This window comes from Thioclava sp. ISO4 (assembly GCF_058105145.1).
In genome coordinates this window covers 549,696-661,596 of the sequence record NZ_CM176571.1, presented here as the reverse complement: position 1 = coordinate 661,596, position 111,901 = coordinate 549,696, and the positions used below count along the sequence as shown (strand labels likewise).

Sequence of the window (111,901 nt, the reverse complement as noted above, 5' to 3'; positions counted from 1 at the left end):
AGACCTGCATCGGCGATCTGGTGAAAGGCACCAAGGACGGCAAGGACGTGGAGTATTTCGTCTATAACGTCGCCGATCACAAAGAGGCCTATGAAGAGGTCGGCTCGCAGGGCATCTCCTACACGGCGGGCGTGCCGCCGGTCGCCGCCGCGATCCTGATCGCGCAGGGCGACTGGGATGCGAAAACGATGAAAAACGTCGAAGAGATGGACCCCAAGCCCTTCTTCACCGAACTCGACCGCATCGGCCTCCCGACCCGCGTGATGGTCGGTGGCCTCAAGGGCGAGGACAAGGCCTGGACCGAGGTTTGAGCGCAACGGCTACGTTGCCTTTATGACACAAAGGTGAGCCGGCTTGACCTAGACGTCATGCCGGCTCTTCCTTTGCAGCCGCAGCAAAGGAAATAAGACCCTGGGATAAGTGAAGTTTTGGGGTTAACGATGAAAAAACTGTTCAGCGCAATCGCAATGATCGCCCTCTCGAGCACGGGTGCGACGGCGGAAGACTGGAACGGCTCCTATGCGGGTGCCGCGATCAGCTACAACAATACCGATCTAACGATCACCGAACCGTTCTCCGGCTCGATCAGCCAAGATGCGAACCGGCTCTCGCTCACCGCGTTCGGCGGCCACAACTGGCAAAAAGGCGCATTCGTATATGGCGTCGAAGGCCGTTTGACGAGCCATGGTGAACGCGAAGAAATGACGAGTGTTCCGGGGCCGGGCGCTTTCGAGAGCGGTCTGGGAACCCATGGTGCGCTCCTGCTCCGCGCCGGCTACGACGCCGGGAATTACATGCCCTTCGTGACGTTCGGCGTCGCTGCAGCGCGCCTTAACACCTACTACCCGGGCGGAGACGTGCATCGGAACGGGACCATCGCGGGGCCGATGGTCGGGGTCGGTGCGGATGCCAAACTCGGCGAGAACCTGTTCCTTCGCGGTTCGGTAGACGCGAGTTTCTACAACGGCAAGACGTTCGAGTATTGCGGCTTCGGTTGCATTCTGGAGCACGACACTCGCAATATCAGCGCGTCGATCGGCGTCGGCTATAAATTCTAAGCCAAAGATTGAGTGAGACTTTGAAACGCGGGCCCACGTGGCCTGCGTTTTCATTTTGGCGATCCCGGCAGGATTCGAACCTGCAACCTGCCCCTTAGGAGGGGGCTGCTCTATCCAGTTGAGCCACGGGACCGCGCTGCGCCTTTGATGCCGCCAAAGAGCTTGTGGCGCAAGTCCATCGCTGCGCTGCAACAGAAAACCGCGCGCATATTCCTATGCCTGCGGGTTGTGCAGAAATTTCAGGATTTCGGGGGAAGGAGAGAAAAGGGAGCGCAAATTGGCCCACTGCGCCCCCTTTCGCATCCCTCGCCGTGACGAATCCGACACTGGCGCGGGTCTGTCCAGGTATCGGGCGGAGATTATCCGACCCTACAACCGTTAACGCTAACATACTTGGCATCATTCGCTTGCGCAAGGGAAATGTTTGGCGCTAACAAGAGGAGAACCTTGAGGAACCGCCCTTGTCTCGCCCTACCGAAACCCGCCGTCCATTGACCCTGCGCGATGTCTCCGAAGCCTCCGGCGTCTCGGAGATGACCGTCAGCCGCGTGCTGCGCAATCGCGGCGATGTCTCTGATGCGACACGCGAAAAGGTCCTGCAGGCCGCGAAAGCGCTTGGCTACGTGCCCAACAAGATCGCGGGCGCGCTGGCCTCGCAGCGGGTGAACCTCGTGGCCGTGATCATCCCGTCGCTGTCGAACCTCGTCTTCCCGAAAGTGCTGTCGAGCGTATCCGACGAGCTCGAGGATACCGGGCTGCAGCCGGTCGTGGGGGTGACGAATTACTCGCCCGAGAAGGAAGAGCAGGTTCTCTACGAGATGCTCTCGTGGCGCCCCTCGGGGGTGATCATCGCGGGGGTCGAACACACGCCCGCCTCGCGCGCGATGCTGCAGAATGCGGGAATTCCGGTGGTCGAGATCATGGATGTCGACGGCGAGGGGATCGACTCGGTCGTGGGGATTTCGCATCGCCGCGCCGGACTGCATATGGCCGAGGCGATCGTCGCCGCGGGCTATCGCAAGATCGGGTTCCTCGGCACGAAAATGCCCGAGGATCACCGGGCGCGCAAACGGCTCGAAGGGTTCAAGGAAGGGCTCGCCAAGGCGGGGATCGAACTGGCGGACACCGAGTTCTACGCGGGCGGATCGGCGCTCGCGAAAGGGCGCGAGATGACGGAGACGATGCTCAAACGCTCGCCCGATCTCGATTTCCTCTATTACTCCAACGACATGATCGGCGCGGGCGGTCTGCTCTGGTGCCTCGATCATGGGATCGACGTGCCGAACAAGATGGGTCTGGCCGGGTTCAACGGGCTGGAGCTGCTCGACGGTCTGTCGGTGCGACTGGCCTCGATGAATGCCTGCCGCGGCGAGATCGGCCGCAAGGCGGCGCAGATCATTTCGGGGCGCTCGCAAAGCGGGATGATCGGCGGCGAAGTGATCGAGCTGGAGCCGACCCTCGATCCGGGCGACACGATCCGCAAAACCTGATCCCAAGGCGGCGGCACAAGCCTCCGTCCTTTAGCGCCGCGCCCCCCAGCTGAGCGACGCGTATTGCCGCGTGTAGAACTCACCCAGAAGGCCGATCATCAGGATCGCGAGCCCGACATAGAGCGGGTATTCCCAGTTCGAGAAATGCGGATTGTAGTTGATGAAGGTGTAGCCCCGCGCCTGATCGATCGTGTGGAACAGCGGGTTCCAGTTGAACAGGATCAGCATCTTGTGCGGCAGATTGTTGGCGAGGAACATCTTGCCCGAGGCGATCATGTTTGCGCGAGTATAGACCTGCTGGATCACGCCGACCACTTCGGGCGCCCAAGGCTTCGCGGCGAGCAGCACGATCCCGATGGCGAGCCCCGTGAACCATGCCAGCAGCACCATTCCGAACGCGCCGACCCAGTCGTAAATCTCGATCGGCTTGAAGGCCGCGTGGTAGATGTAGAGCACCGTCACCATCGACAGCACCTGAATATAAAGCGCGCTCAGCGCCGCCGACGAGATCGAGATCGCGGTGGTCATCGGCGCGTGTTTCATCATCGCCGATGTGGGCCCTTCCGACCCGAAGACCGCGCCCAAAGTCTTGGTGTGGGTCATGTAAAGGAAGATGCCCGTCATGATGTAGAGCAGGAAATCGCCCCGCACCGAGCTCGACCGCATCCCGAGCACGCTGAACATGATGTAGAAAGAAATGACCAGCAGCATCGTCTGAAACATATTCAGCAGCAGACCGATCAGCGCGTTCCCGTGGTTCTTGCGCAGATTGCGCACGGTGGCGTGATAGATCAGCTCCAGCAGGCTGAAGGTCGTGCCGAGCTTGGTCGTTTTCGTCTCTGGTCTGAACATGTCCCTGCCGATTCGGGCGTCGTTGCGGCCCAAGCTAGGTCGGATTGCTTGCTCAACCCTTATCGCCGCATCATAAGGGGGGAGTTGGAGCATAGCAATTGGGCCTTAACAAGGCCGGGAGAGGCGTGACGATGGATTTCGAACATCTGATGCGAGTGATGCGGCGACTGGCGCTCGAAGCAGGCGACAAGATCATGGAGATCTACGATTCGCCGGAATTCGAGGTAAAGTCGAAGTCGGATAACTCCCCGGTGACCGAGGCCGACGAGGCCGCCGACGCGCTGATTTCCGCGGGGCTGCGCGCCGAATTCCCCGATATGCCGCTCGTCACCGAAGAGCAGGCCGCGAGCCATACGCAGGAGGTGTCGACCTTCCTGATCGTCGACCCGCTCGACGGCACGAAGGAATTCGTCAAACGCCGCGGCGATTTCACGGTGAACATCGCCTATGTCGAGAATGGCAAGCCCGTGCGCGGCGTGGTCTACGCCCCCGCCAAGGGACGTCTGTTCTACACGCTGGCCGAGGGCCGCGCGGTCGAAGAGGACGGCCCCTTCGACAAGGAACGCCCCGGCAAGCAGCATCCGATCACCGTTTCGATGCCCGACAATCGCGGGCTGATGGTGGTGGCGTCGAAATCGCACCGCGATCAGGCGACCGACGATTACATCGGCAAATACGCGGTGAAGGACATGGCCTCGGCCGGGTCGTCGCTGAAATTCTGCCTTGTCGCGACCGGCGAGGCCGATCTCTATCCGCGTCTCGGGCGCACGATGGAATGGGACACCGCAGCCGGTGACGCGGTTCTGCGCGGCGCGGGCGGCGAGATGATCCGTTTCGACGATCACGCGCCCTTCACCTATGGCAAGCCGGGCTTCGAGAACCCGTTCTTCATCGCCTACGCCCCCGGCGTTCTGCTGGTGAAGTAATGTCGGTCCTCATCGTCATCCCAGCGCGCTACGCGTCGAGCCGTTATCCCGGCAAACCGCTGGTCGAACTGACCGGCGCCACGGGCGAGAAAAAGACCCTGATCCAGCGCAGCTGGGAGGCGGCGACGCAAGTCGGCGGCGTCGACCGTGTCGTGGTGGCGACCGATGACGACCGCATCCGCGAGGCCTGCGAAGCCTTCGGCGCCGAGGTGGTGATGACCTCCGAGAGCTGCCGCAACGGGACCGAGCGCTGCGCCGAAGCGGCGGCGACCCTTGGCGGCGGTTTCGACATCGTCGTGAACCTGCAAGGCGATGCGCCGCTGACGCCCGCCTGGTTCATTGAGGATCTCGTTGCAGGTCTGCGTGCCAATGACTGGGCCGAGCTGGCCACCCCGGTGCTGCGCTGTGAAGGCGCGATGCTCAACAGCCTGCTGGAAGATCGCCAGAACGGGCGCGTCGGCGGCACCACGGCGGTGTTCGGCGCCGGCAATCGCGGGCTCTATTTCTCGAAAGAGGTCATTCCCTTCACCTCCGAGACCTACGCGGACGAAGCCCCCACCCCGGTGTTCCACCACGTCGGCGTCTATGCCTACCGCCCGGACACGCTGGCGGCCTATGCGGGCTGGCCTATCGGACCTCTGGAGACGCTCGAAGGGCTGGAGCAGCTGCGCTTTCTGGAGAACGGTCGCGCGGTGCTCTGCACAGAGGTCGAGTCGCGCGGACGGCAGTTCTGGGAGCTCAACAATCCGTCCGATGTGGCCCGGATCGAATCCATGATGCTGCAGATGCAGCTTCCCTGAACGCACGCAATTTCTCGCCGATTGCACGTAAACTGCGGTTTTTCACGGCATTGCACGAAACAATTTTCGCATTTGCAGCATTTCTTCCCACGGGAGTGTTCAACGCCAAAACCGGTCCCTTGTTGGATCACGGCTTTGGGGACACAATGAACCAACTTTTGACGATTTAATCGTAGCAACCCTATAGGTGACGAATGAAAAGCAAGGTGACGAAGGCGATCTTCCCGGTGGCCGGCCTCGGAACCCGCTTCCTCCCCGCGACGAAGTCGATCCCGAAAGAGATCCTCACGTTGGTGGACCGCCCGCTTATCCAATACGCCATCGACGAGGCGCGTGCGGCGGGTATCGAGGAGTTCATCTTCGTCACCTCGCGCGGCAAATCGGCACTCGAGGATTATTTCGACAACGCCCCCGAACTGGAAAGCGCGCTGGCGCAGAAGGGCAAGACCGAGATCCTCGAAGAGCTGCAGCAGACCAATATGGACAGCGGCGCAATCGCCTATGTCCGCCAGAACCAGCCGCTGGGTCTGGGTCATGCGGTCTGGTGCGCGCGCCGCATGGTGCATGACGAAGCCTTCGCCGTGATCCTGACCGATGACGTCATTGCCGCCGACAAACCCTGTCTGCAGCAGATGATGGAAGCCTATAACGAGACCGGCGGAAACTATGTCGCGGCGATGGAAGTCCCCGCCGACAAGACCGCCTCCTACGGTGTTCTGGATGTCGGCCCGGGCGACGGCCCGCGTCTGCCCGTCAACGGCATGGTCGAGAAGCCCAAGCCTGAGGACGCACCCTCGAACCTCGCGGTGATCGGGCGCTACATCCTCACTCCGCGGATCATGTGGAACCTCGATGCGCGTAAGGCGGGGGCCGGCGGTGAGATTCAGCTGACCGACGCGATCGCGCAGGAAATCCACGGCGGCAACTCGGTCTACGCCTATCGCTTCGACGGGCAGCGCTACGATTGCGGCTCGAAGGCGGGCTTCCTGCAGGCAACGGTGGCCTTCGGCCTCCAGCGTCCCGATTTGAAGGATGAGTTCGGCGAGTATCTCTCCGATCTCTCCGCGATGCGGCAGGCTGCCGAGTAAGCAATGAAGCATGTGTTGGTAACGGGTGGTGCGGGCTATATCGGCTCGCACGCCTGCAAAGCGCTAGCAGCGGCGGGATATGTCCCGGTCTGTTTCGACAATTTCTCGACCGGCTGGAAAGAAGCGGTGAAATTCGGCCCCGCCGAGGAGGGCGATCTGGCCGATCGTGCCCGCCTCAACGAGGTCTTCGCGAAGTATCAGCCCATCGCGGTGATGCATTTCGCGGCGCTGAGCCTTGTCGGCGAGTCGATGCAGAACCCGTCGAAATACTGGCGCACCAACGTGAATTGCGCGCTGAACCTGATCGAGGCGGCCGTCGATGCGGGCTGCCTCAACTTCGTCTTCTCCTCGACCTGCGCGACCTATGGCGATCAGGACGGGGTGGTGCTGAACGAGGACACCGAACAGCGCCCGATCAATGCCTATGGCGGCTCGAAACGCGCCATCGAAGACATGCTGCGCGATTTCGGCGCGAGCCACGGGCTGAACTCGGTGATCTTCCGCTATTTCAACGTGGCGGGCGCCGACCCCGACGCGGAAGTCGGCGAGCAGCATATCCCCGAGACGCATCTCATTCCGCTGATGCTGGATGCGATCGCGGGCAAACGCCCGGCGCTCACCGTGTTCGGCTCGGATTACGCGACGCGCGACGGCACCTGCATCCGCGATTACGTCCATGTCTCCGATCTGGTGGATGCGCATGTTCTGGGTCTGAAATGGCTCGAGGACGGCAAGACGTCGCGGGTCTTCTGCCTTGGCTCGGGCAACGGGTTCTCGGTGCGCGAAGTGATCGACGCCTCGCGCGCGGTGACCAATCGCGACGTTCCGATTGTCGAGGGGGACCGTCGTCCCGGCGATGCGGCGGCGCTGGTGTCGGGCTCGAAACGGGCGACCGAGGAGCTTGGCTGGCAGCCGAAGCGGTCGGACCTTTCCACCATGATTTCCGATGCATGGCGTTGGCATCAGGCGGCAGAGTATGAATACTGACCCCGAGGTAGGGTCAGGAGAATGAATGCCATCGCGCCGTGAGCTTTGGGAGGGCTACAGGCTGCGCCTCAAGCGCAAGCATTTCCTGTGGCGCGCCCTGCGCAAACGGCATCAGCTTGATCGCGTCACCAACCGCACGGGCAAGATAAAGCCCGGTGCGATCCTCGCCTTCGCGGTGATGCGCAACGAGGCGCGGCGGCTGCCCTTTTTCCTCAAGCATTACCGCAAGCTCGGCGTGGATCACTTCCTGATCGTCGACAATGGCAGCACGGATGACACCGCCGCGCTCTTGGCCGAGGCGCGCGATGTCTCGCTCTGGCAGACGTCGGACAGTTACCGGGCCTCGCGCTTCGGGCTCGATTGGGTGACATGGCTGATGCTGCGCTACGGGCACGATCACTGGTGCCTGACCGTCGATGCGGATGAGCTGCTGATCTACCCCTATCACGACAGCCGCCCCCTGCCAGCGCTGACCGACTGGCTCGACCGGTCGGGGCAATGCAGCTTCCCGGCCATGATGCTCGACCTCTACCCGAAAGGGCCGCTGGGCGCGCAGCGCTATGAGGCAGGGCAGGACCCGTGCAAGATCCTGAGCTGGTTCGACGCCGGGAATTACATGACCACCCGGCAGGACCGGACCGATGCGCTATGGATCCAAGGCGGGCCACGGGCGCGGGCGTTTTTCCCCGATAGCCCGCGCCAATCGCCGACCCTGTCGAAGATCCCGCTGGTGCGCTGGCACCGGCGGTGGGCCTATCTGAACTCGACCCATGCGCTGCTGCCGCGCCACCTGAACCAGACCTACGACACGGAAGGCGGCGAGGCGATTTCGGGGCTGCTGCTGCACACGAAGTTTCTCGACGAGATCGTGGACAAGTCGAAGGAGGAGAAATCGCGCGGCGAGCATTTCGGCCAGCCCGCGGAATTCGACCAGTATTACGACGCGCTGGCCGCCGATCCGGAGCTCTGGGCGCCACATTCGACGCGACTCGGCGACTGGCGGCAATTGGAGGCGCAGGGGCTGATGTCGCGCGGCGGATGGATGTGAATTTGTTGACTTGGGGGCAACATTGCTGACGCAAGCGTTAGGCGTGGCCTTCTCACCAGCGAGCAAACCGGGTAAGTATCGGAAGATATTGATAAGCCGTTGAAAACTTGCCGATTTGAACAGGGCGACCTTTAACGATTTGAGAACTACGATGCGAGTAGCAAGGGACCAGTGCGGCACGAAATGACCGCGACGTCGGAGAGGGACGGCAATTGGGACTGAGAGAGATCGCCAGGCTGCGCCGTAAACGCAGAATTCGGCAGATTCGGGCTTTCCGCAAAAGCCGCGAACTCTCTCTCTATTCCGACCGCACCGGCAACATCCGCCCCGAGGATATCCTCGTCTTCGTCACCGCCCGTAACGAACGCATCCGCCTGCCCTATTTCCTGCGCTACTACCGCGAGATGGGCGTCGGGCACTTCCTGTTTGTCGACAATGGCAGCGACGATGGCAGCGCCGAGTATCTCGCCCAGCAGGAGGATTGCTCGGTCTGGCGTACGGAGGCCTCCTACAAGGCGTCGAATTTCGGCATCGACTGGATGAACTGGCTGCTGCGCAAATACGGCACCGGGCATTGGACGCTGACGCTCGATCCGGATGAATTCTTCGTCTACCCGTTCTGCGACACGCGGCCCATTCAGGCGCTGACCGATTGGCTCGACACCTATGGCATCCGGTCTTTCCCGGCGATGCTGCTCGATATGTATCCGAAAGGGCCGATCGACGCGCAGCCCTATCGCGAGGGGCAGAACCCGTTCGATCTGGCCTGCTGGTTCGATGCGGGCAATTACATGATCTCGCAGAATTCCGAGACCAACAATCTGTGGATTCAAGGCGGACCGCGGGCGCGCATCTTCTTTCCCGACGCGCCCAAGAAGGCCCCCTCGCTCAACAAGATCCCGCTGGTCAAATGGGAGCGCGGGAACGTCTATATCTCCTCGACCCATATGCTGCTGCCGCGCGGCCTGAACCAGGTCTATGACACGATCGGCGGCGAGATGGTCTCGGGCTGCCTGCTGCATGCGAAGTTCCTCTCGCCGCTCGCCGACAAGGTCGAAGAGGAGTTGGAGCGCAAGCAGCATTACGCGGGATCGCGCGAATATCACGCCTATGCCCGCACGATCTCAAAAGAGCCCGATTTGTGGTGCAAATGGTCGGAGAAATATATCAACTGGCGCCAGCTCGAGATCCTCGGGCTGATGTCGAAGGGCAATTGGGCGTGAGGAAACAAGGCGCGTGACAGTCGGATTCATCATGATGTGCCACACCGCGCTCGACCGGGCCGCGCAGGTTGCGCGGTTCTGGTCGGAGGGCGGGTCGCCCGTGGTGATCCATGTCGATGCCCGCGTGACCGCGCATGACTATAACGGCTTCAAGAAGATGCTCTCCGATCTGGAGAATGTCTCCTTCTCGCGGCGCTACAAATGCAATTGGGGCACGTGGTCGCTGGTCGCCGCCAGCCAAGCCGCGGCCGAACAGATGCTGGCGCTGCACGACGACGTGCGCCACGTCTATCTGGCGTCGGGCTCCTGCCTGCCGCTGCGCCCGCTGCACGAGCTGACCGACTATCTCGACGCGCGGCCCTATACCGATTTCATCGAGAGCGTGACCACCACGGAGGTCGGCTGGACCGTCGGCGGGATCGACATCGAACGCTTCACGCTGCGCTTCCCGTTTTCATGGAAGAAGCAGCGGCGGATGTTCGACCGCTATGTCGAGTTCCAGCGCCGCGTCGGCTTCAAACGGCGCATCCCCGACGGGCTGGTGCCGCATCTGGGCAGCCAATGGTGGTGCCTGACGCGCCAGACCCTTTCGGCCATTCTGGAAGACCCCGATCGCGCGCTTTACGACCGCTATTTCAAGCGCGTCTGGATCCCGGATGAGAGCTATTTCCAGACCCTCGCAAGGCTCTATTCCACCTCGATCGAGAGCCGCTCGCTGACGCTGACCAAGTTCGATTTTCAGGGCAAGCCGCATATCTTCTACGACGATCACCTGCAGCTTCTGCGGCGCTCGGATTGCTTCGTGGCGCGGAAAATCTGGCCCAAGGCGGATAAGCTCTATCGGACTTTCCTCGACAAAAGCCCCGGGCGGTCTGTCATGGCGGAGCCGAACCCGGCCAAGATCGACCGGCTGTTTTCCAAGTCGATCGAGCGCCGCACGCGCGGACGACCGGGCCTCTACATGCAAAGCCGTTTTCCCAAGAAAGACCACGAGAACGGCAAGACCTCGGCACCCTATTCGATCTTCCACGGCTTCTCGGATCTCTTCGAGAATTTCGACGGCTGGCTCGCGAAATACGTGGGGGCGCGGGTGCATGGCCATCTCTACGCGCCCGAGCGCGCCGAGTTCGCGGGCAACGAGCGGATGTTCAACGGCTGCCTGACCGACGACGCGGCGCTGCGCGACTACAACCCGCGTGCTTTTCTCACGAACCTGATCTGGAACTCGCGCGGCGAACGTCAGTGCTACATGTTCTCGCCGCGCGACAATCAGGCGAATAACTGGTTCACCGCGACCGATCCGAATGCGCAAATCTCGGTCATCACCGGCGCCTGGGCGCTGCCGCTGTCGCGCAAGAACGAGAATTTCGCGACGATCCGGCGCGAGGCCGCGATGCTGCAGAAACGCGAGCTGGAGCATCTGGAGATTCTGCGCTCGATGTATGTGAAGGCGCGCGTGCGGATCTGGACCGTCGCGGATTTCATCGAGAACCCGATGGAGCCCCTGCAGACCATCATCGACGAGATCAGCCCCCGCGCCACCCGTCGCCTGACCGAAGCGCCGCAGATGGTCGATCTGTCGGGGTTCAACCAATTCCTGCAAAATCTCAAGAACCAGGGGATGCAGCCGCTCGTGATGGGGGATTTCCCGCTCGAGCAAAGCGGGAAGCGCGACGCCGCCACCCGCCGCGGTCGCCCCTATCTGGTGAAATAAGACATGCCCAAATTTGACAGTTTCGTCGTCTTCGCCGAGATGCGCACCGGCTCCAATCTGCTGGAAGCTGCGCTGAACGATCTGGACGGCGTGACCTGCCACGGCGAGGCGTTCAACCCGGCGCTGATCGGCTATCCCAACCGCAAGGAGCTGGTTGGCGTCACCAAGGCGCAGCGCGATGACGATCCGCTGACGCTATGGGGCGCGATCAAATCGCAGGACGGGCTGAACGGCTGCCGCTATTTCCACGATCACGACCCGCGGATGCTGGCCGTCTTCGTGAACGACCCGAAATGCGCGAAGATCGTGCTCACCCGCAACCCGATCGAGAGCTATGTCAGCCTGATGATCGCGCGCGCCACCGGCCAGTGGAAGCTGGGCGATGCGAAGCACCGCAAGGCCACGAAAGCGCGCTTCGACGCCGAGGAGTTCGAGGCCCATCTGGAAGGGCTGCAGGACTTTCAGGTGACGCTGCAAAACGCGCTGCAACGCTCGGGGCAGACGGCCTTCTATATCGATTACGAGGATGCGCAGTCGGTCGAGGTGCTCAACGGTCTGGCGAATTGGCTGGGCGTTGCGGGGCGGCTCGACAAGCTGCCCGAGAGCCTGAAAGTGCAGAACCCCGAGCCGCTGGAGGCGAAGGTCGCGAATTTCCCGGGGATGGAGGCGTCGCTGGCGCGGCTCGACCGGTTCAACCTGTCTAAAACCCCGAATTTCGAGCCCCGGCGCGGTCCCGGCGTTCCCGGTTTCATCGCGAGCGAGGCGGGGCTGCTTTATATGCCGCTCCGGCCTGCAATGGATGCGCCGATCCGCGACTGGCTGGCGGCGACCGGCGAACTGGTCGAAGGGTTCAGCCAGAAGACCCTGCGCCAGTGGAAGCGTCGCCATCCCGGCCATCGCAGCTTCACCGTGCTGCGCCACCCGCTGATGCGCGCGCATCTGGCGTTCAACGCGGTACTCAACTGGGACAATATGGACGAGACCCGCGCCGTCCTGCGTCAAAGCTACAAGCTGCCGATCCCGAAGGAGGGGCAGAGCATCGCGCCCGCCGATTATGCCGAGGCGCTGATCGCCTTCTTGGGCTGGCTCAAATCCAATCTCGCGAACCAGACGAGCCTGCCGGTGAACACGCTCTGGGCGACGCAATCGGCGGCGCTGCAGGGGATCGGGCAATTCGCCCTGCCCGACCTTCTGGTGCGCGAGGAGCGGATGGCCGAGGACTTCGCCTATCTCGCCAGCATGGCCGGGGTAGAGGCCCCTGCCTTCGCGCCGGGCGAGACCGACACCGCCCCGATCAAGCTCGCCGATATCTGGACGCCCGACCTCGAGGCCGCCGCGCGCGAGACCTATACGCGCGACATGATGCAGTTCGGCTTCGGAAACTGGCGCGACTGAGCCTGTGCCATGAAAAAAGCGCGCCGGGCGGACCGACGCGCTTTTTCGATTTTCATTCGAAACCGGTTCAGGCCGCCTGACGGCTCTGCGCCTCCGTCAGCACTGCGTGCAGCGTCGACGGATCGGTATTCGCCCGCAGCTTCTCGCAGGTTTCCGGATCGCGCATCGTGCGCGACACGAGGGCCAGCGCCTTGAGATGCTCGACCCCGGAATCCTTCGGCGCGAAGAGCGCGAAGACCAGATCGACCGGCAGCCGGTCCACCGCGTCGAAATCGAGCGGCTTTTCCAGACGCAGGAAGACACCCACGACTTCGCTCAGCCCCTCGAGCCGCGCATGCGGAAGCGCAACGCCATGGCCGACACCGGTCGGCCCGAGGCTTTCACGCTCCTGCAGCGCATCGACAGTCTCCGCGGCGTCGATCTTGTAGCACGCCGCCGCGATGTCACCGAGATCCTGAAACAGGCGTTTCTTGCTCGTGACATTCGACAGCACTTTGACCGCGCCAGGCACGAGAAGTTTAGATAGGTCCATGAACTCGTCTACTCCGCGCCCGTTCCGGGCCGCTCATTTGCTGTTGCGCGGGTCGATCCAGCCGACATTGCCGTCTTCACGCCGATGAACGACGTTGACCCCGCCATGTTTCTCGTTGCGGAAGACGAGTAGCGACGCATCAGACAGCTCCATCTGCATGACCGCTTCACCGACCGAGAGAGTGGGAACCTTGGTTTCCATCTCGGCTACGATCATCGGAGCGCCTTCACGCGTCTCGCCGGTATCGTCATCCTCTTCCGAGGCGAGCACATACAGACCTGCGGCTTCGAATTCAACTGGTTCGGCACGGTCGCGGTGATGATCTTTCAATCTGCGCTTGTGACGCCGCAGCTGCTTGTCCATCTTTTCGCGCGCCGCATCGAAGGCGGCATAGATTTCCGTGGCATGGCCCTTGGCCGAAGCGGTGAGCCCGGTGGACAGGTGCACCGTCGCCTCGCAGATAAACTCATGCGCATCGCGCGAGAAGGTGATCTGCGCGTCGGTGGGACGCTGCATGTATTTCTCGGCGACCTCGCCCAGCTCCGACTTCACATGAGATTGCAGGGCCTCTCCGACATCGATTTGTTTGCCGGTGATTTGGTAACGCATGGATTTCCTCCTTCACGCATTGGGCCAGTGACCCCAGCCTCCTCGGCAGGGGTTTCGGGCCGGTTAATCTCTTGGAAAGTCGCGTTGAGTCTGAATTCGCCCGGGCCCTCTTTCGGGGACCTTCCGCGCGCCGGACCCCTCTCGGGAGCCGCAAGCGCGCCCGGGGAGTGGGGGCGAACATTACGCATCTCTTATGTATTTGGGGATGGATCGTGGGGGGTGTCAACGGGTCTCCCTCGCTGCAGTGCAAAACTGCCGGTAGGCGGAGGCGCCCGGCAGGGATCCGCGGATCACGATCAGAGGATGCGGAAATGCTGGCCGAGATAGACGCGGCGCACGTTTTCGTCCTGCACAACCTCTTCCGCGGTGCCCGACATCAGCACCGTCCCGTCGTGCAGAATATAGGCACGATCCACGATCTCGAGCGTTTCGCGCACATTGTGATCGGTGATCAAAACGCCGATACCGCGATCCTTGAGCTGCGCGACGAGCGCGCGAATCTCCGACACCGCGATCGGATCGACACCCGCAAAGGGTTCATCCAGCAACAGATATTTCGGATCGGCGGCCAGACAGCGCGCGATTTCGCAGCGTCTGCGCTCGCCCCCGGACAGCGCCAGCGCGGGCGCCTGACGCAGATGGCCGATCGAGAAATCGCCCAGCAGTTCTTCCAGACGCTCGCGGCGGGTATGGGGATCGGATTCCGCCACCTCCAGCACCGCCATGATGTTGTCTTCGACCGAAAGCCCGCGGAAAATCGAGGCTTCCTGCGGCAGATAACCGATCCCGAGCCGGGCGCGGCGATACATCGGCAGGCCCGTCACATCGCGCCCGTCGATCAGAACCTCGCCCGCATCGGGGCGGATCAGACCCGCGATATTGTAAAAACAGGTGGTTTTCCCCGAACCGTTCGGCCCCAGAAGCGCCACGACCTCGCCACGCGACAGGTCGAGCGAGACGTCGCGAATCACGGGGCGGCGCTTGTAGCTCTTGCGCAGACCCCGGACCTGCAAGCCGCCCTGGCCCGCGACCGGGGCCAGCCCGGCGTCGCTTTTGACGGCATCCTCGGCCATCACTTACTCCCGGCGGGCTTCAGAAGCGTGCGCACACGCCCGTCCATCGTGCCGGCGCCGGTGCTCAGATCGACGTTGAGCTTGTTGCCGGACATCACGTTGTCGCCTTGGGTCAGCAGCACCTTCCCGGTCATCACGACGGTGCCCGCCTTCACGTCGTAGACGGCTTCGTCCGCCTCTGCCGCCTCGGTGGGCGAAACCAGCGTGACACCGCCCGTCGCGTGCAGCTTCGTGATCTCGGTGCGTTTGTCGCTGGCGTAGAACACCTCAAGCTCGGCGGCTTTCATGTGCATGTCGCCCTGCGTGACCTCCACATTGCCGGAGAACACCGCCTGACCGCTTTCCTGATTGACGTTGAGCGAGTCGGCCGTGACTTCGACCGGGGCGGTCTTGTCGGCGCGCAGCCCGCCGAAATCGACGCTTTGCGCCATCACGAGAACCGGGAACGAAACCGCCATCGCACAGGCGGTGAAAAAACGCGCTCGAAACATCCACACCCTCATTGTTGCGGCTGATATACCAGCTTCACACCCTGTTTGAAAACAAGATCGTGACTGCCGCCATCCGCCGTCGGGACCATCTGCATATAGCCCGCATCGAGCGTTCCGAAAGGGGACGTTCCATGGATCGGGCCGGGCGAGGTCAGGATACTGCTATCGGTCTGCAACTCGACCTTGTCGGAGTTCACCCGGTAGCCGTCGGAGGTCTGCATCGCGACCTTGCCGATCAGATCGATCCGGTTCGAATTGGGCTGGAATAGACCCTTATTCGCGTTCAGATCGGTGACATGGCCGTCGGGCGCGGTCAGCTTCGCCGCGACCTGATCGGCACTCGCACCCTGATCCTGCTGCGGCTGGGTGCGGGCCTGCGCGGCGGTCACAGACAGCGTCGCGCCGGTATCGGTCACGCCGGAATATTCGGGCCGGGTGACCGCATTTTCGCGCGCGAGTTTCTCGACATCGACCTTGGCATAGGGAATCGCGGCGCTCGGATCGATCCGGCGCGAGACGAGAAAGATCGTCGACAACAGCGCCAGCGCGAGCAGCGGCAGGACGATCTTCGCCCAGTTCACCAGTCGCGTATGGCTGTTGTCGTACATCATCAGACGATCCCGGCCCTCAGGCAGTCGTGGATCTGCAGGAAGCCCACGGGCTTTTCGTCTTCGACCACGAAAAGCGCGGTGATCTTGCGCTCGTTCATCTGCGCCACGGCGGCCTCGGCCAGTTGCCCGGGCGCGATGGTGCGCGGATTGGCGGTCATCACCTCCGAGACCTTATGCTCCAGCAGCCCCTGCATATGGCGCCGCAAATCGCCATCGGTGACGATCCCGGTCAGGCGGCCCGCCTCATCGGTGACCCCGACCACGCCGAAACCCTTCTGGCTCATCATCAAGAGCGCATCGGGCATCGGCGTGTCTTCCGCCACCAGCGGCATGTCGCGATGCATCAGATCGGAGACTTTCGACAGGCGCGCGCCCAGCTTTCCGCCCGGATGGAAGGTGCGGAAATGCTCGGCGGTGAATTCGCGATGCTCCATCAGCGCGACGGCCAACGCATCGCCCAGCGCGAGCGTCATCGTCGTCGAGGTGGTGGGCACCACGCCCGTCCCACAGGCTTCCTCCGCCTTGGGCAGCACCAGCGCCAGATCGGCCTGCCGCAGCAGGGTCGAATCCGGGCGGCTCGCCACGCCGATCAGCGGGATCTGAAAACGCCGCGTATGGGCGATCATATCGGCCAGCTCCGGCGTCTCCCCGGAATTCGACAGGACCAGCGCCAGATCGTGCCGGGTGACCATGCCCAGATCGCCGTGGCTCGCCTCCGCCGGATGCACGAAATGCGCGGGCGTCCCGGTCGAGGCCAGCGTCGCCGCGATCTTGCGCCCGATATGGCCCGATTTCCCCATGCCGGAGACGATCACGCGCCCCTCGGTCTTGAGGATCATCGCCACCGCGCGCGAAAAATCGCCATCGAGGCTCGCCGCCAAGGCTTCCAGCCCGGCGACCTCGATGCCGATCACGCGGCGGGCGATGTCGGAATAATCAGTGGTGGAAGATGTCATTGGGTTCATCCCAGCCCAGCAGGTCGAGCTTCGCACGCGTCGGCAGGAAATCGAAACAGGCCTGCGCCAGCCCGAGCCGGTTCTCGCGCTCCAGCCGTGCCACGAGTTCGGCTTTGATCTGATGCAGGTAGAGCACGTCCGAGGCCGCATATTCCATCTGCGCGTCGGTCAGCTCCGCCGCGCCCCAGTCCGAGCTTTGCTGCTGCTTGGAGATGTCGACGCCGACAAGCTCCTGCACCAGCACTTTCAGCCCATGGCGATCGGTAAAGGTCCGCACCATCTTCGAGGCGATCTTGGTGCAGAAGACCGGCTTCGTCTCCACCCCGAACGCATTGTAAAGCGCGGCTACGTCGAAACGCGCGAAGTGGAACAGCTTCTCCACCGACGGATCGGCCAGCATGCGGCACAGGTTCGGCGCTTCGGTCTGACCTTGGGCGATCTTCACCAGATGCGCGTCGCCATCGCCCGCCGAAAGCTGCACGAGGCAGAGCCGGTCGCGGCGGGGGTCGAGACCCATCGTCTCGGAGTCGATGGCCACGACGGGACCGAGATCGAGCCCGTCGGGAAGGTCGTTTTGATGCAGGTGGATTGCCACGGCGTGTCCTTCTTTAACGTCTTGCCGGGCATATAAGCCTTTTGCCGCGTTCTTGCCAACGCGAGATGGCGAAACCCGGCCTAGTCGTCGTCTTTGTTCCCGGGTTTGGGCAATTCGGCGAAAAGTTCCGGGTTCCGCGCGAAAAGCCGCACGAGGAAACGATACCGCTTGCCGCGGAAGGCCGGGTTCTCGTGGATCATCCGCAGCAATTCGATCGCGGCGGGCGCCATGCTCTCGTTCTGGCGGGGCGGCATCTCCAGATCGGCGAAACGCTCGGGCGGCAGACCTGCATATTCCAACAGCGCCTGCCCGAGAAAATGACCCTCCGCACGGTCGTCTTCCATCTGCCGAACGGCCAAACGGTCCCCGAGGACGACGCGCATCCGTTCGATCACCTGCAAGGGTCCGGTCTCGAAGTCATGCTCCTTCGACCAGTCGGCGAAGCTTTGCGTCGTGCGCCGGCGCTTGAAATTCTGATTGTAGAAGCTCGTCTTCCAGCTTTCGGGATCGCGCAGATAGACGATGTAGCGCGGCGCGTAACCGTCCAGCGCAGCGTCGAGGGCACGCAGCATGTCCTCGTAAGACCCGGAGCTCGAAATGTCGCTCAGACGCGCGGGATTCAGCCCGAACAGGGTCTCATCCGAGATGATCAGCGTCTTGAACGTCATTGCATCGACATCGCGGCGCAGCTGCTTCAACCCGCGGTGAAACCGCCACATCCAGAAGGCGCGCGCCATCGGCACGTGCATCGCCCGCATCGCGACTTTGCGCAGTTGCAGTGTCAGGTCACCTTTCGCGGCGATCGTGAGTTCTGGCTCCAGTCGCGCCGTATTCACGTCGAGCAGGGACTGGATCGTCGTCGTTCCCGTTTTCGGAAACCCGAGATGGATGACGATATTCCGATCCGTGCCTGTCATGGCGTCACTGCCCCTTACGCGAAGTCGAAGCGCGGTCTAGCGAGCATTCCCCCATGAAACAAGGAAAACAGCAGTTCAGCTCTCGTGCGCGGGCGTGGCGCCGCTGGGGTCGTCGGTCTCTCTCAGCGGCTTCCAGGTGATCACGCGATAGGCGTAGAGCAGGACGAGCACCACGATCACGCCGGTCGAGACCGGGTTCACCCAGCTTGCGACTTCGCTGTACTGCTTCCCGAGCAGATAGCCCGCGACGGTCAGCAATGCGGTCCAGAGCGCGCTGCCCAGCGTGGTGTAGGCGAGGAACGGGACGAACGGCATCCGCGCCATGCCCGCCGGCACCGAGATCAGCGTGCGGACGCCGGGAAGCATGCGTCCGAAGAACACGCCCACCCAGCCGTGCTTGTCGAACCATTTCTTGGTCCGGGTAATGTCGCGCGGGGTGATGCCGATCCAGCGGCCATGGCGGCTCGAAAGGTGGCACAGGCGCTTGATCCCGATCTTTAGGCCGATCCAGTACCACAGGAGCGCGCCCAGCACCGAACCGATGGTGCCCGCGACGATCAGCCCTGTCAGCGAGAATTTCCCCTGCGCCGCCATATAGCCCGCAAGCGGCATGATCAGCTCGGACGGGATCGGCGGAAACACGTTCTCCAGCAGCATCAGCCCCGCGATGCCGAAATAGCCGAAGGACGCGATGACGCCGGTGATCCAGTTGAACATGATGTCTCCTTTGGCGCCTGAAGCCGGAACGGCGCGCCGTGTTCGGTTATATTGGACGACAGGTCTCGCAAAGCCTCATTCGGCGGCCTCGTGCGGAGCGTCGGTTTGACGCCCCTTCTCGCTTTGTCTCTGGCGGTGCCGCAGCTGTTGCAGCTCTGCGCCACGCTCGCGGCGCTGGCCGTCTTCACTGGTGAGGAAAGCGCGCGCTTCGTGCTCCAGCATTTCCTTCAGACGCGCCGCCAATTCGCGACGTTTGCGGAAGCTGCGCAGCTGCACCGTCGAAGAGGTCTGCGGCAAGAAGCGCTGATGCTCCCCGGCGTGATAGACATCGAGACAGAGCCGCCCGGCGGTCAGGATATTGTCGCGACTTCCCTCTGCCAGAACGGTGAAAACCACCGTTTCCACCCGTTTCGCGTCTTCGGGCAGGTCGGAGAATTCCAGCGCAACATCCACAAGATCGGAAATGCGGCCAAGATCGCGATATTCCGCGGTTTTCAGCGGGCCCTTGATCGACTCGTTGGGGCTGGACTCCGCGAATGGGGCAAACCCCCCGGAATCGCTGGCGATCGAGTGATAGGTTTTCCCGTCGATCACGAGATCGGCCAGAAGGGCTTTCACGAAAATCGGCTCGGCGCCCATATTGCCCAGCATCAGATGCCCGCGCTCATGGCCGCCCGCGACCCGAGTGAGCAGCAGTTTCGAGCGACGCTCCCGCCGGAAATTCTGCAGCAGAAGTTGCAGATAGATAATCCAGACGAGCGCGGTGACGATCTGCACCGCGATACTCACCACCTGATTATGATCGACGAGCCACTCCATTTTCATCCTTCTGCATCGGTCGCACGTAGCGTTCTATCGGCAACGCGGCAGAAGCGACTCCGGGTCCGAAAACCCGGAGAAAAGAGGGGCGCACGCGTGTTTTCGCGTCGTCAGTCGGCCAGAACCAGCAGATCGCGGCTCGCGACGCTGACCTCGGCCTCGGAGCCGACCTTGGGCGGCGGATTGCCGGGGCGGTTGAACGTGTCGAGCGCGATAAGCTGCCCTTCCACTTCCATTCTCACCCGCAGGATCGAGCCGAGGAAATGCGTCTCGACGATCCGCCCCGTGAACACCGTGTCATTGCCCTCGCGGCGGCCCAGCGCCAGAACTTCGGGCCGCGCGGCCAGCGTGACCGGAGCGCCTTGGCCCGCGGTGACCGGTTCGGACAGGATCACCTCGGTGTTGCCGACGCGCAAAGCACCGCGCGCCGGGTCGGCCACTTCGGCCTCGAGCGCGTTCAGCGTGCCCACGAATTGCGCGACGAAGCGGGTCTTCGGCTGGTTGTAGATCTCGAAGGGTGCACCGATCTGCTCGGCCACGCCGCCATTCATCACCACCACCCGATCCGAGATCGACAGGGCCTCTTCCTGATCGTGGGTCACGAAGATCGTGGTGATGCCCAGACGGCGCTGAATGTCGCGGATTTCCTCGCGCAAGGAGACGCGGATCTTCGCATCGAGCGCGGAAAGCGGCTCGTCGAGCAGCAGAACGCGCGGCTGAATGGCGAGCGCGCGGGCCAGCGCCACACGCTGCTGTTGCCCGCCCGACAGCTGGAACGGATAGCGATTGCCCAGATCGGGCAGGCCGATCAGCTCCAGCATCTCGGCCACACGGGCCTTGATCTCGGCGCGCGGACGTTTCGCCACTCGCATGCCAAAGCCCACGTTCTGCGCGACGGTCAGGTTGGGAAACAGCGCATAGGCCTGGAACACCATGCCGATATTGCGCTGGTTCGCGCCCAGATGCGTGACGTCCTGCCCACCGATGCGGATCGCGCCGCCCGAAGGGCTCTCGAAGCCCGCCACCATCCGCAGCACAGTCGTCTTGCCGCAGCCCGACGGGCCGAGCAGTGAGATAAATTCGCCCTCTTCGATGGAGAGGTTGAAATCCTTCACCACGCGGTTCGCGCCGAAGGATTTTTCCAGATGTTCGATCTCGAGAGAGGCCATGGGTTACCGCTTTGCGTTCGTATGTTTGGAAAACCGGGTGACGAGTTGGATCAGCCCCATGCAGATCCAGGTGATCGAGAAGGCGATCACCGCAAGCGCGGCAGGCTCGTAAGCCTTGTTCGCGCCGGTCAGCTGCATGTAGGGGCCGAATGCCGGCCGGTTGAGGAGCGAGGCGAGGACGAACTCGCCGATGACGATGGCGAAGGTGATGAAGGCGCCCGAGAGCACCGCGACCAGCACGTTCGGCAGGATGACGCGGGCGAGGATCGTGCTCCAACCGGCGCCGAGGCTTTGCGCGGCTTCGGTCAGCGTGCCGACATCGATGGTGCGCAGCCCGGTATCGACCGCGCGATACATGTAAGGCAGCGAGAGCGTGGCGTAGCCCAGCATCAGCAGGACATTGGTGCCCGTCGTCGTGCCGGTCAGCGGCAGGATCGACGAGGTGTTATAGAGCCGGATATAGCCGAACACGATCACGATCGGCGGGATCACCAGCGGCAGGAGCGTGATGAACTCCACCACCGGGCGCCAATGCGGCAGCTTGAGGCGCACCCAATAGGCGGTCGGCACCACGATCAGGGCGCCCACGAGGATCGTGAAGATCGCCATCACGACGGAGTAGCTGAAGGTCTCGCGGAATTGCGGATCGGCCAGCACCGAGCGGTAAGCGTCGAGCGAATAGACCCCGCGCCGCGCCCGCAGCGAGAATTCCAGCGTGCCGAGCAGCGGCAGCGCGAAATAGAGCGCGCCGAAAGCCAGCGCGAGCCAGGACCAGAGTTTCTTGGATTTCATCGCATCCACCTTTCGGAGCGTACGCGGAGCCAGACATAGGCGAGGTTGGCGAGGCCGGTGATGACGATCATCCCGAAGGCCAGCGCGTAGCCCAGATGCGGGTCCTGCAGCACATCGCCGCGGATTTGCGCGTAAAGCATGATCGGCACGATCGACATCGACGAGCCGGTGAGCGCATAGGCCGTCGCCACCGCGCCGAAGCTATTGGCGAACAGCAGCGCCAGCGTGCCCAGCAGCGAGGGCCAGAGGATCGGCAGCGCGACGATGCGCCAGTACTGGAAGCCGGTTGCGCCGAGGATGCTCGCCGCCTCTTTCCATTCGCGCTTCAGACCGTCCAGCGCGGGAGTGATGATCAGCACCATCAGCGGGATCTGGAAGAACAGATAGGTGATCGTCAGACCGAAGAAGCTGAGCAGGTTGAAGCCATGCGTGTAGATGTTGAAGCCGAACCACGACTTCAGCAGCACGGTCACAAGACCCAGACGCCCCAGCGTCGCGAGGAAGGCAAACGCCAGCGGCACGCCCGCGAAGTTCGAGGCCACGCCCGAGAAGGTCATCACCGGACCGCGCAGCCAGTTCGGCAGGCCGCCCAGCGTCACGGCGGCGGCCAGCGCGAAGCCGATCAGGCAGCCTACAAGCGCAGTGGCGAGGCTGATCTTGATCGAGATCCAGTAGCTCGCGAGGATCGTCGGTTGAAACAGGTTCACGAGGTTCGACAGCGTGAAGCCCCCGTCACTCGTCCTAAACGCGCCCACCACGATATACATCGTCGGTGCGATCAGGAACAAAAGCGCGAAGAGCGTGAAGGGAACCATCCCCACCCAAGTCAGCGGCAGCTTGCGGCTTTGCATCGGGCCTCGCTTTGCAGAATTTTCAATAAAGTCGCCCCGCGCGATCAGGCGCGGGGCGTGTGTTTATGCGGGGTCGGTTACTGGACGTTCGCGCCGACGACGCTGTCCCAGCCGCCGGTCACGACTTCCTTGTTCGCAGCCTGCGCGTCGAGCGACGGGAAGACGGCCTTGGCGTAGCCCTCGGCGGGCGGCATCGCGTCGAGCATCTTCTGCGGAACCTTGCCGTTGGCCGACAGGTCGTTGAAGCGGATCGGGTGGCAATAGCCTTCCAGCCAGCCGAGCTGACCTTCGTCCGAATAGAGGTATTCCATCCAGAGTTTGGCTGCGTTCGGGTGCGGCGCGTAGGCCGAGATCGCCTGAACGTAGACACCGGCGACAACGCCCGATTTCGGCACGACGACGTCGACCGGCGGGTTGCCGTTCAGCGTGTCGCGACCGGCCAGAGCGTTATAGTCCCACTCGACGACGATCGGGGTCGCGCCCTGAGCGAGCGTCCCGGTCTTGCCGATGACGGGCACAAAGTTGCCGTTCTTGTTCATCTCGGCGAAGTATTTCAGACCGGCTTCGCCCGAGGCTTTGCCCGGCTCGCCGCCAGCTGCGACGCCCGCGGCGAGAACGCCGAGGATCGCCTGGTTCGAGGCGCGCGGATCGCCCGCGAGAGCCACCGAGTTCGCGTATTCCGGCTTGAGCAGGTCCGACCAGTCCTGCGGCACGTTGTCGACGATGTCCTTGTTCACCGCGAAGGACAGCACGCCGTAATAGTCGCCGTACCAGTAGCCTTCAGCATCCTTGGCGCTGTCCGGGATCGTGTCCCAGGTCGAGACCTTGTAGGGCTGGATCAGACCTTCGTCCTTGGCCGCCGGGCCGAAGGAAAGGCCCACGTCGATCACGTCGGGCGCCTGCGGACCCTTGTTGTCCTTGTTGGCGCGGATCGCTTCGAGTTCGTCGGCCGAGCCCGCATCGGGGTTCAGTTCGTTCACGGTGATCCCGGGATACTTCTTCTTGAAGCCGTCGATCACGCCCGCGTAGTTGCACCACGAATGCGGCAGCGCGATCGTGGTCAGGCTGCCTTCTTCTTTCGCAGCAGCGTAGAGGTCATCCATGCTGTCGGCGAAGCTGACGCCGGTGCTGGCAGCAAGGGCCATGGCGCTGGCCGCTGCAAGATAACGGAACTTGAAGGTCATTTTCAGGTCTCTCCCCGTTGATGGAGGGCGGTGCCGCCTCATGCGGTCCTGTCTCCCCCGAGCTAATGTCTTTCGACGGTTGTGCCGTCCGGTTGGCTCCGGCATCGGCGACCCTTTATGCGGGCGTTGTAACAGATTTTTGGCAGTACAGATGTTGAAGCAAAATTCCTCATCAACACTAGTTACAGACGCGTGATCCGCGCCGACGAGCGAGGGCCGCAGCCCCCGCTCGCGCCGATATCAAAGACACGCCTCGAAAAGCGCGCGGGTATTCTCGGCCGTCATCTCGACCGGGTTGCCGCCACAGGACGGATCTTCCAGCGCCATCGCGACGAGCATGTCGAGATCTTCGCGCTTCACGCCCATCTCGGTCAGGTTCGCCGGGATGGACAATTCGGTGCGCAGGCTCTCGATCCGGGCCTTGAACCCCTCGAAGCCGCCCGCGATGCCCAGATAAGCCGCCGCGCGGTTGATCCGCTCTTCGATGGTGGCGCGGTTGAAGTCGAGCACCATCGGCATCACGCAGGCATTGGTCGTGCCGTGATGGGGGCCGTAGACCGCGCCGACCGGGTGGCTCAGCGAGTGGATCGCGCCAAGGCCCTTCTGGAACGCCACCGCCCCCATCGCCGCCGCCGACATCATGTTGCCGCGCGCCTCGAGATCGTCCGGCGTCGTATAGGCGCGCGGCAGGTTCTCGAACACGAGCCGCATCCCTTCGAGCGCGATGCCCTGGCTCATCGGGTGGTAATGCGGGCTACAGAACGCCTCGAGGCAATGCGCCAGCGCGTCCATCCCGGTGCCCGCCGTGATGAAGGGCGGCATGCCGACCGTCAGCTCCGGATCGCAGATCGTGATCGCGGGCATCAGATTGGGGTGGAAGATGATCTTCTTCTTATGGGTCTCGGAATTGGTGAGAACGCCCGCGCGCCCCACTTCCGAGCCGGTCCCGGCGGTCGTCGGCACCGCGATGATCGGCGCGATGGCGTCACCGTTCGCGCGCGTCCACCAGTCGCCGATATCTTCCAGGTCCCAGACGCTCAGCGAAGCGTCCTGCCCCGCCATCAGCGCGATCATCTTGCCCAGATCGAGCGCGGAGCCGCCGCCGAAGCAGATCACACCATCATGGCCGCCCGCTTTAAAGACCTCGATCCCGGCGGCCATGTTGCCCTCGTTCGGGTTCGGATCGACCTCGGAGAAGACCGCGCGGCCAAGGCCCGCCGCGTCCAGCACGTCGAGCGCCCCGGCGGTGATCGGCAGTGCGGCCAGCGCCTTGTCGGTCACCAGAAGCGGCTTCGCGATACCCACGGATTTGCAGTGATCGGCCAGTTCCGAAATCCGGCCGGGGCCGAACTTGATCGTGGTCGGATAGGACCAGTTTGCGGTGGGGGCAGTCATTTCGTCACCTTCTTGAGATGGTAGGATTTCGGACGCGTCAGCGCGTGATAGCCCAGCACCGAAAGCGAGCCGCCACGGCCCGTTTCCTTGCAGCCGGTCCAGCACAGCGCCGGGTCGAGATAGTCGCAGCGGTTCATGAAGACGGTGCCGGTCTGCAGCCGCTTGCCCATCGCCTCGGCGCGGGCGGGATCGGCGGTCCAGATCGAGCAGGTCAGCCCGTAATCGCAATCGTTCATCGCGGCGATGGCTTCCTCGTCATCCTTCACCGGCATGATGCCGACGACGGGGCCGAAGCTTTCCTCGCGCATCACCCGCATCTCGTGGTTCACGTCGACGAGGATCTGCGGCGCGAGATAGGCGCCACCGTCATCGGCCGGGAACAGCTCGGGGTCGAGCAGCGGCTTGGCGCCATCGGTGATCGCATCCTCGATCTGGCCGCGCACCACTTCGGCGAAGCGCTTGTTGGCCATCGGGCCCAGCGTCGTTTCCGGCTCGAACGGATTGCCGAGGGTCAGCTTGCTCGCCCAGGCCGCGGCCTTTTCCACGAAAGCGTCGTAGAGGCTCGCATGGACGTAGATACGCTCGATCCCGCAGCAGCACTGGCCCGCATTGAACAGCGCGCCATCCATCAGCCCGTCGACCGCCGCATCCAGATCGGCATCCGCCGCGACATAGCCCGGATCCTTGCCGCCCAGTTCGAGGCCCAGCCCGGTGAAGGTGCCCGCCAGTGCGCGCTCCACCGCGCGACCGCCACCGACCGAGCCGGTAAAGTTGACGAAATCGAACGCCTTCGCGCCCATCAGCTCTTCCGAGGTCTCGTGCGTCAGATAGACGTTCTGGAACACGTCCTGCGGCACGCCCGCCGCGTGGAAGGCTTCGGCGATGCGCTCGCCCACCAGCATCGTTTGCGTCGCGTGTTTCAACATCACCGTGTTGCCCGCGATCAGCGCCGGGACCAGCGAGTTGATCACCGTCATATAGGGGTAGTTCCACGGCGCGATGATGAAGACGACGCCGACCGGTTCGCGCGCGATCTGGCGCAGGAAGCTGTCGCTCTGCTCGACCACCATCGGGGCGAGCGCCTCTTCGGCGATCGAGGCCATATAGCCCGCACGCTCGTTCATGCCGCCGAATTCGCCGCCGTAGCGGGTCGGACGGCCCATCTGCCACGCAAGCTCCTCGACCACGAGATCCTTCATCTCGTTGAGCTTGGCGATGCCCGCCTCGACGAGCGCGATACGCTCGGAGAGCGGGCGCTCGGCCCATGCGGGCTGCGCGGCGCGAAGGCTCGCGGCCAACGCCTGCGCGTCGGAGGCGCTCAGCGCCTCGCGTTCGGCATAGACCTGCCCGTCGACGGGCGAGATACATTTCAGGGTCTTGGTCATCATGTCTCCTTGCGGGGTGTAGGGCCCCGCGGGTCTGTCAAAACTCAGGCGCGTTCGAAACCGCGCATCCGCTCCCAGTCGGTCACAACTCGGTTCTGTTCTTCGATTTCCCAGCGCGCGGCGCGCACGTAATGGGCCATCACGTCCTCACCGAAGGCGGATTTGAGCATGTCCGAACCTTCCAGAGCGCCCAGCGCCTCAGTCAGGGATTTCGGCACCTCAGTCACTTCGCCCGCCTTGTAGATATCGCCCGCGGCTTCCGGCCCCGGGTCCATCTCGCCCTCGATCCCGGCCAGCCCCGCCGCCAGAAGCGACGCGCAGGCCAGATAGGGGTTCAGGTCGGCCCCGCCGATGCGGCATTCCACGCGGATGGATTTCGTGCCCTCGCCGCAGATGCGGAAGCCCGCCGTGCGGTTGTCCAAAGACCAAACCGCCTTGGTCGGCGCGAAAAGCCCCTCGCAGAAGCGCTTGTAGCTATTGGTGTAGGGCGCGAGGAAATAGGTGATCTCGCGCGCATGGGTCAGCTGCCCGGCGAGGAACTGATGCATCAGCTCGGACATGCCATTCGGCGCGTCCTTGTCGAAGAAGGCAGGTTTGCCGCCCTTCCAGAGCGACTGGTGCACGTGGCTCGACGAGCCCGCCTTGTCGGTGTGGTATTTCGCCATGAAGGTCGCCGAGAGACCATGCGACTGCGCGACTTCCTTGGCGCATTGCTTGACCAGCACATGCATGTCGGCGGTCTGAAGCCCGCCCGCATATTTCACGTTCAGCTCTTCCTGACCGCATTCGGCCTCGCCCTTGGAGCATTCGACCGGCACGCCCGCCGCATAAAGCGCGTTGCGCATCGCCCGCATCGCCGGTTCGGCGCGCGAGTTGCCCATCAGTGAATAGTCGACATTGTAGCGCGCGACCGGGGTCGGATCGGGATAGCCCGCGTCGAAGAGCTGCGGATAGCTTTCCTCGAACAGGAAGAATTCCAGCTCGGTCGCCATCATCACGTCAAAGCCCATGTCCTTGGCGCGCTTGAGCTGAGATTTCAGCATCTGGCGCGGCGAATGGGGGATCGGCTCGTGGCTGTGATGATCGAGCAGATCGCAGATCACCAGCGCCGTGCCCGGCACCCACGGGATCAGCCGCAGCGTCTCCATGTCGGGCTTCATCACGTAGTCGCCGTAGCCGCGCTCCCAGCTGGACGCGTCATAGCCCGGCACGGTGACCATCTCCATGTCGGTCGCCAGCAGGTAGTTGCAGCAATGGGTCTCTTCCCATGCGCTGTCGATGAAATGCGCCGCGTGGAACCGCTTGCCCTGAAGCCGCCCCTGCATATCCACAAGGGCTGCGATGACCGTATCGACCTCGCCTGCATTGACCGATTTCTTGAGCGCGTCGAACGATAATTTGCGCGACATGAGTTCCTCCGGGATCAAGATCACCGCGCGAGATTGCCGCGCGGTGCGGGGCCCCACAAGAGGGCAAATGTTGCGTCGTAGGGGCAGCGTTTCCGCCGCCCCCGCTTTGCTTAGCCGCAGCGATAGGGCGGGCCTGCCTTCGCCATCGTCGCGTTGTATTTCTTGAAGATGTCGACGACCTTGGCCTTCAACTCGCTCTCGGCCGCGATCTCGTCCCAGAACTTGTGAGCGGCGTCTTCGACCTTCTGCCATTCGGCGTCGGGAATGGTCGTCAGCTCCATCTCGGTGCCTTCGACGCGCAGCTTCGCCTCGCCCGACCAGTACCAGTACTGGCGGTGGTAATGCGATTGATCGAAGCAGGTCTTCATCAGCGTCTTCAGACGGTCCGGCACTTCGTTCCAACGATCCATGTTGGCGAAGAAGTGACCGATCCATGCGCCCGAGATGTTGTTGGTCAGGAAGTAGGGCGCGTTCTTGCCCCAGCCCGAGGTGTAATCCTCGGTGATGCCCGACCATGCGACGCCGTCCAGCTCGCCGGTCTGCAGCGCGACTTCCACGTCTTCCCACGGGATCGTCACCGGCACGACGCCGAACTGCGCGAGGAAGCGCCCGGCGGTCGGGAAGGTGAAGACCCGCTTGCCGTTCAGATCGTCGAGCGACTTCACCGGCTCTTTCATGGCGAAGTTGCACGGATCCCACGAGCCCGCCGAGATGTGCTTCACGCCCACGGCCGAATACTGCTCGTCCCAGATCTCGTTGAGCCCCCATTCGTTGAACAGCGTCGGCACGTCGAGCGAGTAGCGCAGGCCGAAGGGGAAATAGCCGCCGAAGACGGTGACTTCGGTGGGCGAGGCCATCGAGTCATCGTCGGATTGCACGGCGTCGATCGTGCCCGACTGCATTGCGCGGAACAGCTCGGAGGTCGGCACCAGCTGGTCGGCGTAGTAAAGTTCGATCTCCATCTCGCCATCGGCGATTTCGTTGAAGGTCTTGATGCAATTGTCCACGACCTGTTCGGCCAGCGCAGGACCGGCATAGGTCTGCATACGCCACTTGATCGGTGTGGTCTGCGCGACGGCCGGGGCCGCGAGGCCCGCCGCAGCCGCACCCACCGCACCGGTGGTGAGGAACTGTCTTCTTGTCGTCATCACTCTCTCTCCTTGTTGGTTGATCCCGGTTTTTCCGGGTTATGGTTATCTTCCAAGCACCGCATGCGGCAGCCAGAGCGCCAGCTGCGGAAAGATCATCACGAGAATTAGCGTCAGAACCATTACGCCCACGAAGGGGATCACCGAGGCGTAGATCACCGGCAGGGTGAAATCCTTCGGCGCCATCGCCTTCATCAGGAAGAGATTATAACCGAAGGGGGGCGTCAGATAGGCAACCTGACAGGTGATGGTATAAAGGACACCATACCAGATCATGTCGAAGCCCAGATGCCGGGCGAGCGAGACATAGACCGGGGCCACGATCACCAGCATCGCCGTGTCGTCGAGGAACATCCCCATCACGAGGAAGCTCAGCTGCATCAGGATCAGGATCTGCCACGGGCCGAGGCCGAGGCTGTCGGTGAAGAAATCCTCGATCGCGCGGCCCGCGCCCAGACCGTCGAACACGGCCCCGAAGGACAGCGCCGCAGTGATGATCAGCATGAACATCACGGTGATCTTGAGCGTGTTCTCGGTCGCGACCTGAAAGACCTGCCAGGTGAAGCGCCGTTTGATCGCCGCCGCGAAGACAGCCGCCAGCGCGCCGATCACCGAGGCTTCGGTCAGGCTCGCCCAGCCCTTCAGGAAAGGCACCATCATCGCAACGAAGATGAAGACCGGCATCAGGCCCGCGCGCAGCAGCCGCAGCTTCTCGCGCATGGTGATCGCGGCGCGCTCTTCCGCATCCATCGGCGGCGCAAGGTCCGGGTTCAGTTTGCAGCGTATCACGATATAGGCGACGAAAAGCGTGGCCATCAGCAGCCCCGGGACCGCGCCTGCCAGCCAGAGTTCCGACACCGGCTGCCGCGCGATCAGCGAGAACAGCACCAGCACGACCGAGGGCGGGATCAGGATGCCCAAGGACGACCCGGCCTGAATCACGCCCGAGATCATCAGCTTGTCGTAGTTCCGGCGCAGCAGTTCCGGCAGCGCGATCGTCGCGCCAATCGCCATCCCCGCGACCGAAAGCCCGTTCATCACCGAGATCATCACCATCAGCATGATCGTCCCGATGGCGAGGCCCCCCGGTAAGGGTCCGAACCAGACGTGGAACATCCGGTAAAGGTCTTCGGCCAGACGGCTCTCGGACATCACGTAGCCCATGTAGACGAACATCGGCAGCGTCAGCAGCGGCGTCCATTTCATCAGCTTCATCACCGAGCCGAAGCCCATCTGCGTGCCGCCCGGCCCCCAGAGCCAGAAGGCCGCGACGACAGCCACGAAGCCGATCGCGCCGAAGACGCGCTGACCGGTCAGCATCATCAGCAGCATCGTCGAGAACATCAAAAGGGCGATGGTATTGTGATCCATCAGATTTCCTCTCCGCGAATAGTCGCGACATCGCGGATCAGAAGCGCCACGGCCTGCAGGAACAGGAGCGCGAAGCCCGAGGTGATGATGACCTTGATCGGCCACAGCACCGGGCGCCACGCGGTCGGGTTCCGCTCGTTATATTCGAAGGAATAGACCGTGGAATCGAAGGCCGAGTAGACCATGATCCCGAGGTAGAACATCAGCGCGAAGACGGTGAAGGCATCCCACCAGGCCTGCCCTTTCGGCGACCAGCGGGAATACAGCAGGTCCATCCGCACATTGGTATCGCCCTGCAGCGTCCACGGCGCGCCGAGCATGTAATAGGCAACCAGCGTGAACTGCGCCATTTCGAGCGTCCAGAGCGCGGGAATCTCGAAGATCTTCGTCACCGAAGAGAACAGCATGATCGCCATCATCACGTAGAGCAGATACATCGCCACTTTGCCCAAGCGGCGGTTGAACGCTTCGATCAGGCGGACATAGGCGACACTCCAGCGTGGCATCAGGCGGCCTCCCCGTTATTTGCGGTGATCTGCGACAGCGCGGCTTGCAGCACCGGGGCAAGCGTCGCGGCCATCGCCTCTTGCGCGGCGGGATCGGCGATCAGATCGTTGCGCAGCTCCAGCATGACATTCGGCAGGCCCATCGGCGTGGCGTGCAGCGCGAGCGTATGACAGACGCCATCCGCGCCGGAGTAAGGTTCGTTAAGACGCGCATCGAGCTGGGTCACACGGCGGGCTTCATCGAGAACCGCCTCAGCCAGGCTCGGATCGGAATCGTGAATCACGCCGAGCTCGACCGCACGCGGCTTGCCGAACCAGATCGGCGTGAAGGAATGCACGGTGATCAGCGTCGTTGGCCTGCCGCGTGCCAGCCGCTCGGCAATGAGACCGCGCAGCGCGGCGTGGAACGGCAGGTAAAGCGCCTCGGTGCGGGCGCTGCGATCCTCGGGCGAAAGCTCCGCATTGCCGGGAATGTCATGAATCTCGGAGGTCACGGGCATTGCGCCCGGATGATGCGGCGGGCGGTTGAGATCGTAGATCAGCCGCGACTGGCGGGCCGCGACCAGCGGTGCGTGCAGTTTCGCCGCCAGACCGCGCGCAAGGCCCAGCGCGCCGGGGTCCCAAGCGATATGCGCCTCGCGCTGATCGGGGGTCAGACCCAGATCGCCCCAAGGCGCAGGAAAAACATTCGACGCATGTTCGCAGACCAGAACGACCTCACCCGGTCGATCCGCGCCTTCGATTTCCACCGCTGCATGCGCGCTGTTCAAATCGGTCCCTCTCTGTTGAGCGGCGCGATTCTACGTCGCGTCCTGCGGTCAGGCTCGCTCCGGCATGTCGCATCTGTCAAGAAAATTTCAGAGAAGAAAATTCTGTTACAATCATTTCTAACTTGATTCGCACGGGGGTGCCCGATTTGTCAGCAGCGACGCAAAGCATCGAAGACAGGCTCCGGACGGGCATCGAAGAGATGACCCGGACCGAGAAGCAACTCGCCGGGCATATCCTGCGCCACTATCCGATGGCGCTTCTGGGATCTGTCGCGCAGCTGGCGCGGGCGGCCGAAGTGTCCTCTCCCACCGTGGTGCGATTGGCGCAGAAGATGGGTTATGGCGGCTATCCGGGGCTGCAGCAGGCGGTGCGCGACGAGTTGGAGGCGCAGCTTGTCTCGCCGCTCGTCAAACATGATCGCTGGGCGGGCGATGCGCCCGACACCCATATGATCAACCGCTTCGCCGATACGGTTCTGGGCAATCTGCAGGCGACGCTGAAGCAGATCGACCATGCCGAGTTCGACGCCACCGCCGCGCTGATGGCCGATCCGAAACGCCGCATCTTCGCGACCGGGGGCCGGATCACCGGCCCGATCGCGGCCTATTTCGTGGCGCATATGAAAGTGATCCGCCCCGGGGTCGAGCTGCTCGAGCCGCTCTCGAACAGCTGGCCGCCCGCGCTTCTCGAGATGCAGAAGGGCGACGTGCTGCTGGTTTTCGATATTCGCCGCTACGAATCGAGCGTGCTGCAACTGGTGGAGATGGCGGTCGAGCAGGGCGCCGAAGTCGTGCTGATCACCGATCCTTGGGTCTCGCCCGCCGCGGCCCACGCGCGCTATCGCTTCTCGGCGCAGATTGAAGCGCCCTCGGCGTGGGATTCGACGGTCGCGATTCAGGTTCTCGTGGAAACGCTCATGGCGGCGATTCAGTCGCTGACCTGGGAAGAAACCTCGGCCCGCATGGCGCGGCTCGAGGCGCTCTACGATCGCGCGCGCTTTTTCCGCAGGAAATAAGCCGTAGCCCACAGATTGCTGCGCGAAAACGCTCAGCCCGGAAACGAAAAAGTCGCGCAACCCGGATGAGTTGCGCGACTTTTTGAGTAATGGTGCCCAGGAGAGGACTCGAACCTCCACGCCTTGCGGCACACGGACCTGAACCGTGCGCGTCTACCAATTCCGCCACCTGGGCAGGTGTCGTGGAGCGCGAGATACAGAGCGGCGCTGGGACTGTCAACGGGGATCGACACGAAAAATTCGCAAGCTTCGACTCTTCGGGTCTTTGGCCTTGTTCCCGCGGGGGCGAGGCGGTAATCAAAGAACGAAATTCTTGCAAGGAAAGGCCTCTGCCCATGTCCAAGCTGGTTACGATCTACGGCGGTTCGGGGTTCGTCGGGCGCTATATCGCGCAGCGCATGGCAAAGGACGGTTGGCGGATTCGCGTTGCGGTCCGGCGTCCGAACGAGGCGCTCTTCGTCAAACCCTATGGTGCGGTCGGGCAAGTCGAGCCGGTCTTCTGCAATATTCGCGACGATGCCAGCGTGCGCGCGGCGATGCAGGGCGCGGATGCGGTGATCAACTGCGTCGGTATTCTCGTCAATGAAGGCAAGAACAAGTTCGGCGCCGTGCAAGCCGAAGGTGCAGGGCGCGTGGCGCGTATCGCCGCAGAGATGGATGTGCCGAAACTGGTGCAGATCTCGGCCATCGGCGCCAATCCCGACAGCGAGAGCGAATATGCCCGCACCAAGGCTGCAGGCGAGAAGGCGGTGCTGGATGCCTATCCGCAGGCCGTGATCCTGCGCCCTTCGATCATTTTCGGCAACGAGGACGGGTTCTTCAACAAATTCGCCTCGATGTCGCGCTTCACCCCGATCCTTCCGATCACGGGTGGCCACACGAAATTCCAGCCGGTCTTCGTCGATGATGTCGCGAAGGTCGCCGTGATGGCGGCGGACGGGGAAGTCTCGCCCGGAACCTATGAGCTCGGCGGGCCGGATGTGGAGACCTTCCACGACCTGATGAAGCAGATGCTGACGGTGATTCACCGTCGTCGTCTCGTGCTGTCGCTACCGCGCTGGATCGCGAGCGTCCTCGGCGGCGTCTTCGATCTGGGTCAGGCGGTCACCGGCGGGCTGTTCACGAACCGCATTCTCACGCGCGATCAGGTGAAGAACCTGCAGGCTGACAATGTCGTGTCCGGGGACGCGAAAGGCTTTGCCGATCTCGGGATCCAGCCTATGGCAATGGAAGCTGTGATGCCCGGCTATCTGTGGCGCTTCCGGCCCGGTGGGCAATATGACGACATCAAAGCTTCGGCGAAGAATCTTCGCAAGACTTAACCCCTCCTCCCCGCGTCGCCTGCGGCGCGCTTCTGACCTAGGCGGTATTTCTTGAGCTATCTGAACGACGTTCTGCTCGGTGTGATCGAAGGGATCACCGAGTTCCTCCCGATTTCGAGCACGGGCCACCTCATTCTCGCCGAGCATTGGCTCGGCGCGCGGTCGGACACCTACAATATCGTCATTCAGGCCGGGGCGATCCTCGCGGTCACGCTGATCTACTGGCGTCGCCTGATGGAGCTGCTGTTCAACTGGCGCAATCCGGAGAACCGCGACTATCTCGCGAAGCTGACCGTCGCCTTCCTGATCACCGCCGTTCTGGGCTTGATCGTGAAGAAGATGGGTTTCGAGTTGCCGACAACGATCCAGCCCGTCGCCTGGGCCTTGGTGATCGGCGGTTTTTGGATGCTCTTTGCGGAACGCATCGCGGATCGGCAGGCCGATAACAGCCAGATCTTCTGGCGCGTCGCGATCGCGGTCGGGATCGCGCAGATCGTTGCCGGGGTCTTTCCGGGCACCTCGCGCTCGGCCACGACGATTTTCGTGGCGATGCTTCTGGGCACCTCGAACCGGGCGGCGGCGACCGAATTCGCCTTCCTCGTCGGCATTCCCACCATGTACGCGGCGAGCGGTTACGAATTGCTCAAACAGCTCAAGGACGGGACCGGCGGCAACGAGGATTGGGCCGGGCTCGGCATCGCTTTCGCCGTCTCGACCGTCACGGCTTTCGTCGCGGTGAAATGGCTCCTTGGCTACATTCAGGGGCACCGTTTCACCATCTTCGCGATCTACCGGATCGTGTTCGGCGGGCTCTTGCTGAGCCTTGCGGCGGTCGGTGTGCTAGGCTGACGGGAAGCGAATCGCTTTTCGGCGGGACGCCATCCTCAAGAAAATCAGGGTAAAGCAGCAATAAAGTAAACGAAGCTGACCTATTTTGAGCGAATTTGAGGTGCCTTCCAGCGCGCCTCTCGCAAAAAACACGCATTTAGGTCAGTCTTGCTTACTTTTATTGCTGTGGCAGGCGGTGTAGCAATGCGCACCCACCGGTTTTCTAGGGAGGCGCCACAATGGCCAAGCAACCGATGCTCAAGTTCGTCAAGACGGCGAAAGAGATGCCTCAGAAGCGCGACGCGAACGTGCGCTCCCATGATTTCAACGAAATCTATCGCGAATACGCGGCCGAGAAGGCTGCGGAGCAGGCGAGCCGCTGCAGCCAATGCGGCGTGCCCTATTGCCACACGCATTGCCCGCTCCATAACAACATCCCCGACTGGCTGCGCCTGACCGCGGAAGGCCGCCTGCAGGAAGCCTATGAGCTGAGCCAGGCCACCAACACCTTCCCGGAAATCTGCGGCCGCATCTGCCCGCAGGACCGTCTGTGCGAAGGCAATTGCGTGATCGAACAGTCGGGCCACGGCACCGTCACCATCGGCGCGGTCGAGAAATACATCACCGACACCGCCTTCGACATGGGCTGGGTTAAGCCGATCAAACCGGCGACCGAGCGCGCCGAGAGCGTCGGCATCATCGGCGCGGGTCCGGGCGGTCTGGCGGCCGCCGACGCGCTGCGTCGTGCTGGCGTGCAGGTCACGGTCTATGACCGTTACGACCGCGCGGGCGGGCTGATGACCTATGGCATCCCCGGCTTCAAGCTGGAGAAAGACATCGTCATGCAACGCGTGAAGCAGCTGGAAGATGGCGGCGTCGAATTCGTGCTGAACTGCAATGTCGGCACCGATATTTCCTTCGACGCGATCCGCGGCAAGCATGACGCGGTTCTGATCGCGACGGGCGTCTACAAGACGCGCGAGCTGACCGACGAAGGCGCGGATGCGGCCGGGATCGTGCGCGCGATCGACTATCTCACCGCCTCGAACCGCAAGAGCTTCGGCGACGACGTGGCCGAGTTCGAAGACGGCACGCTGAACGCTGAAGGCAAGCGCGTCGTCGTCATCGGCGGCGGCGACACCGCGATGGACTGCGTGCGCACCGCGATCCGTCAGGACGCCAAGTCGGTGAAATGTCTCTACCGCCGCGACCGCGCCAACATGCCGGGCTCGCAGCGCGAAGTGCAAAACGCCGAGGAAGAGGGCGTGGAATTCGTCTGGCTCTCCGCGCCCGCGGGCTTCTCGGGCAATCCGGTCACCAACTGCTCGGTGCAGCAGATGCGTCTCGGCGCGCCGGATGCATCGGGTCGTCAGAGCCCCGAGAAGATCGAGGGCGGCATCTATGACGAAGAGGCCGATCTGGTGATCAAGGCGCTCGGCTTCGAGCCCGAGGACCTGCCCGGCGCTTGGGAGGCCGACGATCTGGAAACGACCCGCTGGGGCACCGTGAAGGCTCAATTCGGCACCCACGCGACCTCGATCCCCGGCGTCTACGCGGTCGGCGACATCGTGCGCGGCGCGAGCCTCGTCGTCTGGGCGATCCGCGACGGGCGCGAAGCGGCGGGCTCGATCCTGCGCTATCTCGAAAACGTGGCGGCGGTGGCGGCGGAGTGATCCGCGCCCTGCCGATCTGAAAAGGAATGCATGCGATGCGGTCGAATTTTCTCGGCATGGCGATCTGCGGGGGGCTGTTCAGCGCCCTGCCGGCGCATGCCGCGGATTTCGCGCCGCCGCAGGGCTGCGAGGTCTTCATGACCGTGCAGATGCATAACTGTCAGGTCGCCAATTACTACCGTTGCGCCGCCGATCCCGAGGGCGATCTGTGGACCGCTTTCGCCGATGGCGAGGGCATCTATTACCTGAGCCATATCGATGCCGAGACGCGCTGGCTCGAGAGCGTGTCGACCGATACCGGCGAGATCGAGGTGTTCGGTCCGGGCGCGTCGAAGGACGCCCCCTCGTTCTCGGCGCTCCTGTCGGAGGGCACGGACGATTACGATTTCGTCACGCGGTCGAATTTTCGCGGGCTGCGCCGCTTCGTCGGCAGCGATACCCTCACGGGCAAGTCGCTCAGCATCGACGATGTCCCGCTCGAGACGATCACCTTCGATCTGCGCGAGGATGACCAGAACGGCCAGACCGTCGCGACCCGCACCGGCACGCAATATATCTCGCGCAAGTATCGCGTGTTCTTCAGCGGCGCGGAGCGGTTCGAGAACGATCAGGGCGATGTCGTGAGCTACGACGACAGCCCCGTGCGCTTCGACTTTCCCGGCGATCCCGGTTTCTCGACCGAGACGCCCGAATATGACTGCGACCTGATGATGACGCAGGCCGATCTTCGGCCCACGCAAGTCAGCCTCGCCCCCCTTTCCCGCTCTTTCTCCAAGGAGGCACTGCAATGACCAAATATGACGAAGCCTGGGTGGCCGCCGAGGAAGCGAAACGCCAGTGGATGAACGAGAATTCACTGTGGAAGGAAGAAGACGAGAAGGCGTCCTGCGGCGTCGGCCTCGTGGTGTCGATCGACGGTAAGGCCTCGCGCCGCGTCGTGGAGAACGGCATCGACGCACTGAAGGCGATCTGGCACCGCGGCGCGGTCGATGCCGACGGCAAGACCGGCGACGGCGCGGGCATCCACGTCCAGATTCCCGCCCCCTTCTTCTATGACCAAATCCGCCGCACCGGCCACGAACCGGACATGGAGAAAATGGTCGCCGTCGGTCAGGTCTTCCTGCCGCGCACCGATTTCGGCGCGCAGGAGCGTTGCCGTACGATCGTGGAATCCGAAGTTCTGCGGATGGGTCACTACATCTACGGCTGGCGCCACGTTCCGGTGAACACCGAAGTGCTGGGCGAGAAGGCCAATTCGACCCGCCCCGAGATCGAGCAGATCCTGATCCGCAACGACAAGGATATCGACGAGGAGCAGTTCGAGCGCGAACTCTACATCATTCGCCGCCGCATCGAGAAAGCGGCGATCGCGGCGCAGATCAACGGGCTCTACATCTGCTCGCTGTCGTGCCGCTCGATCATCTACAAGGGCATGATGCTCGCCGAGCAGGTCGCGGAATTCTATCCCGACCTGAAGGACGAGCGCTTCGAGTCCGCCTTCGCGATCTATCACCAGCGCTATTCCACCAACACCTTCCCGCAATGGTGGCTGGCGCAGCCCTTCCGGATGCTGGCGCATAACGGCGAGATCAACACGATCAAGGGCAACACCAACTGGATGAAGAGCCATGAGATCCGCATGGCCTCCTCGGCCTTCGGCGATAGCGCCGAAGACATCAAACCGATCATCCCGGCGGGTGCGTCGGATTCGGGCGCGCTCGATGCGGTGTTCGAACTGATGGTCCGCTCGGGCCGCAACGCGCCGATGGTGAAGACGATGCTCGTGCCCGAGCCGTGGTCGAAATCCACCGACACGATGCCCTCCGCGTGGCAGGACATGTATGCCTATTGCAACGCCGTGATGGAGCCGTGGGACGGCCCCGCCGCGCTCGCGATGACCGATGGTCGCTGGGTCTGTGGCGGTCTCGACCGCAACGGTCTGCGTCCGCTGCGCTATGTCATCACCGGTGACGGCGTTCTGATCGCAGGCTCGGAAGCGGGCATGGTCCCGGTCGATGAGGCGAGCGTTGTCGAGAAAGGCGCGCTTGGTCCGGGTCAGATGATCGCGGTCGACATGCGCGACGGCAAGCTCTACCACGACACCGAAATCAAGGACAAACTGGCCGCCGCTCAGCCCTTCGGCGAGTGGGTCGGCAAGGTCACCGATCTGAACGCGATCCTCGTGGACGTGCCGGAAAACCCGAAATTCTCGGGCAGCACCCTGCGCAAGCGTCAGGTCGCGGCGGGCTATTCGGTCGAAGAGATCGAACAGATTCTCGCGCCGATGGCCGAGGACGGCAAGGAAGCCATCGCCTCGATGGGCGACGACACCCCGCCTGCGGTTCTGTCCAAGCAATACCGCCCGCTGAGCCATTTCTTCCGTCAGAACTTCAGCCAGGTGACCAACCCGCCGATCGACTCGCTTCGCGAAAGCCGGGTGATGTCGCTCAAGACGCGGTTCGGTAACCTCAAGAACGTGCTCGACGAGGACAGCTCGCAGACCGAGATCTGGATTCTCGAAAGCCCGTTCCTCGCGAATTCCGAATTCGATCACATGCTCAACGAATTCGGCGAGCAGGTGACGATCATCGACTGCACCTTCCCGGCAAATGCCGATCAGGAGGCGCTGCGCGAAGGTCTGACCCGGATCCGTCAGGAAGCCGAAGACGCGGTGCGCTCGGGCGCGCTGCATATCGTGCTGAGCGATGAAGAGCAGGACGAGGACAAGGTCGCGATGCCGATGATCCTCGCGACGAGCGCCGTGCATAGCTGGCTGACGCAGAAAGGTCTGCGGACCTTCTGCTCGATCAACGTGCGTTCGGCGGAATGTATCGACCCGCATTACTTCGCGGTGCTGATCGGCTCGGGTGCGACCACAGTGAACGCCTATCTCGCGCAGGACACGCTGGCCGACCGGATCGACCGCGGCCTGCTGGGCGGCACGCTCGTCGACGCGATGCGCAAATATCGCGACGCGATCGACGCGGGTCTGCTGAAGATCATGTCGAAGATGGGGATCTCGGTGATTTCCTCCTATCGCGGCGGTCTGAACTTCGAAGCCGTGGGTCTGTCGCGCGCAATGGTCGCGGAATATTTCCCCGGCATGCATTCGCGCATCTCCGGCATCGGTCTGCACGGCATCCAGCACGCGCTGGAAGGTGTGCACGCGAAAGGCTGGAAAGGCGGTCAGGACGTGCTCCCGATCGGCGGCTTCTACAAGGCGCGCCGCACCGGCGAGGCCCATGCCTGGGGTGCGCAGTCGATGCACATGCTGCAATCGGCCTGTAACCGCGCGAGCTACGATCTGTGGAAGCAATACAGCTCGATGATGCGGGCGAACCCGCCGATCCATATCCGCGACATGCTGGATATCAAATCGCTGGGCAAACCGGTGCCGATCGAAGAAGTCGAGTCGATCACCTCGATCCGCAAGCGCTTCGTGACGCCGGGCATGTCGCTGGGGGCGCTGTCGCCCGAGGCGCACAAGCTCTTGAACGTCGCGATGAACCGGATCGGCGCGAAGTCGGACTCGGGTGAAGGCGGGGAAGACCCGGCGCATTTCGTGCCCGAACCCAACGGCGACAACCCGTCGGCGAAGATCAAGCAGGTGGCTTCGGGTCGTTTCGGTGTGACCGCCGAATACCTCAACCACTGCGAAGAGCTCGAGATCAAGGTCGCTCAGGGCGCCAAGCCCGGCGAGGGCGGCCAGCTTCCGGGAATGAAGGTCACCGACCTGATCGCGCGTCTGCGGCACTCGACCAAGGGCGTGACCCTGATCTCGCCGCCGCCGCACCACGATATCTACTCGATCGAAGACCTCGCGCAGCTGATCTACGACCTCAAGCAGATCAACCCGAAGGTCAAAGTGACGGTGAAGCTGGTTGCGTCCTCGGGCGTCGGCACGATCGCGGCCGGTGTCGCGAAGGCGAAGGCCGACATCATCCTGATCTCGGGCCACAATGGTGGCACGGGCGCCTCGCCTGCGACCTCGATCAAATATGCCGGTCTCCCGTGGGAGATGGGTCTGACCGAGGCGCATCAGGTGCTCGCGATGAACAACCTGCGCGAACGCGTCACCCTGCGGACCGATGGCGGTCTGCGCACGGGCCGCGATATCGTGATGGCCGCGATGATGGGGGCCGAGGAATACGGGATCGGCACCGCCGCGCTGATCGCGATGGGCTGCATCATGGTCCGCCAGTGTCAGTCGAACACCTGCCCGGTGGGCGTCTGTACGCAGGACCCGGAGCTGCGCGCCAAGTTCACCGGCACGGCGGACAAGGTGGTGAACCTGATCACCTTCTACGCTCAGGAAGTGCGCGAAATCCTCGCCTCGATCGGTGCGCGTTCGCTCGACGAGGTGATCGGTCGCGCCGATCTTCTCAGCCAGGTGAGCCGCGGTTCGGCCCATCTCGACGATCTGGATCTCAATCCGCTCCTGATCACCGTCGATGGCTGGGACAAGATCGTCTACGACCGTTCGAAGCCGCGTAACTGGGTCTCGGACACGCTCGATGCGGAGATCATCAAGGATGGTCATCGCTTCTTCGAGGAAGGCGAGAAGATGCAGCTCTCCTACGCGGTGCGCAACACGCTGCGCACCATCGGGACCCGCGCCTCTTCGCATATCGTGAAGAACTTCGGGATGCGCAACGCGCTGCAGTCGGACCACCTGACGGTGAAGCTGACCGGCTCCTGCGGTCAGTCGCTGGGCGCTTTCGCAGCCCCGGGCCTGAAGATCGAAGTGTCGGGCGATGCCAACGACTATGTCGGCAAGGGTCTCTCGGGCGGCATGATCGTCGTGCGTCCGCCGATGGCCTCGCCGCTGGTGGCCTCCGAGAACACGATCATCGGCAATACCGTGCTTTACGGCGCGACCGAGGGTCACCTGTTCGCGGCGGGCCGCGCGGGCGAACGCTTCGCGGTGCGCAACTCGGGTGCGAAAGTGGTGATCGAGGGCTGCGGCTCCAACGGTTGCGAGTACATGACCGGCGGCGTCGCGGTGATCCTCGGCTCGATCGGCCCGAACTTCGGTGCGGGCATGACCGGCGGGATGGCCTATCTCTACGATCCGGACAACACGGCGGAAGAGCTGATCAATCTCGAAAGCCTCGTCACCTGCGGTCTGGGCCACGAGCATTGGGAAGCCGAGCTGAAGGGCCTGATCGAGCGTCACGTCGCCGAGACGGGATCGCGCAAAGGCGCCGATATTCTCCAGCATTGGGAGACCGAGAAGGCGAACTTCCTGCAGGTCTGCCCGAAGGAGATGCTGGCGCATCTGTCCTACCCGCTCAGCGACGAACCGCAGGCGATGCCGGCGGAATAAGGGAACTCTTTCCCCGACGGAACCGTTTCAGAGGGCGAAGCACATGCTTCGCCCTTTGTTCTGTCTGGAGGTAACGATGTCCGAACTGTTGGTGATGGCGCATGAAACCGAGGCCGCGGGTTTCGCGACGCGCGAGGAACTCAGAGCGCTGGAAAAAGAAGGATTTTTCCGGTCGCAGGACATTGTCGTCGTGACCCGCGACGAAAGCGGCGAGATTAACGTTCATGAAAACAGTAACACGATGGCGCTCGGCGCGATCGGTGGCGCTGTCTGGGGCGGGCTGCTGGGTCTCGTCTTCCTGTCGCCGGTCGTCGGCGCAGCAATCGGTGCAGGCGCGGGCGCTGTATCCGGCAAGTTCACCGACCTTGGGTTGAACGACACTTTCCTGCGCGAAGCGGGCGAGAGCCTGCCGCAAGGCGGCTCGGCTGTGTTCATCTTGCTTAAGAAGGGCACCGCTGCAGAGGTCCTCGACCGGATGAAGACCCTGGGCCACGCGAGCGGTCGCGTGCTGCAGATCCCCTTGCCGGAAGATTTCCACGAACGGCTCGAATCCGCCCTGTCTTCGGGGGGCACCACAGCCTTCAGCGGTGAGGAAATCACCGAAGGTGCTACCGGAAATCTCGCGCGGATGGTGGGCCCCTCTGCCCTCTAAACGCGCTGTGACCGGGATGTCACTCTTTAACCCGTAGTTAACTTTGCGCCGCACAGGCGCCTTTGTGTCGCCCTGATCTCTGCTTACCAAGTAACGAATAATTCATAATAACATTACTCGAGCAGCGAAAATGGCAACCTATTACGACCAGTTCTACGTCATGGATCCGGGCAATCCGCCCGCAGAAGGTACGGCGCTTTCACCGACGACATATGAAATTGTCGATCGGAATAACGACAATTGGATTTCCAGCAGCAACAGCGCCCGCGACACGATCAACGGCCAACGCGTCGAAGATGTCTGGCGTGGCGACACGATCACCATCGAGCGTCCGAATGGCGTGCAAGAGACGATCACCGGCGACACGTTCTACCTGCGCGACGGGAGCGCCGTGTTCACGCCGTCCGACGGCACGATCCTCCACAACGCGACCTTCATCAGCTCCACCTATGTCACGCAGAGCACTCAGGCGCCGGTCGGCGATCTGGGGCCGGAATGCTTCCTCGCCGGAATGCTTCCTCGCCGGGACGCGGATCGACACGCCCGACGGGCCACGCCCGGTGGAGCGGCTCAAGGCGGGCGATCTCGTCATGACCCAGGATGACGGGCCGCAGCCTCTTCTCTGGACGGGTGGCCGGGTCTGTCGCGGCGTCGGGGCCTATGCGCCGATCCGGTTCGCGCCGGGGGCTATGGGAAATCGACGCGCTCTTTACGTGTCTCAACAACATCGGATGTTGCTGCGCGGCTGGCGCGCCGAGATCGCCTGCGCCCATAGCGAAGTTCTGGTCGCCGCCAAGCATCTCGTGAACGGCAAGAGCATTCGGGTGGCTCCGCGCCCGCGTGTGCAGTACCGCCACCTGCTTTTCGCGCGCCATCACATCCTCATGGCCGAGGGCGCGCCGACCGAGAGCCTGTTTCCCGGCAATGTCGTCCTCGAAGACGACCACAGGGTCGCGCGCGAGATACGCGCCGCGTGGAAGCAGGTGTCCAATGCGCCGATCGAAACCATGGTAACCGCGCGACAGGTCGCTCGCGGGCCGGAATTGGCTCTGCTTGTCGCTTGACCCCTCGGGGCGCGCTGTGACTTATACGCACATGGCTAAGAGCAAGAAAAAACCGGGCCGCAAACCCACCAAACGCAGCACGAAATCGAGCGTTTCCAGCAGCATGCGCGCGCCTTTCCGCACCGCCCTGAAATTGGCGCTGCGGGGCGTGATGGGTCTCGTTGCGCTGGTGCTTGTGCTGATGGTCCTGTTCAAGTTCGTTAATCCGCCGACCACCTGGACGATGTGGAGCGAACGCCAGCGTCTTGGCGCAGTCGATCAGAAATGGGTGCCGATCGAGGATATCGCGCCCGTGTTCGCCCGCTCCGTCGTCGCGGCGGAGGATGCGAATTTCTGCAATCACTGGGGCTTCGACATGCGCGCGATCCGCAAGGCAATCGACGATGGCGCCAATCGCGGCGCCTCGACGATCACGCAGCAGACCGTGAAGAACGTGTTCCTCTGGCAGGGCCGAAACTGGCTGCGCAAGGCGCTTGAGGCGTCGATGACGCCGCTGGCCGAGGCGATCTGGGGCAAGAAGCGGATCCTGGAAATCTATCTTAACGTCGCTGAATTCGACGAAGGCGCGTTTGGCGTCGATGCCGCCGCGCATCGCTATTTCCGCACCACGCCCGACAAGTTGAGCGCCCGCCAATCCGCTTTGATCGCTGGCGTTCTGCCCGACCCGAAGGACCGTTCGGCGGCGAAGCCCGGCAGCTTCCTGTCGCGCCGCGCGCAGTCGATCATGGACGGCGCGGCGACGATCCAGAAGGACGGGCGCGCAAGCTGCTTCGAGTGATCACTCGGCCGGTTCGGTCATCGGGCGCATGACGGCGAAGAGTTCCGCGACCTTGATCCCGAATTTGCGCATCTGCGACCGGTTCAGCAGCGTCCCGTCCGGCATCAGGTAAATCCAGTCGGTCACATCGAGCACGTGACCGCCCGCATCCTCGGGCAGCCGCAGCCGATAGCGCATCCGCAGCGCATTGCCCGACTGCTCCATCTCGGCGCGCCCTTCGATGTCGTCGGCGGTCGAGCTGATCTCGCCATTCGGCCCGAACTGGATATTCCAGGCGCGGCTTTGTCGCCGACCGGAGGCATATTCGAACTCCTCCTCGATCACGCCGCCCTCATTGGTGAACCGCCCGGTCATCACGGCACGGAAGCGCGAGGTGACGCGACCGTCGGGGCCGTAGATCATGCCATGCGCCTCGACGGGGCCCTCGAACGCCCGGCGAATGTCGAATTCTGGGCTTTCGGCCGCGTAATCCGCAGACTTCTGCCCCGGGAAAGAGAAGAAGAAATGCCGGATCAAGAGAGCCGCCAGGATCAGAACCGCGAGAGTGAAAAGCAATTTTAACATCATGTTACGCCCTCGCATGTGCCAGTTGGACCTGCACGACATCGGTATGGCCGACCGCGAATGCCGCCGCGCAGGCTTCGAGATAATAGGTCCAGTTGCGCAGGAATTCCGGCCCGAAGCCAAGCTCGGTGGCCCGCGCGCTGCGCTCTTTCAGACGGGTCGCCCATTGCCGACAGGTCTCGGCATAGTCCTGCCCGAAGGCGAAGCTTTCCTTCACTGCCAGCCCGGCCTTCGCCGCCTGATCGCGGATCACCCCATCGGACAGAAGCATGCCGCCCGGGAAGGTATATTGCCGGATGAAATCGGAGGTCTCGCGATATTTCGGAAAGTAGGAATCAGACACTGTTATGGCCTGAATCATCGCAGAGCCTCCCTCCGCCAGGCGGTCTTTCACGGTTTGGAAATAGTTCGGCCAATAGCGCTCGCCGACCGCTTCGATCATCTCGATCGAGACGATATGGTCGAATTTTCCCGGCGTGTGGCGATAGTCCTGCAGCCGGATATCTGCCCGCCCGTCGAGCCGCGCATCGGCATAGCCTTTCTGGCTGGGCGAGATCGTGATCCCGGTGACGCGACGCCCCTGCTCGGCCGCGCGTTCGGCGAAATGGCCCCAGCCGCAGCCGATCTCCAGCACCTGCTCGCCGTCGCCCATCTGATCGAGAATGCGGTCGAGCTTGCGATTCTGCGCCCGGTGCAGATCGTTATCCCCCGGCGCGAAAAGGGCGGAGGAATAGCTCATCCCCTCGTCGAGCCAGAGCTGGTAGAACTCATTCCCCACGTCGTAATGCGCCCGGATGTTGCGCGACGCGCCGCGCAGCGAGTTGGCCCGCATCAGCCGGTCGATCAGGCGGAACTTCAGGTTCGACCAGAAGCCCGCATAGGCATAACCGTCCACGACCTTGAGGTTTTTCAACGCAAGCGAGAGAAGCGCCTCGATCGAGGACGTCTCCCACAGCCCCGCGATATAGGCCTCACCCAGCCCGACATCGCCGCGAGACGCCATCGCCACCACGGCCTGCCAGTCGCAGATCTCCATATCGGCCTGCGGCTCTCCGTGACCAAAGCGGCGCACGGCACCATCGGGCAGGCGCAGATAGAGCGTCCCATGCTCGATCTTCTCGCAGGTCGCGAGGAATTCGCTGCGGATGCGGTTGGTCAGGAAAGGCATCATTGGCTGATCTCCTCGCTGGGGGGTGTGGGCCGCGACAGGTAGCGGGCGCCTTTGAGCTTGAGCCGCAGGGCCTGCCAGTAGATCAGGCCCAGCGTGCGGATCGGGGTGAGCGGACGGCGCAGCGCCATACCGATAAGCGCCGCCGATGTCAGTTTGCGGCGTTGCGTCGCGAGGGTCGCGACAACGCCCTCCTCGCCATTGCGGTGATCGATGCGGATGCGGATGTGCTCGGCTCCGATGTCGAAGCGGAAATGATATTCCCCGGCGATGGTCTGGAACGGGGAGACGTAGAAGATTTTCGCGGCATGAAGCTCGGTTTCCGCCGAAATAGGGTCGAAATTGGGGGTGGCGCAGAGATAGGAATGCCGATCGCCGAAGGTGTTGTTCACCTCAGCGATCACGGCGCGCAGGTCGTCTTGCGCATCATAGGCCAGCCAGAAATTCACCGGGTTGAACCCGGCCCCGAGGATTTTCGGCTGGGTCAGAAGCCTCAGCTGCGCGATCTCTGGCGCACCGTGACGCGAGAGCTGCTTGCGGACCCATTCGGCCCCCGCGCCGCGGCCGGGCGCGCCGCCGTAATCCTTGTCATGCACCGTCGCGAGGTTGCGCCCGCGACGCGAGAAAATCCGGGGCCACGGACCCGGCGCGTCGGGATCGATCATCACGTAGTCGACGTGATAGCGGAACTGGTGGGAAATCGCGCCCCGCCGCGCGTGAACCGTATGACCGGGGCAGAACTCACCACTCATGCGGGCACCTTTTCGAAGTCGATCTGCGGCTGCGCCCCGCGGTTAAGCTCGCGCGCGACACGAACCGCCGAGGCAAACCCGTCCTCGTGGAAACCATGACGGAGCCACGCGCCGGCGAACCACGTCCGGTTCAGACCCTGTATCGACTGAATTTCGCCCTGCGCCCGCAGCGCCGCGCGATCGAAGACCGGGTGCCAGAAGACCTCGTGATCGTAGATCGTCTCCTCGGCAATCGGCGCGTCGGGGTTCAGCGTGACGAAAAGCGGATCGCTCTCGCGAATGTTTTGCAGCTTGTTCATCCAATAGGTCACGCCAAGCCGAGTCTCATTCGCGCGGGTCTGCGCCTGATAGACCCAGCTCGACCAGCAAGCGCGGCGGCGCGGCATCTGCGCCGCGTCGCGATGCAGATAGACGTCGTTGGGCTGATAGCGGACCGCCGAAAGCGCGGCCTGTTCCTGCGGGGTCGGCTTGGCCAGCAGCTTGAGCGCCTGATCGGAATGGGTGGCGATGATGACGTGATCGAACTGATCCGGAAGGGCCTTTTCCGCCGAAATAGTGACTGAATTGCGCTGCCGCTCGATCGCGGTGACCGGGGTGCCGGTGCGGAATTCGACGCCGCGCAGGCGTAGCGCCGCCTCCAGCCGCTTCACATATTCGATCGATCCACCCGAGACCGTCCACCACTGATGCTGACCGGTCGCCGACAACAATGCGTGGTTCTCGAAGAAGCGGAGCAAGCTTTTGGCCGGGAATGCGCCGATCTGATCGGCAGGCGTGGACCAGATCGCCCCGCAGATCGGCAGCAAGTAATAGCGCCGGAACCACTCGCCCAGATTCAGCTCGTCCAGCAGACCGTCAATCGTCACCTCATCGCTTTGCGCGACAGAGACGGCCCTCGCGTTGAACTTCGCGATGTCCGCGACCATCCGCAGAAAGCCCGGCCGGGCCAGGTTCCGCTTCTGCGCAACAAGGCTGTTCAGGTCGCGCAGCGCATATTCGATCCGGCCCTGATCGATCGTCACGCCAAAGCTCATATCGGATTTCTCGACCGGCACGTCGAGCTCGGAGAACAGGCGCGTCAGGTGCGGATAATTCGCGTAGTTGAACACGATGAAGCCGGTATCGACCGGCTGATCGCCGTTGCGCCCCGCAGTGATCGTGCGCGAATGCCCCCCAAGTCGCGTCTCCGCCTCATAGATGGTGACGCGATTATGCGGAGCGAGCTGCCACGCCGCCGCCAGGCCGGAAATCCCGGATCCGATGATCGCGATGCGTTGCGCATGTGGATGCAGGGCATCAAATGACATTCGAATTCTCCCAAACTCTTGAAGGCGTAACGCTGCATATTACCGTTTGGATCAGAAGTTTTTTCGCATCGCATGTGAACCGCTATCTCATAAGCTGCGTATCGGTCACATGCTGAGAGATGCGACCATCAACTTCGACACCACAGGGACCCCGCCAATCGCGGCGGGTCAGGCCTTTGCCGGGAAGAGAATGGACGACAGGAAATCAGCGAAACCGACGCCCGAGGCGGCTTGCGAGCAGACCGATTGGCTCGTGGCCGTTCGCGACAAGCGTGACAAACTGGCCTTCGCGCGGCTCTATGATCACTTCTCGCCGCGACTGAAGGGGATGCTGGTGCGGTCCGGCATGACGCAGGCGGCGGCGGAGGACGTGGTTCAGGACGTGATGCTCACGATCTGGCGGAAGGCGCATCTTTACGACGAGACGCGGGCACGCGCCTCGGCATGGATTTACCGGATTGCGCGCAATCGGCAGATTGATGTGATCCGAAGACGGCCCCGGCCCGTTCCAGACGAGCTGATCGCCGAGGCCGAGACGCGGGAAACCCGCGAGGCCGATGCGGCGATCGGGCTGGAACAGGAAGCGGCGCAGCTGCGCGAAGCGATCGAGGCGCTGCCAGAAGCGCAGCGCGAGATCATCGAGCGGGCCTATGTGGGCGAACTCACACAGGCCGAAATACGCGAGGCGACGGGCCTCGCCCTTGGGACGATTAAATCGCGGATCCGGCTGGCGCTGGAGAAGCTTAGACACGAGTTAAGGGATCTGAGAGAAGAATGACCGAGATTACGCATCACTTGCCCGATTGGTTGGTTCGGTCCTACGCGACCGGCTCGCTGGGTCATGCGTTTTCGCTGGTCGTGGCGGCGCATGTGAGCCAGTGCGACGAATGTCGCGCACGGCTCGAAGCAGAGGAACTGGCGGGCGGGCTGGTTCTGGATGACCTGAAAGGCATGGCCCCCAGCGACGATTTGCGGCGACGTGTGTTTGACGGGTTGGACGACGACGATGTGATCGTCGCTGAGCAACCCGCGCGCGCCGGGATCTATCCGGGGGCCGTGGTCGAGGCGATGGGCGCCGACAGTCCGCGCTGGCGGGCCTTGGGCGGCGGCATCAAGCAAGCCATCCTGAGCGAGGACAAAGAAGGGTCGGCCCGACTTCTGTATATTCCGCCGGGGATGGCGGTGCCGGATCACACGCATGGCGGGCTCGAATTGACACTGGTGCTGCAGGGGTCCTTCTCGGACGAGACCGGGCGCTTTGGCGTCGGCGATGTGGAAGTGGCGGATGACGATCTCGATCACACGCCGATCGCGGGGATGGAAGATGTCTGCATCTGCCTCGCCGCCACCGATGCGCCGCTGAAGTTCAAGGGTCTTCTGCCACGCTTGCTGCAGCCGATCTTCCGGATTTAAGACCCTAAATCCGCCGAAACACGGCCCCGATCCAAAGGGCAAGCGTTGCCGCCCGGCTTTGGCGATAGAGCCTCAGCCGGGCGAATTCTTTCAGACGGGTCGAAAACGCCGCGTCGCGCATCCTCACGAAGCGATCGAAAATGGCCCGATTCTCGGGCGTGAACCGATGCGCCGATACGGTGAGCGCTGCACATTGATCGTCGATCCAGCACCGCCAATCGCCGGACAGCATGCTCCTGAGCCGCGAGAGCTTGGCGCGCTTTTTGACATTCGCCCCTTCCGCGTTGCCCCCGTGTTGGCGGTAAAGCAGCGTGGGCTCCGCATCATAGGTGACCCGCGCGCCGCACCCGGTGAACAGCTGATAGAGCCACCAGTCATGACGCGGCGCGGCCTGAAATTCGCGCGCCGCAGAGATGGCCAGTTCGGCCCCGGCCGGGTTCAGGAGAATGGTGTTTCCCGCCGCGATATTCTGCACCAGTGCATTGCGGAACGACGGCGGGCGAGTGTGTCGGACTGAGAGGTGCTTGTCTTCCAGATCAGCGTTGCAGACCCAAGTCCGGCTGCAATAAAGCGCAGCTTCCCCTTCGCCCAAACTGGAAATCCCGCGCGCGAGCCGATCCGGTAGCCAGACATCATCCTGATCACAAAAGGCGATGTAATCCCGCTGCGCGCTGTCGATTCCCCGCATCAGAGACAGGAAATTCGCTCCCGCGCTGGTCCGTGGACCTCTCACGATCTGCACATCGTGGTTGCGCGCGAACTCAGCGAATAGGTCGCGCGCGGCGTCGGTTCGGCTGTCGTCCCCGACGATCAACCGCCAATCCCGATGGGTTTGCGCCGCGAGGCTTTCCAGTTGATCGCGCAGTTCCGGACCCGGATCGCGTGTCGCCATCAGGATCGTCACCCGCGCCACGGTCGCTTACTCGATCAGGCGCAGCAGATATTCGCCATAGCTGTTCTTGCCAAATTTCTTCGCGCGATCGGCGAGCGCGTCGGCACTGATCCAGCCTTTCTCGAAAGCGATCTCGTCGGGCGAACCGCTTTGCAGCCCCTGCCGTTCTTCCAGCGTGCGCACAAAATTCCCCGCGTCGAGCAGGCTGCCATGGGTGCCGGTGTCGAGCCAGGCGAAGCCCCGGCCCATCTGGGTGACCGAGAGCGCGCCGTCATGCAGGTAGGTTTCCAGGAGCGAGGTAATCTCCAACTCGCCGCGAGCCGAAGGCGTGATCGTCTTGGCACGGTCCGGCGCGGTCTCGTCGAGGAAATAGAGCCCCGTGACCGCGAACTGCGAGGGTGGCACGTCGGGCTTCTCGATGATCGAACGCACGGTGCCGCTCTCGTCGAAATCCACCACGCCATACCGCTCCGGATCGCGGACGCGGTAACCGAAGACGGTGCCGCCGCCTGTGGTCGCATTCGCCGCTTTCAGGATCTCTCCGAGACCCGCGCCGAAGAAGATATTGTCGCCCAGCACCATCGCCGAAGGCGCGCCCGCAAGGAACTCCTCGGCCAGCAGATAGGCCTGCGCCAGACCATCGGGCGAGGGCTGCGTGATATAGGTCAGGCTCAGCCCCCATTGGCTGCCATCTCCCAGCGTGCGGATGAACTGCTCCTGATCATGCGGCGTCGTGATCACCGCGATCTCGCGGATGCCCGCCAGCATCAGCGTGGTTAGCGGGTAGTAGATCATCGGCTTGTCATAGACCGGCAGAAGCTGCTTCGAGACGCCCATCGTGATCGGATAGAGCCGCGTGCCCGAGCCGCCCGCCAGAATGATCCCCTTGCGCGTCATATCGCCCCCAATTCGGTCAAAACCTCGTCCAGTCCCGCTTTCCAATCGGGTCTGTTCAGGCCGAACACGGCCAGATCTCTGCAGTCGAGCCGCGAATTGAGCGGCCGTTTCGCAGGCGTCGGATAGTCGGCGGTGGGGATGTCCTCCACCGTCACGTCCCGCCCGGCCCGCGCGAAGATCTCTCGCGCGAAGCCTGCCCAGCTTACATCGGGAGAGCCTGAGAAATGGTAAACGCCGCTTTTCTCGGGCGCGCGCTGCAACTGCGCCGCCATCGTCAGGCAGGCCTCGGCGATCACCTTGGCTGGGGTAGGCCCGCCGATCTGGTCGGCGACGATCGTCAGGCGATCGCGGCTCTCGGACAGGCGCAGCATCGTCTTCACGAAGTTCCCGCCATGGGCCGAGAAAACCCAACTCGTGCGCAGGATGGCGAAGGGGCCGCCCGTCGCGCGGATCGCCTGTTCTCCGGCGAGCTTGGTCCGGCCATAGGCACCCAGCGGAGCCGTCGGATCGGTCGGTTTGAACGGCGTCGGTCCCGAGCCGTCGAAGACGTAATCGGTGGAGATGTGAACGAGCGGGATGCCGAGGTCGCGGCAGGCTTCGGCGATCGCCGCGGGCGCGTCACCGTTGACCACCTGCGCGAGCGCCTCTTCTTCTTCGGCCTTGTCGACAGCCGTATAAGCCGCGGCATTGATTACGGCCTCGGGCTTGGCCCCCCGGATCGCCTGTGCAGCGGCACCGGGATCACGCAAATCGACCCTATTCCGGCCTAGATATACCGCATCAGGAGCGAGGCGCTGCAATTCCCGCGCCACCTGGCCGGTCTGTCCGAAGACGAGGATCATGCCTTGCCCAACCTTTCGCCGACGCCGTGCCGCTCCAGCAGCGGCCGCCACCAGTCCTCGTTCTCGAGATACCAGCGCACGGTGCGTTCCAGCCCTTCCTCGACGGTCACGCTCGGCCGCCAGCCCAACTCCTCGCGGATGCGGGTCGGGTCGATCGCGTAGCGCGCATCATGGCCGGGGCGGTCTGTGACGAAGGTGATCAGGTCGGCATAGGGCGCTTCGCCCGGGCGCAGCTTGTCGAGAATGGAGCAAATCGTCTGGACGAGCTCGAGGTTCGACCGCTCGTTCTCGCCGCCGATATTGTAGCTGCGACCCAAGGCGCCCTTCTCCAGCACGAGAAGCAGTGCATCGGCATGGTCCTCGACGTAGAGCCAATCACGCACGTTCGAGCCGTCGCCATAGATCGGCAGCGGTTTGCCCGCGAGCGCGTTCAGGATCACGACCGGGATCAGCTTTTCGGGGAAGTGATAGGGGCCGTAATTGTTCGAGCAGTTCGTGAGCACGACCGGCAGCCCATAGGTCTCGTGCCAGGCGCGCACGAGATGGTCCGAGCCCGCTTTCGAGGCGGAATAGGGACTGTTCGGAGCGTAGGGCGTCTCTTCGGTGAACTGGCCCGTGGGGCCGAGCGTGCCGTAAACCTCGTCGGTCGAGATGTGGTGGAAGCGGAAGCTCTCGCGGCGACCCTCGGCCTCCCAATAGGAACGCGCCGCCTGCAGCATGTTGTAGGTGCCCATCACGTTCGTCTCGATGAAGGCGCCGGGGCCGTCGATCGAGCGATCCACATGGCTTTCGGCTGCGAGATGCATCACCGCGTCGGGCTTGTGGCGGGCGAAGATCGCCGTCAGCGCCTCAGGATCGCGGATATCGGCCTTCTCGAAGGCGTAGAGTGGGCTGTCGGCGACGGGCGCGACATTCTCGAGGCAGGCGGCATAGGTCAGCGCGTCGAGGTTCACCACCTCATGCCCGCGCGAAACGGCGAGACGGACGACCGCGGAGCCGATGAATCCGGCACCGCCGGTGACGAGGATCTTCATGCTGCACCCTCCCAGGTGAAAGGGCTGTCGAACCCGGAGAAAAGCGGTGCCTCGGCGTCCTTGCCGGACAAAACAGGCTCTATTCCTGCGGAAAGCGGCCAGTCGATGCCCAGATCCGGATCGTTCCAGCGGATCGCACCTTCGCAGTCGGGGGCGTAGTAATCCGAGCATTTGTAGACGATCTCGGTGCCCGGCTCGAGCGTCACGAACCCATGTGCAAACCCCGCCGGGATCAGTAGCTGCTTGCCGTTCTCAAAGCTCAGCTCCGTGCCAAACCACTGGCCGTAGGTCGGGCTGCCCTTGCGGATATCGACCGCGACGTCCCAGAGCCGCCCACGCCCGCAGCGCACGAGCTTCGCCTGCGCGTGCGGCGGGGCCTGAAAATGCAACCCGCGCACCGTGCCCACGGCCTCCGAGACCGAATGGTTGTCCTGCACGAACTCGATCTCGATCCCGGCCTCGGCAAATCGCTTCGCCGAATAGCTCTCGGAGAAAAATCCACGGTGATCGCCGAATCGCTTCGGCGTGATCACCAGAACGCCGCTGAGGGGGGTTGGTTCGACCTGCATTCGCCCTGCCTTCATTGCTTCGGGAAAGTTGTGCCAAAGCACGGCCCGAAAGGCCAGCGACATCGCTGGAAGCCAAGAAATAAGGGGAAATCGGGAAAATGGTCGGAGCGAGAGGATTCGAACCTCCGACCCCCTGCTCCCGAAGCAGGTGCGCTACCAGGCTGCGCTACGCTCCGACCGTGGGCGGGGAATTAGCCGCTTGCGCAGGGTTTTGCAAGGGGGTCTGAGTCAGCTTCTTGAATTGCGTGCACGAAGGCCCAAAACGCGACCCAGAAGCGACGATCGCGGCGCGGTGACGGTTTCCGACCGACCCCTTGTGCGTAGCACCGGCTGGTTCTCGGAGACACGCGTCTCGCGGATGACGATGTAGATGCCGGACAGGATCACCACGCCCGCCCCGACAAGCGTCGGAATGTCCACGCTCTCGTGGAAGATGATCCAGCCGTAGAAGACCGCCCAGAGGATCTGCGAATATTGCATCGGCGCGACGATGGCGGCCTCGCCCGCGCGATAGGCGAGGATTTGCAGGAAGGAAGCGGTGAGGCCGAAGATCGCGATCACCGCCATCAGACCGAGATCACCGATCTGCAGCGGCTGCCAGACGAAGGGCAGAAGGATCGCCATGACGATCACATTGCCCAGAAGCGGCGAGAGCAGCAGCACGACGGAGCGCTCCTCCGAGCCGATCTTGCGCACGATCACCGACGCCAGCGCACCGGTGACCGCCGCCGTCATCGCCGCAAAGTGGCCCGGTGCGAGATCGGCCTGTCCGGGGCGCACGACGATCACCACGCCGATCAGGCCGAGGATGACAGCAGCCCAGCGGTGAATGCCGACCTTCTCGCCCAGGATCGGGATCGAGAAAACGGTGACCAAGAGCGGCATCGCGAAGAGGAGCGGATAGACCTGTGCGAGCGGTAGGGTCGAGAAAGCGTAGAAAGCGCAGAGCCCCGTGACGACGGTGGTGACGACCCGCCCGACGACCCAGCCGGGGTGAACCGGGCGCAGGCTTCCCCCACGCTTGTCGTTGAGCAGGATTACCGAGAGCAGCGGGAAGGACAGGAGCGCTGCGAAGAACACGATCTGAACCGGCGAATAGGTCTGGCCCAGATGTTTGATGATGACGTCATGCGTGGCGAAAATCGCCATCGAGGTCAGGCCAAGCGACGCACCGCGTGCGTTTGATTTTCCGCCGAAATCGGGCATGGGAGGCTCCCGGTGTTATCGCTCACATCTTGAGCGGATGTATGGGAGTTGCAAGGCCGCGGCATGAAAAAGGCGCGAGCTTTCGCCCGCGCCTTTCACAAAACTTGTCTCGTGGATCAGAGCGAGGCGTCGAGCGCTTCGATGATCTTGTCGCCCATCTCGGAGGTCGAGACCGGGGTGCCGCCTTCGGGGCCCATCAGGTCCGCGGTGCGCACGCCATCGGCCAGCACTTTTTCGATCGCGGTTTCCAGACGGGTCGCCTCGTCGCCCTGATCGAAGCTGTAGCGCAGCGCCATTGCGAAGCTGAGGATACAGGCGATCGGGTTGGCCTTGCCCTGCCCTGCGATATCGGGGGCCGAGCCGTGGACGGGCTCGTACATCGCTTTCGGGCGACCGTTCGCCATCGGCGCGCCGAGGCTTGCCGAGGGCAGCATCCCGAGCGAGCCGGTCAGCATCGCCGCGCAGTCGGACAGGATGTCGCCGAACAGGTTGTCGGTGACGATCACGTCGAACTGCTTGGGCGCACGCACGAGCTGCATCGCGCCGTTATCCGCATACATGTGGCTCAGTTCGACTTCCGGGTACTCCTCGCCGACGCGGGTCACGACCTCGCGCCAGAGGATGCCCGACTCCATCACGTTGGCTTTCTCCATCGAGCAGAGCTTCTTGTTGCGCTTCATCGCCAGTTCGAACGCGGCGCGGGCGGCGCGCTCGATCTCGGACTCGGTGTAGCGCTGGGTGTTGATGCCGACGCGCTCGTTGCCTTCCTCGAAGATGCCGCGCGGCTCGCCGAAATAGACGCCCGAGGTCAGTTCGCGCACGATCATGATGTCGAGGCCTGCAACCACGTCCTTCTTCAGCGAGGAGAAATCGGCCAGCGCGTCGAAGCATTGCGCGGGGCGGAGGTTGGCAAACAGGTCCATCTCCTTGCGCAGGCGCAGCAGGCCGCGCTCGGGCTTCACCGAGAAGTCGAGCACGTCGTATTTCGGACCGCCCACGGCGCCGAGCAGAACCGCGTCCACTTCCTGCGCCTTCGCCATCGTCTCATCGGCCAGCGGCACGCCGTGCTTGTCATAGGCCGCACCGCCGACGAGGTCTTCGCTGACATCGAAGGCGAGATCGCGCTTGGCACCGTACCAGTCGATGACTTTGCGAACCTCGGCCATGACTTCGGGGCCGATCCCGTCGCCGGGCAGGATGAGGATGGAGGGGTTGGACATGAGGATAATCTCCCAAGAAAACAGGGTCTCGAAGGGCGTATCCCCTGCCCGCCCCGTGGTCAAGCGGCACAGATCGCGAAACCGTGTATGGACGATCGGCAAGCGGTTGCCGAGGCTTCGGCGGGCTTTTGCGGATCAGGTGGTTGGCGAGTGGCCCCCGCACGCGTATGAGCGCATGCTAGAGTATAGAGCAGGCAGACGACACATGAGGGCTAAATGAATCGCAGGGTATTGATCCTGGGAATGGGCGGTTTGTTCGGATCTGCTGCGGCACGGTCCTTCAGGGCGGCTGGCTGGGACGTCGATCGCTATCGTCGGGGCACCGACATGGCGATTGCAGCGCGCGGCGCGCGGTGGATCGTGAATGCGATGAGCCCGCCGAATTACCACGACTGGGCGAACCAGATCCCCCAGATCACCAAGCAGGTTCTGGCCGCGTCGCGCGATAGCGGGGCATCGGTGATGGTGCCGGGCAATGTCTATGTCTACGGGCGCGAGCCGTCTCCGTGGAGCGCCTCGACCCCGCATCACGCCTGCACCCGAAAGGGCAAGATCCGCGCCGAGATGGAGGCGCGCTACCGCGCCCATGCCGAAGAGGGTCGTTCGGTCGCGATCCTGCGCGGCGGCGATTTCATCAATGCCGAAGCCCCCGATACGCTGCTCAACCGGGTGATGCTGAAGGATTTGCGCAAGGGCAAGATCACTGCGCTCGGCAAGCCCGATGCGCAGCGCGTCTATGCCGATCTCGAGGATATGACGCGCGTCGCGGTGCAACTGGCCGAGACCGAGGATCATACGCCCGGTCTGCTCGACCTCGGGTTTCCCGGCACTCGGTTCTCCGCGCGTGAACTGGCCGAGGAATTCTCGCGCCAGATGGGGCGCGACATCTCGATCAAGAAATTCCCGTGGACGGCGCTGCTGCTTGCCTCGCCCGCGTGGGAACTGGCGCGCGAACTGCGCGAAATGCGCTACCTGTTCGACATGAGCCACGAGATCGACGGCACCGACTTTCACGCGCGCTTCCCGGAATTCACGCCGAAGACGCTGCAGCGCGTGGTGTTCGAGCATCTCTATATCCGGGGCCTCAAGGTCGTGCCCGATCAGGGCAACGCGATGTCGACCCAGACCATCTTGTGACGCGAGGCGGCTTCGGCCGCCTTCGCCAAGGGCGCGCCCGGCTTCGGCCAGACGACGCCCGCCCCCGTCACTTTCAGATCGGTCGACGGCAGAACGTAGTCGAGCCGAAGATTGCCCGGCCCATCGTAATCGGCGGTATCGAGGCCCGGATCGCCCTGATGCGCGGGATCGGCCGCTTGCATCGCGCCATCGCTACGCGGCTGCGGGTCTTGCAGATGCGGACCGTTCAGCAGCAGATCGAGCGCGTCGCGCCGCCCCTCCCCGTCTTTCGGATCGAGATTGGCGTCGCCCAGCAGGATCACCGGCGCCTCGGGCGGCAGCGCGTCGAGCTCCCCATCCAGATAGCGGAGCCAGAACGCGCTCTCGTCACGATTGCGGCGCCCGTTGCGATCCTCGGGTCCGTCGAAAACCGGCGGCGTCGCGGCGAAGGCCAGCAAATGCAGCTGCGCGCCCGAGGGCAGCTCGAGCGGCACATCCCAATGCGCGGTCGAGCTGAGACGTTGCACAGACAAAGCCTCCGGCGACAGGTCCGCCCCTGCACTTTGCCCGTCGGGCAGGTCCTTCCACAGCATCTTGGAGAAATCGCGCGCCCGGTCGGCCTCGATCGGGTAACGCGACAGAAGCGCCAGACCGCCCTGCCCCGGAAACCGCCCGTAGCCGTGCCCATCGCGCGCTTCACCAAGCTTGCCGTTGCCGTCTAGATCCGCCCCGCTCGGCCAGCCGCTATTGGGGCGCGGCGCGAAAAGATGCGGATAAGGCTGCGCGAAAGTCTCATTCAACGCGGCCAGCGCCTGCCCGTCATGGTCCCAGTCGATCCCGGTCAGCAAAAGCACATCCGGCGCGATCGCATCGACGATGCGGGTCACAGCCGCGACCTGCGCTGTGTGATTCCGGATATCTTTCAGCAAAAGCCCCGGACCCCGGCGCGATAGCCCGGCATCCCATGTCGCCACGCGCAGGCTCTCTGCCGCGGCGGGCAGCGCCAGAAACGCCGCGATCAGGCCGGCAAGTAGTCGCTCGCCCCAGAGGTGCGCCGCTTGTTTTCGATCATTTGCGCCACCCGCGCCAGCGCGATGCCGCGCATGAACAGGCTTGCGGGAAGGAAGGCCCATGCCGTCACCATCCAGATCATCGTGTGGGGCACTTCGAGCGTCACGATCACGAAACTGACCGAGACGAGTTTGAGCACCGCTGGAATAAGGAAGGGCAAAAGGAAGCCCAACGCAATGTTGAACCAGGAATCGCGGCGCAGACGCTCGACCACGTCGCCGCCTGCGGTCGGGTCGAAAGTCGGCAGATTGACCCAGACGTTGAATTTCGTATGCGCCTGCGGCCAGCCCATGATCCGCATGACAATGACGAAATAGCCAAGGGTCAGCAGCGAGATCAAGTAGGCCATCCCCGCAGCGGTGCGCACCAGCGCAACCTGATGCAGAGAGGCATCCGCCGGCAGCGCGAGTTGCAGCAGGCGCACGGGGCTGTAAGGCACATCAATGGAGCCTGCGACCGTGGTGCCCAGAACCTCGATCAACCGGGTGAGGGTCGAGGCGTGATATTGCGACTGCACGGCAAGCGAGAGCAGCAGAACGGTCAGGAACAGCGACATGAAGCGGATGCGGTTGAAAGGCGGCGCATCGCGGAACTCGATCAGACCGGGATAGACCGAGGCGTATTCGAAAAGGGTCAGCGCGAAACCGAACAGAGCCATCAGCGCCACGATCTGTGCGGTGTCACTGCTTGTATCGGGCAGAATGAGCGCGGGGGTGCAGATCACCACCGCGACGAGGATCGCGCGAAAGAGCGCCCCTGAGAGACGTGAGAACACAGTTACCCTACCCTTCCCTGCGGTCGGATGCGGTACATTGCCGATCCTTTTACCCGCAAGACGCGCGCCAACTGTGGCGCGCTGCCTCAAACTTGCCATGATTTTGCCCAAGTTCCCGATCCAAGCAAATACACTTTTCAGACTCTCTGCCGTATTCGGGCATTTTCTGGAAAGACCTGGTGCGACATTGCATCAATAAAGGTGCAAAAATGTGGCAGCCTAGGGGATGGAACCATATTTTGTGGATCAAAGGGTTAGCGGATCAAAAACCCTCAGGAGTCGCGATTGGCAAAGCCGAGTGCGGCAAGCCCGACACCATCCGCCAAGAGCTGAATTCCAAGCAATAGTCCAAGGATTTGTGTCGCAATCTGATCGAATGCGGAGAAGATCAGCACACCGATCAGGATCGAAACCGCGCCCGACAGGACCAGCATCCACCGCAGGCGCGGCCCGGCAAGGCGCAGACCGATGAGCAAGCGTAGCGCACCCATCAGCAGGAAGAGCACGCCGACCACCGCCGCGAGCGAAACCGTGCCGGACATCGGATCGGCCATCAGCCAGACGCCGACGACGATGTTGAGAAGGGCGATCAGCGCATGCCACGCCCGATGCGCCCCGTCGCGGTCGTTGAAGGCGAGCCATGCCTGCACCACCCCGGCGATCAGGAAGAGGATGCCGACGAAAGTGGTCAGGGCCAGCGAGGTCGCGAAGGGATTCGAGATGGCCGCAACGCCGAGAACGATCAGCACGAGGCCGGTCACCAGAAACAGGGTCGAAACGCGCATCGCATCATCCTCTCGATCTACGTCAAATGATGAACCCTACCATGCGCGCCGGGTTCCCGCGCCCCCTCTCATGTAAAAAGCCGCCCCGGTCGGAGCGGCTTTCCACGTGGCGATAGCGTCTTGGGTTACACCCAGGGACGCTCCTGATGCATCTGCGTCTCGAACGTGTCGATGGCCGCGGCCTTCTCCAGCGTCAGGCCGATATCGTCGAGACCTTCGAGCAGGCAGTGCTTCTTGAATGCATCGACGTCGAATTTGATCGTCTCGCCTTCCGAGGTCGTGATCTCCTGGTTCTCGAGATCGACGGTCATCCGCGCGTTCGAACCCTTCTCGGCATCCTTCATCAGCATGTCGACCTGCTCCTGCGGCAGCACGATCGGCAGCATCCCGTTCTTGAACGAGTTGTTGTAGAAGATGTCGGCGAAGGAGGTCGAAATGATCACCTTGATACCGAAATCGGCCAGCGCCCACGGGGCGTGCTCACGCGAGGAGCCGCAGCCGAAGTTGTCGCCGACCACGAGGATCTGCGCTTCGCGATATTGCGGCTTGTTGAGCACGAAGTCCGGGTTCTCATTGCCCTGACGGTCGTAGCGCATCTCGTCGAACGCATGCACGCCGAGACCGGTGCGCTTGATGGTTTTCAGGAAGCCCTTGGGGATGATCATATCGGTGTCGATATTGACCAGCGGCATGGGGGCGGCGATCCCGGTAACTTTTTCGAATTTTTCCATTCTCGTCGCTCCTTACGCGTCTTCCAGTTCCATCAGCTTGCGCACATCGGTCAGATGACCGGTGACAGCAGCTGCGGCGGCCATGGCCGGGCTCATCAGATGGGTGCGGCCCTTGTAGCCCTGACGCCCTTCGAAGTTGCGGTTCGAGGTCGACGCGCAACGCTCGCCCTCGGCCAGCTGGTCGGGGTTCATCGCGAGACACATCGAGCAGCCCGCCATGCGCCATTCGAAGCCTGCGTCGAGGAAGATCTTGTCCAGACCTTCTTCCTCCGCCTGCGCGCGCACGAGGCCCGAACCCGGCACGACCATCGCACGGACACCATCGGCCAGCTTGCGGCCTTTGACGACTTCGGCGGCGGCGCGCAGGTCCTCGATCCGACCGTTGGTGCAGGACCCGATGAAGACCACGTCGATCTTGATGTCGGTGAGCTTGGTGCCAGCTTCGAGGCCCATGTAGTCGAGCGCGCGCTTGGCCGCGTCGACCTTGCCGCCGGTGAAGTCTTCCGGCGCCGGAACGAAGCCCGAGATCGGCAGCACGTCCTCGGGCGAGGTGCCCCAGGTCACGACGGGTTCGATCTCTTCGGCCTTGATGGTGACGACCTTGTCGAAATGCGCGCCCTCATCGGTGTAGAGTTGCTTCCACCAATGCAGAGCCGCTTCCCATTGCGCGCCTTTCGGAGCGTGGGCCCGGCCTTTGACATACTCGAACGTCTTCTCGTCCGGCGCGATGAGGCCCGCGCGTGCGCCGCCTTCGATCGCCATGTTGCAGACGGTCATGCGGCCTTCCATCGACAGATCGCGGATCGCTTCGCCGCAATATTCGATGACGTGGCCAGTGCCGCCGGCGGTGCCGGTCGCACCGATGACCGACAGCGTGATGTCCTTGGCGGTGACGCCCGGACGCAGCTTGCCGGTGATCTCGACTTTCATGTTCTTCGACTTCGACTGGATCAGCGTCTGGGTGGCCAGAACGTGCTCCACTTCCGAAGTGCCGATGCCGTGGGCGAGCGCGCCGAATGCGCCATGGGTCGCGGTGTGGCTATCGCCGCAGACGACGGTCATGCCCGGCAGGGTCCAGCCCTGTTCGGGGCCGACGATGTGCACGATGCCCTGACGCACGTCGGAGACCGGGTAATAGTTCACCCCGAAATCCTTGGCGTTCTTGTCGAGCGCATCGACCTGAATCCGGCTTTCCTCGTTCTCGATCCCCTTAGCGCGGTCGAGCGTGGTCGGCACGTTGTGATCCGGAACGGCGATGGTTTTCTCCGGCGCGCGCACCTTGCGGCCCGCGATGCGCAGCCCTTCGAAGGCTTGCGGCGAGGTCACTTCGTGGACGAGGTGACGGTCGATATAGAGCAGGCTGGTGCCGTCTTCGTCTTCGGACACGACATGCGCGTCCCAGATCTTGTCATAGAGGGTCTTCGGAGCAGACATGGCTCTCACTTTCTTTGGATAGCTGATTTTGGACATGGGTATGCGGGCGCGAACGCCCAAGGGCGGCGCGCCGTCAAAGTCGTGCCAGCACCGAGCGGCTTTCGCCGTAGAAGCGCTCGCGGAGGCGGGCGCGGTCATCCATGTCGAAAACGAGTGTCATGGGGCGCTAAATACGGCGAATCCGACGCTGAGGCAATCGAAGAGTCCGTGTTTGGACTGATCGCAAAACCGGGCTAACGTCATTTCCATGGATTTCGCGAACGGGGACATCGTCAAGATATTGGCTTCGATCTGGGCACAGATCGAAATCTTCCTCAATTCGATGGTGTTGCCCTCGCGGCTCTGGCAATTCGGGATCCTCGCGGCATGTTTCGCGCTGGCCCATCTCGGACGGATCTGGCTTGCGCCGAAAGTCGACGACTGGGGGCGGAGGCGTGAGCTTTCGACCCGCCAGCTGCGTCTTCTGATCCTGTTCCGGCAACGTCTGCGCGGCTTCCTCTTCGTTCTTTTCGCCTGGGGCTCGGTCTTCGTGCTCGAGGCGACGAAGGGCTTTTATTCCTGGCGCTTCCTCGTGGTGCTGGCGGCGACGCTGGTCACGGCGTGGCTGGTCGTCGGCCTTGTCGCGCGATTGATCCGCAACGCGCTTCTGCGCCGCATCGTGCGCTGGGGCGCGTGGATCTGGGTGACGCTCTATTACCTCGGGCTGTGGGACGAGACCGTGCGGCTTCTGAACGGCACGGCGGTCGAGTTCGGGGATTTCCGGATTACGGCATATGGCGTTCTCAAGGCGCTGGTGCTGACGACGATCCTTCTGTCGGTCGCGCGGATCGTCTCGGGGCAGACCTCGGCGCGGCTGCGCACCAACGAGGATATCAGCCCCTCGATGTCGGAGCTGGTCATCAAGGTGATGCAGGTTCTGCTTTATGGCGCGGCGCTGTTCATCGGGATCAAGGCGGTGGGCTTCGACCTGACCGGGCTTGCAGTTCTGTCGGGTGCGATCGGCGTCGGTCTTGGCTTCGGTCTGCAGAAAGTCGTGTCGAACCTCGTCTCGGGCGTGATCATCCTGCTGGATAAATCGATCAAGCCCGGCGACGTGATCAGCCTTGGCGAGACCTTCGGCTGGATCAATTCGCTGGGCGCGCGCTATGTCTCGGTCGTCACGCGCGACGGCAAGGAATACCTGATCCCGAACGAGGACCTGATCACCGGGCAGGTGGTTAACTGGTCCCATTCCAATGAATTCGTGCGGATCGACCTGCCCTTCGGCACCTCCTATCACGACGACCCGCACGTGGTGCGCAAGCTGGCGGTGGAGGCCGCGCAATCGGTGAACCGCGTTTTGAAGAACCGCCCGACCGTGTGTCACGTGACCGGCTTCGGGGACAGTTCGGTCGATTATCTCCTGCGGTTCTGGATCACCGACCCCGTCGAAGGGCTGACGAATGTGCGCGGGCAGGTGTTCCTCGCCTTGTGGGATACGTTCAAGGCGAACGGCATTTCGATCCCGTTCCCGCAGCGCGAAGTGCGCGTGCTCGAAGGTTCGCAACTGGACTTGCAACCCGGGCCGGAAACGCATAGCGAAAATTCGCCGCATGAAAATTGAAATTGAACCTTCGGGATGCTATTTTCGAAGGACGTCCAGCGCCGGGGCCATTTCGGCGCGTAACATCTGGAGGACCATGTCCTGTCTCATCTTTCCATCGTGCCGAGTGATGCCGGCACAAAGGCAGCGGCCATGAGTGCAAAGGCCACGAATGCCGAAGCGACGAGCGAGCAAATCCTCGCGCGCGTCATCTCTTCCCTCGAAGACGATAAGGCCGAAGATATCGTGACCATCGACCTGCGCGGTCGGTCGTCGATCGGTGACTATATGGTCATCTGCTCCGGGCGCAGCACGCGTCAGGTCAGCGCCATCGCCGAGAAACTGACCGAGCGCCTGAAGCACGATTTCGACCGGGCTTGCAAAGTCGAGGGCAAGGATCAGGGCGACTGGGTGCTGATCGACAGCTCCGACGTCATCGTTCACGTCTTCCGCCCGGAAGTGCGCGAGTTCTATCAGCTGGAAAAGATGTGGATGCCTGCGGGCGCCCCCGTCTGAGTTCGGCTGCATGAAGATCACGATCTGCGCGGTGGGCCGCTTGCGCAAGGGGCCCGAGCGCGAGTTGATCGACGACTACCTGAAACGCTTCGAGAAATCCGGGCGCGCCTTCGGGCTCGGCCCGGCTTCCGTCGTTGAGGTCGAAGACAAGAAGGGCCTGGGGCAGGGCGCGGAGGCAGACCTGCTGAGCCGCGCCATTCCCGATGGATCGGTGATCGTCACGCTCGACGAGCGCGGCAGCCTGATTTCCTCGCCGGAATTCGCAACGAAACTGCAAGGCTGGCGCGATCAGGCACGCGATGTGGCTTTCGTGATCGGCGGTGCGGACGGGATCGACCCGTCCCTGCGCAGTCGCGCCGAGTTCTCGATCTCCTTCGGCAAGATGGTCTGGCCGCATATGCTGGCCCGCGTCATGCTGACCGAGCAGATTTACCGCGCCGGACAGATCATCGCCGGCACCCCCTACCACCGCGTCTGATTAGCACATCTTTAGATTGTGCAGTTTTCAATAGCTTGCGCCGCGTCTCCGCGACGTTACGCTGCCTCCGAAAATAATGCCCAGCAGGTCAGGCTCCATGAATACACTTCGCGACATGAACATTTCCGGCGCGTCCATTTCGCGCGAGGCGATGATGCTGATGGGCTTCCAGCGCACGCGCCAGATTTCCGGCACCGCGCGGAAGGCTTGGGAAGCCGGCGACAGGGGGCCCGCGCTGGAAGAAGTCGAGGCCCGCAACGAGGAGATTTTCCGCGGGGCGCTCGCCGAGGTCTTCACCGAGTATCTCCCGCTGCGCAAGGCGCTCGAGGAAACCGGTCGCCGCCCGACCCATGTGATCGACATCGGCTGCGGACAGGGTCTCAACGACGCGTTGCTGATCAAGGATTACGATTGCGCCGTGACCCTGATCGATATCGAGGAAACCCCGGAGCAATACCATTTCTGGAGCGATACCGGAGCGGGCTATGCCTCGCTCGACGCGGCGGCGGCGTTTCTGCGCGACAATGGCGCCCACGCGGTCGAGACGCTCAACCCGGTCAAGCAGCCTGATGCTTTGGACGGGGTCACGGGCGATCTCGTCACCAGCCTGATTTCCTGCGGTTTTCACTATCCGATCGGCGACTATCTCGACCTTATGATGCGGGTGATCCGAGATGGTGGCGCGGTCGTGCTGGACCTGCGTCGGCGCTACATGAACAAGCCTGACGCGGCGCTCTCGACGCTACTCGAGGCCACGAGACAGACCGAAATCCTCAGCTATGAGAAGAAAGCCCGGCGGATCATGTTCCAGGCCTGAGGCGCACACGCCCCCGGTTGCCGCGACGGCTTGCGAGGCGTATGAGGGGGCAACAGATTAGGAGGCCGCCATGACCCGCCCGAAACCCGTCGTCCTGTGTATTCTCGATGGCTTTGGCGAGCGAAAGGAGCGCGAAGGCAACGCGCCCCTGCTGGCCGATACCCCGAACCTCGACCGTGTCCTGTGGAACAACCCGGCGAAATCGACGCTGGTGACCTTCGGCCCCGATGTCGGGCTTCCGAGCGGTCAGATGGGCAATTCCGAGGTCGGCCATACCAATATCGGCGCAGGCCGGGTGGTGGCGATGGATCTGGGCCAGATCGATCTGGCGATCGAGGACGGGTCTTTCTTCAAGAACGAGGCGATCCTGTCCTTCATCGACACGATGAAAGAGAGCGGCGGGCGGGCGCATCTGATGGGCGTCATCTCGGACGGTGGCGTGCATGGCCATATCGAACATACGCTCGCCGCGGCAAAGATGGTCTCGGAGGCGGGCGTTCCGGTGCTGATTCACGCGATCACCGACGGGCGCGACGTGGCCCCCGATAGCGCGAAATCCTTTGTCTCCGATCTCTGCGACCGGCTGCCCGAAGGTTGCACGGTCGTCACCGTCGATGGCCGCTATTACGCGATGGACCGCGACAACCGTTGGGAGCGCGTCGGCCTTGCCTATGACGCGATGATCAACGGCAAAGGGCAGGGGGCCGACACCCCCGTCGCCGCCGTCGAGGCCAGCTACGACAAGAAGGAAATGGACGAGTTCATCAAGCCCACCGTGATCGGCGATTACGAGGGCGCAAAGGATGGCGACGGGTTCTTCTGTCTCAATTTCCGCGCTGACCGAGCCCGCGAAATCCTGCGCGCGATCGGCGAGCCGGACTTCTCGGAATTCGATACCGGCCCGCGTCCGAAATGGGCGGCGCTGCTGGGGATGGTCGAGTATTCCGACAAGCATAACGCCTATATGAAGACCGCCTATCCGAAGCGCGAGATCGTCAACACGCTTGGCGAATGGATTTCAAAACAAGGGCTTAGCCAGTTTCACCTCGCCGAGACCGAGAAATATCCGCATGTGACCTTCTTCCTCAACGGCGGCAAGGAAGAGCCGTGGGAAGGCGAGGAGCGCTACATGCCGAAATCGCCCAAGGTCGCGACCTATGACCTGCAGCCCGAGATGAGCGCACCGGAAGTCACCGACAAATTCGTCGAGGCGATCGAGACCGGGTACGACCTGATCATCGTGAACTACGCCAATCCCGATATGGTCGGCCATACCGGCTCGCTGGAAGCCGCGATCGCCGCGGTGGAAGAGATCGACCACGATATCGGTCGCGTCATCGAGGCGCTGGAGGCTGCGGGCGGCGCGATGATCATCACCGCCGATCACGGCAACTGCGAAACCATGATCGATCCGGAAACCGGCGGGCCGCATACTGCGCATACGACGAACCTCGTGCCCGTCTCACTGGTCGGTGGACCCGAGGGCGCCAAGCTGCGCGAAGGTCGGCTTGCGGATCTCGCGCCGACGCTGCTGGAGCTGATGCAGATCGAGCAGCCCGAGGAAATGACCGGAAAGAGCCTGATCGTATCGTGATCCGCGCCGCCCTCGCAGCTCTTCTGATCTCGGCCGGGCCGCTTTGGGCGGAAGGATCGGGCGACGCCGCACTCAAGGCCTCGGCCGATCTGCGCAAGGCGATCACCGCGCTCGATGCGGCGCAGTCGAAATCGGATCGCATCGCGGCGCTGACGAAAACGATCCACGCCTATGAACAAGGGCTGAGCGCACTGCGCGACGGGTTGCGAAGCGCCGCGATCCGCGAGCGCGAGATCAAGCAAGGGTTTGATGCGAAACGAGAGGAGCTTGGCGGGCTGCTGGCCGTGATGTCCACGATGCAGCAATCCGACGGGCCGCTTCTGCTGCTGCATCCCTCGGGCCCCGAAGGCTCGGCCCGCTCGGGAATGGTGCTGTCGTCGGTCGCGCCGGCCTTGCAGGAAGAGGCGCAGAAGCTGAGCGTCCACCTCAAGGAGATCGCGACGCTCCGCAAGCTGCAGGAAAACGCGCGCGAGACGCTGGAAGCGGGGATGGTTTCGGTGACCAAGGCGCGCACCGCGCTGTCCGAGGCGATCTCTGAACGCCGCGAGAAGCTGCCGCAGCGCTATCTCGAAGAACCCGAGGAGTTGACCGCGCTGGTGCAAAGCGCCGATACGCTCGAAGGCTTCGCGACGGGCCTGAGCGACATGGAAAACGATATCGGCCCGCCGCGCGGCGATTTCGCGGGCGCGAAAGGCAGTCTGAATCTCCCGGTGATCGGCTCGGTTCTGCGGAGCTTCAACGAGCCCGATGCCGCGGGGATCAAACGTCCCGGCCTCGTGATCGCAAGTGAACCGGGCTCGCTGGTCACAACGCCCTGGGCTGCGACAATTCGCTACCGTGGTCCGTTGCTCGACTACGGAAATGTGATGGTTCTCGAACCCGCAGATGGATATCTTCTGGTTCTTGCGGGCCTCGGAACCGTCTATGGTGAGGTCGGAGACGTGCTGCCAAAGGGCACGCCCATTGGTTTGATGGGCGGAATTCAGCCGGGAGCGAAGGAATTCGGCAAGGAATTCGTGCAGGCGGCGGCAGATGGCGCTGGTGCAGATCGCAGCGAGACGCTTTATTTGGAACTGAGAGAGGGCGGTAAGCCCGTGGACCCGACGCCGTGGTTCATCCAGACAAAAGACGACAAGGGTTGAGTATGAAAAAGTTCATGATGGCAGCGGTTGGCGGCACGCTTGCAGGGGCGCTTTTGTCCACGCAAGTCGCGGCGCCGCTGATGGCCGAAGAAACGAAACGCAACGAGACCGTCTACCAGCAGCTGGACCTGTTCGGCGACATTTTCGAGAAAATCCGCCAGGACTACGTTGAGCCGGTGGACAGCAAGAAGCTGATCGAAGCCGCGATCAACGGCATGCTCAGCTCGCTCGATCCGCATTCCAGCTACCTGCCTCCCTCCGATTACAGCGACATGCGCGTCCAGACGCGCGGCTCCTTCGGCGGTCTCGGCATCGAGGTCACGCAGGAAGACGGCTTCGTGAAAGTCGTCTCGCCGATGGACGGCACCCCTGCGGCCGAAGCTGGCATCAAGTCCGGCGATTTCATCACCGCGGTCGATGGCGAGTCCCTGATGGGTATCCCGCTCGATCAGGCTGTGGACAAGATGCGCGGGCCGGTCGGTTCGGACATCACCGTGACCATCGTGCGCGAAGGCGAGCAAGATCCGTTCGACGTCACGCTGACCCGCGACACGATCAAGCTGACCGCCGTGAAGGGCCGCCATGACGGCGATACCGTCATCCTGCGCATCACCACGTTCAACGACCAGACCTTCCCGAACCTCGAATCCTCGATCAAGGAGCAGGTCAAGGAAGTCGGCGGCATGGACAAGGTCGATGGCTTCATCGTCGATCTGCGCAACAACCCCGGCGGTCTGCTGACGCAGGCGATCAAGACGGCGGATGCGTTCCTCGACAAGGGCGAGATCGTCTCCACCCGCGGCCGGAACCCGCAGGATAGCGAGCGCTTCAACGCGACCGCCGGCGATATGGCGGACGGCAAGCCGATCGTCGTGCTGATCAACGGTGGCTCGGCCTCGGCGTCGGAAATCGTCACCGGTGCGCTGCAGGATCATCACCGCGCGATCGTCGTCGGCACCAAGAGCTTCGGTAAAGGCTCGGTCCAGACGGTCATGCCAATCCAGGGCGAGGGCGCGATGCGTCTGACCACCGCGCGCTACTACACGCCGTCGGGCCGTTCGATCCAGTCGCTGGGCATCGCCCCCGACGTGGTTGTGCCGCAGCCCGATCAGCCGAAATCCGAGGATAAGGCCGCCGAAGGCGATAATGCCCGCAAGATGACCTCCGAGGCCGATCTGAAGGGTGCGATCACCAACGACTCGATGACCGAGGACGAGAAGCAGCAGGCCGAGGACGAGCGCGCGAAAGCCGAGGAGGCCGCGAAGCGCCGGATGGAAGATTTCCAGATGTCCTACGCGATCGACCTGATCAAAGGTCTCTCAGCCATCGCCCCCGAGACGACGGCTGACACCGCCTCGACGCAAAAGGCCGAAGCGCCCAGCGACGATGGCAAATCCGACACGCAGCAGAATTGAGGGAAGGGGCCTTCGGGCCCCTTTTTCATATGACCCCCGAAGAGATCGTTAAACTTCCTTACCGCCGCAATGTCGGCGTCGTGCTGATGAACCCCGCTGGCCTCGTGTTCGCAGGCCAGCGCATCGACAATCCCGGCCCGGCATGGCAGATGCCGCAAGGCGGGATCGACAAGGGCGAGAAGCCGAAAGAAGCAGCCTTACGCGAGCTGGAAGAAGAGACCGGGGTGAACCCCGATCTCGTCGAAATCGTCGCGAAAACCTCCGACTGGGTGCGCTACGACCTGCCGCATGATCTTGTACCGAAGATCTGGAACGGCCGCTGGCGCGGGCAGGAGCAGAAATGGTTCCTGATGCGCTTCCTCGGCTCCGACGATCAGGTGCGGATCGAGACCGACCATCCCGAATTCTCGGTCTGGCAATGGATGCCCTTCGACGAGCTGGTCGAAAATATCGTGCCCTTCAAACGCTCGGTCTATGAGGCCGTGCGCGCCGAATTCAGAGACTATCTCGGCTGAATTCTCAGAAATCGAGGCCCAGATCGAGCGTCCGGGCCGAATGGGTGAGTGCACCGGAGGAGATGTAATCCACACCGGTCGCCGCCACTTCGGCGATCCGCTCAAGCGTCATGTTTCCCGAGGCTTCCAGAACCACGCGGCCCGCATTCAGCGCCACGGCCGCACGCAGTTCCGCGCTGTCCATATTGTCGAGCAGAATGACATCGGCCCCGCCGATTTTCAGCGCTTCTTCCATCTGGCGGAGCGTGTCGACTTCCAGCTCGATCCGCATCATGTGGCTGCGCGCCGCTTTCGCCGCCTCCAGTACCGCGCGCACGCCACCAGCCGCCGCAATATGGTTATCCTTGATCAGGATCGCGTCGGACAGACCGTAACGATGGTTAAAACCGCCACCATGGGTCACTGCTGCCTTCTCCAGAACGCGCAGCCCCGGCGTGGTCTTCCGCGTGCAGGTGATACGCGCCTTGGTGCCTTCGGTTTTCGCGACAAAACCAGCGGTTTTCGTGGCGATCCCGCTCAGGCGGCCCGCGAAATTCAGTGCGACGCGCTCCGCCATCAGGATCGAGGCGGCCGATCCGTCGACCGTCAGCAAAGTTTCACCCGCCTGGCAGGGTTTGCCATCGGCGATCAGGATCGACACGCGCAGCGCAGGATCGACCAGCCGAAACGCCATCGCCGCGACCTGCATCCCCGAAACCACGCCGTCTTCCCGCGCTTTCAGTCGCGCCGAGTAGGTTTTGCCCGCCGGGATCACCGCATTGGTCGTCGCGTCGCCCATGGGCGAAAGGTCTTCGACCAGCGCGGCGCGGACAATCGGTTCGATCAGCAAATCGGGCAACATGTCAGTCCTCCAAGGCTGCGGCGCGGATTTTCAGCGCCTCCTCCAGCGTGATTTTCGTTCTTTCCGCCAGTTTCGGGTTCATCTCCGGGAAATCCGAGCGGAAATGACCCCCGCGGCTTTCCTCGCGCGCAAGCGCCGCCGCAGAAATCAACGTGGCCGTGGCGGTCATGTTCCGCATCGTTTCCGTGCGGGCCTCCGCTTCGATCTGCGAAATGACACGAAGCGCGGCTTTCAAACCCTCCGCATCGCGCACGACGCCGACGCCATCAGTCATGGCTTTTCGGAGGACCTGCACGGCCGGTTCATTCACCGGGACATCGCCTTGCGGAAAATCGGGGTTAACCGTTTCGACGTCGGGAATCTCCCCAAGCTCCGCGGCGATCCCGACAGCGCAAATTCGCGCGAAGACCAAGGCCTCCAGCAATCCGTTCGAAGCCAGACGGTTCGCCCCGTGAAGCCCGGTCGATGACGCCTCGCCACAGACCCAAAGCCGATCGAGCGAACTGCGCCCTTCGAGATCAGTATCGATCCCGCCCATGTGGTAATGCGCGGCGGGCGCAACGGGGATCACGCCGGAAACAGGGTCTATTCCAGCCCTTTCGCAAGCTTCGGCGACGGCCGGGAAGCGCGTCAGAACCTCGGCCCCAAGTGCTGCGCGCGTATCCAGAGCGGGCTCGCGCCCGGCTTTGCGTTCCAGATACACAGCCCGGGCCACGATATCGCGCGGCGCAAGCTCGGCATCGGGATGAACCGAAAGCATGAAGCGTTCGCCATCCGCGTTAACGAGTGTTGCGCCTTCACCGCGCAGCGCTTCTGTCGCAAGTGGGGCAGGGTCTTCGCCACTGGCGATCGCGGTCGGATGGAACTGTACGAATTCCGGATCGGCGATCCGCGCCCCCGCGCGCGCCGCCATCCCGATCACCTGCCCACGAATACGCGGCGGGTTCGTCGTGACGGCAAACAGCCCGCCCGACCCGCCGCCCGCCAGCAAGACCGCAGGGCTTTTGATCAGAACGGGCCCCGAGGGTTCAACCGCGCGCTCGATCCACACGCCGGTGACGCGCCCGTCTTCCGTCTCCAGATGCGTCGCCAAAACGCCCTCGAGAACCTGAACCGAGGGGGTCTGCCGGACCGCGGCCACGAGAGTCTGCATGATCTCGCGCCCGGCCTGATCGCCCTTCACCCGAACGACCCGCGCGTGGCTATGCGCCGCCTCGCGCGACATTACATAATCGCCCTCCGGATCGCGGTCGAAAGGCGTGCCGAGTTCGGTCAATGCGAGGATGTGCTGACGCGCTTCTTCGGTCACCAAATGCGCGATTTGCGGTGAAACAGTGCCTGCTCCGGCGATCATTGTGTCGCGCGCGTGGGAGGCGGGCGTATCGCCAACCGACATTGCGGCGGCGACGCCGCCCTGGGCCCAGGCCGAGGAGGCGCCTTCGCCCAAAGTCTCCGGCGAGATGATGAGAACGGGGCGGGGCGCAAGGCTGAGCGCCGCATAAAGCGCCCCCAGACCGGCGCCGACGATGATGATCCGTCGCGTTTCGATCACTTCGCGAGGGTCCGGGACAGCTCGATCATCCGCTCGACCGCGACGCGCGCCTTTTCGGCGACCTGCGGATCGACGATCACTTCCTCGGTCCCGGTATGCAGCGACCACAGGATTTTCTCGAGCGTGATCTTCTTCATGTAGGGGCACATATTGCACGGACCCACAAAATCTACTTCCGGCAAGGCGTCTGCGATGTTCGACGCCATCGAGCATTCCGTGACCAACATCGCCTCTTTCGGCTTGTTGGTTTCGACGTAGTTAATGATCCCCGAGGTCGAGCCCGAGAAATCCGACGCCGCGACAACATCGGGCGGGCATTCGGGGTGCGCGATGATCCTCGTGTCGGGATGCATTGAACGGAAGTCATTGATATCTTTAGCGGTGTACTGCTCGTGGACGATGCACGAGCCCTCCCACCAGACGACATTCTTCTCGGGGACCTCGTTCGCCACGTTCTGCGCCAGATACTGGTCCGGCGTCATGATGACCGTGTCGCTCTCCATCGCGCGCACGATCTGCGCAGCGTTGGACGAGGTGCAGCAGATATCGGACGCCGCTTTCACCTCGGCGGTCGTATTAACGTAGCTTACCACGGGCGCACCGGGATATTTGGCGCGCATCTCCGCGATACCGTCGGCGGTGATCGACTCCGCCAGCGAACAACCGGCTTTCATATCGGGAATGAGGACAGTCTTGGCAGGGTTCAGGATCTTCGACGTCTCGGCCATGAAATGAACGCCGCATTGGACGATCGTCCCGGCCTGAACCTTCGTGGCCTCGATGGCGAGTTGCAGGCTGTCACCCACAACATCTGCCACGCCGTGATAGATTTCCGGCGTCATGTAGTTATGCGCGAGGATGACCGCGTTTTTCTCTTTTTTCAGACGATTGATCGCGCGGATGTAGGGCGCGTAGCGCGCGAAGTCCGGCAGCGGGATAACGCGATCCATCTTTGCATGGATCTCGTGCATTTCCTCTGCCAGCTCAATGGATGGCGCAAGATCGTAAGTCTCGGCCAGCGTGGCGCGCATTTCGGTCAGGTCCAGCATGGACGGTCCTCCCGCTCTCTCCCTAAGAAGCCCCCGATTTAAGGGAGGTTGACGCTCGGTTAAATGGAAAACTTGCTTATTATGTCAGAAAACCCGACGTTTTCAGTCGTAGCGGTTCCAGATCGCGGCTTCGCCGAGCTGGGCTACGAAGGCAGCATGCGCCTCGGCCTCCTCGGCAGTCAAGCGCGGGGGCAGGGGCTCGGGGCGAGGTTTTGGACGCCAGCCTTGATTGGCTCCCGCCTGACGTTTCTGGCCCGTTTCAACGGGTTGCAACCCGAAGCCCGGCTGCCGACCGCCGATCAGCTCAAGATAAACCTCGGCGAGAATTTCACTATCGAGCAACGCGCCGTGCAGCGTCCGCGACGAGTTGTCGATGCTGAAGCGGCGGCAGAGCGCGTCGAGCGTCGCGGGCGAGCCCGGAAATCTCCGCCGCGCCATTGCCAGCGTATCGAGCGCGCGATCATCCGGGATCAGCGGCATCCCGGCCCAGCCAAGCTCGGCATTCAGGAATTTCATGTCGAACTTGGCATTATGGATCACGAGGACCGAGTCCGTGCCGATGAAATTCAGAAATTCGAGGCCGATCTGGGCGAACTTGGGTTTGTCCGACAGGAATTCGTCACCCAGCCCGTGCACCTGAAAGGCCTCCTGGGGCATCGACCGCTCAGGGTTAATGTACTGGTGATAGGTGTTACCGGTCGGCATGTGGTTGAAGAGCTCAACCGCACCGATCTCGACGATCCGGTCGCCTTCTCCCGGCTCGAAACCTGTGGTTTCGGTATCGAGAACGATTTCACGCATCTTGCTCATCCCTGATCTTCGCAATCAGCTTTCGCACATCTTGGCGGGTCCGCTCAAGATCGAGGGTTTCGATGACGAAGGTTGCGCGACGTCGTTTCTCCGCATCCGGCATCTGGCGCGACAGAATGAAATCGAGCTGCGCCTCGGTCATCTCAGGCCGTTCGAGAACACGCGCGCGCTGGACCTCCGCCGGGGCGGTGACGACGAGCGTTGCATCGCAGGCAGCGTCGGCCCCGGTCTCGAACAAAAGCGGAATATCGAGGAGGATCAGGTCCGCCTCCGGATGCGCGGCGATGAAGTCGCTTCGCGAGGCCGTGGTGAGCGGATGAACGATCGATTCAAGGCGGGTTAGAGCCTTTTTATCGCTGGCGAGCAGCTTTTTCAGCTCCGCCCGGTCCACCGCTCCATCCTTGACCGCAGACGGAAAGGCAGCGGCAATAGGTGAAACGGCCGCACCACCCTTCGCGTAGAGATCGTGCACCGTCCGATCGGCATCCCACACGGGAATTCCCGCTTCGGCGAACATCGCTGCCGTCGTGGATTTTCCCATCCCGATGGAGCCGGTCAGCCCGAGCAGGAAAGGATTGCTCATGCCCCGAGCACCGCGTTGCGGACAGTTTCTGTCACTTCCGGGCGCTGGCCGAACCAGCGCTCAAACCCGGGGACGGCTTGATGCAGAAGCATTCCGAGGCCATCGACCACGGTGCATCCCACATCTTCAGCCTCGGCGAGGAATTTCGTCTTAAGAGGTGTGTAGACGAGATCGCAGCAGGTCGCGCCGGGACGCAACGCATCGAGCGGAACGCGGAATTCCGATTTGCCGACCATGCCGACCGAGGTCGTGTTCACGACGGTCGCGGCATCTTCGAGCATATTGCCCGCCTGCACCCAATCGTAAACGACGAGACGCGCGCCGAATTCCTGCCGCAGCGCGTCTGCACGCGCACGGGTGCGGTTCGAGATGCGAATTTCCGGCGCGCCGCTTTCAAGAAGCGAGGCGACGATGGCGCGCGCAGCGCCGCCAGCGCCCAGAACGGCGGCCGGGCCGGACTTTGGATCCCAGTTCGGCGCATTCTGCCGCAGATTGGCGATGAACCCGTAACCATCTGTATTATCTGCATAAATCTTTCCGTCAGGACGGAAGACCAGGGTATTCGCAGCCCCGATGAGTGCCGCGCGATCGGAAATGACATCGGCGATCTCGAGCGCGCGGATCTTGTGCGGGATGGTGACATTGGTGCCGACGAACCCCGCTTTGGGGAGGCTCCGCAGCACGGTTTCCAGATCGTCTCTCGCTACATCCATCGGAATGTAGAACCCGTCGATCCCGTATTCGGCAAGCCAGGTCCGAAACAGGAGCGGCGAGCGCGAATGCGCGACCGGCGATCCGATGACGCCGGCGAGGGGAATACGCGGATGATCCGTCATGTCGTGAAATCTCCTCGGGCGTGCAGCCAGTTCAGGAATTCGATCAGGGGAAGGCCCAGGACAGCAAAATAGTCGCCTTGGACGCGGGAGAAAAGACGCACGCCTTCTTCCTCGAGTTTGTAGCTGCCGACCGACCAGCGGATGCTGTCCCAGTTGCGGGCGACGTAATCGTCGATGAACGGCTCCGACAGCGTGTGCATCGTGAGACGCACTTCACCGACATGCCGCCAAAGCGGCTCGCCATCCCGGATTGCGACCATCGCGGAAAGGAGTTTGTGGGTCTGGCCGGAGAGGGCGCGCAACTGCGATTTCGCGTCTTCCGGCGTCTCGGGCTTCGACAGAACCGCGCCTTTGAGCTCGAGAACCTGATCCGCGCCAATCACCAACTCCCCGGGATGGCGCGCCGAAAGCTTCGCCGCCTTCATCTCGGCAAGCAGGTCCGCCACATCGCGCGGCTTCGCCTCTTCGGCCTCCAAGCTCCGGCGGATCATGTCTTCATCGATGCGTGCAGGAGCCGCGGTCACGGACAGACCGGCGTTGCGCAAAAGCTGCGCGCGGATTTCTGAGGCGGAGGCGAGGAGGATGTTCATGAACTTGTGGATAAGCGGGCGCAGAAGTCTCGGGGTCGAATTGGGCATAACGCGGATCGGCGGATTACTCCACCGGATCGGCACGTTTCATGGCAGATTTACGAAACTTGTCCACCTGTGGAATTCGGATTCGAGCGGTTGGGGACATGCCGGGGGTTTCACAATTTTCTCCCAAGATTTATCCACAGGGTGACGTTGTGACTCTCTGAAAAAGAATCACGCGATATCAATATTTTACGAAACATGCATCGAGTAAAAGATTAGTGCTCGCCGGATGTTTTCCGCCTGTGGAGAAAGTCTTGATAAAGTGTTAATCCACATCATCAACAGGCCCTACATCATCATCATCTTTTTCTTTAAAGAATCTTTTTAGAAGATGATGGCAGCTGTCAGCCGGAGGCGAGATGACCGATTTCCTGAGCACTTGGTATTTGTGGATCAAAGCACTGCATGTGATGGCGATCATCACCTGGATGGCAGCCCTGTTTTATTTGCCGCGACTTTACGTTTACCACGTCGAGGGGCTGAACAAGGCGGGCATGGAGCGTGACAGCGATCAGGAGCTTCTGTTCCGGCATCAGGAACGGCTTCTTCTCAAGGCCATCATGAACCCGGGGATGATCGCGAGCTGGCTCTTTGGCCTGATGCTGGTCTTCACGCCGGGCATCGTCGATTGGTCGAGCATCTGGCCGTGGACGAAGGCAGCCGCCGTTCTCGGCATGACCTGGTTCCACATGTGGTGCGCGAAGGAACGCAAGGCGCTCGCAGAGGGCAGGGCGAACCGCAGCGGGCGCTACTACCGGATGATGAACGAGATCCCGACCATCTTCATGATCGTCATCGTCGCCTCGGTCATCGTGAAATTCTGACTTTCGTTGACTCAGCGACTCTTTGTGCTTATCTGCGGGATCAAGCCACGGCCGTCCTGGTCGACCGGTTTTTCTGAGACACGACGAATTTTCGCGCCCATCGCTCTGATGAGGCGCCAGCTGCAGGTGATCCGATGAGCGATGAACGCCTCAATCTCTCCGATTTGAAAGCCAAGAGCCCGAAGGAACTTCTGGCGCTGGCTGAAGAATGGGAGATCGAAAACGCCTCGACGATGCGCAAGGGCGAGATGATGTTCTCGATCCTGAAGGAACATGCCGAGGATGACTGGGTCATCGGCGGCGATGGCGTGCTGGAAGTGCTGCAGGACGGCTTCGGCTTCCTGCGTTCGACCGAAGCGAACTATCTGCCGGGTCCCGACGATATCTACGTCTCGCCCGACATGATCCGCCAGCACAGCCTGCGTACCGGCGATACCGTCGAAGGCGTGATCCGTGCCCCCGGCGAGAACGAGCGGTATTTCGCGTTAACGAAGGTTGAGCGGATCAACTTCGAGGAACCCGAGAGAGCGCGCCACAAGGTCGCTTTCGACAACCTCACGCCGCTCTATCCCGACGAGCGTCTGAAGATGGAAATCGAGGATCCGACGATCAAGGATCGCTCGGCCCGGATCATCGACCTCGTCGCCCCGATCGGGAAGGGCCAGCGTTCGCTGATCGTCGCGCCGCCGCGGACCGGTAAGACGGTTCTGCTGCAGAACATCGCGACCTCGATCGAGCGCAACCACCCGGAATGTTATCTCATCGTCCTGCTGATCGACGAACGCCCGGAAGAAGTCACCGACATGCAGCGCTCGGTGAAGGGCGAGGTGATTTCCTCGACCTTCGACGAACCGGCGACGCGCCACGTCGCTGTGTCCGATATGGTTATCGAAAAGGCCAAGCGCCTTGTCGAGCATAAGCGCGATGTCGTTATTTTGCTGGACTCGATCACCCGTCTGGGCCGCGCCTTCAACACCGTCGTTCCGAGCTCGGGCAAGGTGCTGACCGGTGGTGTGGACGCCAACGCGCTGCAGCGTCCGAAACGGTTCTTCGGGGCCGCGCGGAACATCGAAGAGGGCGGCTCGCTGACCATCATCGCGACGGCGCTGATCGATACCGGCTCGCGGATGGACGAAGTCATCTTCGAAGAATTCAAGGGCACCGGTAACTCTGAAATCGTGCTGGACCGCAAGGTTGCCGACAAGCGCGTCTTCCCGGCGATGGACATTCTCAAATCCGGCACCCGGAAAGAGGATCTGCTCGTCGATCAGAAGGATCTTCAGAAAACTTACCTTCTGCGTCGCATCCTGAACCCGATGGGCACGACCGATGCGATCGAGTTCCTGATTTCGAAGCTCAAGCAGACCAAGACGAACTCGGAATTCTTCGACTCGATGAACGGCTGAGGCCGTCCTATCTTCCGCAGGGAAGAGGATTGCTATGGACACGATCTATGCACTGGCCACGGCCCGCGGAAAAGCGGGCGTGGCCGTCATTCGTATTTCAGGACCGCTGGCGTGGCAGGCGGCGCGGGACTTGGCGGGGACCCTGCCGGAACCGCGTGTCGCCGGCCTTCGCCGGTTGCGGCTCGCGGGTGAGGAACTCGACGAGGCGGTGGTGCTGTGTTTCGAGAGCGGCGCCAGCTTCACCGGGGAAGAGGTCGCGGAACTGCATATCCATGGCGCGATCGCGACGGTTTCGGCTGTGCTGCGTGCGCTTGGGCAGATCGACGGGTTGCGGCTTGCGGAACCTGGTGAATTTACCCGGCGGGCGTTGGAGAACGAGCGGCTCGATCTGGCGCAGGTCGAAGGACTTTCCGATCTGATCGAGGCGGAAACCGAGGCGCAGCGCAAGCAGGCATTGAAGGTTCTCTCGGGCGCGGTTGGCGCTCTGGTCGAGGATTGGCGCGCAAAGCTGATCCGGGCAGGGGCGTTGATCGAAGCCACGATCGACTTCGCGGATGAGGAAGTTCCGGTCGATGTCTCGCCCGAGGTGTTGGAACTGATCGGCGCGGTCAGCGCCGGAATTCGCGATGAATTGCGCCGGCTTGGCGCGGCGGAGCGGATTCGCGAAGGGTTCGAGGTCGCGATTGTCGGACGGCCGAATGCCGGGAAATCAACCTTGCTTAACGCGCTCGCGGGGCGAGAAGCGGCGATTACCTCCGAATTCGCAGGCACGACGCGCGACGTCATCGAGGTACGGATGGAGATTGGCGGGCAGGCGGTGACCTTGCTCGACACCGCTGGCCTGCGCGAAACCGACGATGTCGTGGAAGCGATCGGGGTGGAACGGGCGCTCGACCGCGCGCGTCAATCCGATCTGCGCGTTTTCCTACTCGACGGCGAGGAAGTCCCGCTGATCGCGCCGGAGCCGGGCGATCTGGTGGTGCATGGCAAAGCCGATATCGCTGCGCATGATGGGCTGAACGTCTCCGGGAAAACGGGGGCGGGGCTTGGCGAATTGCTCTCTGCGATCGAAGAACGTCTGTCCGGGCTTGGCGAAGGCGCCGGCGTAATGACGCGCGAACGGCACAGGGTTGCGATGCAGCGCGCATTCGGGGCTTTGGAATCGGCGCGAGATGAGGTATTGCGCGGGTCCGACCGAAGCGAGCTGGCAGCGGAATCACTGCGCCAGGCGGCTTGGGCGCTCGAAGCGTTGCTCGGTCGGGTGGATGTCGAGAACCTGTTGGACGAAATTTTCTCGAGCTTCTGCATCGGAAAGTAAGGAGTGTTTCACGTGAAACATTACGACGTCATCGTGATCGGAGGCGGGCACGCCGGAACCGAGGCAGCCCACGCGGCGGCCCGGATGGGTGCGCAGGTGGCGTTGGTGACGCTTCGCGCCGATGCGATCGGGGTGATGTCGTGCAATCCGGCGATCGGTGGGCTTGGTAAGGGGCATTTGGTGCGTGAGATCGATGCGCTGGATGGCGTGATGGGCCGGTTGGCCGACGCTGCGGGTATCCAGTTCCGCCTTCTTAACCGACGTAAAGGCCCCGCGGTGCAAGGCCCGCGCGCGCAGGCGGATCGGAAACTCTACCGCGAGGCTGCCCAGCGTATGACCGCGGCGCAGCCCAACCTCAAGGTGGTCGAGGGGGAGGTGACCGATCTGCGCGTCGAAGGCGGCCGGGTCACCGGCGTGGTGCTGGCAGATGGCGCGACGTTGAACTGTCAGTCGGCGATCCTGACGTCTGGGACGTTCCTAAATGGCGTGATCCATATCGGCGACCAGCAGCGTCCGGGTGGCCGCATTGGGGATCGACCTTCGCGCGCGCTGGCCGAGCGGCTTTACGCGATGGATCTTCCGATGGGTCGCCTGAAAACCGGTACGCCGCCGCGGCTGGATGGGAAGACGATTGCCTGGGATAAGCTGGAGAGCCAGCCCGGCGATGATGACCCGGTTATGTTTTCTTTCCTTAACCGGAGCCCCGAGGTCCGGCAGATTTCATGCGGGATCACCCATACGAATGGGCGGACGCATGACATCATCCGGGGTAACCTTGACCGCTCCGCGATGTATGGCGGCCATATTTCCGGGGTGGGGCCCCGCTATTGCCCGTCGATCGAAGATAAGGTCGTGCGCTTCGCGGATAAGGACTCGCATCAGATATTCCTCGAACCGGAAGGTCTGGACGACGACACGGTCTATCCGAACGGGATTTCCACCTCTCTGCCAGTGGATGTTCAGGAAGATTACGTCCATTCGATCTTCGGGTTGGAGGAGGCGACGATCCTGCAGCCCGGTTACGCGATCGAATATGACTATGTCGATCCGCGCGCGCTGGACGCGACGCTGCAGTTGCGTGCTGTGCCCGGACTATATCTTGCGGGTCAGATCAACGGGACCACAGGATATGAGGAGGCCGCGGCTCAGGGCCTCGTCGTTGGCTTGAACGCGGCATCTTCTGCGAAGGCGGGCGCACCGGTGCATTTCAGCCGGACGTCGAGCTATATCGGTGTGATGATCGACGATCTAACGTCGCGCGGGGTAACCGAACCTTACCGCATGTTTACCTCGCGGGCCGAGTTCCGCCTGTCGCTGCGGGCCGACAATGCAGACCAGCGCCTGACCGGGATGGGGATCGAGATCGGCTGTGTCGGCGAGGCGCGCCGGGTTCTGTTTGAAGAGAAATCCGCCGATCTGACGGCAGGCCGGGAGCTGCTTCAGTCGATTTCGCTGACGCCCAAGGAGGCCAAGGCGAAGGGCTTCAAGGTGAACGAGGACGGGACGCGGCGGACCGCTTTCGATCTGCTGTCTTTCCCCGATATCACGATGCCCGCGCTGCAAGAGGCGCTGCCGGAATTGCAGAATCTCTCCGATGAGACCGCGCGTCAGCTGTCGATCGATGCCCTCTATGCGAATTATGTTGCGCGTCAGGAGGTCGACGCGGCTTCCCTTAAGCGCGATGAGGGCTGGGAAATCCCCGAAGATTTCGATTTCGATTCCCTGCAGGGGCTCTCGAACGAGTTGAAGGGCAAACTCAAGCGCGCGATGCCGAAAACTTTGGGGCAGGCGGGACGTGTCGACGGCGTAACTCCCGCGGCGCTGACTTTGATCTTGGCACGTCTGCGGCAGTCGAAGCGGGAACGCTCTGCATGACGACGCCTGAGGCCGAAGAGTTCGCCGCGCGATTCGATGTTTCACGTGAAACATTGGATAAACTGTTTGCCTATGAGGCGCTGCTCAAGAAGTGGAATCCAGCGATTAATCTCGTCGCGAAGTCGACCTTGGAGGATATGTGGTCGCGCCACTTTCTCGATTCGGCCCAGATTTTCGCGATGGCACCGGAAAACGCTCGGATTTGGGCAGATTTCGGGGCAGGGGGCGGCTTTCCGGGTTTGGTAATCGCGATTCTGTCGGCGGAAAAGGCACCGGAACGCCAGATCATTTTGGTCGAATCGGATCTCCGAAAATCGGCCTTTCTCTCGACGGTCACACGGGAGCTGTCGCTCAATATCCGCGTTCTTGCGCAACGAATCGAAGAGATTGCGCCCCTGAAGGCCGATGTCGTCTCGGCGCGCGCTCTTGCGAACCTGCCGAAACTACTGGAATTCAGCGCCCGGCACCTGAAGCCCTCCGGCATCGCTATCTTCCCGAAGGGCGCGCGCTGGCAGGAAGAACTTGCGCAGGCGCAGGAAAGCTGGTCCTTTGACTACGAGGCGATCGAAAGCCTCAGCGATCCAAACAGTGTTGTCTTGAAAATCCACGGAGCCGAGCGTGTCTGATCCAATTCGCGCAAATGAACCGAAAATCATTGCGATTGCGAACCAGAAAGGCGGCGTGGGGAAGACGACGACGGCGATCAACCTCGCTGCAGGGTTGGTGGAAGCCGGGCGTAAGGTTCTTTTGATCGATCTCGATCCGCAGGGGAATGCGTCGACAGGCCTCGGTATCGAGCCCGATGATCGCGAGCTGACAACCTACGATCTGCTGATCGAAGATGCGCCGGTTTCCTCGGTTTTGCACAAGACCGAGATCGACGGTCTTTACCTCTGCCCGGCGACGACGGACCTGTCTTCGGCGGATATGGAGCTTGTCTCGACCGAAAAGCGCAGCTTCCTTCTGCATGACGCGCTACGACATCCAGATGTTGATAGCTATGGCTTCGACTATATCTTGATCGATTGCCCGCCGTCGTTGAGCCTTCTGACGATCAACGCGATGGTTGCGTCGCATTCGGTTCTGGTGCCGCTGCAGGCGGAATTCTTCGCGCTCGAAGGGCTTTCGCAGCTGATGCTGACGATCCGGGAGATCCGCCTGAGCGCGAATCGTAACCTGCGAATCGAGGGGGTCGTTCTCACGATGTATGACGTGCGGAACAATCTTTCGCAGCAGGTGGAGGCGGATGCGCGCGCGACGTTGGGCGAGTTGGTGTTCCGGACGATGATCCCGCGGAATGTGCGCGTTTCCGAGGCTCCGTCCTATGCGATGCCGGTGCTCAGCTATGACAGCAGCTCGCGCGGGGCGTTGGCCTATCGGAATCTCGCCAGCGAATTGATGTCGCGGCATGAACTGGCAAAGGCGGTGTGAGAATGGCAAAGGAACGCGAAAAGCGTGGATTGGGGCGTGGTTTGTCGGCTTTGATGGCGGATGTTGATTTGAATTCGGCCGAGACGACGGCGCCTCCGCGTCGTCCGGAGCAATATGTCCCGGTCGAGAAGATCGAGCCGAACCCCGATCAGCCGCGTCGCGATTTCGAGCCGGCCGCTTTGGAAGAGCTGGCGTCCTCGATCCGCGAAAAGGGCGTTATTCAGCCGCTTATCGTGCGCAAACACCCGACGAAGCCGGATCATTACGAGATCGTGGCCGGTGAACGCCGGTGGCGCGCGTCGCAGATGGCCAAGCTGCACCAGCTTCCGGTCATCATTCGCGAATTCAACGACACGGAAGTGCTGGAAGTCGCGATTATCGAGAATATTCAGCGCGCCGATCTCAATGCGCTCGAAGAGGCGCTTGCCTATAAGCAATTGATGAGCCGTTTTGGGCATACGCAGGAAAAGCTGGCCGAGGCGCTGTCGAAAAGCCGTAGCCACATCGCCAATCTGATGCGTCTGCTGCAGCTGCCCGAAGAAGTGCAGGTCTATCTGCGCGAGGGGAAGCTGTCCGCCGGTCATGCGCGGGCGATGATCACGGCCGAAGATCCGGTCAGCCTGGCGAAACAGGCCGTTGCGAAGACGCTTTCGGTGCGCGATGTCGAGAAACTTGCGAAGAAGCAGCAGGGTGGGGAAGAGCGTAAAGCGCGACCGAAGCCCCAGAAAGACGCTGACACGCGGGCGCTCGAGGGCGATCTGTCCGCGACGATCGGGATGAAGGTCGCGATAGATCATACCAGCAGCGGCGGCGGCAAGATTACGATTGCTTATGACGATCTGGAGGAGCTCGATAAGCTTTGCCAGATGCTCAGCAACGGCTGATCAGCTATTCGGGCGCGTCCAGATGAAAATCAGGACGCCGAGCAGGGTGATCCCCTGAATTGCCAGGATTTCGGCCGGTAACCGGAAGGCCAAAGACAGGCCGAAAGCCGCGAAAACAGACACTGTTGCGGCGATTTTCGCACGTTTTGCGATGGCGCGCCGCTCCTGCCAGTCGATAACCTGCGGTCCGAAGCGCGGATGGGTGATGATCCAGTTGTGCAGGCGATCAGAGGACCGCGCGAAGCAAAACGTCGCCAGAAGCATCAACGGAACGGTCGGGACGAGTGGCAGAAACAGCCCGATGATCCCGATCCCAGCCGAGATGATGCCAAGCGTGAGCCAGAGGATGCGCATCAGGGGATAAGATCGCGAATAATGGCGTTCAAGACCGGGCGGCCTTGATCCGTCGCGCGTAGGAATCCGCTCTCTCTTTTGACCATGCCGATATCCTCAAGATGGCGCATTGTCGCCTCATCGAGCGGAGAACGCGAGATATTGTTGAACCGTTCCATCTCGAGCCCTTCGGACAGGCGCAACGCGAACAAAAGATATTCGATTGCCTGCTCTTCGCGGGGTAGGGCGGCGCGCTCGTTCTCTCCGGCACCGGTTTTTTCCACCTGCGCAAGCCAGGCGCCGGGCTGTTTGAGCGTATCGGTGGCGTGACGGACACCATTTTCGGTCAGGCGCCCATGTGCGCCGGGTCCGATGCCGATATAGTCGCCATAACGCCAATAAATAAGGTTGTGGCGGCTCTCGGCGCCCGGACGGGCATGGTTCGAGATCTCATAGGCGGGCAGGCCGTGCTTTTCGCAAATTTCCTGCGTCGCGAAATACATCTCGGCGGAGATATCGTCCTCCGGAATACCGCGCAGCTTGCCCGCATCGTGCCGCGCGCCGAAAACCGTGCCGGGTTCGATGGTCAGCTGATAGAGCGAGAGATGATCGACCGCCATTTCCAGCGCCTCGTCCAGCTCTGCTTTCCACTCCTCGATCGTCTGGTGCTGGCGCGCGTAGATCAGATCGAAGCTCACGCGATCGAACTGCTTGCGGGCAATGTCGAAGGCTTTCTGGCCTTCCGCGACCGAGTGCATCCGGCCCAAACGACGGAGATCTTCGTCATTCAGCGCCTGCATCCCCATCGAGACGCGGTTCACGCCAGCCTCGGAAAAGGCTCTAAACCGCCCGGATTCGACACTTGTGGGGTTCGCTTCGAGGGTAATCTCGAAATCGTTGCTGGTTTGCCAGTTTCTGCGGATGCGTTCGATGATTGCGGCGACGATCTCGGGATCCATCAGCGAGGGTGTGCCGCCGCCGAAGAAAACCGTGTTCAAAATCCGGCCTTCCGTCCGCGCCGCATAACGGTCGAGTTCGCTGAGATAGGCGGAGAGCCATCGCTTCTGGTCGATGGCGGTCGCGACGTGGGAATTGAAGTCGCAATAGGGGCATTTGGCGGCACAGAAGGGCCAGTGAAGGTAGAGGCCGAACCCTCCGTGCCGCCAATCCTCGGTCATTGCGCGTCGAAAATCGTCACGAACTTGCGGAAAGCATCCGCACGGTGCGAAATCTCGTTCTTTTGCGCGGGATCCATCTCCGCGAAGGTCAGCTCAAAGCCATCGGGCTGGAACATCGGGTCATAGCCATGCCCCAAAGCGCCGCGCATCGGCCAGACCAGTTGGCCTTCGACACGGCCATCGAACACCTCGTCATGCCCGTCGGGCCAGGCCAGAACCAGGGTCGAGCGGAAACGCGCGGTCCGCGGCAGCTCCGCTTCGATCTCGTCGCAGGCCTTCCAGGTCTTTTCCATCGCCATGATAAAGTCGCGCCCGTTCGGGGTGGTTGCCCAATCGGCCGTGTAAACGCCCGGCGCACCGTCGAGACAGTCGACTTCGATGCCGGAATCGTCCGCCAAGGCGGGCAGGCCGGTCGCTTTCGCCGCGGCATGGGCCTTGATCCGCGCATTGCCGACGAAGGTGCTCTCGGTTTCTTCCGGCTCGGGGAGGTTCATCTCCTTCGCGCCGACGACCTCGACGCCGAAAGGCGCGAGGATCGCTTTGATCTCCTCGAGCTTTCCGGCGTTATGGGTCGCAACCAGCAGCTTCTTTTCGGTGAAGCTCCTCATCCAATGGCCGCTTTCTGCATTTCAACGAGCTTCGCTGCGCCTTCCTCGGCCAGATCGAGAAGCCGATCCATCTGTTCGCGCGAGAAGGTCGCGCCTTCTGCCGACATCTGCACTTCGATCAGCTTGCCAGCGCCAGTCATAATGAAATTCCCGTCGGTGCCCGCTTCGCTATCCTCGGCATAGTCGAGGTCGGCGACCGGCTGGCCCGCGTAAATGCCGCAGGACAGGGCTGCGACATGATCGAGCAGCGGATCGGAAGTGCAGGCGCCCGATTTCATCAGCTTGTTCGCAGCCAGGCGCAGCGCGACCCAACCGCCGGTGATCGAGGCGCAGCGCGTGCCGCCATCGGCCTGGATTACATCGCAATCGACGACGATCTGACGTTCGCCAAGTGCCGAACGATCGACGCCAGCGCGCAGAGCGCGACCAATAAGCCGTTGAATTTCAACGGTTCGTCCGCCTTGCTTGCCCGCAGCGGCCTCGCGACGGTTACGCGTGTTGGTCGCGCGCGGCAGCATGCCGTATTCCGCCGTCACCCAGCCAAGGCCGGAGCCTTTGAGGAAAGACGGCGCGCGGTCTTCGATCGTGGCGGTGCACAGCACATGGGTGTCGCCCATTTTGATCAGGCAAGACCCTTCTGCGTGTTTCGTAACCCCGGTCTCGATTGAAATCGGGCGAAGTTCACTTAACTCTCTGCCGGAAGGGCGCATCGTGGGGTCCTTTCTAATGAATTCACCCCATTTGATCGCCCATGCGCAGCGATGCAACCCCCGTGCCGTGATTGACCTTCGGCTTCGCGCGGCTTTAAGTCAGCAGGGATGAAGCGCGATGAGTGAACAGAACGATATTCTTTCCGAACTGAACGACCGCTCCCGCGAAGTGTTTCGCCGGGTGGTCGAAGGCTATCTCACGACTGGTGGTCCCGTGGGCTCGCGGAGCCTGACCCGAGAGATGAACGAGAAGCTGTCCGCGGCGACGATCCGAAATGTGATGCAGGACCTCGAATATCTCGGGCTTCTGGACAGCCCCCATGTCTCCGCCGGACGTGTTCCGACGCAGACGGGCCTGCGGCTGTTCGTCGATGGCGTGATGGAGGTGAACCATCTCGGCGAGGAGGATCGCGCGGCGCTGGATGCCACGATGGGGGCGAATTCAGGCGATGTAGGGTCTTTGTTGGATCGTGTGTCGAATGCGCTTTCGGGGATGACGCAGGGCGCGAGCCTCGTTCTGACGCCGAAACACGAAGCCCCGATCCGGCATATCGAATTCGTCTCGCTCTCGCCCGACCGGGCGCTGGTGGTGCTCGTCTTCGCTGACGGTCAGGTGGAAAACCGGGTCTTCACGCCGCCGCTGGGTCAGACGCCGTCATCGATGCGGGAAGCCGCGAATTTCCTCAACGCGATGGCCGAGGGGAAAACTCTGTCAGAACTGCGCGGTCACATCGCCCGCGAAATCGCAAATCACCGCACCGAAATCGATTCGCTCGCGACCGAACTGATCGACAGCGGTCTGGCAGCCTGGGAGAACAAGGGCGAGCGCTACGAGCGGCTGATCGTGCGCGGTCGTGCCAATCTTTTGGGCTCCGAAGACGACCTCGACCGGATCCGCTCGCTCTTCGATGATCTCGAACGGAAGCGCGACATCGCCGAATTCCTCGATCTGGCTGAGGATGGCGAAGGCGTACGTATTTTTATTGGCTCAGAGAACAAACTTTTCTCTCTTTCGGGTTCCTCTTTGGTTGTCTCTCCATATATGAACGCTGACCGAAAGATCATTGGTGCGGTGGGCGTGATTGGGCCGACCCGGCTCAACTACGGGCGCATCGTGCCGATCGTGGACTACACAGCGCAACTGGTCGGGCGGATGATCTCCGGCCAGGGCAAAGGATGAATGGCATGAGCGAGAAAAAAGACGAGATTGCCGAGGATCAGGCGCATATCGACGAGAGTTTCGAAGATGTGATGGCCGAAGAGGCCGACGAGCTCGAGGCATTGCGTGCGGAGCGCGACGATTATCGCGACCGATTCATGCGCGCGCTGGCAGATGCCGAGAATGCGCGCAAACGTGCCGACAAAGAGCGTCAGGAAGCCTCGAATTACGGCGGCACGCGCCTTGCGCGCGACATGCTGCCCGTGTTCGACGCGCTCTCGCGTGCGCTCGAAGCCGCGAATGAGGACGTGCGTTCGCAGGCCGGGCCGTTCCTCGAAGGGGTCGAGCTGACCCAGCGCGAATTGCTCAACGTGTTCGCCCGTCACGGCATCACTACGGTGGCGCCCGAGGTCGGTGAGAAATTCGACCCGCAGATGCATGAGGCGATGTTCGAAGCGCCCGCGCCCGGCACCAAGGCCGGCGACATCATTCAGGTCATGGAGAACGGCTTCATGATCCACGACCGGCTGCTGCGGCCGGCGAAAGTGGGCGTCAGCTCCACTCCGAAATCCTGATCGGCAAGGCTGGGGGCGCTGCCCCCAGACCCCCGGGATATTTTATCCAAAACGAAGATTACTCCGTGAGAAGCGCGCGAAGCTCGTAGAGGGCGTCGAGCGCATCTTTCGGTGTCATGTCGTCCGGAATGAGGGCTTTCAGCCGCTCTTCCAGCTCCGACGGACCGGCGGGCGCGGCGGCCGGTTGCGGTGTGTTAGACACTGAAAACAGGGGCAGATCGTCGATCACCGCCTGTTTCTTGCCACCACCTTCGCGCTCACCCTTCTCCAGCGCATCGAGCACGATCCGGGCGCGTTCCACGACGGAATGCGGAAGCCCGGCGAGGCGCGCGACCTGAACACCGTAGGAGCGGTCGGCGGCGCCTTTGCGAACTTCGTGCAGGAAGATCACTTCGCCTTCCCATTCCTTCACCGCGACGGTCGCATTCTCGACGCCGTCCAGCTTGGCCGAAAGCGCGGTCATCTCGTGGTAGTGGGTCGCGAAGAGCGCGCGGCAGCGGTTGGACGCATGCAGATGTTCCATGACCGCCCACGCGATCGAGAGCCCGTCATAGGTCGCCGTGCCGCGGCCGATCTCGTCGAGGATGACCAGAGCGCGGTCGTCAGCCTGATTGAGGATCGCGGCGGTTTCGACCATCTCCACCATGAAGGTCGACCGGCCTCGCGCCAGATCGTCCGCCGCACCGACGCGGCTGAAGAGTTGAGACACAAGGCCAATATGGGCGGATTTCGCCGGAACGAAGCTGCCCGCCTGAGCGAGCAACGCGATCAGGGCGTTCTGCCGCAGGAAGGTCGATTTACCGGCCATGTTCGGACCGGTGAGCAGCCAGATCGCAGGCGTCGCGCCCTCGGTCAGTTCGCAGTCATTCGCGATGAAGGGCTCGCCGGATTTCTTCAGCGAGGCTTCGACGACCGGATGCCGACCGCCCTCGACCTCGAAGGCGTGGCTGTCGTCGACGGTGGGTTCTGCCCAGTCTTCGTTGCGGGCGAGCGTCGCGAAAGCGCTGGCGAGGTCGATTTCGGCAAGTGCGCGCGAGGTTTCATTGATCGGGCCCGCGCGGTCGAGAACGGCCTGTCTTAGGCTGGAATAGAGCCTTTTTTCGATCTCCAGCGCATGGTTTCCGGCGTTCAGAATCCGGGTTTCTATCTCGCTCAGTTCGACGGTCGTGAAACGCACCTGGTTCGCGGTGGTCTGGCGGTGGATGAAGCGTTCCGACAGCGGCGGGGCGAGCATCTTCTCGGCATGGGTGGCCGTGGTTTCGATGAAATAGCCCAGCACGTTGTTGTGCTTGATCTTCAGCGAATTGATCCCCGTGGCCTCGATATATTCGGCCTGCATCTTGGCGATCACGCCGCGGCCTTCGTCGCGCAGTTGGCGCGTCTGGTCGAGATCTTCGTCATAGCCCGTCGCAATGAAGCCGCCGTCGCGCGCGAGAAGCGGCGGCTCCGCGATGAGCGCCGCATCCAGAAGGGCAGTGAGGTCGTCGTGGCCCATAAGGGCTTTCGCAGCCTCGGCGAGCAGCGGCGGGGCCTCGACGGCGGCGACGGCTTCGGCGATCCGCTCGGCCTGCTCCAACCCGTTGCGGATCGCGGCCATGTCGCGCGGACCGCCGCGGTCGAGGGCGAGACGTGACAGCGCGCGATCCATATCGGGGCAGCGCTTCAGATCGGCGCGAATATCCTCGCAAAATCGACCCTGTTCCAGCAGAAAACGAACGGAATCGTGCCGCGCGTGGATCTCGGTCAGGTTCCGGGACGGGGCGGAGATCCGGCGTTCGAGAAGCCGTGCCCCGCCCGCCGTCACGGTGCGGTCGATGGCGTTGAGGAGCGAGCCCTCGCGTCCGCCCGACAGAGCCTGCGTCAATTCCAGATTGCGCCGCGTGGCGGCGTCGATCTGCATCGCCGCGCCGCTGTCTTCATGCACGGGACGGCGCAGCAGGGGCAATTTCCCTTTCTGCGTGATCTCGAGGTAATCGACGATGGCGCCCATCGCGGCCATCTCGGCGCGGGTGAAGCTGCCGAACGCATCCAGCGACCCGATCGAATAGAGCGACAGAAGCCGGGTCTCGGCGGCCTGACTGTCGAAGCTCGCGCGGGACAAGGGCGTCATCGCGGCCCGCATATCAGAGACTATTTCAGCGCAATCCGCTTCTTTGGCCTCGCTGACCAGCACTTCACGAGGCGCAAGCCGGGCGAGCTCGGGGCCTAGCCGTGACAACGGGCAGGGCGTCACGCGGAACTCGCCGGTGGAGATATCGACCCAGGCGATCGCGGCCTCGTCGCGCACTTCCGCCCAGGCGGCGAGGAAATTGTGGCGGCGCGCCTCCAGCAGGCTTTCCTCGGTCAGCGTGCCGGGCGTGACCAGACGCACGACATCGCGTTTCACGACGGATTTCGAGCCGCGCTTCTTCGCCTCGGCCGGGTCCTCCATCTGCTCGGCAATCGCCACGCGGAAGCCTTTGCGGATCAGCGTCAGCAGGTAGCCCTCGGCCGCGTGCACGGGAACGCCGCACATCGCGATGTCCTCGCCCATGTGCTGCCCGCGCTTGGTCAGCGCGATGTCGAGCGCGGATGCGGCATCGACCGCGTCCTGAAAGAACATCTCGTAGAAATCACCCATCCGATAGAACAGGAGCGCGCCCGGATTGGCCTCCTTGATCCCCAGATACTGTTCCATCATCGGTGTGACGGTCGGCTTGGCCATGTGCCCCCCATTTGCTGGTCGCGCGACCCTACAAAACCCCGGATTCGGGCGCAATTCCGTTGAGTGACGGATCACGGGACGTTAAACGGGTTCGGACCTGCAGGAGGAGCACCGGCCCAATGCCCAGCAAGAACCGTATCACGCCCGAAGAGGCGTTGGCCTATCACCTCGACCCGCATCCGGGGAAATACGACATCACGGCGTCGAAGCCGATGACGTCGCAGCGCGATCTGTCGCTGGCCTACAGCCCCGGTGTTGCCGTGCCGGTGGAGGCGATCGCCGAGCACCCCGAACTGGCCTACGATTACACCGTGAAGGGCAACATGGTCGCCGTGATCTCGAACGGTTCGGCCATTCTTGGGCTCGGCAATCTCGGGGCGCTGGCCTCGAAGCCGGTGATGGAGGGCAAGGCGGTCCTCTTCAAGCGTTTCGCCGACGTGAACGCGATCGATATCGAGCTCGATACCGAGGATGCCGACGAGATCATCAACGCGGTGAAGCTGATGGGGCCGACCTTCGGGGGGATCAACCTCGAGGATATCAAGGCGCCGGAATGTTTCATCATCGAGCAGCGGCTCAAGGAGTTGATGGACATCCCGGTGTTCCACGACGATCAGCACGGCACGGCGGTGATCTGTGCGGCGGGGCTGATCAACGCGCTGGAGCTGTCGGGCAAGAAGATCGAGGACTGCAAGATCGTGCTGAACGGCGCGGGCGCTGCGGGCATCGCGTGCCTTGAACTCGTGAAGGCGATGGGCGCGAAGCACGACAACTGCATCATGTGCGACACCAAGGGCGTGATCTATCAGGGCCGCACCGAGGGCATGAACCAGTGGAAATCGGCCCATGCGGCGGTAACCGAGGCGCGCTCGCTCGAAGAGGCGATGGAAGGCGCGGATGTTTTCCTCGGCGTCTCGGCCAAGGGCGCGGTGACGCCCGAGATGGTGCAGTCGATGGCCGACAATCCGGTGATCTTCGCGATGGCGAACCCGGATCCGGAGATCACGCCGGAAGAGGCGCAATCGGTGCGTCCCGATGCGATCGTGGCGACGGGGCGGTCGGACTATCCGAACCAGGTGAACAACGTCCTCGGCTTCCCCTACCTGTTCCGCGGCGCGCTCGACATCCACGCCCGCGCGATCAATGACGAGATGAAGATCGCCTGCGCCAACGCCTTGGCGGAACTGGCGCGCGAGGATGTGCCTGATGAGGTCGCGATGGCCTACGGGCGCAAGCTCAGCTTCGGGCGCGATTACATCATTCCGACGCCCTTCGATCCGCGGCTGATCCACGTGATCCCGCCGGCGGTCGCGAAAGCCGGGATGGATACCGGTGTCGCGCGGCGTCCGATCATCGACATGGAAGGCTATGCCCAAAGCCTGAAAGCCCGGATGGACCCGACCGCGTCGATCCTGCAGGGCATCCAGAGCCGCGCGCGTCAGGCACAGGCGAAGATGATCTTTGCCGAGGGCGATGACGAGCGGGTGCTGCGCGCCGCCGTGGCCTATCAGCGTTCCGGCATGGGCGAAGCGCTGGTCGTGGGTCGCGAGCAGGATGTGAAGGAAAAGCTCGAAGCGGCTGGCTTGGGCGATGCCTATCGCGAGCTGCGCGTGGTGAATGCGGCCAATTCCAAGAATACCGAGAGCTACAAGGATTTCCTGTATAAGCGCCTGCAACGGCAGGGTGTGGACCGCGAGGATGCGCATAAGCTGGCGACGCGCGACCGTCATGTCTTCGCGGCGCTGATGCTGGTGCATGGGCATGGCGACGCGATGGTCACGGGCGCGACCCGGAAATCGGCCCATGTGCTGGAACTGATCAACAAGGTGATCGACGCGAAGCCTTCGGATGGGGCGGTCGGGATCACCGCCCTGCTGAACAAGGGCCGCGTCGTGCTGATCGGCGATACGCTGGTGCATGAATGGCCCGACGAGAACGATCTGGCCGACATTGCGACGGCGGGCGCGCATGTGGCGCGGGGCCTGGGGCTTGAGCCGCGCGTGGCCTTCTGCTCCTTCTCGACCTTCGGGTATCCGGTGTCGGAACGCGCCACGAAGATGCATGTCGCGCCGAAGGTCCTCGACGCGCGCGGAGCGGATTTCGAGTATGATGGCGAGATGACCGTCGATGTGGCGCTCAACATGGATCAGATGAAGAACTACCCGTTCTGCCGTCTGACCGGCCCCGCCAACATTCTCGTCGTGCCGGCACGCCATTCGGCGTCGATCTCCGTGAAACTGATGCAGGAGATGGCGGGCGCGACCGTGATCGGCCCGATCCTGACCGGGACGAGCCACGCGGTGCAGCTGTGCTCGACCACGTCGACGGTGAACGACATCCTGAACATGGCGGCGCTTGCCTCGTGCAAGCTGTGCCTGAAGGACTGAATTGAAAAGGCGCGCGGTGATCCGCGCGCCTGTTTCGCTTTATCCCAGCGCGTAGCCCGTGCCGCGCACCGTGCGCACCGGATCATCCCCGCCATTGGCCATCAGCGCCTTGCGCAGCCGCCCGACATGGACGTCGATGGTGCGGGTGTCGACATAGATGTCGCGCCCCCAGACCCGGTCGAGCAGTTGATCGCGGGTCCAGACGCGGCCCGGTTTTTCCATCATCGTCGAAAGCAGCCGGAACTCGGTCGGCCCGAGTTTCAGCGGTTGGCCGTTGCGGAAGACGCGGTGCTCCTCGGCATCGAGGATGATGTCCTCGAAGCTCAGCCGCTCGCCCATCGTGGCGGGCCGCGTGCGGCGCAGCTGGGTGCGGACGCGGGCCATCAGCTCGACGACCGAATAGGGTTTCACGACGTAGTCGTCCGCGCCGGTCTCGAGGCCCCGAACCCGGTCCACCTCTTCGGAGCGTGCCGAGAGCATGATGACCGGAATGTTGCGGGTCTCGGAATTGGCCTTAACCCGGCGACAAATCTCGATGCCGGAGACATTGGGCAGCATCCAGTCCAGCACGATCAGATCGGGCTTCTCTTCCTTCAGGAACAAGAGGCCCTCGTCTCCGTTCTCCGCCATCACGACGCGAAACCCTTCGGCTTCGAGGTTGTAGCTGAGAACTTCGCGCTGGGCGTTTTCGTCTTCGACCACGAGGACACAGGGCTGTTGGGCTGGCGACATCTCTGAGGTCTCCGTCAAACCACGCTAGAGCTTTTCGGGCGCGCGTCTTCCGGCATTTCGCCGGTCACGAGGTAGATCACCTGCTCGGCGATCGTCGTCGCATGGTCGCCCATCCGCTCGATGTTCTTCGCGATGAAATGCAGGTGCATGCAGGGCGTGATGTTGCGCGGGTCTTCCATCATGTAGGTCAGGAATTCGCGGAACAGCGCGTTATACATCTGGTCCACCTCAAGATCGCGCTCGCGCACATCGGCGGCCAGTTTCGGGTCGCGCTGGATATAGGCGTCGAGCGCGTCTTTCAGCATCGCTTCGGTCGTGCCCGCCATGCGGCGGATCGCGGTCGCGGTGCCGCTGATCTGCGGCCCGTCGGAGAGAACCTGCGTGCGCTTGGCGATGTTCTTCGCGTAATCGCCGACCCGCTCGAGGCTCGCCGAGATCTTGATGACCGAGAGCGCCATGCGCAGGTCGCGCGCGGCGGGGGCGCGCAGGGCGATCAGGCGCGCGGCCTCTTCGTTGATCTTCTCTTCCAGCTCGTCGACGGCGCGGTCGCGGCCGCGGATTTCCTCGGCCAGTTCGAGATCGCGCACTTCGAGGGCGCGGGCGCTTTCAAGGATCTGCTCCTCGACGAGGCCGCCCATTTTGACGACCAATGCCTGCACCGCCTCAAGGTCGCGGTCGAAGGCGGAAAGAATGTGCTCGCTCATGATTATTTGCCTCCTCAGCCGATACGGCCGGTAATGTAGCTTTCCGTCCGGCTGTCGGACGGGTTGGTGAAAATCTTGTCCGTGTCGTCGTATTCGACGAGGTTTCCGAGGTGGAAGAACGCGGTCTTCTGACTCACGCGCGCGGCCTGTTGCATCGAGTGCGTCACGATCACCACCGAGAAATTCGCCCGAAGCTCGTCGATCAGTTCCTCGACCTGCGCGGTCGCGATCGGGTCGAGCGCCGAGCAGGGCTCGTCCATCAGCAGCACTTCCGGCGAGGTCGCCACGGCGCGCGCGATGCACAGGCGCTGTTGCTGACCGCCCGAAAGCCCGGTGCCCGGCGCGTGCAGTCGATCTTTCACCTCGTTCCACAGTGCGGCCTTGCGCAGCGAGTCCTCGACCACCTGATCCAGTTCGGCCTTGTTCTTCGTCAGGCCGTGGATTTTCGGCCCATAGGCCACGTTGTCGTAGATCGACTTCGGGAACGGGTTCGGCTTCTGGAACACCATGCCGACCTTGGCGCGCAGCTGGACCGGATCGACGCGCTTGTCGTAGATGTCTTCGCCGTCGAGTTTGATGTCGCCTTCGACGCGGCAGATATCGATCGTGTCGTTCATCCGGTTCAGGCAGCGCAGGAAGGTCGATTTCCCGCAGCCCGACGGGCCGATGAACGCGGTGACGGTCTTGTCGAGAATGTCGACATCGACGTCCTTGATCGCGTGGGTGTCGCCGTAATGGACCTGCACGTTGCGTGCGGTGATCTTGATGTCGTCAGTGGTCACGGCTCTCTCCGTCAGGCTCATGTCTTCCATTTGTCTCGCGCTCCCTTACCAGCGACGCTCGAATTTGCGGCGCAGGATGATGGCGATGATGTTCATGCCCAGAAGGAAGATCAGCAGAATGATGATACCTCCCCAGGCGCGTTCGTAAAATGCCGGGTCGGCGCGCTTGGCCCATTCGTAGATCTGCGCGGGCATGGCCGAGTTGGGCGAGACGAAGCCGTCGAGGAACCCGTCCGGCGCGTTGGTCGCGATATAGCCCACCATCCCGATCAGCAGGAGCGGTGCGGTCTCGCCCAGAGCCTGCGCCAGACCGATGATCGTGCCGGTCAGGATGCCGGGCATCGCCAGCGGCAGAACGTGGTGGAAGACCGATTGCATCTTCGATGCGCCAACGCCGAGGGCGGCGTCGCGGATCGAGGGCGGCACGGCTTTCAGCGCGGCACGGGTCGAGATGATGATCGTCGGCAGGGTCATCAGCGTCAGCACGAGGCCACCGACCAGCGGGGCCGATTGCGGCAGATGCGCGAACTGGATGAAGACCGCGAGGCCGAGGATACCGAAGACGATCGAGGGCACCGCCGCGAGGTTCGAGATATTCACCTCGATCAGGTCGGTGAAGCGGTTCTTCGGCGCGAATTCTTCCAGATAGATCGAGGCGGCGACCCCGATCGGCAGGGCCAGCACCAGCACCACCAGCATCATGTAGAACGAGCCTAGCATCGAGATCCCGATCCCGGCCTGCTCGGCGCGGCTGTCGGAGGCGTCGGCGCCGAAGATGAAGGCCCAGTTGAAACCTTTATGGATGATGCCCGCATCGCGAAGCTGATCGACGAGGTCGAGTTGCGCCACGGAGATGTTCTTGTCCTTGGCGATCTCGTCGCGATGCACCCGACCCTTGAGGTAGCTGTCCACCCGCGACGAGGCGAGGATCTTGAAATCCACCGTCGTGCCGATGATCGACGGGTCGGCGAGCACCGTGTCGCGCACCTGGCTCGCAGCCGAGGCCGAGATCAGGTTCTTCATGTCCTTCGCCTTGGTCAGCTCGGTCGTCGCGCCGGATTTCTCCACCGCGTCGAGCAGAGCTTTCTCGATCAGCGGCTTGTAGGTGAAGGTCGTCGCCTTCTTCAGATCCTCCGGATCGCGATTGCCCTTCTTGTCGAGCTTCGCGGCGTCCAGATGGACCGGCACTTCGATGAAGGTCTGCTGAAACGCGGTCGCGCCGTTGGAGACGATCGTCACCAGCAGGATCACGAGGAAAGCGAGGCCGATCCCGATCGCCCCGATGCCAAGCGCCTTGAAACGCTTCTCGGAGGCGTTGCGGCGTTTCGTGCGGGCATCGACATGATGCAGCGAGCGCGTCGCGGGCTGGCTTGCGCCGTGTTGGGTCGCATCACTCATTCGTATTGCTCCCGGTATTTGCGCACGATGTAGAGCGCGAAGATGTTGAGCCCGAGCGTCAGGACGAACAGCGTCATGCCGAGCGCGAAGGCGACCAGCGCCTCGGGGGAGGCGAAATCGGCGTCACCGGTCAGCTGCGAGACGATCTTGGCGGTGACGGTGGTCATCGCGTCGAACGGGTTCATGCTGAGCCGCGCGGCGGCGCCGGCACCCAGAACCACGATCATCGTCTCGCCAATGGCGCGCGAGGTCGCCAGAAGCACTGCGCCGACGATGCCGGGCAGAGCTGCGGGCAGGATCACCTGCTTGATCGTTTCGGATTTCGTCGCGCCGAGGCCATAGGAGCCGTCGCGCAAGCTTTGCGGCACCGCGTTGATGATGTCGTCGGACAGCGAGGAGACGAAGGGGATCAGCATGATGCCCATCACCAGACCCGCGGTCATCACCGCCGTGCCCGCATGCATCCAGCCGCCATCGGCCATCGCAGCGGTCGGACCATTTGCGCCGAAGATCGACAGCAGGAACGGGCCCACGGTCAGCAGGGCGAAAAGGCCGTAGACGATGGTCGGGATCCCGGCGAGCACTTCGAGCAGCGGTTTCACGATGCCGCGCACCGATTTGGTCGCGTATTCCGACAGGTAGACGGCGGCGAACAGCCCGATCGGCACCGCGACCAGAAGCGCCACCAGCGAGATGTAGAGCGTACCCCACAGAAGCGGCAGGATGCCCAGCTCCGACCCGCCCCCGAAGCTCGGCGACCATGTCGTGCCGAGGAAGAAATCGGCGATCGGATAGAGGCGGAAGAACTCGACCGTGTTGAAGACCAGCGACAAAACGATGCCGATCGTCGTCAGGATCGCGATGGAGGCCGCGGCGATCAGCAGAACGCGCACGCCTTTTTCGACCGTGTTGCGGGCGCGGAAATCCTTGTTCGTGCGCAGGTAGGCGAAGGCAAAGCCCGCGATGGCTGCCAGCAGAACCAGTACCGTCATCGCCAGATCGGCCACCGAGGTCATGTCGCGATAGGTCTGCGCCGCGTTCAGCGTCGCCGGATCGACACTTGAGCCGAGCGCGACCCCGACCGAGCCGAGAACTTCCCGCAGGTCCATGGTTTGCAGATCGATATTCGCAGCTTGCCGCGCGCTCAGCGCGCCTTGGGCGATCGCGGTGTCGAGACCATCCGCGACGCGTCGGACATCAGACATCACGAGGCTCATGTTCGAGCCGTCCAGCAGCGCATCGGGGATCTCGGCGGAGACGCGGGCATTCACGATCAGCGGCTGCGCCACCATCCAGACCAGCAGCAGAAGAAGCGCCGGCACGGCGGTGAACATCGCGACGTTGAAGCCGTAGTAATTCGGCAGGCTGTGCAGAGACCGTCGGTCTTCGCCCGCTGAATTCAGCGCGCGCATACGGCCCATCACGAAGCCGACTGCCGCCAGCACGACCACGATCACAACGATCCACAAAACAGGCATTTCAGCCCCACCAGTTGAAAATAACCAAAAAGGAAAAAGGGGGCAGCGAAATAAGCCGCCCCCTGAAGATAGCGGTCTCGATTACGAGCCCGAACCCATGGTCACTTCGTTTGCCACGGCGTCCTGGGTCTTGGCCAGTTCCGGGTCAGCAACGAGGCCGTACTGAGCGAGCGGGCCGTCGGGGCCAGCGATTTCGTCGGAGACGAAGAACTCAGCGTATTCCTTCAGGCCGGGGATCACGCCGATATGCGCTTTCTTGACGTAGAAGTAGAGCGGACGCGACACCGGGTACTCGCCCGAAGCGATGGTCTCGGTCGAGGGCTCGACGCCCGACATGGTCGCGACTTTCAGCTTGTCGGTGTTGTTCTCGTAGAACGCCAGACCGAAGACGCCGATGCCGTTCGGGTTGGAGCCGATGCGGGCGAGGGTCTCGGTGTAGTCGCCGTCGATGTCGACAGCCTTACCGTCGGTGCGGACCGCCATGCAGGCGTCCTCGGCGTCGTCTTCCGACATGCCGCCGTCGACCATGGCCTGCATCGCGCCGGTGTCTTCGCAGCCCTGCAGCAGAACCTTCTCTTCGAAGACTTCACGGGTGCCGTGCTTGGTGCCCGGGATGAAGGCGATGATGTCGGCATCCGGCAGGTCGGAGTTGAACTCGTTCCACTTGGCGTAGCCGTTGTCGACGATTTCGCCGTCCTTCAGGACCTTCGCGCCGAGCGCGTTGAAGATGTCCGAGGGGGTGAAAGCGTTGAAGGCCGGGCCGTCTTTTTGCGACGCGAAGACGATGCCGTCATAGCCGATGCGGACTTCCATGATGTCGGTGACGCCGTTGTCGGCGCAGGTCGCGACTTCTTTGTCCTTGATCTTGCGCGAAGCGTTCGCGACGTCGATCGTGTTTTCGCCAACGCCTTCGCAGAAGCGCTTCAGGCCAGCCGAGGAGCCGCCCGATTCCACGACCGGGGTCGGGTAATCGAAGTTTTCACCGAAGGCTTCGGCGACGATGGAGGCGTAGGGCAGCACGGTCGAGGAACCGGCGACCTGGATGTTGTCACGCGCGAAAGCGGCGGTGCCCGAAGCGGCAACGATCGCGATCGCGGAGGCGGCGAGGTTGAACGATTTCATAGATCACTCCCAGTGTTCTGAAATTTGGGCCGTCGAGTGGCCTCAGCGCGGTCCTAGGGGTCTTCGATGACGCTTATGCAAACATTATGTAACAGCTATGTGACAATCTACGAGTCCGTGAAGGTTCGTGATCAGACCCGCGAAATCGCCTGTGCAATCAGGACGGGAACCTCACGATGGGCCCCGATCTCGGGCAAAAGGCGTCCCCGATAGCTAGCTGCTTGCAAGGCCTCAGGAATATCACCTGTCACATGTCCTGCCCGCAGCGCGAAGAAGGGCAGACACACGCCATCCGGGTGCGCGCGGGCCACATCTTCGAGGAACGGGGGCTCTTCGATCAGGGCCACATGAATCTCCGGCATCGCGGGATTGCAGCCCAAGGTTTCGGCCATGTCATAAACCGAATTGCGCGATTTTCGCGATATTTTCGACCCGTGCGCCATGAGAATCAGGGGCGAGTCGGCGGGGACGTCCTCCGAGGCGCGCGCCTCGAAGATCACTCTGGTCAGCAGATCGGGCAGCGCAGGATCGACGCCGAACGGCTCCAACTGGCGCGCCTGCGAGCCCGCCGCTTCCAGCCGTCGGGGAAGTTCGGTCTTGGTAAACCAGCCCTGCGCCATGAAATAGGGGTAGATCACCGGATCTTCGTGCCGCGCCAAGGCGGCCTCCAACGATCCCGGCTTTGCAAGGGTCGCGGCGTCTATCTTGCGGTCCGGCATCTCTTCCGAGACCTTATTGGCCAAGGAAAACAGAGCCTTCTCCTGAATTTCAGGCTCTGACGGGGATCCATGGGCGACGAGAATGATCGGCTGCATGCCCCTAGATTAGCGCGGCAGCGCCCTATGGCAATCACGCGTTTTCGGCGTGAGTTTTCCGTTAACGCCCTGAATTTTAGGAATATTGTCCGTAGATGCCATTTGCGCGACCGCATCTTTGCATATACGCATAAGGCAGAGGCCAGGATGGCCAGACCCGAGATTTAGTTTCACGTGTGGTGCGTAGGGGTGCACGTGGGTGAAGGAGGGTTCTGGCTGGGGTGCCGGAACCCTCCTGTTTTATCTGGCTCAGGTCGGATCAGTCTCGCCCATCTCGCAGACGATTTTCCATTCCTCTTCGGTGACCGGCTGAACCGACAGCCGCATCGAGGTCACAAGCGACATCTCCGACAGGCGCGGCTCGCCTTTCACATCGGCCAGCGTGACCGGCTTGGTGAAGGGCCGCACCGCCTTGAGGTCAACGCAATCCCAGCGCGGATCGTCGGTCGTGGAATCCGGATGGCTCTCGGCCACGACTTCGCAGATCCCGACGACCTCCTTGCCGATATTCGAATGGTAGAACAGGCCGCGATCGCCGATCTTCATCTCGCGCATGTTGTTGCGCGCGAGATAGTTGCGGATGCCGTCCCATTCCTCGCCCGCATCGCCCTTGGCGACCAGATCGTCCCAGGAAAACTTGTTGGGTTCCGATTTGAACAGCCAGTACCGCATCAGCCGATCACCTTTTTCCACGCCTTGACCTGCACATCCTCGAACAGACCCGCCTTGGCATAGGGATCGTTGGCGGCCCAGTTCTGCGCGGCCTCGAGGCTGTCGGCCTCCACGATCACGAGCGAGCCGACCATCTGGTCATTCTCGAGAAACGGGCCCGCCATGAAGACCACGCCCGTCTCTTCGATATAGGCGAGGTGCTTCTCGCGGTTGTCCATCCGGGTTTGCAGGGCGCCGGGCTTGTCGCGGCAGATCACGGCAAAATACATCTCATTCCTCCTTCAAGGGGCGGGCGAGCAGAGCCTGCATCGCCTCATCCACGCTGATTGACTGTTCGGTAAGCGCAAGAACCATCGCGGCGACCGGAATTTCCAGCCCGCGCGCATGGGCCAGCTTGTTCAGGGCCTGCGCGGTCGCGGCGCCCTCGACGGTGATCGAGGGATCGAAGGCTTCGCCCGCGCCGATCGCGTGGCCCAACCGGAAATTGCGCGATTGCGCCGAGGTGCAGGTCAGCACCAGATCGCCGAAACCGGACAGGCCCGACAGCGTCTCGGGCCGGGCGCCGAGTTCCGTCGCGATCCGCAACATCTCGGCGAAACCGCGGGTCATCAGCGCGGCGCGCGCGGAATCGCCAAGCCCCGCGCCGATCACGGTGCCCGCGGCGATCGCGTAGACATTCTTCAGCGCGCCGCCGAGTTCCGCCCCGGTCGTGTCGGTCGTGCGATACAGCCGCAGCGTCGGTGTCGACAGCTCGGCCTGCAGCTCTTCGGAATGATCGGCGCAGGCAAGCGTCAGCGCGGTCGGAAGGCCGCGCGCGATATCTCCGGCAAAGCTCGGCCCGGTCAGTACCGCAGCCCGCGCCCCCGGCACTTTCGCGCGGATCAGGGTCGTCGGCCCCTGACCGGTGGAGAGATCGATCCCCTTCGAGCAGGAGACGAGGGTCTTGCCCGTAAGCGTGTCGGAATGGGTGTCGAGAAACCCGGCCATCTTCTGCATCGGCATCGCGAGAAGCAGTGTCTCGGCCTGAAGCGCATCTGCGATTTCCGCTGAAACAGTGACGTTTTCGGGCAGTTTTACACCCGGAAGGCGGCGCGCGTTCTCGCCGCTCTCGCGCATGGCCTTCACATGCTCGGCATCGCGCGCCCAAAGGGTCACCGGCCCGTTTTGCGACAGCGTCACCGCCATCGCCGTGCCGAAAGCGCCCGCGCCCAGGACCGAAATACTCATGCCTTGGCCCCCTTCTTTCCCGATCCAAGAAGCGGTGCGGCGCTGCGATCCAGCGGCCAGCGGGGACGGGCGGTCAGGTCCATCCCGTCTTGCGCGCCACTGCGGAACCGCTCGATTCCGGCCCATGCGATCATCGCCGCGTTATCGGTGCAAAGCTTCAAGGGCGGGGCCACGAATTCAGCGCCCATTTCCCGTGAAACAGTCTCTAGTCCAGCCCGAATGGCCTGATTTGCCGCGACACCGCCTGCGACCGCGAAGCCGGGGTTGGTGGGTGCGAGTTTGAGGTATTCCGCCAAGGCGCGCCGCGATTTCTCGATCAGGACATCCGCAATCGCCTGCTGGAAACTCGCACAAAGATCGGCGCGGATCTGGCGCGGCAGCCCGCCATGCTCTGCCACCACCTGATCGCGGGCGCGCAGCAGCGCGGTCTTCAGCCCAGAGAAGGACATATCGCAGCCCGGCCGATCCAGAAGGGGGCGCGGAAAGGCAAAAGCCTTGGGATCACCCTTGCGCGCCTCGGCCTCGACGGAGGGTCCGCCGGGCTGGGGCAGGGCCATCAGCTTCGCCGCCTTGTCGAAGGCCTCGCCCGGCGCGTCGTCGATCGTGCCGCCGAGCCGCGAGAAATCCTCCGGTCCTTTCGCGATCAGGAACTGGCAATGCCCACCGGAGACCAGCAGCATCAGATAGGGAAATGTCAGCCCATCGGTCAGGCGCGGGGTCAGCGCATGGCCCGCCAAGTGGTTCACGCCAACCAACGGCAGCCCCGCCCCGGCGGCGAGTCCCTTGGCGCACATCACGCCCGACATCACCCCGCCGATCAGCCCCGGTCCCGCCGTCACCGCGATGCCATCCAGCGCGTCGAGCCCAAGTCCGGCCTCTCCCAGCGCCTCTTCGACGCAGAGATCGAGCTTCTCGGCATGGGCGCGCGCGGCGATTTCGGGGACCACGCCGCCGAAGGCCGCATGCAGATCGGTCTGCCCGGCGACGACGCTCGAGAGGATCTCCGGCTGGCCATCCGTCAGGCGCACGATCGCCGCTGCCGTATCGTCGCAGCTCGATTCAAGCCCGAGAAAAGTCAGCGTATCGGTCATCGGGGCGCCTGTTGCGTGGGTTATCCAACGCAGGTAACACCGGGGAAGCGTTCGCACAATCCCGGGGCGGTGGATGGACAGCCAGCCTGAGAGACCGATTCTCCTCGTCACGCGACCCGCCGTCGCGGCAGAAGGATTCGTCGAGGCATTCCGCAACAGGTTTGGGCATGATTGGCCCGTCATCGTCTCTCCGCTCACGGAGATTGAGCCTCTGGACACGCCGATCCCCGAGTTTCAGACCGCAATCTTCACCTCGCAAAATGCCGTGGCCGCGTTCCGACGATTGGCTCAGGGACAGGGCCGCCGCGCCTATTGTGTGGGACAGCGCACGGCGCAGGCGGCACGCGAGGCCGGGTTCAATGCGATCGCCGGGCCGGGCGATGCGGAGGCGTTGAGCGAAATGATCGCGCAGCGGGAGCTCGGCGGAAAACTGCTGTTCCTGAGGGGAGAGCAGGTCGCCTTCGATCTCGAAAACCGGCTGAATTCCGCCGGAATAGAGACTGAATCTGCGATCATTTACCGCCAGGTCTCACGCCCGCTGAGCGATGATGCGCAGGCGGTTCTGCGCGCATCGCGCCCTGTATTAGTGCCGATTTTCTCGCCAAACGCGGCGGATCGCTTCCTAAATTCTTTGCCTGACGCGCCTAAGCCGCCGCTCTTTGTCGCAGCCATGAGCGAGGCAGTGGCGTCTCGCCTCAAAAGCGCTAGCTTGTGCCATCTGGAAGTTGCCCCGCATCCCGATGCGCAAGGGATGCTCGATGCGCTTGCCGTCTTGCTGCAAAGGCAAAAGGCGGGTTGAGCAGTCGCGGACTGACTTCTAAGTTGATGTGAGCGCGCAATTTGGTGCGGTAGTGGAGGGCTTAGACGATGGCGAAACGGACAACCGGGAAATCTTCCGATACGAGCAAGCCGGAAGACGCGAAATCGACGACCGAGTCCGAGACCAAATCCGACGCAACCTCTTCGCAAACCCCGAAGGATAGCAAGGCCGCCACGGCTCCAGAGGCGACGGATAAGTCGAGCGCGGCCGCGTCCAGCAAGCCCGCTACGGCATCGAAATCGAGCACGCCCGCGAAGCCGTCCTCCACGTCTACGCCAGCGACCAAAGCGGATACCTCCAAGAGTGCGAGCGGGACCGCCAAGCCGACCTCCACGCCGGCAACCAAAACGCAGACCGCTGCGAAATCCGATGCAGCACCGAAGTCCGGTTCTGCGACTGCGAAGGCTGAGACGACCTCGACCCCGGCCACGACCAGTGCAAAACCGGAGGTCGAGCCGAAGAAATCGCCCGCAAGCGGCACATCGGAAGATAAAGCGCAGGCCGCGAAGCCAGCGAGCGCCGCGACGACCAGCAGCACCGCGACCACCGACAAGACCCCGCCGAAAAGCGATACGGCAAAGGCGAGCACCTCGCCCCAGCCGGTGATCGAAAAGCGCGGCGGGTTCGGGTCCGCTTTCCTGGGCGGTGTGATTGCGGCTGTGATCGGGGCGGGCGTCGCGATCTGGGCGATCCCCAATCTGCCGCCGCAACTTTCCGGATTGCTGCCGACCGCACCGGCCCCGGTGGACGAGGCGGCCATTCAAGCCAAGCTCGATGACCAATCGAAGCAAATTGGCCAACTTTCCGAAGAGATTGCGACCCTGAAATCGTCGCAGCCGCCTGCGCCGGACCTGTCTGGCGTGCAAAGTGCGCTCGATCAGGTCAATGCGGAGATCCGGGCGAATAAATCCGCGCTGGAGGATCTGAAAACGCAGATCGCGTCGCTGCAGACCGACACTGGCGGCAGCGCGGCACAAGCCGAGATCGAAGCGGCCGCGAAAGCTGCCGAAGCCCGGATAAAAGAAGCCGAAGCGCAGGCGCAGAGCCTGAAATCGCAAAGCGAAGCGGCTGCCAAGGCGGCGATGACGCAGGCTGCGGCGGCGCGCGTGAAAGCGGCGTTGGATGCGGGCACCTCGCTCGATGCACCGCTGGCCGATCTGCGTGACGCGGGTGTCGAAATTCCGGCGGCGCTCAGTGGTGACATTCCGAGCCTTCAGTCGCTGCAATCGAGCTTCCCGGATGCCGCGCGGGCAGCGCTTCAGGCGGCGCGCCGCACCGAGACGGGTGGCTCGATCAGCGATCGCGTCGGCGCCTTCCTTCTGGCTCAGACCGGGGCACGCTCGGTCGCGCCGAAAGAGGGCGATAGCGCGGATGCGGTGCTGTCGCGGGCGCAGGCCGATGTCGACCGGGGGGCCTTGTCCGAGGCGCTCGACGAGATCGCGAAACTGCCCGACCCCGCGCAGGAGGCGATGTCCGACTGGGTGGACCAGGCGAAAGCACGGGTGGCTGCGCTCGGCGCGGCCAACCAGCTTGGCGCGACGCAATAAGGAGACGGACATGATCTGGTCATTCATCAAAATCGCGCTGTTTCTGATTGTCGTCGCCGCGGCGACCCTGGGCCTCGCGCATCTCGCCGAGATGACGGGCGGTCTGCGGATCACGACGCTCGGCATGGAATTCACCTTGGGCCCGCTGCAGGCGGTGATCGCCGCGATCATCCTCTTCATCGCGGTCTGGATCGTGATCCGGGTCGTCGGTCTGGTGGTCGCCTTCCTGCGCTTCCTCGCGGGCGACGAAACCGCGATCACCCGCTATTTCGACCGGCATCGCGAACGCAAAGGCTATCAGGCTCTGTCCGAAGGGCTGCTCGCAGCCGCGTCCGGCGAGGGCAAGCTCGCCATGTCGAAAGCGGCGAAGGCCGAGCGCTATCTGCAACGTCCGGAGCTGACCAACCTTCTCACCGCGCAGGCGGCGGAAGCCTCGGGCGACTCGAAGAAAGCGACCGAAGTTTACAAACGGCTCCTCGCCGATGACCGCACGCGGTTCGTGGGGATTCGCGGGCTGTTGCGCCAGAAGCTCGAAGAGGGCGATACCGAAACGGCGCTGAAGCTCGCGCAGAAAGCCTATGCGATCAAGCCGCGTCACCGTGAAGTTCAGGATACGCTTCTGGGTCTGCAGACCGAAACGGGCGACTGGAAAGGCGCGCGGGAGATTTTGCAGGCGAAGATGCGTCAGGGCGAATTGCCGCGTGACGTCCACAAGCGCCGCGATGCTGTCCTCGCGCTGCAAGAGGCCAAGGGCGTCTGGCAGGAAGGCGCGAGCGTCGAGGCGCGCGAAGCCGCGATTTCGGCCGCCAAAGCGTCGCCCGATCTGGTGCCTGCCGTCGTGATGGCGGCCCGCGCCTATATCGACAAGGGCAAGAAAGGCGCGGCGGAGCGCATTCTGCGCAAGGCTTGGGAAGTGCGGCCGCATCCGGATCTTGCGACCGCTTTCGCGGAGATCACCCCGGATGAGACGCCGGACGCACGGCTGAAGCGATTCTCGAAGCTGCTTTCGAGCCGTCCCGATCATGAGGAAACCCGCCTTCTGAAAGCCGAACTGAACATCGCGGCCGAAGATTTCCCGGCTGCGCGCCGGGCGCTGGGCGACCTCGTCGAGACACATCCGACGGCCCGGTCGTTGACGATCATGGCGGCGGTCGAGCGTGGCGAAGGGGCGGAGGATGTCGTCGTGCGCGGGTGGTTGGCCCGGGCCCTGACTGCACCGCGCGGTCCGCAATGGTGCTGCGACAAGTGTCAGAACATTCAGTCCGAATGGACGCCGATCTGCGACAATTGCGGTGGCTTCGACACGCTCAGCTGGCGCGAGCCGCAACAGGCGCAGTCGCCGCTGCCGCATGGGGCGGAGATGCTTCCCTTGATCGTGGGCAAGCCGAGTGCCGAAACCTCGCCCAAGAAAGAGGATGAAGCCGAAGACGCCCCCATTCAGGACGCGGAAATCGTCGATCCGCCGAAGGAGGAAGGCGAGGCTGCAAGCGCATCGAAGGAGACGCAAAGCGGAACTGCGACAGCTTGATCATTTTGGGGCTACACATCCCCGAAAGAGCATGGTAATCGCCCGCCACAGTGCCGGTGTAGCTCAGCTGGTAGAGCACGTCATTCGTAATGATGGGGTCGTAGGTTCGAGTCCTATCACCGGCACCACTTCCTGAAAGTTCAGGCGCAGAGGCGGAACCGCAAGGTTCCGCTTCGCTTGTTTCAGGGCAGTCGTTTTCGAGGCTTTAGGTCAATTCACGACAAATTCGGCATGCAACGCGCCCGCAGCATTGATGCTCTTGAGGATGTCGATCATGTCGCGCGGGCTGACGCCGAGCGCGTTGAGCCCCGCGACCAATTCCGATAGCGAGCTGCCCTGTGGGACTTCGGCCATGCGAATGCCTGGCTCTTCCGTGAGAGTCGCCTGCGATCTGGGGACGACGACCGTATCTCCTTGCGAAAACGGGTTGGGTTGCACCACGAGGGGGCTTTCTTCCACTTTGAGCGTCAGGTTCCCTTGGCTGACGGCCACGCGCGAGATCCGCACGTCGCGCCCCATGACGATCGTGCCCGAACGCTGGTCGACCACGACCCGGGCGCGCTGTTCCGGTTCGACACTGAGATTCTCTACCCGGCCGATCGCATGCGCGACCGAGCGCGCGCGGGTCTCGCGAATGTTCAAAGCAACTGTACCGCCGTCGAGCATTTCCGCGACGCGCCGGCCGTATTCGCGGTTAATGGCGGTTTCAATTCGGCTTGCAGTGGTGAAGTCGGGCGTGCGCAGCGCGAGGCGCACCGTATTGAGGTCGTTAATCTCGAAGGCGATTTCGCGCCCGACGCGTGCGCCCGACGGAATGTTTCCCGAGGTCGGAACGCCTTGAGTGACCGACGCAGCGTTTCCCTGTGCCACAGCGCCGCCGGCAATGATCGCGCCCTGCGCGACCGCATAGATCTCGCCATCTGCCGCTTTCAAAGGGGTCATCACGAGGGTGCCGCCAAGAAGGCTCTTGGCGTCACCAATTGCAGAGACTGTGATGTCGATTTGGCTTCCCGCGCGCGCGAAGGGTGGCAGGCTCGCCGTGATCATCACGGCGGCGACGTTCTTCGGTCGAAACTGTTCCCCGGTAACGTTAACGCCGAGCCGTTCGAGCATGTTCGACATGATCTCTTCGGTAAAGGGAGCGTTGCGCAACCCGTCACCCGTGCCGTTCAATCCAACGACCAGACCATAGCCGACGAGATCGTTCCCGCGCACTCCGTCGAATTCGACCAGATCCTTAATGCGGATCGGGGCGCAGAGAGCGATCTGCGGGAGGACAACGAGGGCAACTAGCAACCAGCGCCACATCACATGTAATCCGTCATCGAGAGGTTCGAGAGCCGACTTGTCAGAAGATAGAGCGTCTCGATCTGGGAGCGTACCGCATCAAGCGCGGTTGCCGAGTCGTACGGGTCGGCGCCGATGAGTTTCGTCCGTGCAATTTCAAGGCTGGCGCGTTCGCTATCGTTCCGTGTCGCGGCCGAGGCGACTTTGCCTTCGAACGAACCGACTTCCGCGGCGAGTTCGACAGTTGCGAGAGATCCCGAGTGAATTCTCTCACCCGCTTCCTTCGCAAGCGCACTTCGCTCGGCCAGGTCTCCGTCAAACAAACCCCGGTCCAAAAGCGTGCCTATGGCGTAGCCCTTGATCGCATCTTTGACGCGTGGGTCGATTGCGGTGACATTGATCGCGGCGGTTTCGCCCTCTGCGATGTGGAATTTTCCTCTGGCTTCGCCACCTTGATAGGAGGTTGCGCTGAAACCGCTTGGGTCGGCGAACCACGTATCGAGGGTGGCGAGAACATCCGTCGCATTCGTCGCCCCTGAAATCTCCGCAGACAGGGACGTGATAATCGTTTCGGCATCGGACAGCGGGGTCGTATCTCCTTGATCGCCCGCGAATATGTAGCGACCGACAGAATTCGTGTTGAGCGTTGCGATCAGCGCGTCGAACTTTTCGGCTGCCGACGCGACGGTCGCGTCGATCATGATCTTGCTGGAGGTGGTTGCGGCGGACATGAGGGCCGCACTGATGCCGTCGTCGAGGTTGCCGATCCGCTCGAGGCTGCGTTGCATCGCGTCTGCATATTGGCTCGCCTCGGTAGTGGCGAGGTCGAATGCGTCGAACAATCTCAGACTCCGATCGATCGCGGAGAGCGCGCCGAAGTCGCCGGATACGGCGGCGCCGAGATCGGATTTTATGCCAGACGTCACTTCTTGGGTAAGGGTCGCCAATTTCGTATCCAGCGCTGCATTGTGGCGTCGCATCTGGAAATTCAGCGCCATGTCTCCAACAGAGAGATAGTTCATCTCAAATCTCCAGAAGTTGTTTGATCAGTGCATCGACGGTTTGGATGACGCGTGCATTGGCGCTGTAGAGTTCTTCAATTTGCAGAAGTTTCTGCATTTCATGATCGGTATCGACGCCCTCAGCGAAGGCCTGCTCTTTCAATGTGTCGTAGCGGGTCTTTGCATAGGTTTGAGTCGCCTCGTTGCTTTGACGATCGCTCGTGACTTGGGACAAGAAGCTTGCGAAAAGCTCTGCGCTTGAATGAAGCGATGGGCCGAAACTCCCGGACGCGGGTGCGGACGCGGTCGTCAACGCTGAGGCGAATGCGAAAAGATTATCTGCATTGCTCACGGGGCCAGGGGTAGATGCGCCGAACCCGTCACGCAGCAGCGAGAGCGAGCCGCCTTGTTCAGGGTCCGCGAGCGGGTTGATGACGATCCGACCGGCGAGGCCTGTTTCGTTGAGCGGATCGAGCGGGCCTCCGCCATCTGTAAAGAGGCCGGCTGCGCCGCCACTGAGTGTTGGGTCGACCGCCGGGTCGCTGACCCTCTCGATCAGGTTGCGGGAGAGTGCGTCGATCTGAACCTGCAGGTTTGGAGCGAGCGTGTCACGGATGGCGAAGAGGGCGCCAAGCGTGCCGCCGCCGAAGAACCCGTCATCGTCACTTGAGACGGCGTTTCCGTTGAGCGTCAGGCCTGAGAGAACCCCTCCGTCATGGGTCATGTCTGGCGTTATGACTCCGCGCGCCGTGAACCCGATTTCCGCTGGGTTGCCTTCGAGAAGGACGGCACCGCCTGTGGTGAAGAGTGCGATCTGATCGTTTTCGCGCGGGACTTGGCGGGTGGGGACGATGCTGGAGATCCGGTCGACCAGCGTTTGACGCTGATCCTTGAGGGCATTGGTGTCATGGCCCGCGGCCTTTCCGGCCAGGATCGTTGCGTTGAGTTCATCGACCTGTGCCAGTGCGCTGTTCAAGGCGTCGACCTGCGTCGCGATTTTCCGGTCTGCGTCCATCCGGCTGTCCTGCAATTGTGCGGAGAGCGTATTCAGGTGCCCGGTAACCTCGCGGGCGGCGCTCAACACTGTGGACAGGCGGGCTTCGCTTTCTGGGCGGCTGCCAGCTTCGACGAGCGAGGCTTCGAACTCTGCGAATTTGGAGGATAAGGAACTCGCATCCTCCGGCGTGCCGATGCGAGCTTCGAAGGTTGAAAGAAAATCGCCTCGCAGCGATGCGTTTTGGGCGGCAGCATCGGAGAGGCGGAGATCGCTGCGGAGGGTTTCGTTGACGATGCGGTCGACGCTGAGCACGCGAACACCGGCACCTTGCTGGCCGACGACCTGCGCGCCGAGTGAAATCTCGCGCCGGGCGTAGCCATCGGTGAGCGCGTTGGCGGTATTGGAGGCCACGACCTCGGCCATGCGAGAGGCTGCGGTGAGGCCCGACAAGGCATTGGATAGCGTTTGCGAGATTCCCATTGCGACCTCCCGTCGCCGATCCGATTAGGATCAGCGTTTGATATTGGTGGTTTCCTGCAGCATCTCGTCGACCGTCTGGATCACCTTGGCGTTGGACGAGTAGGCGCGCTGCGTCTGGATGAGATTAGTCAGCTCCTCTGCAACATC

General features: G+C 62.7%; 111 protein-coding genes and 4 tRNA genes (2 of these 115 only partly in view). 46 read left to right on the top strand and 69 right to left on the bottom strand.

The window, feature by feature from the left end; translation table 11 throughout:
- Both AC2TZ7_RS03355 and AC2TZ7_RS03350 read left to right on the top strand, forming a co-directional pair.
- Window positions 1–311: the end of a saccharopine dehydrogenase family protein gene (locus AC2TZ7_RS03355; RefSeq protein ID WP_489865888.1), read on the top strand. 937 nt of this gene lie to the left of the window's left edge; 311 of the gene's 1,248 nt are visible here — the last part of the coding sequence; the start codon falls outside the window, past its left edge; the stop codon is at window positions 309–311.
- A gap of 129 nt (window positions 312–440) precedes the next feature.
- A complete protein-coding gene (locus AC2TZ7_RS03350; protein WP_489865887.1) occupies window positions 441–1,058 on the top strand; it encodes an outer membrane protein in 618 nt (205 codons plus the stop codon).
- A gap of 56 nt (window positions 1,059–1,114) precedes the next feature.
- Here the strand turns inward: AC2TZ7_RS03350 and AC2TZ7_RS03345 are convergent.
- Window positions 1,115–1,191: transfer RNA gene (locus tag AC2TZ7_RS03345), tRNA-Arg, on the bottom strand.
- A gap of 328 nt (window positions 1,192–1,519) precedes the next feature.
- Between AC2TZ7_RS03345 and AC2TZ7_RS03340 the strand changes: the two genes are divergently transcribed.
- The gene (locus AC2TZ7_RS03340; protein ID WP_489865886.1) at window positions 1,520–2,548 is read left to right on the top strand and encodes a LacI family DNA-binding transcriptional regulator; all 1,029 of its coding nucleotides are present in this window, start codon (window positions 1,520–1,522) and stop codon (window positions 2,546–2,548) included.
- Window positions 2,549–2,578: 30 nt separating this feature from the next.
- Here the strand turns inward: AC2TZ7_RS03340 and AC2TZ7_RS03335 are convergent, their stop codons facing one another.
- Entirely contained in the window at window positions 2,579–3,400 is an 822-nt protein-coding gene (locus tag AC2TZ7_RS03335) for an ABC transporter permease (RefSeq protein ID WP_098409589.1), read from the bottom strand.
- A gap of 131 nt (window positions 3,401–3,531) precedes the next feature.
- On the opposite strand from AC2TZ7_RS03335, the gene cysQ reads away from it, so the two are divergent.
- The 8 genes from cysQ to AC2TZ7_RS03295 all read left to right on the top strand — a co-directional run bounded on the left by cysQ (window position 3,532) and on the right by AC2TZ7_RS03295 (window position 12,581).
- On the top strand, window positions 3,532–4,326 hold the full coding sequence (gene cysQ, locus AC2TZ7_RS03330) for a 3'(2'),5'-bisphosphate nucleotidase CysQ (RefSeq protein WP_489865885.1): 795 nt from the start codon (window positions 3,532–3,534) through the stop codon (window positions 4,324–4,326).
- Window positions 4,326–5,126 carry a 3-deoxy-manno-octulosonate cytidylyltransferase gene (locus AC2TZ7_RS03325; protein ID WP_489865884.1) on the top strand — a complete coding sequence of 267 codons (801 nt, stop codon included), beginning with the start codon at window positions 4,326–4,328 and terminating at the stop codon, window positions 5,124–5,126. Before cysQ ends, AC2TZ7_RS03325 begins: the two co-directional genes overlap by 1 nt.
- 194 nt (window positions 5,127–5,320) lie before the next feature.
- Window positions 5,321–6,214, top strand: coding sequence for a UTP--glucose-1-phosphate uridylyltransferase GalU (gene galU / locus AC2TZ7_RS03320; protein WP_098409585.1), 894 nt, complete (start codon window positions 5,321–5,323; stop codon window positions 6,212–6,214).
- Window positions 6,215–6,217: 3 nt separating this feature from the next.
- Window positions 6,218–7,201 carry a UDP-glucose 4-epimerase GalE gene (gene galE / locus AC2TZ7_RS03315; RefSeq protein ID WP_489865883.1) on the top strand — a complete coding sequence of 328 codons (984 nt, stop codon included), beginning with the start codon at window positions 6,218–6,220 and terminating at the stop codon, window positions 7,199–7,201.
- Window positions 7,202–7,226: 25 nt separating this feature from the next.
- Window positions 7,227–8,249 (top strand): glycosyltransferase family 2 protein, encoded by a 1,023-nt coding sequence (locus AC2TZ7_RS03310; RefSeq protein WP_489865882.1) that lies wholly within the window; start codon window positions 7,227–7,229, stop codon window positions 8,247–8,249.
- Window positions 8,250–8,461: 212 nt separating this feature from the next.
- Window positions 8,462–9,472: a glycosyltransferase family 2 protein gene (locus AC2TZ7_RS03305; RefSeq protein WP_489865881.1), complete on the top strand. Its 1,011-nt coding sequence runs from the start codon at window positions 8,462–8,464 to the stop codon at window positions 9,470–9,472.
- Window positions 9,473–9,485: 13 nt separating this feature from the next.
- Window positions 9,486–11,186 (top strand): DUF5927 domain-containing protein, encoded by a 1,701-nt coding sequence (locus AC2TZ7_RS03300; RefSeq protein ID WP_489865880.1) that lies wholly within the window; start codon window positions 9,486–9,488, stop codon window positions 11,184–11,186.
- A gap of 3 nt (window positions 11,187–11,189) precedes the next feature.
- The gene (locus AC2TZ7_RS03295; RefSeq protein WP_489865879.1) at window positions 11,190–12,581 is read left to right on the top strand and encodes a nodulation protein NodH; all 1,392 of its coding nucleotides are present in this window, start codon (window positions 11,190–11,192) and stop codon (window positions 12,579–12,581) included.
- A 67-nt stretch (window positions 12,582–12,648) separates the two neighbouring features.
- Here the strand turns inward: AC2TZ7_RS03295 and AC2TZ7_RS03290 are convergent, their stop codons facing one another.
- The 21 genes from AC2TZ7_RS03290 to AC2TZ7_RS03190 form a co-directional block, all read right to left on the bottom strand.
- Entirely contained in the window at window positions 12,649–13,113 is a 465-nt protein-coding gene (locus AC2TZ7_RS03290; protein WP_078541561.1) for a PTS sugar transporter subunit IIA, read from the bottom strand.
- 33 nt (window positions 13,114–13,146) lie between these two features.
- Window positions 13,147–13,722, bottom strand: a complete 576-nt coding sequence (gene hpf, locus AC2TZ7_RS03285) for a ribosome hibernation-promoting factor, HPF/YfiA family (RefSeq protein WP_098409576.1) — start codon at window positions 13,720–13,722, stop codon at window positions 13,147–13,149.
- Window positions 13,723–14,018: 296 nt separating this feature from the next.
- The gene (gene lptB / locus AC2TZ7_RS03280) at window positions 14,019–14,795 is read right to left on the bottom strand and encodes an LPS export ABC transporter ATP-binding protein (protein ID WP_078541560.1); all 777 of its coding nucleotides are present in this window, start codon (window positions 14,793–14,795) and stop codon (window positions 14,019–14,021) included.
- Entirely contained in the window at window positions 14,795–15,286 is a 492-nt protein-coding gene (gene lptA, locus AC2TZ7_RS03275; protein ID WP_255266375.1) for a lipopolysaccharide transport periplasmic protein LptA, read from the bottom strand. Before lptA ends, lptB begins: the two co-directional genes overlap by 1 nt.
- Before the next feature lie 8 nt (window positions 15,287–15,294).
- Window positions 15,295–15,897 carry an LPS export ABC transporter periplasmic protein LptC gene (lptC, locus tag AC2TZ7_RS03270; protein WP_489865878.1) on the bottom strand — a complete coding sequence of 201 codons (603 nt, stop codon included), beginning with the start codon at window positions 15,895–15,897 and terminating at the stop codon, window positions 15,295–15,297.
- Window positions 15,897–16,853, bottom strand: coding sequence for a KpsF/GutQ family sugar-phosphate isomerase (locus AC2TZ7_RS03265; protein ID WP_489865877.1), 957 nt, complete (start codon window positions 16,851–16,853; stop codon window positions 15,897–15,899). Before AC2TZ7_RS03265 ends, lptC begins: the two co-directional genes overlap by 1 nt.
- Window positions 16,834–17,448, bottom strand: a complete 615-nt coding sequence (locus AC2TZ7_RS03260) for a ribonuclease D (RefSeq protein WP_078522186.1) — start codon at window positions 17,446–17,448, stop codon at window positions 16,834–16,836. The genes AC2TZ7_RS03265 and AC2TZ7_RS03260 overlap by 20 nt, the downstream gene beginning before the upstream one ends.
- 80 nt (window positions 17,449–17,528) lie before the next feature.
- On the bottom strand, window positions 17,529–18,365 hold the full coding sequence (locus AC2TZ7_RS03255; RefSeq protein WP_489865876.1) for a hypothetical protein: 837 nt from the start codon (window positions 18,363–18,365) through the stop codon (window positions 17,529–17,531).
- A 75-nt stretch (window positions 18,366–18,440) separates the two neighbouring features.
- A complete protein-coding gene (locus AC2TZ7_RS03250) occupies window positions 18,441–19,082 on the bottom strand; it encodes a DedA family protein (RefSeq protein WP_098409570.1) in 642 nt (213 codons plus the stop codon).
- Between the two features lie 75 nt (window positions 19,083–19,157).
- A complete protein-coding gene (locus AC2TZ7_RS03245) occupies window positions 19,158–19,901 on the bottom strand; it encodes a hypothetical protein (RefSeq protein WP_489865875.1) in 744 nt (247 codons plus the stop codon).
- 110 nt (window positions 19,902–20,011) lie between these two features.
- Window positions 20,012–21,070 carry an ABC transporter ATP-binding protein gene (locus AC2TZ7_RS03240; RefSeq protein WP_489865874.1) on the bottom strand — a complete coding sequence of 353 codons (1,059 nt, stop codon included), beginning with the start codon at window positions 21,068–21,070 and terminating at the stop codon, window positions 20,012–20,014.
- 3 nt (window positions 21,071–21,073) lie between these two features.
- Entirely contained in the window at window positions 21,074–21,862 is a 789-nt protein-coding gene (locus AC2TZ7_RS03235; protein WP_078522182.1) for an ABC transporter permease, read from the bottom strand.
- A complete protein-coding gene (locus AC2TZ7_RS03230) occupies window positions 21,859–22,713 on the bottom strand; it encodes an ABC transporter permease (protein WP_078522181.1) in 855 nt (284 codons plus the stop codon). The genes AC2TZ7_RS03235 and AC2TZ7_RS03230 overlap by 4 nt, the downstream gene beginning before the upstream one ends.
- Window positions 22,714–22,790: 77 nt before the next feature.
- Window positions 22,791–23,858, bottom strand: coding sequence for an ABC transporter substrate-binding protein (locus tag AC2TZ7_RS03225; RefSeq protein ID WP_408648145.1), 1,068 nt, complete (start codon window positions 23,856–23,858; stop codon window positions 22,791–22,793).
- Window positions 23,859–24,137: 279 nt separating this feature from the next.
- Entirely contained in the window at window positions 24,138–25,292 is a 1,155-nt protein-coding gene (locus AC2TZ7_RS03220) for an iron-containing alcohol dehydrogenase (RefSeq protein ID WP_489865873.1), read from the bottom strand.
- Window positions 25,289–26,677, bottom strand: a complete 1,389-nt coding sequence (locus AC2TZ7_RS03215; protein ID WP_078570835.1) for an aldehyde dehydrogenase family protein — start codon at window positions 26,675–26,677, stop codon at window positions 25,289–25,291. Before AC2TZ7_RS03215 ends, AC2TZ7_RS03220 begins: the two co-directional genes overlap by 4 nt.
- Before the next feature lie 44 nt (window positions 26,678–26,721).
- On the bottom strand, window positions 26,722–28,086 hold the full coding sequence (locus tag AC2TZ7_RS03210; RefSeq protein ID WP_347431071.1) for a glutamine synthetase family protein: 1,365 nt from the start codon (window positions 28,084–28,086) through the stop codon (window positions 26,722–26,724).
- 110 nt (window positions 28,087–28,196) lie between these two features.
- A complete protein-coding gene (locus tag AC2TZ7_RS03205; RefSeq protein ID WP_098409558.1) occupies window positions 28,197–29,234 on the bottom strand; it encodes a TRAP transporter substrate-binding protein in 1,038 nt (345 codons plus the stop codon).
- 45 nt (window positions 29,235–29,279) lie between these two features.
- Window positions 29,280–30,605, bottom strand: a complete 1,326-nt coding sequence (locus tag AC2TZ7_RS03200) for a TRAP transporter large permease (RefSeq protein WP_078522176.1) — start codon at window positions 30,603–30,605, stop codon at window positions 29,280–29,282.
- Window positions 30,605–31,111, bottom strand: coding sequence for a TRAP transporter small permease subunit (locus tag AC2TZ7_RS03195; protein ID WP_098409556.1), 507 nt, complete (start codon window positions 31,109–31,111; stop codon window positions 30,605–30,607). Before AC2TZ7_RS03195 ends, AC2TZ7_RS03200 begins: the two co-directional genes overlap by 1 nt.
- A complete protein-coding gene (locus AC2TZ7_RS03190) occupies window positions 31,111–31,881 on the bottom strand; it encodes an N-formylglutamate amidohydrolase (protein WP_489865872.1) in 771 nt (256 codons plus the stop codon). The genes AC2TZ7_RS03195 and AC2TZ7_RS03190 overlap by 1 nt, the downstream gene beginning before the upstream one ends.
- Before the next feature lie 146 nt (window positions 31,882–32,027).
- Here AC2TZ7_RS03190 and AC2TZ7_RS03185 point away from each other — a divergent pair, with 146 nt between their 5' ends.
- Complete coding sequence (locus AC2TZ7_RS03185; RefSeq protein ID WP_078570834.1) at window positions 32,028–32,897, top strand: MurR/RpiR family transcriptional regulator; 870 nt, start codon at window positions 32,028–32,030, stop codon at window positions 32,895–32,897.
- 90 nt (window positions 32,898–32,987) lie between these two features.
- Here AC2TZ7_RS03185 and AC2TZ7_RS03180 read toward each other — a convergent pair.
- Window positions 32,988–33,072, bottom strand: a tRNA-Leu gene (locus AC2TZ7_RS03180).
- A 160-nt stretch (window positions 33,073–33,232) separates the two neighbouring features.
- Between AC2TZ7_RS03180 and AC2TZ7_RS03175 the strand changes: the two genes are divergently transcribed.
- The 9 genes from AC2TZ7_RS03175 to mtgA all read left to right on the top strand — a co-directional run bounded on the left by AC2TZ7_RS03175 (window position 33,233) and on the right by mtgA (window position 44,540).
- Entirely contained in the window at window positions 33,233–34,219 is a 987-nt protein-coding gene (locus AC2TZ7_RS03175) for a complex I NDUFA9 subunit family protein (protein ID WP_489865871.1), read from the top strand.
- A gap of 51 nt (window positions 34,220–34,270) precedes the next feature.
- On the top strand, window positions 34,271–35,068 hold the full coding sequence (locus tag AC2TZ7_RS03170) for an undecaprenyl-diphosphate phosphatase (RefSeq protein WP_489865870.1): 798 nt from the start codon (window positions 34,271–34,273) through the stop codon (window positions 35,066–35,068).
- A gap of 218 nt (window positions 35,069–35,286) precedes the next feature.
- Window positions 35,287–36,720 carry an NAD(P)-dependent oxidoreductase gene (locus AC2TZ7_RS03165; RefSeq protein ID WP_489865869.1) on the top strand — a complete coding sequence of 478 codons (1,434 nt, stop codon included), beginning with the start codon at window positions 35,287–35,289 and terminating at the stop codon, window positions 36,718–36,720.
- 35 nt (window positions 36,721–36,755) lie between these two features.
- Window positions 36,756–37,511 carry a hypothetical protein gene (locus AC2TZ7_RS03160; RefSeq protein WP_489865868.1) on the top strand — a complete coding sequence of 252 codons (756 nt, stop codon included), beginning with the start codon at window positions 36,756–36,758 and terminating at the stop codon, window positions 37,509–37,511.
- On the top strand, window positions 37,508–42,046 hold the full coding sequence (gene gltB / locus AC2TZ7_RS03155; RefSeq protein ID WP_489865867.1) for a glutamate synthase large subunit: 4,539 nt from the start codon (window positions 37,508–37,510) through the stop codon (window positions 42,044–42,046). The genes AC2TZ7_RS03160 and gltB overlap by 4 nt, the downstream gene beginning before the upstream one ends.
- 76 nt (window positions 42,047–42,122) lie before the next feature.
- Window positions 42,123–42,698 (top strand): DUF1269 domain-containing protein, encoded by a 576-nt coding sequence (locus AC2TZ7_RS03150; protein ID WP_489865866.1) that lies wholly within the window; start codon window positions 42,123–42,125, stop codon window positions 42,696–42,698.
- A 130-nt stretch (window positions 42,699–42,828) separates the two neighbouring features.
- Complete coding sequence (locus tag AC2TZ7_RS03145; RefSeq protein ID WP_489865865.1) at window positions 42,829–43,302, top strand: hypothetical protein; 474 nt, start codon at window positions 42,829–42,831, stop codon at window positions 43,300–43,302.
- Window positions 43,259–43,762 carry a Hint domain-containing protein gene (locus tag AC2TZ7_RS03140; RefSeq protein WP_489865864.1) on the top strand — a complete coding sequence of 168 codons (504 nt, stop codon included), beginning with the start codon at window positions 43,259–43,261 and terminating at the stop codon, window positions 43,760–43,762. The genes AC2TZ7_RS03145 and AC2TZ7_RS03140 overlap by 44 nt, the downstream gene beginning before the upstream one ends.
- A gap of 31 nt (window positions 43,763–43,793) precedes the next feature.
- The gene (gene mtgA / locus AC2TZ7_RS03135) at window positions 43,794–44,540 is read left to right on the top strand and encodes a monofunctional biosynthetic peptidoglycan transglycosylase (RefSeq protein WP_489865863.1); all 747 of its coding nucleotides are present in this window, start codon (window positions 43,794–43,796) and stop codon (window positions 44,538–44,540) included.
- Here mtgA and AC2TZ7_RS03130 read toward each other — a convergent pair whose 3' ends face one another.
- The 4 genes from AC2TZ7_RS03130 to AC2TZ7_RS03115 are packed head-to-tail and all read right to left on the bottom strand — an operon-like array spanning window position 44,541 to window position 48,331.
- Window positions 44,541–45,107: a DUF3833 domain-containing protein gene (locus AC2TZ7_RS03130; protein WP_489865862.1), complete on the bottom strand. Its 567-nt coding sequence runs from the start codon at window positions 45,105–45,107 to the stop codon at window positions 44,541–44,543.
- 1 nt (window position 45,108) lies between these two features.
- The gene (locus tag AC2TZ7_RS03125; protein ID WP_489866780.1) at window positions 45,109–46,272 is read right to left on the bottom strand and encodes a class I SAM-dependent methyltransferase; all 1,164 of its coding nucleotides are present in this window, start codon (window positions 46,270–46,272) and stop codon (window positions 45,109–45,111) included.
- On the bottom strand, window positions 46,272–47,024 hold the full coding sequence (locus AC2TZ7_RS03120; RefSeq protein ID WP_489865861.1) for a DUF1365 domain-containing protein: 753 nt from the start codon (window positions 47,022–47,024) through the stop codon (window positions 46,272–46,274). Before AC2TZ7_RS03120 ends, AC2TZ7_RS03125 begins: the two co-directional genes overlap by 1 nt.
- Entirely contained in the window at window positions 47,021–48,331 is a 1,311-nt protein-coding gene (locus tag AC2TZ7_RS03115; RefSeq protein WP_489865860.1) for an NAD(P)/FAD-dependent oxidoreductase, read from the bottom strand. The genes AC2TZ7_RS03120 and AC2TZ7_RS03115 overlap by 4 nt, the downstream gene beginning before the upstream one ends.
- Before the next feature lie 46 nt (window positions 48,332–48,377).
- Here AC2TZ7_RS03115 and AC2TZ7_RS03110 point away from each other — a divergent pair, with 46 nt between their 5' ends.
- Entirely contained in the window at window positions 48,378–49,109 is a 732-nt protein-coding gene (locus AC2TZ7_RS03110; RefSeq protein ID WP_369679761.1) for a sigma-70 family RNA polymerase sigma factor, read from the top strand.
- Window positions 49,106–49,744 carry a ChrR family anti-sigma-E factor gene (locus AC2TZ7_RS03105; protein WP_098409528.1) on the top strand — a complete coding sequence of 213 codons (639 nt, stop codon included), beginning with the start codon at window positions 49,106–49,108 and terminating at the stop codon, window positions 49,742–49,744. Before AC2TZ7_RS03110 ends, AC2TZ7_RS03105 begins: the two co-directional genes overlap by 4 nt.
- 4 nt (window positions 49,745–49,748) lie before the next feature.
- Here AC2TZ7_RS03105 and AC2TZ7_RS03100 read toward each other — a convergent pair whose 3' ends face one another.
- The 8 genes from AC2TZ7_RS03100 to leuB all read right to left on the bottom strand — a co-directional run bounded on the left by AC2TZ7_RS03100 (window position 49,749) and on the right by leuB (window position 56,404).
- Window positions 49,749–50,648: a glycosyltransferase gene (locus tag AC2TZ7_RS03100; protein ID WP_489866779.1), complete on the bottom strand. Its 900-nt coding sequence runs from the start codon at window positions 50,646–50,648 to the stop codon at window positions 49,749–49,751.
- A 15-nt stretch (window positions 50,649–50,663) separates the two neighbouring features.
- Window positions 50,664–51,533, bottom strand: coding sequence for a glucose-1-phosphate thymidylyltransferase RfbA (rfbA, locus tag AC2TZ7_RS03095; RefSeq protein WP_489865859.1), 870 nt, complete (start codon window positions 51,531–51,533; stop codon window positions 50,664–50,666).
- Window positions 51,530–52,375 (bottom strand): dTDP-4-dehydrorhamnose reductase, encoded by an 846-nt coding sequence (rfbD, locus tag AC2TZ7_RS03090; RefSeq protein ID WP_489865858.1) that lies wholly within the window; start codon window positions 52,373–52,375, stop codon window positions 51,530–51,532. Before rfbD ends, rfbA begins: the two co-directional genes overlap by 4 nt.
- Window positions 52,372–53,409 carry a dTDP-glucose 4,6-dehydratase gene (gene rfbB, locus AC2TZ7_RS03085; protein ID WP_489865857.1) on the bottom strand — a complete coding sequence of 346 codons (1,038 nt, stop codon included), beginning with the start codon at window positions 53,407–53,409 and terminating at the stop codon, window positions 52,372–52,374. The genes rfbD and rfbB overlap by 4 nt, the downstream gene beginning before the upstream one ends.
- Window positions 53,406–53,978 (bottom strand): dTDP-4-dehydrorhamnose 3,5-epimerase, encoded by a 573-nt coding sequence (gene rfbC, locus AC2TZ7_RS03080; protein ID WP_489865856.1) that lies wholly within the window; start codon window positions 53,976–53,978, stop codon window positions 53,406–53,408. The genes rfbB and rfbC overlap by 4 nt, the downstream gene beginning before the upstream one ends.
- A 99-nt stretch (window positions 53,979–54,077) precedes the next feature.
- Window positions 54,078–54,154, bottom strand: a tRNA-Pro gene (locus tag AC2TZ7_RS03075).
- Between the two features lie 52 nt (window positions 54,155–54,206).
- Window positions 54,207–55,184, bottom strand: a complete 978-nt coding sequence (locus AC2TZ7_RS03070; protein ID WP_274963661.1) for a DMT family transporter — start codon at window positions 55,182–55,184, stop codon at window positions 54,207–54,209.
- A 116-nt stretch (window positions 55,185–55,300) separates the two neighbouring features.
- Window positions 55,301–56,404: a 3-isopropylmalate dehydrogenase gene (gene leuB, locus AC2TZ7_RS03065; RefSeq protein WP_078541515.1), complete on the bottom strand. Its 1,104-nt coding sequence runs from the start codon at window positions 56,402–56,404 to the stop codon at window positions 55,301–55,303.
- Between the two features lie 327 nt (window positions 56,405–56,731).
- Between leuB and AC2TZ7_RS03060 the strand changes: the two genes are divergently transcribed.
- Window positions 56,732–57,541 (top strand): Rossmann-fold NAD(P)-binding domain-containing protein, encoded by an 810-nt coding sequence (locus tag AC2TZ7_RS03060; RefSeq protein WP_489865855.1) that lies wholly within the window; start codon window positions 56,732–56,734, stop codon window positions 57,539–57,541.
- Here the strand turns inward: AC2TZ7_RS03060 and AC2TZ7_RS03055 are convergent.
- The 5 genes from AC2TZ7_RS03055 to leuC form a co-directional block, all read right to left on the bottom strand.
- The gene (locus AC2TZ7_RS03055) at window positions 57,505–58,653 is read right to left on the bottom strand and encodes an endonuclease/exonuclease/phosphatase family protein (protein ID WP_489865854.1); all 1,149 of its coding nucleotides are present in this window, start codon (window positions 58,651–58,653) and stop codon (window positions 57,505–57,507) included. The genes AC2TZ7_RS03060 and AC2TZ7_RS03055 overlap by 37 nt on opposite strands.
- A complete protein-coding gene (locus AC2TZ7_RS03050; RefSeq protein WP_141536194.1) occupies window positions 58,539–59,366 on the bottom strand; it encodes a hypothetical protein in 828 nt (275 codons plus the stop codon). Before AC2TZ7_RS03050 ends, AC2TZ7_RS03055 begins: the two co-directional genes overlap by 115 nt.
- Window positions 59,367–59,638: 272 nt before the next feature.
- Window positions 59,639–60,151: an HdeD family acid-resistance protein gene (locus AC2TZ7_RS03045; protein WP_472158603.1), complete on the bottom strand. Its 513-nt coding sequence runs from the start codon at window positions 60,149–60,151 to the stop codon at window positions 59,639–59,641.
- Between the two features lie 125 nt (window positions 60,152–60,276).
- Window positions 60,277–60,882, bottom strand: coding sequence for a 3-isopropylmalate dehydratase small subunit (gene leuD, locus AC2TZ7_RS03040; RefSeq protein WP_489865853.1), 606 nt, complete (start codon window positions 60,880–60,882; stop codon window positions 60,277–60,279).
- A 12-nt stretch (window positions 60,883–60,894) separates the two neighbouring features.
- The gene (leuC, locus tag AC2TZ7_RS03035) at window positions 60,895–62,316 is read right to left on the bottom strand and encodes a 3-isopropylmalate dehydratase large subunit (RefSeq protein ID WP_098409507.1); all 1,422 of its coding nucleotides are present in this window, start codon (window positions 62,314–62,316) and stop codon (window positions 60,895–60,897) included.
- A 247-nt stretch (window positions 62,317–62,563) separates the two neighbouring features.
- Here leuC and AC2TZ7_RS03030 point away from each other — a divergent pair, with 247 nt between their 5' ends.
- The 8 genes from AC2TZ7_RS03030 to AC2TZ7_RS02995 all read left to right on the top strand — a co-directional run bounded on the left by AC2TZ7_RS03030 (window position 62,564) and on the right by AC2TZ7_RS02995 (window position 70,375).
- Window positions 62,564–63,919, top strand: coding sequence for a mechanosensitive ion channel family protein (locus AC2TZ7_RS03030; protein ID WP_489865852.1), 1,356 nt, complete (start codon window positions 62,564–62,566; stop codon window positions 63,917–63,919).
- Window positions 63,920–64,051: 132 nt separating this feature from the next.
- Entirely contained in the window at window positions 64,052–64,414 is a 363-nt protein-coding gene (rsfS, locus tag AC2TZ7_RS03025) for a ribosome silencing factor (protein ID WP_098409503.1), read from the top strand.
- A gap of 10 nt (window positions 64,415–64,424) precedes the next feature.
- Window positions 64,425–64,892, top strand: coding sequence for a 23S rRNA (pseudouridine(1915)-N(3))-methyltransferase RlmH (gene rlmH / locus AC2TZ7_RS03020; protein WP_078522651.1), 468 nt, complete (start codon window positions 64,425–64,427; stop codon window positions 64,890–64,892).
- A 97-nt stretch (window positions 64,893–64,989) separates the two neighbouring features.
- Window positions 64,990–65,709, top strand: coding sequence for a hypothetical protein (locus tag AC2TZ7_RS03015; protein ID WP_489865851.1), 720 nt, complete (start codon window positions 64,990–64,992; stop codon window positions 65,707–65,709).
- A gap of 70 nt (window positions 65,710–65,779) precedes the next feature.
- Window positions 65,780–67,303, top strand: coding sequence for a 2,3-bisphosphoglycerate-independent phosphoglycerate mutase (gene gpmI / locus AC2TZ7_RS03010; protein ID WP_489865850.1), 1,524 nt, complete (start codon window positions 65,780–65,782; stop codon window positions 67,301–67,303).
- The gene (locus AC2TZ7_RS03005) at window positions 67,300–68,445 is read left to right on the top strand and encodes a murein hydrolase activator EnvC family protein (RefSeq protein WP_489865849.1); all 1,146 of its coding nucleotides are present in this window, start codon (window positions 67,300–67,302) and stop codon (window positions 68,443–68,445) included. The genes gpmI and AC2TZ7_RS03005 overlap by 4 nt, the downstream gene beginning before the upstream one ends.
- A 2-nt stretch (window positions 68,446–68,447) precedes the next feature.
- Window positions 68,448–69,860 (top strand): S41 family peptidase, encoded by a 1,413-nt coding sequence (locus tag AC2TZ7_RS03000; protein WP_098409493.1) that lies wholly within the window; start codon window positions 68,448–68,450, stop codon window positions 69,858–69,860.
- A 29-nt stretch (window positions 69,861–69,889) separates the two neighbouring features.
- Entirely contained in the window at window positions 69,890–70,375 is a 486-nt protein-coding gene (locus AC2TZ7_RS02995) for an RNA pyrophosphohydrolase (protein WP_347430144.1), read from the top strand.
- A gap of 4 nt (window positions 70,376–70,379) precedes the next feature.
- Here the strand turns inward: AC2TZ7_RS02995 and nadC are convergent, their stop codons facing one another.
- From nadC to AC2TZ7_RS02960, 7 genes are all read right to left on the bottom strand, one after another.
- Window positions 70,380–71,216: a carboxylating nicotinate-nucleotide diphosphorylase gene (gene nadC, locus AC2TZ7_RS02990; protein WP_489865848.1), complete on the bottom strand. Its 837-nt coding sequence runs from the start codon at window positions 71,214–71,216 to the stop codon at window positions 70,380–70,382.
- A gap of 1 nt (window position 71,217) precedes the next feature.
- The gene (locus tag AC2TZ7_RS02985) at window positions 71,218–72,768 is read right to left on the bottom strand and encodes an L-aspartate oxidase (protein WP_489865847.1); all 1,551 of its coding nucleotides are present in this window, start codon (window positions 72,766–72,768) and stop codon (window positions 71,218–71,220) included.
- Entirely contained in the window at window positions 72,765–73,817 is a 1,053-nt protein-coding gene (nadA, locus tag AC2TZ7_RS02980; protein WP_489865846.1) for a quinolinate synthase NadA, read from the bottom strand. The genes AC2TZ7_RS02985 and nadA overlap by 4 nt, the downstream gene beginning before the upstream one ends.
- A 102-nt stretch (window positions 73,818–73,919) precedes the next feature.
- The gene (gene dnaQ, locus AC2TZ7_RS02975; protein ID WP_489865845.1) at window positions 73,920–74,618 is read right to left on the bottom strand and encodes a DNA polymerase III subunit epsilon; all 699 of its coding nucleotides are present in this window, start codon (window positions 74,616–74,618) and stop codon (window positions 73,920–73,922) included.
- Window positions 74,611–75,210 carry a dephospho-CoA kinase gene (gene coaE, locus AC2TZ7_RS02970; RefSeq protein WP_489865844.1) on the bottom strand — a complete coding sequence of 200 codons (600 nt, stop codon included), beginning with the start codon at window positions 75,208–75,210 and terminating at the stop codon, window positions 74,611–74,613. Before coaE ends, dnaQ begins: the two co-directional genes overlap by 8 nt.
- Window positions 75,207–76,046: a shikimate dehydrogenase gene (locus AC2TZ7_RS02965; protein ID WP_489865843.1), complete on the bottom strand. Its 840-nt coding sequence runs from the start codon at window positions 76,044–76,046 to the stop codon at window positions 75,207–75,209. The genes coaE and AC2TZ7_RS02965 overlap by 4 nt, the downstream gene beginning before the upstream one ends.
- A complete protein-coding gene (locus AC2TZ7_RS02960) occupies window positions 76,043–76,684 on the bottom strand; it encodes a Maf family protein (RefSeq protein ID WP_489865842.1) in 642 nt (213 codons plus the stop codon). Before AC2TZ7_RS02960 ends, AC2TZ7_RS02965 begins: the two co-directional genes overlap by 4 nt.
- A 356-nt stretch (window positions 76,685–77,040) precedes the next feature.
- Between AC2TZ7_RS02960 and AC2TZ7_RS02955 the strand changes: the two genes are divergently transcribed.
- The 7 genes from AC2TZ7_RS02955 to AC2TZ7_RS02925 all read left to right on the top strand — a co-directional run bounded on the left by AC2TZ7_RS02955 (window position 77,041) and on the right by AC2TZ7_RS02925 (window position 84,419).
- Entirely contained in the window at window positions 77,041–77,505 is a 465-nt protein-coding gene (locus tag AC2TZ7_RS02955; protein ID WP_078541497.1) for a CopD family protein, read from the top strand.
- Between the two features lie 134 nt (window positions 77,506–77,639).
- Complete coding sequence (gene rho, locus AC2TZ7_RS02950) at window positions 77,640–78,911, top strand: transcription termination factor Rho (RefSeq protein ID WP_075776732.1); 1,272 nt, start codon at window positions 77,640–77,642, stop codon at window positions 78,909–78,911.
- A 34-nt stretch (window positions 78,912–78,945) separates the two neighbouring features.
- The gene (gene mnmE, locus AC2TZ7_RS02945; RefSeq protein ID WP_489865841.1) at window positions 78,946–80,229 is read left to right on the top strand and encodes a tRNA uridine-5-carboxymethylaminomethyl(34) synthesis GTPase MnmE; all 1,284 of its coding nucleotides are present in this window, start codon (window positions 78,946–78,948) and stop codon (window positions 80,227–80,229) included.
- 12 nt (window positions 80,230–80,241) lie between these two features.
- Window positions 80,242–82,104, top strand: a complete 1,863-nt coding sequence (gene mnmG, locus AC2TZ7_RS02940; protein WP_489865840.1) for a tRNA uridine-5-carboxymethylaminomethyl(34) synthesis enzyme MnmG — start codon at window positions 80,242–80,244, stop codon at window positions 82,102–82,104.
- Window positions 82,101–82,730, top strand: coding sequence for a 16S rRNA (guanine(527)-N(7))-methyltransferase RsmG (gene rsmG / locus AC2TZ7_RS02935; protein ID WP_489865839.1), 630 nt, complete (start codon window positions 82,101–82,103; stop codon window positions 82,728–82,730). The genes mnmG and rsmG overlap by 4 nt, the downstream gene beginning before the upstream one ends.
- The gene (locus tag AC2TZ7_RS02930; protein ID WP_078522668.1) at window positions 82,723–83,535 is read left to right on the top strand and encodes a ParA family protein; all 813 of its coding nucleotides are present in this window, start codon (window positions 82,723–82,725) and stop codon (window positions 83,533–83,535) included. Before rsmG ends, AC2TZ7_RS02930 begins: the two co-directional genes overlap by 8 nt.
- A 2-nt stretch (window positions 83,536–83,537) precedes the next feature.
- Window positions 83,538–84,419, top strand: a complete 882-nt coding sequence (locus tag AC2TZ7_RS02925; RefSeq protein ID WP_489865838.1) for a ParB/RepB/Spo0J family partition protein — start codon at window positions 83,538–83,540, stop codon at window positions 84,417–84,419.
- Here AC2TZ7_RS02925 and AC2TZ7_RS02920 read toward each other — a convergent pair whose 3' ends face one another.
- Genes AC2TZ7_RS02920 through rph form a run of 4 tightly spaced genes read right to left on the bottom strand, consistent with a single transcriptional unit; the run spans window position 84,420 to window position 87,248 of the window.
- Window positions 84,420–84,773 (bottom strand): YbaN family protein, encoded by a 354-nt coding sequence (locus tag AC2TZ7_RS02920; RefSeq protein WP_489865837.1) that lies wholly within the window; start codon window positions 84,771–84,773, stop codon window positions 84,420–84,422.
- A complete protein-coding gene (gene hemW / locus AC2TZ7_RS02915; RefSeq protein ID WP_489865836.1) occupies window positions 84,773–85,930 on the bottom strand; it encodes a radical SAM family heme chaperone HemW in 1,158 nt (385 codons plus the stop codon). The genes AC2TZ7_RS02920 and hemW overlap by 1 nt, the downstream gene beginning before the upstream one ends.
- Entirely contained in the window at window positions 85,927–86,538 is a 612-nt protein-coding gene (gene rdgB, locus AC2TZ7_RS02910) for an RdgB/HAM1 family non-canonical purine NTP pyrophosphatase (protein WP_489865835.1), read from the bottom strand. The genes hemW and rdgB overlap by 4 nt, the downstream gene beginning before the upstream one ends.
- Window positions 86,535–87,248: a ribonuclease PH gene (gene rph, locus AC2TZ7_RS02905; RefSeq protein ID WP_083079482.1), complete on the bottom strand. Its 714-nt coding sequence runs from the start codon at window positions 87,246–87,248 to the stop codon at window positions 86,535–86,537. The genes rdgB and rph overlap by 4 nt, the downstream gene beginning before the upstream one ends.
- Window positions 87,249–87,366: 118 nt before the next feature.
- Between rph and hrcA the strand changes: the two genes are divergently transcribed.
- On the top strand, window positions 87,367–88,428 hold the full coding sequence (gene hrcA / locus AC2TZ7_RS02900; RefSeq protein WP_083079480.1) for a heat-inducible transcriptional repressor HrcA: 1,062 nt from the start codon (window positions 87,367–87,369) through the stop codon (window positions 88,426–88,428).
- Between the two features lie 5 nt (window positions 88,429–88,433).
- Complete coding sequence (locus AC2TZ7_RS02895) at window positions 88,434–88,982, top strand: nucleotide exchange factor GrpE (protein WP_083079478.1); 549 nt, start codon at window positions 88,434–88,436, stop codon at window positions 88,980–88,982.
- A gap of 58 nt (window positions 88,983–89,040) precedes the next feature.
- On the opposite strand, the gene mutS is transcribed toward AC2TZ7_RS02895, so the two are convergent.
- A complete protein-coding gene (gene mutS, locus AC2TZ7_RS02890; RefSeq protein ID WP_489865834.1) occupies window positions 89,041–91,686 on the bottom strand; it encodes a DNA mismatch repair protein MutS in 2,646 nt (881 codons plus the stop codon).
- A 119-nt stretch (window positions 91,687–91,805) separates the two neighbouring features.
- On the opposite strand from mutS, the gene AC2TZ7_RS02885 reads away from it, so the two are divergent.
- Window positions 91,806–94,073 carry an NADP-dependent malic enzyme gene (locus AC2TZ7_RS02885; RefSeq protein ID WP_489865833.1) on the top strand — a complete coding sequence of 756 codons (2,268 nt, stop codon included), beginning with the start codon at window positions 91,806–91,808 and terminating at the stop codon, window positions 94,071–94,073.
- 39 nt (window positions 94,074–94,112) lie between these two features.
- Here AC2TZ7_RS02885 and phoB read toward each other — a convergent pair whose 3' ends face one another.
- The 11 genes from phoB to tsaD form a co-directional block, all read right to left on the bottom strand.
- On the bottom strand, window positions 94,113–94,805 hold the full coding sequence (gene phoB / locus AC2TZ7_RS02880) for a phosphate regulon transcriptional regulator PhoB (RefSeq protein ID WP_078522678.1): 693 nt from the start codon (window positions 94,803–94,805) through the stop codon (window positions 94,113–94,115).
- 14 nt (window positions 94,806–94,819) lie between these two features.
- Window positions 94,820–95,509 (bottom strand): phosphate signaling complex protein PhoU, encoded by a 690-nt coding sequence (gene phoU, locus AC2TZ7_RS02875; protein WP_176536084.1) that lies wholly within the window; start codon window positions 95,507–95,509, stop codon window positions 94,820–94,822.
- 14 nt (window positions 95,510–95,523) lie between these two features.
- Window positions 95,524–96,321 (bottom strand): phosphate ABC transporter ATP-binding protein PstB, encoded by a 798-nt coding sequence (gene pstB, locus AC2TZ7_RS02870; protein WP_078522679.1) that lies wholly within the window; start codon window positions 96,319–96,321, stop codon window positions 95,524–95,526.
- 15 nt (window positions 96,322–96,336) lie between these two features.
- Window positions 96,337–97,689, bottom strand: coding sequence for a phosphate ABC transporter permease PstA (gene pstA, locus AC2TZ7_RS02865; protein WP_489865832.1), 1,353 nt, complete (start codon window positions 97,687–97,689; stop codon window positions 96,337–96,339).
- Window positions 97,686–99,167 carry a phosphate ABC transporter permease subunit PstC gene (gene pstC / locus AC2TZ7_RS02860; protein ID WP_489865831.1) on the bottom strand — a complete coding sequence of 494 codons (1,482 nt, stop codon included), beginning with the start codon at window positions 99,165–99,167 and terminating at the stop codon, window positions 97,686–97,688. Before pstC ends, pstA begins: the two co-directional genes overlap by 4 nt.
- Before the next feature lie 81 nt (window positions 99,168–99,248).
- Entirely contained in the window at window positions 99,249–100,289 is a 1,041-nt protein-coding gene (locus AC2TZ7_RS02855; RefSeq protein WP_489865830.1) for a PstS family phosphate ABC transporter substrate-binding protein, read from the bottom strand.
- A 131-nt stretch (window positions 100,290–100,420) separates the two neighbouring features.
- Window positions 100,421–101,104 (bottom strand): sirohydrochlorin chelatase, encoded by a 684-nt coding sequence (locus AC2TZ7_RS02850; RefSeq protein WP_489865829.1) that lies wholly within the window; start codon window positions 101,102–101,104, stop codon window positions 100,421–100,423.
- Between the two features lie 249 nt (window positions 101,105–101,353).
- Window positions 101,354–101,776, bottom strand: coding sequence for an EVE domain-containing protein (locus tag AC2TZ7_RS02845; RefSeq protein ID WP_078522684.1), 423 nt, complete (start codon window positions 101,774–101,776; stop codon window positions 101,354–101,356).
- The gene (locus tag AC2TZ7_RS02840) at window positions 101,776–102,045 is read right to left on the bottom strand and encodes a YciI family protein (RefSeq protein ID WP_489865828.1); all 270 of its coding nucleotides are present in this window, start codon (window positions 102,043–102,045) and stop codon (window positions 101,776–101,778) included. The genes AC2TZ7_RS02845 and AC2TZ7_RS02840 overlap by 1 nt, the downstream gene beginning before the upstream one ends.
- Before the next feature lies 1 nt (window position 102,046).
- Window positions 102,047–103,003 (bottom strand): NAD(P)H-dependent glycerol-3-phosphate dehydrogenase, encoded by a 957-nt coding sequence (locus tag AC2TZ7_RS02835; RefSeq protein WP_489865827.1) that lies wholly within the window; start codon window positions 103,001–103,003, stop codon window positions 102,047–102,049.
- Window positions 103,000–104,094: a tRNA (adenosine(37)-N6)-threonylcarbamoyltransferase complex transferase subunit TsaD gene (tsaD, locus tag AC2TZ7_RS02830; protein WP_489865826.1), complete on the bottom strand. Its 1,095-nt coding sequence runs from the start codon at window positions 104,092–104,094 to the stop codon at window positions 103,000–103,002. Before tsaD ends, AC2TZ7_RS02835 begins: the two co-directional genes overlap by 4 nt.
- A 73-nt stretch (window positions 104,095–104,167) precedes the next feature.
- On the opposite strand from tsaD, the gene AC2TZ7_RS02825 reads away from it, so the two are divergent.
- Window positions 104,168–104,893 carry a uroporphyrinogen-III synthase gene (locus AC2TZ7_RS02825; RefSeq protein WP_489865825.1) on the top strand — a complete coding sequence of 242 codons (726 nt, stop codon included), beginning with the start codon at window positions 104,168–104,170 and terminating at the stop codon, window positions 104,891–104,893.
- 61 nt (window positions 104,894–104,954) lie between these two features.
- Here AC2TZ7_RS02825 and AC2TZ7_RS02820 read toward each other — a convergent pair whose 3' ends face one another.
- Complete coding sequence (locus AC2TZ7_RS02820; RefSeq protein ID WP_489865824.1) at window positions 104,955–105,503, bottom strand: hypothetical protein; 549 nt, start codon at window positions 105,501–105,503, stop codon at window positions 104,955–104,957.
- Window positions 105,504–105,516: 13 nt separating this feature from the next.
- Between AC2TZ7_RS02820 and AC2TZ7_RS02815 the strand changes: the two genes are divergently transcribed.
- From AC2TZ7_RS02815 to AC2TZ7_RS02805, 3 genes are all read left to right on the top strand, one after another.
- Window positions 105,517–106,461: a COG4223 family protein gene (locus tag AC2TZ7_RS02815; RefSeq protein WP_489865823.1), complete on the top strand. Its 945-nt coding sequence runs from the start codon at window positions 105,517–105,519 to the stop codon at window positions 106,459–106,461.
- A gap of 10 nt (window positions 106,462–106,471) precedes the next feature.
- Window positions 106,472–107,989: a heme biosynthesis protein HemY gene (locus AC2TZ7_RS02810; RefSeq protein WP_489865822.1), complete on the top strand. Its 1,518-nt coding sequence runs from the start codon at window positions 106,472–106,474 to the stop codon at window positions 107,987–107,989.
- A gap of 52 nt (window positions 107,990–108,041) precedes the next feature.
- Window positions 108,042–108,117: transfer RNA gene (locus AC2TZ7_RS02805), tRNA-Thr, on the top strand.
- Between the two features lie 82 nt (window positions 108,118–108,199).
- On the opposite strand, the gene AC2TZ7_RS02800 is transcribed toward AC2TZ7_RS02805, so the two are convergent.
- The 4 genes in view from AC2TZ7_RS02800 to AC2TZ7_RS02785 are tightly spaced (at most 30 nt apart) and all read right to left on the bottom strand, a layout consistent with a single transcriptional unit that may run on beyond the window.
- Window positions 108,200–109,297, bottom strand: a complete 1,098-nt coding sequence (locus AC2TZ7_RS02800; protein WP_489865821.1) for a flagellar basal body P-ring protein FlgI — start codon at window positions 109,295–109,297, stop codon at window positions 108,200–108,202.
- A complete protein-coding gene (locus AC2TZ7_RS02795; protein ID WP_489865820.1) occupies window positions 109,297–110,298 on the bottom strand; it encodes a flagellin family protein in 1,002 nt (333 codons plus the stop codon). The genes AC2TZ7_RS02800 and AC2TZ7_RS02795 overlap by 1 nt, the downstream gene beginning before the upstream one ends.
- 1 nt (window position 110,299) lies before the next feature.
- A complete protein-coding gene (gene flgK, locus AC2TZ7_RS02790; RefSeq protein WP_489865819.1) occupies window positions 110,300–111,754 on the bottom strand; it encodes a flagellar hook-associated protein FlgK in 1,455 nt (484 codons plus the stop codon).
- A 30-nt stretch (window positions 111,755–111,784) separates the two neighbouring features.
- Window positions 111,785–111,901: the final stretch of a flagellar hook protein FlgE gene (locus tag AC2TZ7_RS02785; RefSeq protein WP_489865818.1), read on the bottom strand. 1,218 nt of this gene lie beyond the right edge of the window; only the last 117 of its 1,335 coding nucleotides appear in the window; its start codon lies off the right edge, out of view; it ends in the stop codon at window positions 111,785–111,787.

Bases quoted from the DNA above. Each gene is read 5' to 3' on its own strand.
- AC2TZ7_RS03350 (WP_489865887.1), top strand. From the start codon at position 441: ATGAAAAAACTGTTCAGCGCAATCGCAATGATCGCCCTCTCGAGCACG.
- AC2TZ7_RS03335 (WP_098409589.1), bottom strand. From the start codon at position 3,400: ATGTTCAGACCAGAGACGAAAACGACCAAGCTCGGCACGACCTTCAGC.
- cysQ (WP_489865885.1), top strand. From the start codon at position 3,532: ATGGATTTCGAACATCTGATGCGAGTGATGCGGCGACTGGCGCTCGAA.
- AC2TZ7_RS03325 (WP_489865884.1), top strand. From the start codon at position 4,326: ATGTCGGTCCTCATCGTCATCCCAGCGCGCTACGCGTCGAGCCGTTAT.
- galU (WP_098409585.1), top strand. From the start codon at position 5,321: ATGAAAAGCAAGGTGACGAAGGCGATCTTCCCGGTGGCCGGCCTCGGA.
- galE (WP_489865883.1), top strand. From the start codon at position 6,218: ATGAAGCATGTGTTGGTAACGGGTGGTGCGGGCTATATCGGCTCGCAC.
- AC2TZ7_RS03310 (WP_489865882.1), top strand. From the start codon at position 7,227: ATGCCATCGCGCCGTGAGCTTTGGGAGGGCTACAGGCTGCGCCTCAAG.
- AC2TZ7_RS03295 (WP_489865879.1), top strand. From the start codon at position 11,190: ATGCCCAAATTTGACAGTTTCGTCGTCTTCGCCGAGATGCGCACCGGC.
- AC2TZ7_RS03290 (WP_078541561.1), bottom strand. From the start codon at position 13,113: ATGGACCTATCTAAACTTCTCGTGCCTGGCGCGGTCAAAGTGCTGTCG.
- hpf (WP_098409576.1), bottom strand. From the start codon at position 13,722: ATGCGTTACCAAATCACCGGCAAACAAATCGATGTCGGAGAGGCCCTG.
- lptB (WP_078541560.1), bottom strand. From the start codon at position 14,795: ATGGCCGAGGATGCCGTCAAAAGCGACGCCGGGCTGGCCCCGGTCGCG.
- lptA (WP_255266375.1), bottom strand. From the start codon at position 15,286: ATGTTTCGAGCGCGTTTTTTCACCGCCTGTGCGATGGCGGTTTCGTTC.
- lptC (WP_489865878.1), bottom strand. From the start codon at position 15,897: ATGATGTACGACAACAGCCATACGCGACTGGTGAACTGGGCGAAGATC.
- AC2TZ7_RS03265 (WP_489865877.1), bottom strand. From the start codon at position 16,853: ATGACATCTTCCACCACTGATTATTCCGACATCGCCCGCCGCGTGATC.
- AC2TZ7_RS03255 (WP_489865876.1), bottom strand. From the start codon at position 18,365: ATGACAGGCACGGATCGGAATATCGTCATCCATCTCGGGTTTCCGAAA.
- AC2TZ7_RS03250 (WP_098409570.1), bottom strand. From the start codon at position 19,082: ATGTTCAACTGGATCACCGGCGTCATCGCGTCCTTCGGCTATTTCGGC.
- AC2TZ7_RS03245 (WP_489865875.1), bottom strand. From the start codon at position 19,901: ATGGAGTGGCTCGTCGATCATAATCAGGTGGTGAGTATCGCGGTGCAG.
- AC2TZ7_RS03240 (WP_489865874.1), bottom strand. From the start codon at position 21,070: ATGGCCTCTCTCGAGATCGAACATCTGGAAAAATCCTTCGGCGCGAAC.
- AC2TZ7_RS03235 (WP_078522182.1), bottom strand. From the start codon at position 21,862: ATGAAATCCAAGAAACTCTGGTCCTGGCTCGCGCTGGCTTTCGGCGCG.
- AC2TZ7_RS03230 (WP_078522181.1), bottom strand. From the start codon at position 22,713: ATGCAAAGCCGCAAGCTGCCGCTGACTTGGGTGGGGATGGTTCCCTTC.
- AC2TZ7_RS03225 (WP_408648145.1), bottom strand. From the start codon at position 23,858: ATGGCCCTTGCTGCCAGCACCGGCGTCAGCTTCGCCGACAGCATGGAT.
- AC2TZ7_RS03220 (WP_489865873.1), bottom strand. From the start codon at position 25,292: ATGACTGCCCCCACCGCAAACTGGTCCTATCCGACCACGATCAAGTTC.
- AC2TZ7_RS03215 (WP_078570835.1), bottom strand. From the start codon at position 26,677: ATGACCAAGACCCTGAAATGTATCTCGCCCGTCGACGGGCAGGTCTAT.
- AC2TZ7_RS03210 (WP_347431071.1), bottom strand. From the start codon at position 28,086: ATGTCGCGCAAATTATCGTTCGACGCGCTCAAGAAATCGGTCAATGCA.
- AC2TZ7_RS03205 (WP_098409558.1), bottom strand. From the start codon at position 29,234: ATGACGACAAGAAGACAGTTCCTCACCACCGGTGCGGTGGGTGCGGCT.
- AC2TZ7_RS03200 (WP_078522176.1), bottom strand. From the start codon at position 30,605: ATGGATCACAATACCATCGCCCTTTTGATGTTCTCGACGATGCTGCTG.
- AC2TZ7_RS03195 (WP_098409556.1), bottom strand. From the start codon at position 31,111: ATGCCACGCTGGAGTGTCGCCTATGTCCGCCTGATCGAAGCGTTCAAC.
- AC2TZ7_RS03175 (WP_489865871.1), top strand. From the start codon at position 33,233: ATGTCCAAGCTGGTTACGATCTACGGCGGTTCGGGGTTCGTCGGGCGC.
- AC2TZ7_RS03165 (WP_489865869.1), top strand. From the start codon at position 35,287: ATGGCCAAGCAACCGATGCTCAAGTTCGTCAAGACGGCGAAAGAGATG.
- AC2TZ7_RS03160 (WP_489865868.1), top strand. From the start codon at position 36,756: ATGCGGTCGAATTTTCTCGGCATGGCGATCTGCGGGGGGCTGTTCAGC.
- gltB (WP_489865867.1), top strand. From the start codon at position 37,508: ATGACCAAATATGACGAAGCCTGGGTGGCCGCCGAGGAAGCGAAACGC.
- AC2TZ7_RS03150 (WP_489865866.1), top strand. From the start codon at position 42,123: ATGTCCGAACTGTTGGTGATGGCGCATGAAACCGAGGCCGCGGGTTTC.
- AC2TZ7_RS03145 (WP_489865865.1), top strand. From the start codon at position 42,829: ATGGCAACCTATTACGACCAGTTCTACGTCATGGATCCGGGCAATCCG.
- mtgA (WP_489865863.1), top strand. From the start codon at position 43,794: ATGGCTAAGAGCAAGAAAAAACCGGGCCGCAAACCCACCAAACGCAGC.
- AC2TZ7_RS03130 (WP_489865862.1), bottom strand. From the start codon at position 45,107: ATGATGTTAAAATTGCTTTTCACTCTCGCGGTTCTGATCCTGGCGGCT.
- AC2TZ7_RS03125 (WP_489866780.1), bottom strand. From the start codon at position 46,272: ATGCCTTTCCTGACCAACCGCATCCGCAGCGAATTCCTCGCGACCTGC.
- AC2TZ7_RS03120 (WP_489865861.1), bottom strand. From the start codon at position 47,024: ATGAGTGGTGAGTTCTGCCCCGGTCATACGGTTCACGCGCGGCGGGGC.
- AC2TZ7_RS03115 (WP_489865860.1), bottom strand. From the start codon at position 48,331: ATGTCATTTGATGCCCTGCATCCACATGCGCAACGCATCGCGATCATC.
- AC2TZ7_RS03105 (WP_098409528.1), top strand. From the start codon at position 49,106: ATGACCGAGATTACGCATCACTTGCCCGATTGGTTGGTTCGGTCCTAC.
- rfbA (WP_489865859.1), bottom strand. From the start codon at position 51,533: ATGACGCGCAAGGGGATCATTCTGGCGGGCGGCTCGGGCACGCGGCTC.
- rfbD (WP_489865858.1), bottom strand. From the start codon at position 52,375: ATGATCCTCGTCTTCGGACAGACCGGCCAGGTGGCGCGGGAATTGCAG.
- rfbB (WP_489865857.1), bottom strand. From the start codon at position 53,409: ATGAAGATCCTCGTCACCGGCGGTGCCGGATTCATCGGCTCCGCGGTC.
- rfbC (WP_489865856.1), bottom strand. From the start codon at position 53,978: ATGCAGGTCGAACCAACCCCCCTCAGCGGCGTTCTGGTGATCACGCCG.
- AC2TZ7_RS03070 (WP_274963661.1), bottom strand. From the start codon at position 55,184: ATGCCCGATTTCGGCGGAAAATCAAACGCACGCGGTGCGTCGCTTGGC.
- leuB (WP_078541515.1), bottom strand. From the start codon at position 56,404: ATGTCCAACCCCTCCATCCTCATCCTGCCCGGCGACGGGATCGGCCCC.
- AC2TZ7_RS03060 (WP_489865855.1), top strand. From the start codon at position 56,732: ATGGCGATTGCAGCGCGCGGCGCGCGGTGGATCGTGAATGCGATGAGC.
- AC2TZ7_RS03055 (WP_489865854.1), bottom strand. From the start codon at position 58,653: ATGGGCCTTCCTTCCCGCAAGCCTGTTCATGCGCGGCATCGCGCTGGC.
- AC2TZ7_RS03045 (WP_472158603.1), bottom strand. From the start codon at position 60,151: ATGCGCGTTTCGACCCTGTTTCTGGTGACCGGCCTCGTGCTGATCGTT.
- leuD (WP_489865853.1), bottom strand. From the start codon at position 60,882: ATGGAAAAATTCGAAAAAGTTACCGGGATCGCCGCCCCCATGCCGCTG.
- leuC (WP_098409507.1), bottom strand. From the start codon at position 62,316: ATGTCTGCTCCGAAGACCCTCTATGACAAGATCTGGGACGCGCATGTC.
- AC2TZ7_RS03030 (WP_489865852.1), top strand. From the start codon at position 62,564: ATGGATTTCGCGAACGGGGACATCGTCAAGATATTGGCTTCGATCTGG.
- rsfS (WP_098409503.1), top strand. From the start codon at position 64,052: ATGAGTGCAAAGGCCACGAATGCCGAAGCGACGAGCGAGCAAATCCTC.
- rlmH (WP_078522651.1), top strand. From the start codon at position 64,425: ATGAAGATCACGATCTGCGCGGTGGGCCGCTTGCGCAAGGGGCCCGAG.
- AC2TZ7_RS03015 (WP_489865851.1), top strand. From the start codon at position 64,990: ATGAATACACTTCGCGACATGAACATTTCCGGCGCGTCCATTTCGCGC.
- gpmI (WP_489865850.1), top strand. From the start codon at position 65,780: ATGACCCGCCCGAAACCCGTCGTCCTGTGTATTCTCGATGGCTTTGGC.
- AC2TZ7_RS03000 (WP_098409493.1), top strand. From the start codon at position 68,448: ATGAAAAAGTTCATGATGGCAGCGGTTGGCGGCACGCTTGCAGGGGCG.
- AC2TZ7_RS02995 (WP_347430144.1), top strand. From the start codon at position 69,890: ATGACCCCCGAAGAGATCGTTAAACTTCCTTACCGCCGCAATGTCGGC.
- nadC (WP_489865848.1), bottom strand. From the start codon at position 71,216: ATGTTGCCCGATTTGCTGATCGAACCGATTGTCCGCGCCGCGCTGGTC.
- nadA (WP_489865846.1), bottom strand. From the start codon at position 73,817: ATGCTGGACCTGACCGAAATGCGCGCCACGCTGGCCGAGACTTACGAT.
- dnaQ (WP_489865845.1), bottom strand. From the start codon at position 74,618: ATGCGTGAAATCGTTCTCGATACCGAAACCACAGGTTTCGAGCCGGGA.
- coaE (WP_489865844.1), bottom strand. From the start codon at position 75,210: ATGAGCAATCCTTTCCTGCTCGGGCTGACCGGCTCCATCGGGATGGGA.
- AC2TZ7_RS02965 (WP_489865843.1), bottom strand. From the start codon at position 76,046: ATGACGGATCATCCGCGTATTCCCCTCGCCGGCGTCATCGGATCGCCG.
- AC2TZ7_RS02960 (WP_489865842.1), bottom strand. From the start codon at position 76,684: ATGCCCAATTCGACCCCGAGACTTCTGCGCCCGCTTATCCACAAGTTC.
- AC2TZ7_RS02955 (WP_078541497.1), top strand. From the start codon at position 77,041: ATGACCGATTTCCTGAGCACTTGGTATTTGTGGATCAAAGCACTGCAT.
- rho (WP_075776732.1), top strand. From the start codon at position 77,640: ATGAGCGATGAACGCCTCAATCTCTCCGATTTGAAAGCCAAGAGCCCG.
- mnmE (WP_489865841.1), top strand. From the start codon at position 78,946: ATGGACACGATCTATGCACTGGCCACGGCCCGCGGAAAAGCGGGCGTG.
- rsmG (WP_489865839.1), top strand. From the start codon at position 82,101: ATGACGACGCCTGAGGCCGAAGAGTTCGCCGCGCGATTCGATGTTTCA.
- AC2TZ7_RS02925 (WP_489865838.1), top strand. From the start codon at position 83,538: ATGGCAAAGGAACGCGAAAAGCGTGGATTGGGGCGTGGTTTGTCGGCT.
- AC2TZ7_RS02920 (WP_489865837.1), bottom strand. From the start codon at position 84,773: ATGCGCATCCTCTGGCTCACGCTTGGCATCATCTCGGCTGGGATCGGG.
- hemW (WP_489865836.1), bottom strand. From the start codon at position 85,930: ATGACCGAGGATTGGCGGCACGGAGGGTTCGGCCTCTACCTTCACTGG.
- rdgB (WP_489865835.1), bottom strand. From the start codon at position 86,538: ATGAGGAGCTTCACCGAAAAGAAGCTGCTGGTTGCGACCCATAACGCC.
- rph (WP_083079482.1), bottom strand. From the start codon at position 87,248: ATGCGCCCTTCCGGCAGAGAGTTAAGTGAACTTCGCCCGATTTCAATC.
- hrcA (WP_083079480.1), top strand. From the start codon at position 87,367: ATGAGTGAACAGAACGATATTCTTTCCGAACTGAACGACCGCTCCCGC.
- AC2TZ7_RS02895 (WP_083079478.1), top strand. From the start codon at position 88,434: ATGAGCGAGAAAAAAGACGAGATTGCCGAGGATCAGGCGCATATCGAC.
- mutS (WP_489865834.1), bottom strand. From the start codon at position 91,686: ATGGCCAAGCCGACCGTCACACCGATGATGGAACAGTATCTGGGGATC.
- AC2TZ7_RS02885 (WP_489865833.1), top strand. From the start codon at position 91,806: ATGCCCAGCAAGAACCGTATCACGCCCGAAGAGGCGTTGGCCTATCAC.
- phoB (WP_078522678.1), bottom strand. From the start codon at position 94,805: ATGTCGCCAGCCCAACAGCCCTGTGTCCTCGTGGTCGAAGACGAAAAC.
- phoU (WP_176536084.1), bottom strand. From the start codon at position 95,509: ATGAGCGAGCACATTCTTTCCGCCTTCGACCGCGACCTTGAGGCGGTG.
- pstB (WP_078522679.1), bottom strand. From the start codon at position 96,321: ATGGAAGACATGAGCCTGACGGAGAGAGCCGTGACCACTGACGACATC.
- pstA (WP_489865832.1), bottom strand. From the start codon at position 97,689: ATGAGTGATGCGACCCAACACGGCGCAAGCCAGCCCGCGACGCGCTCG.
- pstC (WP_489865831.1), bottom strand. From the start codon at position 99,167: ATGCCTGTTTTGTGGATCGTTGTGATCGTGGTCGTGCTGGCGGCAGTC.
- AC2TZ7_RS02855 (WP_489865830.1), bottom strand. From the start codon at position 100,289: ATGAAATCGTTCAACCTCGCCGCCTCCGCGATCGCGATCGTTGCCGCT.
- AC2TZ7_RS02850 (WP_489865829.1), bottom strand. From the start codon at position 101,104: ATGCAGCCGATCATTCTCGTCGCCCATGGATCCCCGTCAGAGCCTGAA.
- AC2TZ7_RS02845 (WP_078522684.1), bottom strand. From the start codon at position 101,776: ATGCGGTACTGGCTGTTCAAATCGGAACCCAACAAGTTTTCCTGGGAC.
- AC2TZ7_RS02840 (WP_489865828.1), bottom strand. From the start codon at position 102,045: ATGTATTTTGCCGTGATCTGCCGCGACAAGCCCGGCGCCCTGCAAACC.
- AC2TZ7_RS02835 (WP_489865827.1), bottom strand. From the start codon at position 103,003: ATGAGTATTTCGGTCCTGGGCGCGGGCGCTTTCGGCACGGCGATGGCG.
- tsaD (WP_489865826.1), bottom strand. From the start codon at position 104,094: ATGACCGATACGCTGACTTTTCTCGGGCTTGAATCGAGCTGCGACGAT.
- AC2TZ7_RS02825 (WP_489865825.1), top strand. From the start codon at position 104,168: ATGGACAGCCAGCCTGAGAGACCGATTCTCCTCGTCACGCGACCCGCC.
- AC2TZ7_RS02810 (WP_489865822.1), top strand. From the start codon at position 106,472: ATGATCTGGTCATTCATCAAAATCGCGCTGTTTCTGATTGTCGTCGCC.
- AC2TZ7_RS02800 (WP_489865821.1), bottom strand. From the start codon at position 109,297: ATGTGGCGCTGGTTGCTAGTTGCCCTCGTTGTCCTCCCGCAGATCGCT.
- AC2TZ7_RS02795 (WP_489865820.1), bottom strand. From the start codon at position 110,298: ATGAACTATCTCTCTGTTGGAGACATGGCGCTGAATTTCCAGATGCGA.
- flgK (WP_489865819.1), bottom strand. From the start codon at position 111,754: ATGGGAATCTCGCAAACGCTATCCAATGCCTTGTCGGGCCTCACCGCA.